This is a genomic window from Amycolatopsis sp. NBC_01286 (genome assembly GCF_035982555.1).
In the GTDB taxonomy this organism is placed as follows: domain Bacteria; phylum Actinomycetota; class Actinomycetes; order Mycobacteriales; family Pseudonocardiaceae; genus Amycolatopsis.
Map to the genome: position 1 here is coordinate 8,298,192 of NZ_CP108428.1, position 110,405 is coordinate 8,408,596.

Here is a 110,405-nt window from a genome sequence, read left to right on the forward strand (position 1 = left end):
GAGGTGGGCGCGCTGCTCGACGCCGGTGCCGTCCACGGCGGCCGGACGGCCCGCGACCACCTGCTGGCCCTCGCGGTCAGCAACGGTCTCCCCCGCCGCCGGGTCGGCGAGGTGCTCGCGCGGACCGGGCTGGAGGACGTCGCCGGCAAGCGGGCCGGCGGGTTCTCCCTCGGCATGCGGCAGCGGCTCGGCATCGCCGCGGCCCTGCTCGGCGACCCGCGGGTGCTGATCTTCGACGAGCCGGTCAACGGCCTCGACCCCGAAGGGATCCGCTGGATCCGGGACTTCATGCGGTCGCTGGCCCGCGACGGCCGGGCGGTGCTGGTGTCCAGCCACCTCATGAGCGAGATGGCGCAGACCGCCGACCACCTGGTCGTCATCGGCCGGGGCCGGCTGATCGCCGACACCGGGGTCGGCGAGCTGATGCGCGCGGGCGGCGCGGGGACCGTGCTCGTCCGCACGCCCGATCCGGGTTTCGCGCACCGGCTCACCGCCGCCGGGGCCACCGTGCGGGACGGGCTCGAGTCCTCGCTCGTCGTCTCCGGCCTGACCAGCGCGGAGATCGGCAAGCTCGCCGCCTACCACGGTGCCGCGCTCAGCGAGCTCACCCCGCAGCGCGCCTCGCTGGAGGACGCCTTCATGGAGCTGACCAAGGACAGCGTCGAGTACCAGGGAGTCACCGCATGAGCGCGCTCGCCACGAAAACGACCTTCGGCCACGCCGTGCACGCCGAATGGGTCAAGCTCCGCAGCCTGCGCTCCACCTGGTTCACGCTGGCGACCCTGTTCGTGGTCGGGCTCGGCATCACCGCCCTCACCGCGAACGCCGCCGGGAAGGAGTACGCGAGCGCGACGCTCGCGGACCAGCAGACCTGGGATCCGGCCGGGCGCAGCCTGATGTCGTACGTCGTCGCCCAGCTGGTCCTCGGGGTGCTCGGCATCCTGATCGTCACCGCGGAGTTCGCGACCGGGCTGATGCAGACGTCGCTCATCGCGACGCCGCGCCGGCACCGGACGCTGGCGGCCAAGGTGGTGGTGGCCGCGGCCGTCGCCGCGGTGGCCGGGCAGGCGCTGATGTTCGCCGCTTTCTTCGTCGGGCAGGCGGTTTTCGCCCTGCAGGACGCGCCGGACGCGAGCCTCGGCGATCCCGGTGTGCTTTCCGCCGTGACGGGCGGCGGCGTCTACCTGACGGCGATCGCGCTGCTCGCGGTCGGTCTCGGCGTGCTCGCGCGGGCCACGGCGGGCGCGTTCGCCACGCTGGTGGGCATCGTCTTCCTGATCCCCGGGATCGCGGGGGCGTTCCCCGGCTGGTTCCAAGGTCTCTTCCGCTTCTGGCCGACGCTGGGCGCGGCCGAGGTCCTCAAGACGGTGCCCGATCCCGGGTTCCCGCACCCGTGGCTGAACCTGGGCGGCCTGTGCCTCGGCGTCGCCGCCGTGCTGGCCGTCGCGTTCGCGGTCTTCCGGCGCCGGGACGTCTGATGCGCGACGTCCGCCGGGGCCTGGGCGCGGCGGCCGCTGCCCTGCTCGTGATGGCCGGTGTCGCGCTGGCCGCGCTGCTGCTGCTCGGCGCCGGCCGCTTCGGCGACCTCACGGCGCTGACCGCGACGGTCGTCGCCCTGGCCGTGGGCGGCTCGGCGGACGTCGTCGCGACCCCGTCCGGCGCGCTGCCGATCGCCGTCCACGGCGCCGTCGACGTCATGCTGCTGGGCGTCTCCCTGGCGGGCGCGGTGGTGCTCGGGGCGCTGGTGCTGCGGCACGGCCGGGACGGGCTGGCCGTCCGCGCCGCGACGGCAGCCGTCGCGGCTGTGGCGGGAGTAACCACGATCTCGTTACTGCCAAGGGGAAATCTGGCGCTGCGACTGCCGGGCGGCTCGGGTGGCGGCTCTGTCTGCGGGCCCGCCACGGGAGCGGTCTCGCGGTTCGGCGGCGCGGTCGACGCCGGGTTCTCCGCGGCCGTCCTGCCGACGCTGGCGGCCGCGGCGGCCTGGGCGCTCGTGGTCGTCGGGGCAGCTGCGCTCGTGGTGCGGTTCCCGGCCGCCGTGCCGGGATTACGCGTCACCGCAACGGTCTTCGGGGTGGTCACCGCCGGCGGCGTGCTCTTCGCGTGGGTGTTCGGCGGTGCGCCGGCGGCCGGTGCCGTGCTGCTCGTCCTGCCGCAGGCGGTGTCCGGCGCGCTGCTGCTCGGGCTCGGCGTGCCGTGGACCCTGACGTCCGACGGCGTGCTTTCCTGCACCCTCAACGGGATCGAGCCTGGTGGCGTGTGGATCTGGGTGCCGGTGGTGGCGCTGGTGACGTGCGCCGTCATCGTCGCCGCGCGGTCCAGCCCCGGGCGCCCGCTGCGCCGCGCCGGGGTGTTCGCCGTGGTGACGGGTGTCGCGCCGGCGGTCGTGACGCTGCTGTCCCGGGTGTCCGTCGACCTCGACGTCACGGCGTTCGGGCTGTCGATCCCGATCCTCGACGCGCGGCTGTCGGCGAATCCCCTGCTCGCCTTGGCGGCCGGCGCGGCGGCGGGGTTCGCGAGTGGCCTGCTCGCCGGCGCGATCTCCGTATCCTCGCGGGCATGGAAGCGATGACGCCCGGGCGGCTGCTGGTGGTCGACGACGAAGCCACCGTCCGCGAGCTGCTCTCCGCCGCGCTGCGGTTCGCCGGCTTCGAGGTGACCTCCGCGGCGACGGCGGGCGAGGCCGTCGCCGCGGCCACCGCGCAGCCCCCGGACCTGGTGCTGCTCGACGTCATGCTGCCGGACATGGACGGCTTCGAGGTCGTCCGGCGATTGCGTGAGCGGCACGCCCCGGTGCCCGTCCTGTTCCTCACCGCGCGCGACCGCCAGGCCGACAAGGTCACCGGCCTGTCGCTCGGCGCCGACGACTACGTGACGAAACCCTTCGACCTGGCGGAGCTGATCGCGCGGATCCGCGCGATCCTCCGCCGGACCACCGGCCAGCAGGCCGGCGTGCTGACCGTGGGCGCCCTCGCCCTCGACGCCGAAGGGCACCAGCTGACGCGCGAGGGGCGGCCCGTGCGCGTCTCCGCCACCGAGTTCCGGCTGCTGCGCTACCTGATGGAGAACGCCGGGCGCGTGGTGTCGAAGGCGCAGATCCTCGACCGGGTGTGGCGCTACGACTTCGGCGGCGACGCCAGCATCGTCGACACCTACATCTCCTACCTGCGACGGAAGGTCGACACCGAGGAGCCCAAGCTGATCCACACCGTGCACGGCGTGGGCTACGTGCTGCGGGAGCCCCGGCGGTGAAGCGGCTTTCGCTGCGGGCCAGGCTGTTGCTGCTCACCGCGGGCCTGCTGCTGGCCGGGCTCGCGCTGATCGGCGCGGTCGTCTCCGACCACGTCGAGCGCTACCAGCTCGACCGCCTCGACGGCCAGCTGCGGTCGCTGACCGAGCTGATCTCCCGGGTGCCGGCCGCCGGGCCGCCCGGGCTGAAGAACACGAGCGCCCGCCCCGAACTCCTCGATCCCGCTCTCGATCTGTTCGGCACGCCGTACCTGGTCTACCTCGACGCCGACGGCTCGGTGGCGGGTGGCCTCCACTCCTCCCGGCTCGACGCCGCCGCGCTGCCCGCCCCCGGTGCGCTGCGCACGATCCCGGCCGACGGGTCCGCGGTGGACCTGCCGGCCGCCGACGGCTCGGGACGCTGGCGCGCCGTCGCCCGGCCGACCGTCGGCTGGGCCGGGACGGTGCTCGCGGCCGCGCCGCGCACCGAGGCCGACGCCACGATCGCCCAGCTGCGGTCGAGCAGCCTGATCGGCGGGGCCGTGCTGCTCGTCCTGCTGACCGCCGTCGGCTGGTTCGCCCTCGGCCGGGGCCTGCGGCCGCTGCGCCGGATCGAGCACACGGCGGCCGCGATCGCCGAGGGCGACCTCACCCGGCGCGTCCCCGTCCTCGCCTCGCCCGGGACGGAGATCGGGCACCTCGCGGCGTCGCTCAACACCATGCTCGGCCAGCTCGAACGGGCCTTCGCCGACCGGTCCGCGTCCGAGGCCCGGATGCGCGACTTCGTCTCGGACGTCAGCCACGAGCTGCGGACGCCGCTGTTCGGCATCAAGGGCTCCACCGAGCTCTACCGGATGGGCGCGCTGCCCGAGCGGGCCGACGTCGACGAGGTGATGCGCCGCATCGACCGCGACGCCACCCGGCTCACCGCCCTCACCGAGGACCTGCTGCTGCTCGCCCAGCTCGACGAGGCACCCGAAAGCCAGCTCGACCGGGCGCCGATGGACCTGCGCACCCTCGCCGGCGACGCCCGGCACGACCTGCGTGCCCTCGACCCGTCCCGGCCGGTCGAGCTCACCGGGCCGGGCGGGGCGGGCTTACCCGGCCCCGCGCCGGTGCACGCCGACGAAGCGCGGCTGCGGCAGGTCGTCACCAACCTCGTGGGCAACGCCGCCGCCCACACCCCGCCGGGCACGCCGGTCCGCATCGGCGTCGGCACGGTCGACGGCCGGGCCGTGCTCGAAGTGGCGGACCGGGGCCCGGGCCTGACCACCACCCAGGCGGGCCGCGTCTTCGACCGCTTCTACCGCGCCGACCGGGCCCGGACCCGCTCGGGCGGCGCCGACGCCGGGCTCGGCCTGGCCATCGCGCGCTCCCTGGCCCGGGCCCACGGCGGCGACGTCGAACTGGAGACCGCACTGGGCGAAGGGGCGTGCTTCCGGCTCACGCTGTCACGGTCCGAGTGACTGCGGCTTCTCCGCGGGCGGCGTGGCCAGGCTTTGGAAGCACGGCCGCAGCAGGTCGACGATCTGCTCGGGTGACGCGTCCGCGAGGTGCGTGAGGCGCAGCAGGTACCGCTCGGCGACCACGCCGTGGACGATCGCGCTGAGCAGGCTCGCGCGCAGGTCGGCGTCCGGCGTCGGGATCGCCTCGGTGAGCTGGTTGAGCTGCGGCTCCCCGGCGGCCCGGTAGCGATCGGCGGCGTCGGCGTTCGTGAGCATCGAGCGCAGGACCGCCAGGGACGCCGTCGGCTCGTCGGTCAGGCGCCGGCCCAGCGACGTGAGCAGCGCTTCGGCCACCTCGTCCGCCGTGCCACCGGGCAGCTCGTCCGCGGGGATCTCGGAAGCGCGGGCGAAGAGCAGGTCCTTGCTGCCGAAGTAGTGCATGACCAGCCCGCCGTCGACCCCGGCGGCCGCCGCGACGGCCCGGATCGTGGTCCGGTCGTAGCCCAGCTCGGCGAAGATCTTGCGGGCCGCGGCGAGGATGCGCTCCTCGCTCTGGCGGCGTTGCTCCGCCCGGGACGGGCGGGCGCTCGGTTCGGTCACGGGTTCATTCTACGGCCGTTGACCCGGCGGGCCACTTCGTTCTACAGTCGTTCAATCAACGAGCGTTCAACGAAATGGAGCAGTCATGACCGCCACCGCACGCGAAGTCGTCGAGCAGGTCCTGCGCGCGGGCCTCGCGATGGACACCGACACCTTCGTCGGCCTGATCGCCCCGGACGGCCGCATCGAATGGCCGTACCACCCGGCCGGCGTCCCCGACCACCTGGAAGGACGCGAACAGATCCGCGAGTTCCTGACCGCCCAGGCCGGCGGCCTCGTCAGGTTCGAGGAGTACCGCAACACGGTGATCCACGAGACCAAGGACCCGGAGGTGGTGATCGTCGAGTACGACGTCCACGGCACCGTCGTCCCGACCGGCGCACCCCTGCACCAGACCATCATCGCGGTGATCCGGGTCCGGGACGGCCTGGTCGTCTCCTACCGCGACTACCTCAACCCGTTGGTGCTGGCCGAAACCCTGGCGAGCGTGGGCGGCGCCTAGGCGGTGTCCTGCGAGTCTGCTCGATGGGCTTCGTGATCCAGGTGGTTCCTGACGGCACGGGCGGGTCACCCTCGTACTGGGCCGTACTCGGGTGATCCCGCCCGTGCCGTCAGGGGCCGCCTGGGCGCGAAGACCGCGAGCTTGACTTGCAGGACACCGCCTAGACTTGGTCCGTGGGCCGGATGACGATTTCGGCCACCGCCCGGCGGCGCGGGCCGGTGACGACGTAGGCGACCGCCTCGGCGATGTCGTCCGCGTGCAGCTGTTCGACGTCGGCGAACCGGGCCGCCATGCCCTCGCGGACGGCCTCCTGCTGGTGGCTCTGCAGCTCGGTCTCCACGAGGCCCGGCTCGACGACGGCGAACCGGACGTTGCGCCGCGAGAACTCCTGCCGCCACGCCTCGGTCGCGGCGGTGACGCCGAACTTGGTCGCGTTGTAGACGGCGGCGTTGGGGATGACGAAACGGCCGGCGATCGAGCTGATGTTGACGACGTCGGCGACCTGCCGCGGGCTGGCGGCGGCGGCGTCGACGAGGTGCGGCAGCGCGGCCTTCGTGACGTACAGCAGGCCGTTGACGTTGATGTCGACCATCCGCTGCCACTCGTCCAGCGGGGCCCGGAGCGAGTCGCCGGTGAGCATCATGCCCGCCGCGTTGACCAGGGTGTCCAGCCGGCCGAGCCGGCCGACGGCGGTGGCGACGATGCGGGTGGCGGCCTCGGCTTCGGTCAGGTCGGCGGCCAGCGCGACGGCCCGGCCGCCCTCCTCGGCGATTTCCTTGGCCAGGACGTCGATCCGGTCCTGCCGGCGCGCGACCAGCACAACGGTGGCGCCCTGGGCCGCGAGCCGGCGGGCGGTGGCCTGACCGATGCCGCTGCTGGCCCCCGTGACCAGGGCGACCGTCGACATCAAGGGGGTGGACATGGCGATGACCTCCGGAGTGGTGCTGAGTGACTGACGTCCACTCTGCGCCTGGCGTTATCCGGGTGCCAGAGTGTGTTTATGGGGGTATCCGCACCGCCTGGCACCCGGCTTCGCGCGGTGGCACAGTGGACCCATGACGACGTCCGTGCCGACCGACGACCAGGTCCGGCGGCAGGAGCTGACGGCCTTCCTGCGCAGCCGGCGGGAACGCCTCTCCCCGGAGCAGGCCGGCCTGCCGCCCACGGGCCGCCGGCGCACCCCGGGGCTGCGCCGCGAGGAGGTCGCGTACCTCGCGGGCATGGGCGTGACCTGGTACACGTGGCTGGAGCAGGGGCGGGACATCACCGTCTCGGACCAGGTGCTGGCCGCGATCGCGACCACGCTGCGGCTCGACCCGTACGAGCGCGTCCACCTCTACGAGCTGGCCGGCCACCCCGCGCCGCCGATGAGCCGCGACGGCAAGGCCATCCCGGACGCCGTGCTGGTGATGGTGCGGCACCTGGAGCCGATCCCGGCCGCCGTGATCAACGCCCGGTTCGACCTGCTCGCCTACAACCACGCGTACGAGCACCTGGTCGGCGGGCTCGACGACGTGCCGTTCGAAGACCGCAACCTGCTGCTGCTCATGTTCACGTCGGCGCGGTGGCGGGCCCGGGTCCTCGACTGGGAGGACGCCGCGACGCGCCTGGCCGGCCGGTTCCGCGCGGGCATGGCGTCGCACGCCGCCGACTCCAGCCGGAAGACCCTGGTGAAACGGCTGCGGCAGGACTCCCCGGACTTCGTGCGCCTGTGGGAGCAGCACGACGTGCGGGCGCCGGAGAACTTCACGAAACGCTACCTGCACCCCGAAGTCGGCCTGCTCACGCTGGACTACACGCAGCTGTGGCTCGGCGAGCGATCGGAGCTCAAGCTCACCACCTACACCCCGGCCGACGACGAGACCTGGGCGAAAGTCCGGCTGCTGCGGGAAAGCGGGTCCTGAGCCCGGCATATCGCCGGCGTATCGATTCCCGCATACGTGCCGGCAACAGCACCGTGCGTTGACTGGCCGCATGACCTACAGCGAACCGGCGCGCACCGCCGGCCGCCGCACCCGGCCGGGGGCGCCGTGGTCGTTCGCCGCTGCGCCGGGCCCCGGGATCACGGTCTACGGGTGCGAGCCCGACGAGGCCGTCCTGTTCCGGGAACTGGCGGCGCGTTTCGGCGTCACCCTGACCGTCACCGAAGACGCCGTCTCCGAAGCCACTGCCGGCCTGGCGTCCGGGAACCGGTGCGTCAGCGTGGGCCACAAGGCGCGGATCACCGACGACACCCTGCTCGCGCTCAGCCGGGCCGGCGTGCGGTACCTCTCCACGAGGAGCATCGGCTGCAACCACCTCGACGGGACCTACGCGGAGAGCGTCGGCATCACCGTCGAGACCGTCTCCTACTCCCCCGACAGCGTCGCCGACTACACGTTGATGCTGATGTTGATGGCGGTGCGGGGCGCCCGATCGACCCTCCGGCGCGCGGACGTCCACGACTACCGGCTGAACGAAACCCGCGGGAAGGAACTGCGCGACCTGACCGTCGGGATCATCGGCACGGGACGCATCGGCGCGGCGGTCATGGCCCGGCTGCGGGGTTTCGGCAGCCGGGTGCTGGCCTACGACACCCGCCGCGAAACGTCGGCCGACTACGTTCCGCTCGACGACTTGGTGCGCCGCAGCGACATCGTCACCCTGCACACGCCGCTCAACGCCGAGACGCACCACCTCCTCGGCCGTGAACGCATCGAGGGGATGAAACGCGGCGCGTACGTCGTCAACACCGGCCGCGGCGCGCTGCTCGACACCGAGGCCCTCGTCGCGGCGCTGGAACGCGGCGGACTGGGCGGTGCCGCATTGGACGTCCTCGAAGGCGAAGACGGGATCTTCTACGAAGACCACCGGGGCAAGCCCGTCGAAAGCGGTGTGCTGACGCGGCTGCGGGACCTGCCGAACGTCGTCATCAGCCCGCACACCGCCTACTACACGGACCACGCCCTGCGCGACACCGTCGAAAACTCCCTGGTCAACTGCCTGAACTTCGCCAGCAGAAAGCAGCACTGGATATGAAGACCGGAATCATCTTCGGGGGCATCTCCGAAGAACACCTCGTCTCCGTCAAGTCCGCGCAGGAGGTCGCGAAGCACCTCGACACCACGAAGTACGAACCGTTCTGGATCGGGATCACGAAGGCCGGCGAGTGGCGGCTCTGTGACGGCCCGAGCGCGGACTGGGAGGACGGCGACTGCCGCCCGGCCGTGCTGTCGCCGGACCGGAGCGTCGGTGGGCTGGTCGTCCTGGAAGACGGCCACCACCGGACGATCGGCCTGGACGTCGTGCTGCCCGTGCTGCACGGGAAGCACGGCGAAGACGGCGCGCTGCAGGGGCTGCTGGAGCTGTCCGGCATCCCGTACGTCGGCTGCGACGTCCCCGGTTCCGCGCTGTGCATGGACAAGTCGCTCGCCTACGTCGTCGCCGGCGCCGCCGGCATCGCGACGCCGGGCTTCCGGATCGTCCCGCCGAACGAGCAGCCCGACCCCGGCCGGCTCACCTATCCCGTCTTCGTGAAGCCGGCCCGGTCGGGGTCGTCCTTCGGCGTCGGCAAGGTGTCCGGCCCGGACGACCTGCCGGCCGCGGTGGAGACCGCGCGGCAGTACGACTCGAAGGTGCTGATCGAGGAGGCTGTTGCCGGCAGCGAGGTCGGCTGCGCGGTCCTGGGGAACGACGGCGAGCTGACCGTCGGCGAGGTGGACCGGATCTCGCTGTCCCACGGGTTCTTCCGCATCCACCAGGAGAGCGCGCCGGAAAGCGGTTCCGAGAACTCGACGATCACCGTGCCCGCCGACATCCCGGCGGAAACGCGCGCACTCGTCCAGGAGACGGCGAAGGCGATCTACCGCGCGCTGGGCTGCAAAGGACTGTCGCGAGTGGACATGTTCCTGACCGGCGACGGAACCGTGGTCCTCAACGAGGTCAACACCCTGCCCGGCCTGACCTCCTACAGCCGGTACCCGAGGATGATGGCGGCCGCCGGGCTGCCGCTCGCCGAGGTGCTCGACCGGGTCGTGTCGCTGGCCCTGACGGGGAAAGACCGATGAACGGTGATTTCGTCTTCGTGGACGAGCACGTGCCCGGGATCCGCTGGGACGCCAAGTACGCCACCTGGGACAACTTCACCGGCAAACCCGTGGACGGCTACCTGGCGAACCGGATCGTCGGCACCACGGCGTTGTGCGCCGCGCTGGAGAACGCGCAGGAGAAGGCCGAGACCGTCGGCTTCGGCCTGCTGCTCTGGGACGGTTACCGCCCGCAACGCGCCGTCGACTGCTTCCGGCGCTGGGCGGCCCAGCCGGAGGACGGCCGGGCGAAAGCACGCCACCACCCCAATATCGGCCGGGCCGAGATGTTCGAAAAGGGTTACGTGGCCGCCAAGTCGGGCCACAGCCGGGGCAGCACCGTCGACCTGACGCTCTACCACCTGGCCACCGGTGAGCTCGCGGCGATGGGCGGCGGTCACGACCTGATGGACGTCCTCTCGCACCACGACGCGCCGGGCGTCGCGCCGGCCGACGCGGCCAACCGCCGTCACCTCCGGTCCCTCATGGAGTCCTGCGGGTTCACCGCGTACGAGTCCGAGTGGTGGCACTACACGCTGAAGGACGAACCTCATCCGGACCGGTACTTTGACTTCCCCATCGTCTAGCCGGGTCGTGGTCGCCGGCGGTCATTCGGCCGGGCACATCGAGCCGATGCTGAACTTCGCCGACGCGCTGCGCCGGCTGGAGCCCGCGGCAGGGATCACCGCCCTGGGCACGGTCCGCGGCCTGGACACCACGCTCATCCCGGCCCGCGGCTACCCGCTCGAGCTCATCCCGCCGGCGCCGCTGCCGCGTGAGCTGAACCGGGACCTGGCGCGGACGCCGGGCCGGCTGCGTGACTCGGTCCGGGCGGCCGGGGCGGTGCTCGACCGCGTGCGGGCCGACGTCGTCGTGGGTTTCGGCGGCTACGTCGCGATGGCGGCCTACCTCGCCGCCCGCCGGCGCGGCCTGCCGATCGTCGTCCACGAGGCCAACGCCCGGCCCGGCGTGGCCAACCGGCTGGCGGCCCGGCTGACGACCCACGTGTTCACCGCCGCGCCGGGCGTCCGGCTGGCCCACGCGACGGCCATCGGGATCCCGCTGCGGCGGGCGATCGCCGGGCTCGACCGGCCCGCGCTGCGCGATGCCGCCCGGCAGCGGTTCGGCCTGCGCCCCGGCAGACCGGTGCTGCTGGTCACCGGCGGTTCGCAGGGCGCCCGCACGCTCAACACCGCGGCGGCCGGCGCGGCCCCGGCGTTGCGCGCGGCCGGCGTCCAGGTCCTGCACATCACCGGGCCGCGTCACGCGGTCGAGGTGCCGGCCGGCGAGCCGCCGTACGTGGTCCTCCCCTACGTCGACGAGATGCGGTACGCCTACGCCGCGGCCGACTTCGTGCTCTGCCGCTCGGGGGCGATGACGTGCGCCGAGCTGGCCGCGGCCGGCCTGCCCGCCGCGTACGTCCCGCTGCCGCTGCGCGGCGGTGAGCAGGGCCTGAACGCCGGGCCGGTCGTCGCGGCCGGCGGGGCGTTGCTCGTCGGCGACGCCGGCCTCCGCTCGGCCTGGATCGAGTCCACCCTGATCCCGGTGCTGACCGATCCCGCGCGGATCGCGGCGATGTCGGCCCGCGCGTCGGCGGCCGGCACCCCCGACGCGGGCGACACCCTGGCCCGGTACGTGCTCACGACGATCGCCGGCTGACGCCGTCATCCACCGGGTGACGCGGCGGGGACCTGCACCGTGACGCGGAGCCCGCCGCCGGGGCGGGCGGTGAGGGTGAGGCTGCCGTCGTGGGCCTGGGTGATGCTCTTGACGATGGCCAGGCCGAGGCCGACGCCGGTGTGCTCGCCGTGGACGCGGGCGGTGCCGCGCTGGAACGGTTCGGCCAGCGTCGAGAGCACCTGCGGGGTGAGCTGCTCGCCGGTGTTCTCGACGGTGAGCACGACGGTTCCGCGGCGGACCCCGGTCGTGACCGACACGGTGCCCCGGTCCGGCACGTTGTGGACGATCGCGTTGTGCACCAGGTTCGTCGTCAGCTGCAGCAGGAGCGCGTGCGAGCCGGTCGTGCGGGCCAGGTCACCGGAAGTCTCGATGGTGACGCCGTGCTTCTCCGCGAGCGGCAGCAGCGTTTCCGCGGCCTCTTCCGCCGCGAGCGACAGGTCGACGTGCTCGCGGCTGAAGGACCGCCGGTTGGCGCGGCTGAGCATGAGCAGCGCTTCGGTGAGGTCGATCGCCCGGGTGTTGACGAAGTGGAGGCGCTCGACGAGCTCACCGGCGTCGCGGTCCGGGTCCTTGCGCGCCACGTCGAGGAGCGTCTGCGTGATCGCCAGCGGGGTGCGCAGCTCGTGGGACGCGTTGGCCGCGAACCGCTGCTGTTCGGCGTCGTGCGCTTCGAGCCGCGCGAGCATGGTGTCGAAGGCGTCGGCGAGCTCGCGGAACTCGTCTTCCCGCCCTTCCAGCTGGACCCGGTGGGACAGCGAGCCGTTCGTGGCCAGGCGGGTGGCGTTGGTGATGCGGGTCAGCGGCGCGAGCATGCTGCCGGCGAGGAGCCAGCCGCCCAGGAGGCCGAAGACCAGCAGGAACAGCAACGCGACGGCGGCCTTCGGCGTGAACGCGGCCAGCAGGTCCGAGCGGTCGGGTACGGCTGTCGAGCCGAGCCGGCCGGGCGGCGCCTCGATCACCTCGGGGACGTACCGCAGCAGGAACACCCACACGACCGCGAGCAGCAGGGCCCCGGCGAGCAGGATGACCCCGGCGTAGCTGAGGGTGAGCTTGACCCGGACGCTCAGCCCCGGCTGCCTAGCCACGGTCCCCTCCCGCGTCGATGCGGTAGCCGACGCCGGCCACGGTGGTGATGATCCAGGGTTCGCCGAGGCGTTTGCGCAGGGCCGAGACGGTGATGCGGACGGCGTTGGTGAAGGGGTCGGCGTTCTCGTCCCACGCCCGTTCCAGCAGGTCTTCGGCGCTGACGACGCCGCCTTCGGCCGCGACGAGCACCTCGAGCACGGCGAACTGCTTCCGGGTGAGCGCGACGTACCGGTCGTCGCGGTAGACCTCGCGGCGGAAGGGGTCCAGCCGCAGGCCCGCGATCTCGCGCACCGGCGGCCGGGCGTGCGCGCGCCGGCGGTCGAGCGCCCGCAGCCGCAGGACGAGCTCGCGCAGGTCGAACGGCTTGGTGAGGTAGTCGTCGGCACCGAGCTCGAACCCGGACGCCTTGTCGTCGATCCGGTCCGCGGCGGTGAGCATGAGGATCGGCATGCCGCTGCCGGAGGCGACGATGCTCTCGGCGACCTCGTCGCCGGAGGGTCCGGGGATGTCGCGGTCGAGGACGGCGATGTCGTAGGAGTTGACACCCAGCAGCTCCAGCGCGGTGTCGCCGTCACCGGCGATGTCGGCGGCGATCGCCTCCAGCCGCAGCCCGTCGCGGATGGCCACAGCCATGTAGGGCTCGTCCTCGACGATCAGCACACGCATGAGCCCGATGCTACGAGCCGGCGCCTATCGCCGGCCTATCGAAAACGCCGTACGGGCCGGCAACACCGAAGTGCCTTGGCTGAAGGCATGTCCACCAGCGAACAAGCCCGGGCGCACGGCGCGATCCCCGCCCCGGCGACGATCTTCGACGACGACGTACCGGCCGTGGCCAACCTGGATCCCGCCCTGCGCGAAGCCCTGCGCCGAGCCGCAGAGGAAGCGGGCATCGACTTCGCCGTCAACGGCGGCTGGCGTTCCCCGGAATACCAGGAACGGCTACGCCGGGAGGCGGTCGCGAAGTACGGCTCGGAGCAGGAAGCCGCCCGCTGGGTAGCAACGCCGTCGACGTCCGCCCATGTCTCGGGAGACGCGGTCGACATCGGCCCCGCGGAAGCCAGGAGGTGGCTGTCCGAGCACGGCGCGGGGTACGGGCTGTGCCAGATCTACCGCAACGAACCCTGGCACTACGAACTACGCCCGGAAGCCATCGAGGAAGGCTGCCCGCCGATGTACCCCGACCCGTCCCACGACCCGCGGATGCGGCGGTGATCAGCACGTGCGCCGTGTCGGTTTTCCAGGGCCTGGTTGCCTCGCCCCCGTCCCCCAGTAGGGTGCTTCGCGGGCACGTTCCGTCATGACGACGGGACCTGGAGTAGGGGGATGGATGTTCGACGCCGTGCTGCGGTCATGACCGCACCACACCACGATCTCCGGTTGATGCAGCAGCAAGCCGCTGAGCTGGACGCGCGGCTCGCGGCCGCCCGGCACACCGCGAGGTCGGCCGAGCAGCCCGTGACCGCGGTCGTCACCGGCCAGGGAAAGCTCGTCGACCTGCGGATCGACGACCGGGCGCTGTACGGCGCACACGCGCAGAAGCTGGGCCTCGCCATCGTCGAGGCCGTCCGAAACGCACGAAACGAGGCACGCACCGCGTCGCTGCCGCAGCTGAACGCGTTGTTCGGCAAGCCATCGGCACCTCCGCCGGCCACCGGGCTCTTGTCGCAGCAGCGACCGGTCGCTCCGGAGCCCGTCCGCCGGCCGGTCGCGCAAGCCCAGACCACGTTGGGCGGGTTCACCAAGCAGGCCACCGCATTGGTGCAGGGCAACACCGACTTCCCGGACATCCCCGAGATGCCCGGGAACTCCGGAATGGACAACGAGAAGCAGTGGCGCATCGACCCGACGGCGGTGCCGGCGTGAAGTGCTTGCCCATGCTCGGCATCGCGATCCTCGCTACCGGTCTGCTCAGTGCGTGCGGGCCGTCAAAGCCGGAACGCCTGCTCTCCCAGCCGCCGGCTCCGGCTCGGACCGGTGCGCCGCTGCCGCTCGCCCAGGTCGAGCGGCCGGTCGACCTGGCGAGGTTCGACTCGGACCCGTGCGCTCTGCTCACCAAGGACCAGGTCGCCGCCGTGGTGGCCGATCCGCCCGATGACGTCCGCGCGAACCGGCAGACCGTCCCACCCGCGTTCGGCTGTTCCTGGACGAACCACGGCGGGGCGCTCATGTCGGCGGCGAAGCCGATCGAGAGCCCCAAGACCCTCGACGAACTGGCGGCCTCGCCCCTGAAGGAGGACGGCAAGCTGGAGCCGTGGACCGAGACGTCCGTCGACGGCCTTCCGGCGGTCGTCTACCACGTGTTCGGGCACTCCGATGAGTGCTCCGTTTCCGTGCAGGCCACCGAAGAGCAGATGCTCACCTTCGACATCCAGGGCAAGGACCTGCCCGGCAGCTACTGGGACAAGGACCGCTGCGGTGGCGTCGCGAAGATGGCCGAACTCGTGATCGGCAACCTCCGGCAAAGCTGACGGGACCGCGACCGGCTTACCCGCGTGACGCCGGAGCGGCCGTGAGGCTGCGGACGGTGTCGGCCACGGTCTCCTCGACCGGGCGGGGCCGCCAGCCCAGCACCGTCCGGGCCTTCGTGGTGCGGATGACAGGGACGCGGCCCAGGCGGGCCGCCGCTTCCCGCATGGCGGGGTCCGTTTCGGCGGCCGCCCGCACCTGCTCGGCGGTCAGCTCCACAGTGGACAGTCCGGGCCCGCCGACCAAACGGGCCAGGTCCAGGAAGCTGATCGACGCGCCCGCCGTGGCGAGGAAGCGCTCACCCGCGGCCTGAGGGTGGGTCATCGCCCGGACGTGCAGGTCGGCGACGTCGCGGACGTCGACGACTCCGAACGACAACGGCGGCACCACCGGCATCACGCCGTCCAGCACCGCCCGCACCAGCCCGACCGACGACGACAGGCGCCCGCCGGAGACCGGGCCGAAGATGCCCGTCGGGTTGATCACGGCCAGTTCCGGGCCGCCCGCCGACCGGACCTGGTCCCAGGCCGCGCGTTCGGCGATGACCTTCGACCGGACGTAGGCGCTGTTCGGATCGGCGGGGTCGGTCCAGTCGGCCTCGGTGTACTCCTCGCGGGGCTCGGCGCTGTAGCCGACCGCGGCGAACGACGACGTCAGCACCACCCGCCGGACGCCGGCCTCCCGGGCGGCGGCGAGGACCCGCACGGCGCCGTCGCGGGCCGGGCGGATCACCTCGTCGTCGTTCTCCGGCGCGCCGGGCGGGAACGGCGACGCCACGTGCAGCACGTAGTCGACGCCGTCGGTCGCCGCCGCCCAGCCGGCGTCGGCACCGAGATCGGCCTGCACCACCTCCAACGCGTGCGTGATCTCGGCCGCGCGGCCGAGATCACGCACGGTCGTGCGGACGCGGTAGCCCTCGGCCAGCAGCCGCGTGATGCTGTGGCCGCCGAGGTGGCCGGTGCCGCCGGTGACCAGCACGAGCGTGTCGGCCGGCCGGATGTCGTCGTTCATTCGGGCGTCCTTCGCAGTGAGGTCAGAAACGTTCGATCAGGCCCACGAGCCGCGGGATCAGGCCCTGCGCCGCGGCGGTGTCGCCCCGGTCGCGGGCGTCCCACAGCCGCGCCTTCAGGCGCAGGTACTCCAGCCGCAGCGTCAGCCGCTCGATCTCGGCTTCCAGCCGATCGGCGTGGTGGTCGAACAGCTCGCGCTGCTCGGCGGCCGCCGCGTCGCCGCGGGCCAGCAGGTCCAGGTACCGCCGCAGGTCCTCGACCCGCAGGCCCGCCGAACGCAGGCAGCCCAGCGAGTCGAGGACGTCCATGGCCGCGGCGTCGTACCGTCGGTGCCCGCTGCTCGGGTCCCGCGGCACCGGGCCGATCAGCCCGATCTGCTCGTAGTAGCGCAGGGTGGGCTCGCTCAGCCCGCTGCGCCGCGACGCCTCCAGGATCGTCAGCCACACCTGTTCACCCGCGACTCGTGCTGCCATGGGACCAGCTTGCAGAACCTCAAGTGCTTGAAGTCAAGCGCGGTTCAGATCTGGTTCTCCCCACCGTCGACGTAGAGGTTGCTGCCGATGACGAAGCTGCTGTCCGCGGAGGCGAGGAACGCCACCGCCGCGGCCGCTTCCTCCGGGCGGCCCATCCGGCCGATCGCGATGTCGCCGCCCAGTTTCGCCTTGAAGTCGTCCGCGTTCTCCGCGCCGACCAGCTCGGTGATCCCGTTGGTGTCGATCGGCCCCGGCGAGACGGCGTTGACGCGGATGCCCCGGCCCACCAGCTCGTGGGCCCAGGTCCGCGCGAACGAGCGGACGGCGGCCTTGGACGCCGCGTACAACCCGAAGGCCGGGGTGCCGTTGTCGGCGGCGGTGGAGGCGTTCAGGATCACCGACGCGCCGTCGTTGAGCAGCGGCAGCGCCTTCTGCACGGTGAGCAGCGTGCCCTTGACGTTGACGTCGAAGATCCGGTCGTACTCCGCCGCGGTGACCTGTTCGAGCGTCGCGAACGCGGCGGTGGCCGCGTTGGCGAACAGCACGTCCAGGCCCTGACCGCGCTCGCGGACCGCGTCGTAGAGCCGGTCCAGGTCGGCCGGCTCGGTGATGTCGCCCGGCACCGCGGTGACGCCCGAGCCGATGACCTCGACGGCCTCGGCCAGCTCGGTCTCGCGCCGGCCGGTGATGAACACGTGCGCTCCTTCGGCGGCCAGCCGCGCGGCCGTGGCCCGGCCGATCCCCCGCGTGCCGCCGCCGGTGACGACCGCCGTCTTGCCTGCCAGCTTGCCCATGTCCGGACCTCCACAGATTTCGGAACCGATCGGTACAGATTTCGACGGTAGCACTTCCGAACCGACCGGTACCGAAGAGGTACGATCGGCACCATGAAGGCACCGATCGGACGACCGCGGGGGTTCGACGCCGACGCGGCCCTCGGGCGGGCCATGGCCGTCTTCTGGGAGCAGGGCTACGAAGGCGCGAGCCTGGCCGACCTGACCGCCGCCATGGGCATCACGAAAACGAGCATGTACGCGGCCTTCGGCAACAAAGAAGACCTGTTCCGCAAGGTCCTCGAACGCTACGAGCAGGGCCCGGCCGCGTACGTGGCCCGCGCGCTGCGGCAGCCGACCGCCCGGGAGGTGGCCACGACGTTCCTGGCCGGCTCGGTCGCCACGAGCACCCACCCCGGCGACCCGGCCGGCTGCCTGAGCGTCCAGGGCTCACTCGCCGCAGGCGAGGCCGGGCGGACGGCCCGCGACCTCCTCACCGCCTGGCGCGACCGGGGCCGCGTGCACCTGCGCGACCGGTTCCGGCGGGCCGTCGACGACGGCGACCTGCCCCCGGACGCCGATCCGGAGCTGCTCGCCCGGTACGTGATGACGGTGGCGAACGGCATCGCCGTCCAGGCCGCGGGCGGCGCCGGCCACGACGAGCTGCAGCAGGTGGCCGACGTCGCCCTGCGCAACTGGCCGCCCGCCTGACCGGCGCCGGTTCCGTCAGCCGGGCTGGAAGAACGCGAGCAGCCGCTCGGCCGCGTCCGGCGACATCAGCAGCTCCTGCATGCCCGCGGACATCCGGGCGGCCGCGCTGGTGCGCTCGTACATCTCGCGTTCGTACTCCCCGATGGCGGCGGGGAAGTCGCCCGGGTGCGCGGCCAGCGCGAGGCCGAGCAAAGCGCCGTCGAGCAGCGCCATGTTCGCGCCCTCCCCCACCGGCGGCATCAGGTGCGCGGCGTCACCGATCAGCGTGACGTCCGGCGTCGACGGCCAGGTCAGGCCGGCCGGGAGCGTGGTGATCGCGCGCGCCACGACCGTGTCGTCGCAGGCCGCGATCAGCGCGGTGATCCGCGGGTCCCAGCCGGCGAGCAGGTCGATCAGCCGCGCCCGGGCGGCGGCCGGGTCGTCGAACGGGATCCCGCAGGTCGCGATCCAGTCCTCGCCGGTGTTGTAGAAGCTGAGGCCGATCCGGACCCGGCCGTCGCCGTTGCGTTGCGCCGCCAGGGAGAGCCCGTCGCCGAACACCCAGTAGTTGCCGCGTCCGACCATCGCCGCGAGGCCGGGGTGCGTGCGGTCGATGTCGGGGATGCCGACCTCGACGATGTTCTGGCCGATGTGCGCCGGGCGGGCGTCGGTCAGCAGCGCGCGGACCCGCGACTGCGCGCCGTCCGCGCCGACCAGCAGGTCGTACGGCGTACTGCGGCCGTCGGTGAAGCGCAGCACGCCGTTGCCGGCGGACTCGAACGCGTGCCCCCAGCGCACCACGCCGTCCGGGAGGGCATCCAGGAACAGGTCGCGCAGGTCGGCGCGGTCGACCTCGGGGCGCAGCAGCGGCGCGTCGTCGGGCGTGTCCTCCTGGAGCAGCAGGGTGCCGTCCGGCTGGAGAAGGCGCATGTCCTGGCCTTCCCCGCGGGCGATCGCGTGGAACCCGTCGATCAGGCCGGCTTCGTGCAGCGCCCGCTGACCGGAGTGGATGTCGAGCATGCCGCCCTGGCCGCGCGCGTCGCGTGACGGCTCGCGTTCGTAGACGACGGCGTCGATGCCGTGCACGTGCAGCACCCGGGCGAGAGCCAGGCCACCAAGACCGGCTCCGACGATGGCGATGATCATCGGGTCCCCCTTCGATACAGTGTATTGACAGATACAGCGTATCTCATCATGCAATGTATCGTCTGCGGCATGTTGGTGTGGGAACGGCCGGAACCGCCGGATCGACCGGTGCTCGCCCCGTTGAGCCGGGAGCGGATCGTGCGCGCGGCGATCGGGCTGGCCGACGCGGACGGCCTGGACGCGGTGTCGCTGCGCAAGGTCGCCGCGAAGCTGGACGTCGGCCCGATGCGGCTGTACGGCTACATCGCGAGCAAGGAGGAGCTGCTCGACCTGATGGTCGACGCCGTCTACGCCGAGATCCGGCCGGCCGGCGACGGCTGGCGGGAGGTGCTCCGGTCGCACGCCGAAGCCGTCCGCCGCGTCGTCCACCAGCACGAGTGGTTCGCCGACCTGCTGGGCGGGCGACCGCAGCTCGGGCCGAACGCACTGGCCAACGGCGAGACGGTGGTGGCCGCGCTCGGCGCCGTCGGCCTGGACGCCGTGATGCCGACGGCCGCCGCGGTCAACGCGTACGTGGCCGGCGCGGTGCGCCGGGAGATCGTCGCCCGGCGGGCCGAGCGGGCCACCGGGATGGACGAGAAGCGCTGGCAGGCCGCGCTCGGGCCGTACCTGGTCCGCACCTTCGCCGACGGCCGGCACCCGGCCCTCGCCACGGTGGTGCGCGACGCCGCCCACCTGGACGCCGACCAGACCTTCCGGATGGGCCTCGACTTCCTGCTCGACGGCATCGAGGCCCGCATCGCGAAGTGACGTGGCCGGTTCACTGCTTCGGGTTACCGGCGCGGGTTCGGGGTGCGGCGCGCCACCGAAATGTCGATCATGAAAGGCGCTCTTCGCGCCGCGCCCGGTGATCGCCCCCGAAAGGACACTCCATGGATCTCGCCGTACCCCACCAGGTTCGCCGCGACCGATCGTCCGCTTTGGACACCGTGCCGGGCGCGCTCGCGGACATCCGGTCCGGGCGGCCGGTGATCGTCGTCGACGACGAGGACCGCGAGAACGAAGGCGACCTCGTCATGGCCGCCGAACACGCCACCGCGCCGGCGCTCGCCTTCTACATGCGCCACACCAGCGGCCTGATCTGCGCGCCGATGGCCCCCGAGCTCACCGAGCGGCTCCTCCTGCCGCCGATGGTGCCGGCCAACGAAGATCCCGCCGAAACGGCGTACACCGTGTCGGTCGACGCCGTCGCCGGCATCGAGTCCGGCATCTCGGCGGCCGACCGCGCCCACACCCTCCGGGTCCTCGCCGATCCCGCGACCACGCCGGGCATGGTGTGCCGGCCGGGTCACGTCTTCCCGCTGCGCGCCCGCCCCGGCGGCCTCACCGAGCGACGCGGCCACACCGAGGCGGCGGTCGAGCTGATGCGCTTGTGCGGCCTCGCGCCGGTCGCCGTGATCAGCGAGGTGTGCAACGACGACGGCAGCGTCGCCCGGCTGCCCCAGCTGCGCGCGCTCGCCGACCGGCAGTGGCTGAAAGTCGTGTCCATCGAACAGATCGCCGCGTTCGTGCCGCAGCCCGCCGCGGCCCGCTGATGCTCGTCGCCACCGTCTTCGACCTCGACGAGACCCTGGCCGACAGCGCCGCGACCTGGCAGCACGTCATCGGCGCCGTCGCCACCCGCCACGGCTACGCGTGGACGCCGGACGACTGGGCGGCGATCCAGGGCACCAGCACCGGCAGCTGGTCCGCCTACCTCGCGCACCGCTGCGTCGGCATCACCTCCGAGGCGGCGGCGACCGCGTGCCTCGACGGCATGGTCGCCGCGCTCGGCGAAGGCCGGTTCGGCCTGCTCCCCGGGGCCGCCGACCTGGTCGCCACGGCGGCCGCGCTGGGCCCGGTCGGCCTGGTGTCGGCCTCACCCGGGCGCTACGTCCGGGCCGCGATCACCGCCTTCGGGCTCGGCCGCCACCTCACCACGACCGTGACCGGCGACGACGTCCGGTGCGGCAAACCCGCGCCGGACCCGTACCTCCTCGCGGCGCACCGCCTCGATGTGCCGCCGCGGCAGTGCGTCGCGGTCGAGGACTCCGGTTCCGGCATCCGCTCGGCCCACGCGGCCGGGCTGACCGTGCTGGCCATCCCCAACGCCACGACCGCGCTCGACCTCGACGTGCTGAAGCTCGCCGCCCACCACGCCACCGACGCGTACATCGCCGCGAAGACGCTGCTCTCGCTGATCGGCGGTCGCCGGCCGGGCTGACCGCGGCGTCACGCCCGTTGCGGGGCGACCGGGCAGACGCCCGCCGCGAGCCACTTCTCCCGCAGGCCGGCCGGGATGGTCAGCGCGGTCGGCTGCCCGTCGGTGAGGGTACGGACGCTGCCGCCGAGCAGCAGGGCGCCCGCCTTGTCGAGCACCGCCGTCGCCGCGCGGCTGCGGTCCTCCGAGCGCTCCAGCAGCCGCATCACCCGGACGCCGGCACCGACCGCGCGGCCCCAGCCGCGCGAGCGGGGTACCTCGAGCCAGTCGGCGACCTCCGGCGTGACGACCCGGCGGACCATCGCCGCGACGACGCCGTCGAACGCCTTGCCGGGCACCATGTTCTCGTACAGGCGCACGAGGTTGCGGGTCAGCTCGACGCCTTCGGCCGACGGCCCGAAGCTCACCTCGACGAGCTCGGCGTTCAGCTCCTGGGCCGCACGCAGGGTTTCGGGCATCGCCTCGGGCGGGATGCCGAGCATCGCGCCCGTCACCCGCCAGACGTAGTAGTAGTCCTCGGCTTCGCGTTCGGTCACGGCGACGCCCATCCGGCGCATCCCGTCGATGACCTGGACCGAGAAGATCAGCAGTGCGCCCAGCATGTCCTGCTGGCACAACGGGACGCCGTCCGCCTCGACGTCCCATTCACCGGACCGGGTGATGAAGTAGCGGACGGCGGCGTGGATCAGCCGGGTCTTCTGGATCGTGGGCACGAAGCTGCCGCCGGAACCGAACGGCGCGGGGCCCATCATGTTCAGCACGAACTGCGACGTCTCCGCCAGGCGGCGGTGCGGCTGGTTCAGCCGGTGGGTCAGCGACAGGACGCGCGACGGCCGGGGCTGGGCGTAGCAGTTGACCATCGCCCCGAACGACAGCACCGACGCGACGTGCACGCCGTCGTCGACGAAGAACTCGTACGCGCCCGCGACCCGCTCGAGGTCCGCCCAGCCCGGCGGGTCGTCGGTGGCGATGAGGTACCGGCGCACCGAGTCCGGCAGATCTTCGGGGATGAGCTGGTCGTTGTCCCGGAACCGCGCCAGCACCTCGTTCACCGCGCCCGTCCGCCCGCCGGCCACCAGGTCGGCGACGACGGCGTCCGCGAGCGGATCCCCTTGGTACTTCAGCGCTTCGAGCGCGGACAACCCTGAACGTTCCGGCATCGGACCAGCTTCATCGCCGGCCGCAATCCGGCGCTAGCGCCGTTCAGGGACGGCCGGAACCCGATCTGACGGCGGCCGCGATCACAGCCGGTGACGGCCGGCTTCCGTGGTGGCTGTGGCAAGATCGGGACCATCGAGACAGCAGGAGAGATCAGCATGCCGAGCCCCGAGATGCAGGCCGTGATCGACGAGCTGCGGCTGCGGAAGCAGGCCCGCGCGGGCCAGGCCCCGCCCACTGTGGACGACCTCCGCGCCGGCTTCGCCCCGGCCGGGCGGCCACCCGAGGCGATCCCGGACGACGTGACCGTCACGGCGGTGGACGCCGGCGGCGTTCCCGCGCACTGGTTGTCGGCACCGGGCGCCGATGCCGGGCGGACCCTGCTCTTCCTCCACGGTGGCGGGTTCTCGCTGGGTTCCCTGCGCAGCCACGGCGAACTCGCCGCGCGGCTCGGCCGGGCCACCGGGATGCGCGTGCTCTTCCCGGAGTACCGGCTGGTGCCGGAGCACCCGTTCCCCGCCGGGGTCGAAGACGTGCGTGCGGTGTGGCACTGGCTGCGCGCGCAGGGCGTGCCGGCCGGTTCGGTGGCGCTCGCCGGCGATTCGGCCGGCGGCGCGCTCGGCCTGACGTTGCTGCTGTCCCTGCGCGACGCCGCCGAGGACCTGCCCGCGGCCGCGGTGGTGCTCTCCCCCGCCATCGACCTGACGACGTCCGGGGCATCGATGGCCGAACGAGCGGACGAAGACCCGATCTTCACGCCGGGGATGATCCGCGGAATCGCCGCGGGCTACCTCGGCGAGGCCGACCCGCGCGCGCCCCAGGCCTCGCCGTTGTTCGGCGACTTCACGGGGTTGCCGCCATTGCTGGTGCAGGCGGGCACGGCGGAGGTGCTGCTGAGCGACTCCGAGCGGCTGGCGGAAACAGCGGCGGCCGCGGGCGTCGACGTCACCCTGACGATCGGCGAGGGACTCCCCCACGTCTACCCGATCATGGCGGGCACCCCCGAGGCGGCCGAGGCCACTCGCGAGATCGCCGCGTTCCTGGGCAAGCACGTGCACTGAGCCACGACCCGGCTCACGTCCGGACGACGTCGACGCCCGCCGGCACCGGCTTCGGGCCGGGCACCACATCAACAAGCAACATGACCACCTCAGCCAACTGAGCCACGACCCAGCTCACGTCCGGACAACATCGGCCCCCGCCGCAACCGACCTCGGGCCGGCCACCTGAACCACCACCGCGCCGGCAAGCAAGATCACCGCCCCGGCCAGCTGGGCCGGGCCGAGTGCCTGGCCCAGCAGCAGCCACGCCAGTGCGGCGGCGACCAGTGGTTCCACCAGGGCCAGCACGCTCGCGACGGCCGAGGGCAGTGCGCGCAGTGACTGCAGGCCGGCCAGGTAGGGCAGCACGGTGCCGACCACGGCCAGCGCCACCAGCGCCAGCCACACCGGCACCCGCAGGCCGCCCAGGTCCGCCGGGGCGGCGAGCAGGCCCGCGGGCAGCGTCCACGGCGGGCTGACCGCCATCACCACGACCGCGCCGATCGCCAGGCCGGCCGCCGTCAGGCCGAACGGGTCGTGCCTGCTCGCGCCGTGTTCGCCGAGCAGGAAGTACCCGGCCGAGCAGATCGCCGCGCCGAGTCCGGCCGCGACGCCCAGCAGGTCCAGCCGGGCGCCCTGCCAGATCTGGGCGACCAGCGCCAGCCCGGCCACGGCCAGCCCGATGCCCAGCCACACCGCCCCGGGCAGCCGGGTGCGCCGCACCACCCGCACCCACAACGCGACCAGCGCGGGCGCCAGGTTGACCAGCACCATCGCCACACCGACCGGAACCCGCGCCACGGCCACGAAGAAGAACAACTGCACCCCGGCGACGCCGAGCACGCCGTACCCGAGCAGCAGCCACAGGTCGCCGCGGCGGAACCGCAGCGCCCGCGGCCGCAGCACGCCGACCACCGGCCCGAGCAGGACCGCGGCCAGCCCGATCCGCACCGCCGTCACCGCGGCCGGCGACCAGCCCGTCGCCATCACGGCCTTGGCGACCGGGCCGGAGCTCGCGAACAGCACCCACGAGGTCAGGCTCAACCCGGTCGCGCGCGCCCGGCTCGGGGCGATCTCGTCCACTGTGGCCACGTTCGCAGTGTGCCTCCGGAACCCGCGCCCGGGACAATGGTTTACGGTCCGCCGCGCGAGGATGACGGGCCTACGTCGGGCAACGTACGGCACGGTTACGCGTCAGCGCGGATGGCAGGACCACCGGACGCCGACAGAGTTGTCCGCATGACTGGACTCGACGTGCTCGGCCGCACCACCGCCGCCCGGATCGCCCTGGCGGGGCTCGGTGTCGGCGTCATCGGCCTGGTGATCCAATGGATCGCCGATCCGGGGAGGTTCCCGGCGTTCCCGCCCGGGATCATCATCATCGCCGTCTTCGGCGCCCTCGTCGTGCTGACCGCGAGGTGGTGGTGGAGCCCGCTGCTGGCCACGCTGATCTCGTTGTGGATCGGCGGCGTCGGCTTCGCACTGGTGCTGCGCAACTTCGGCGTGGGCAACCCCGGTCTCGCGGCCGGCACCGCGGTCATGGCCGTGGGCCTGTGGGGCGCCGCGATCGCCGGGATCATCGCCGCAGTGCAGGGGTTCCGGCGCCGCGAGCTCGCTTCCGTCCCGCCGGTCGTGTCGTGACTGTCCGGACCGCGACCCACCGCACGGCGAACGTCGCCCGGTGGGCCTGCCGGATCCTCGGTGTCCTCTTTGTCGCGACCAGCCCGATCGTGGTCTTCTCGGCGGATACGCCGAGCCGCTGGCACACGCTCCTGCACTTCGTCACCGGCCTGGTCGCCCTCTACGCCGGATTCCGGGGCGGGGCCAAGGTGTTCTGCCTCGTCTTCGGCGGCGGGTACCTGGTGTTCGGCGCGCTCGGTCTCGTGCTCGGCGATCCCGCGGCCGATCGCATGTGGCACGTCGGGCCACTGCACCTGATGACGGGCGACCACCTGTTCCACGTCGTCCTCGGCGCGGTCGTCCTCGCCGCGGGGGTCGTCACGCGGGGCCGCGCGACCGGGTAGCACCGATCACGATCCGGGCCGATTCCCCGAAGTCGCCTCCTCGCCCGAGCGGAGGTGCTTACGATCACCGCGATCGATCAGGGAACGGAAGGTACGGGACTCGTGCGGATTCTCTCGGCGGTGTTCGGGGCGCTGTTGTTCGTGGCCGGGATGGCGTTGCTGGTGACCGGCGCGGTCACCGCGTTGAACCTGGCCGACGACCCCACCTCGGGTTCGTCGGACTGGACCTGCTCGGCGCAGAACAGCGAGCAGCGGTGCGACTACAGCGTCGGGTCGCTGCCGGAGACGCAGGCCGAGATCACCGGCGACCTGGCGCTGACCGTCGCCGGCACCGGGATCGCGATCTGCGGCGCGATCTTCGTCCTGATCGGCAGCCAGCGCGCTCCCCGGCCCGCCGCGCCGGTGCCCGCCTACCCGCCGATGCAGCAGCAGTACCCGCCGCGCTAGCGGGCGGCGACCCACTCGGCGACGGTCGTGACGTCCGCCTGGCCCGGAAACACCTTCTCGGTCAGCACGCGGTGCACTTCGGGGTCGGCGTCGAGGCAGCCGTCGGCCAGCACGGTGAGGCCGAAGTCGAGGTCGGCCGCCTGGCGCAGGGTGGACAGCACGACGCCGCTGGTGGCGATCCCGGTGAGGACCAGGTGGTCGATGCCACCGGCCCGCAGCACGACGTCCAGGTCGCTGCCGGCGAACGCGCTGACCCGGCGCTTGGTGACGACGACGTCGCCGGCTTCGGGGGCGACGTCCGGGTGCACCCGGGTGAGCTTCTCGTCGAACGGCGCCCCGGAACCCGCGAGCGCGCCGAACATCTTGTTGCGGGAGCTGATTTCCGGGAACCCGGGACGGAACCCGACGACGACGTAGATCACGGGCGTGCCGCTCGCCCGGGCGGCCTCGATCGCCTCGCGCAGGCGGGGCAGGTAGGCGGGATCGGGGTACCGGTCCACGACGACCGGCTGGACATCCATGACGAGGAGAGCGTGCTTGGCCACCGTCGGCCCTTTCGTGCGTTAAGTCATCAAGTGATTACTTGAAGTCTAGTGGTGCCGCCGCTCAGCCACCGAACGGGTCTACCCGCACGACCGATGGTTCCCGCTGACCGTCTCACTCAAACCGGAATGCATCGACGTATTTCGAGTAATGCTTGCGCAGTAAAGGTTTTCGGACACGGCGTTGACAGCCGCCCCCGATCGCTGCTTACTATGGTTTCTCGGGGGCAATCGTTTGGGGCTGGTACAGATGCGAGAAATCACGCGTTCCGAAGTGCGGCGGCAGCTCGACGAGGGGTTTCCGCGGCTGCGGCCGCCGCGGTCGGCGGTCGTCGTCGGGGCCGGGCTCGCCGGGCTGGCCGCCGCGCACGAACTGCACCGCGCCGGCTGCGACGTCACGGTGCTGGAGGCGTCCGATCACCCCGGCGGCCGCGCGTTCACGCTGCGGAGCCCGTTCGCCGACGGCTTGCGCGCCGAGGCCGGCGCGATGACGGTGACGCCGCACTGCGACTACGTGACGCACTACCGGAAGCTCCTCGGCGTCGAGCTGGACCGGTCCGACCTGCTGGACCAGGACTTCTCCTACTTCGTCAACGGCGAGTTCGTGCGGGCCGACCCGGATTCGCTGGCCGCGGCGGGGCTTCCGCTCGCCGAGCACGAACGCGGCATGAGCGTCACCGACATGATCGAGCGGTACGTCACCGCGGTGGCCGAGGAGCTCGGCCCCGACCTGGCGGCACCGGACTGGGCGCCGCCGGCGGAGCTGGAGCACCTCGATCGCGCGTCGGTGCAGGAGGTGCTGCGTGGCCGGGGCGCGTCGCAGGCGGCGATCGACCTGATGGAGCCGCTGTTCCTGGAGATGCGTGGCGGTGACCTGCGCTCGGCGTCGGCGTTGTCGTGGCTGCGGCACGAAAGCGGACACCGGTCGCTGCTGGGCGAAGTGGACGGCTGGGGCAAGATCGCGGGCGGCACCGACGTGCTGCCACAGTCCTTTGCGGACGGACTGCGCGAGCGGATCCGTTACCGCAGCCCGGTTGTCCGCCTTGAGCAGGACGACGACGCCGTCACGGTCACCTACCTCGACCACGGCCGCCTCGCCACGGTGACCACCGAGCGGGTCGTCGTCACCGTGCCGTTCAGCGCGATGCGCCACGTCGACGTCAGCCACGCCGGGCTGTCCGAGGCGAAGATCGACGTGATGCGGCGACTGCGGTACGCGTCGATCGTGCGCGTCTACCTGCAGATGCGGCGGCAGTTCTGGGAGGGCCGCAACGTGAGCGTGTCCACCGATCTGCCGGTGCGCTGGGTCCGCGACGCGTCGGCGAGCCAGCCCGGCCCGCGGCGCATCCTGGAGGTCCTCATGACCGGCTGGCGGTCGAAGGCGGTCGCGGCGATGACGGAGGAGGAACGGCTGAACTTCGTGCTGGAGCACGTCGAAACGATGTTCCCCGGCGCGCGGGAGCACTACGAGCTGGGCGTGTCGGTGGCCTGGGACCACCAGCCGTGGATCGAGGGCTCGTACGTGCTGCCCGAACGCGGCCACGGCAAGCTGATGCCCGCGATCCGCGCGCCCGAGGGCCGCATCCACTTCGCCGGCGAGCACACCAGCTACGAGCCCAACGGCGGTTCGATGAGCTACGCCCTCGAATCCGGCGTACGAGCTTTCGTGGAACTCGCGGCGGCTTGAGTCCGGTCAGCCGATGCCGCGCAGGTCCGCGTCCCCGAATCCCGAGTAGACCAGAGCGGTGCGGTGCGGCGGGAAGCCGCAGGCTTCGGCTTCGCCCGTGTAGCGCGCCACCAGGGTGTCCTCGCCGCGCCACCAGGTGTCGGCCAGGCCGGCGACCTCGGGCACCGGCGTGCAGCCGGTCAGATCGAGGTCGTCCAGCGCGTCGCCGGTGAGCCGGGTGATCCGGGCCGCGGACGCCGACGCGTGGTGGGCCAGGGCCAGGGATTCGACCCAGCCTTCGACCGTCTCGTGCAGCGGCGCCCAGTGGTCACCGTCCACCCCGAACTCGCCGGCGGGACCGATCAGGAAGCCGAAGGGCAGTGCCGTTCGCGCCGTGCCGGCGTCGAACGCCCAGCCCGCTTCCGTCGAGTATTCGGGAAGGTCGCCCGAGAAGTACCGCGGACCACCGTCGTAGGCCGGCGCGGGTGGCAGGAGCAGGCCGCCCCAGCGGTCGTGGAAGGCGACGGCCCGGTCGATCTCCGCCGCCGGGATACCCAGCGGGAGCCACTTCTCGCGGTACGGCTCGATCGACGGCAGGGCAAGCCGGATCCCCTGGGCCTGCACGAAGTGCCGTCCCCGGGTGCCGAGGCCGTCGAGCAGGGCGCCGGTCACGGAGAAGTCCACCCCGCGAGCCTACTGGCCGGGCCACCCGGGAGCCGCGCGCTCCCGGGCGGCCCGGGGCTCAGCTCACCTGCAGGTCGATGCAGGCGTAGAACGCGTTCGCCGTGTCCGCGATGTTCCAGACCGCCAGTACCGTCTGGCGTCCTGTGTGGCCACCCAGATCCACCTGGTGCGAAACGGTGGCCGGCGGCTGCTGGTTGTTGCCGGGGACGCTCGCGATCTTCTCGCTGCCGATGTAGTAGTCGTAGCTCGCCGTGCTGTGGCGGGCCGTGAAGGTCCACGTGAACGTCACCGACCGGCCGACCGGGGCGGCGTTCCAGCCCTTGTTGTTGTCGTTGAGCTCGGCGAACTGGGCGTTGCCGCCGTTGCAGGAGGTCAGCCCCTTCGGGCCTTCGACGCTCTGCGGTTCGTACTTGATCTCCCCGCAGGACACGGTGCCCTGGGCGCACTGCGCCTGCCGGCTGGCCGGTGAGTTGACGTAGCCGTGCGCGCTCGCGATGCCGGCCGGGTTGACCAGCACCAGCACCGGCGCCAGCAGCACACCCGCGGCGGCCGCGACCAGTTTCCGGTTCGCTTTCATACCAGCTCCTTCGGGGACGGGCTCGCCTTCCCGCCGCCGGGCACGGCGAAGTCGCGGTCCGGACCCCGCTGGGAGGCCCGCCCGCACCGGGAAGGTGTTCGAGCGAAGGAAATTTGTGGTCTAGACCATACGATGGAAACGGACATAGGTCAACAGGTGGCGACTCTCAAGTCATGTTGGTAAGGCGCCAACCATCCAGGAATGTTCCACTGAACGGGACTCACCCGATCGTGGCGGACCGGACCGGGCGACGGCGCGCGCCGCGCCTGCCACTAGGATTCCGCCCGTGACCACCTACGACGTCGATCCGTTCGAGCACCTGGACTCCACCGCCCTGCCCGAGCGGCAGCAACGGATCCTGGTGGCGATCCGCGACTGCGTGGTCCACCACGGTTACTCGCCGAGCAGCCGGGAGATCGCGGAGATCGTCGGGCTGCGGTCCTCGTCGTCGGTGTCGAAGCACCTGGCGGCCCTGGAGGACAAGGGCTTCCTGAGCCGCGGCGGCTCGGTCGCGCGTCAGCTCGACGTGCGCGCGTTCCTGCGCGACAGCGGCCCCCGCGAGAACGCCGACTCGGTCGCCGTGCCGGTGGTCGGCGACATCGCGGCCGGCGCGCCGATCGCGGCCCAGGAGCACGTCGACGACGTCCTGAACCTCCCCCGCGACCTCACCGGCCGCGGCACCGTCTTCGGCCTGCGCGTGCGCGGCGACTCGATGATCGACGCCGCCATCTGCGACGGCGACATCGTCGTGGTCAAGCAGCAGAGCGAAGCCCACTCGGGCCAGATCGTCGCGGCGATGATCGACGAGGAGGCCACGGTGAAGGTCTTCCGCCAGCGCGACGGCCACGTCTACCTCGAGCCCCGCAACCCGGCCTACGAGGTCATCGACGGCGACCGCGCGGTCATCCTCGGCACGGTCGTCTCGGTGCTGCGCAGCTTCTGACCGCACCCCCGGGCTCGTCCGGCTGCTACCAGGTGACGGGCAGCTCGTAGACGCCGTAGACCGACCCGTCGTGCTTGAACGGGACCTTGCCGACCTCGGTGGCCAGCGCGAGCGTCGGGATCCGGCGGTACAGCGTGCTGTAGACGACCTGCAGCTCCAGCCGGGCCAGCGGCTGGCCGAGGCACTGGTGGACGCCGAAGCCGAACGCGATGTGCCGGTGCGCGTCGCGGCTCAGGTCGAGGCGGTCGCCGTCCGGGAAGACGTCCGGGTCGCGGTTGGCGATGTCGTTCGCCATGATCATGCCCTCACCCGCGCGCACGGTCTCGCCGGCGATCTCGATGTCCTCCAGCGCGAGGCGGCGCCGTCCGTTGTGCGTGATGTTCAGGTAGCGCAACAGTTCTTCGACGGCCGAGGCGACCAGCTTCGGGTCGTCGGCCTCCCGCAGCAGCTTCAGCTGGTCCGGGTGCTCCAGCAGGGCCAGCGTGCCGAGCGCGATCATGTTCGCCGTGGTCTCGTGCCCGGCGATGAGCAGCAGGACGCCCATCTGGGCCGCCTCCACCCGGGTCAGCTCCCCCGCGTTGACGCGGGTGGCGAGCCCGGAGAGCAGGTCGTCGGCCGGTTCGGCCAGCTTCTTGCCCATCAGCTCGTCGAGGTAGCCGATGAGCGCCCGGTGCCCGGCGGCGCGCTCCTCGGGCTTCGCGTCCCGCCGGATGATGACCTTGCTGTTGTCCTGGAAGAAGCCGTGGTCGGCGTAGGGCACACCGAGCAGCTCGCAGATCACCAGTGACGGCACCGGCAGCGCGAACGCCTCGACGAGGTCGACCGGGTTGGGGCCGGCCAGCAGGCTGTCGAGCTGGTCGTCGACGATCCGCTGCACCGCCGGGCGCAGCTTCTCGGTGCGCCGGATGGTGAACGGCGCGGTGACCATCCGCCGCAGCCGGGCGTGCTCGGGGTTGTCCATCAGGATGAAGCTGATGCCGCTGCCGCCGCCCTTCGGCAGCGGTGCGGGGCTCGGGTACCCAGGCCGGGAGATGTCGGCGCTGACCCGCGGGTCGGCCAGCAGCGTGCGCTGCTCGGCGTAGCGGGTCACCAGCCACGGCGTGGAGCCGTCCCACAGCTTCACCCGCTTGAGCGGGGCCTCCTCCTGCAACGCGCGGGCGGCCGGCGGCGGGTCGAACGGGCAGCCCGCGGCGCGGGTCATCGGGAACTCCGGGATCCCGAGCGTGCTGGTCATCCGGTTCCTCCACAGTGGACGCGGGCGCGGGTCTGCTTGGGCGTGTTCCAGCCGAGGACCACCGTGCATCCTCCTCGTGGTGCGCCGTCAGTACGTCAGCAGTCAACCGAAGGCTGCTACGCTAGTCAAGCGGTTGCTTTAAATCGACCCGAACGCCCGATGCGTCCCCGTTGGAGGACCCGCCCGTGTCCAGACCTCCCGCCCCCGCCGGGGAAACCGCGCCGAGGGCGAACCTCGTCGTCGCGGTCCTCGCGTTCGCCGGCATCGTCGTTTCACTGATGCAGACGCTCGTGATCCCCCTGATCCCGGCGCTGCCCGGACTGCTGCACGCGTCCGCCTCCGACGCGACCTGGGCCATCACGGCCACCCTGCTCGCGGGCGCGGTCGCGACGCCGACGGTGGGGCGGCTCGGCGACATGCACGGCAAGCGGCGGATGCTGCTGGTCAGCCTGGGCGCCCTGGTCGCCGGCTCGGCGATCGGCGCGCTGTCCGACACCCTGGTGCCGATGGTCGCCGGGCGGACGCTGCAGGGCCTCGCGGCGGGCGTCATCCCGCTCGGGATCAGCATCATGCGCGACGAGCTCCCGGCGGAACGGCTCGGCTCGGCGACGGCGCTGATGAGCGCGTCCCTCGGCGTCGGCGGCGCGCTGGGCCTGCCCGCGGCCGCGCTGCTGGCCGAGCACGCCGACTGGCACGTGCTGTTCTGGACCTCGGCCGGGCTCGGCCTGGTCGTCACCGGGCTCGTCGTCGCCCTGGTGCCCGAGTCGCCGGTGCGCACCGGCGGCCGGTTCGACGTGCCGGGCGCGGCCGGGCTGTCGATCGCCCTGGTGTGCCTGCTGCTGGCCATCTCCAAGGGCGCCGACTGGGACTGGGGCAGCGCGCCGACGCTCGGCCTGTTCGCCGCCGCCGTCGTCATCCTGCTGCTGTGGGGCCGCTGGGAGCTGCGGACCCGGCAGCCGCTGGTCGACCTGCGCACCACCGCGCGGCGCCAGGTGCTGCTGACCAACCTCGCGTCCGCGGTGTTCGGCTTCGCGATGTTCGCGATGTCGCTGGTCCTGCCCCAGCTGCTGCAGTTGCCGGCGGCCACCGGGTACGGCCTCGGCCGGTCGATGCTGGTGGTGGGCCTGGTGATGGCGCCGTCCGGCCTCGTCATGATGGCGCTCGCGCCGGTGTCCGCGCGGATCTCGCGCACCCGCGGCCCGAAGACGACGCTGATGCTCGGCGCGGTGGTCGTCGCGATCGGGTACGCGATCGGCATCGTGCTGATGAGCGAGGTCTGGCACCTGGTCCTGATCTCGTGCGTCATCGGCGGCGGCATCGGCCTCGCCTACGGCGCGATGCCCGGTCTGGTGATGGCGGCGGTCCCGGTGTCGGAAACGGCCGCGGCGAACAGCTTGAACACGCTGATGCGCTCGATCGGCACGTCGATCTCCAGCGCGACGGCGGGTCTGGTGCTGGCGCAGCTGACCGTCCACTTCGGACCGGCGACGCTGCCCGCGGCGAGCGGTTTCCGCGTGGTGCTGGCCATGGGCTCCGGCGCGGCCCTCATCGCGCTGACGATCGCCGCGTTCCTGCCCAAGCACACGCCGGCCGCGTCAGCGCCCGCGAAGCCGGAACCGGTTGCGGCGGCGCAAGGCTGACGCAGTTGGGTGCCGCCGCCCGAGCCGGCGCGGCGGTACCGGTACCGGCCCCGGTGCGGTGCCGCCACGTCAGTCGGCGCGGTGGTACCGGCCCGGCTCCGCGATGCCGACCGCGTACAGGACCGCGTCTTCCCGCGAGTGGAACCCCGCCTTGGCGAAGAGGTTGTTGATGTGCGTCTTCACCGTGGCTTCCCTCATCACCAACCGCCGGGCGATCTCCTGGTTGCGCAGGCCTTCGCCGATGAGGTCGAGGATCTCGGTCTCGCGACCGGTCATCGTGAACTTCGCTGTGACACGCCAGCCGTTGCTGATGACCGGGGCTTCCTTCAGACTCACAGAGGCGTCATCGGCGCGGGAAGCCCAGTCGTTACACCAGGTTCCGGATGAGCGCAGCGAGGCTGTCGAATCTGTCGAACACCGTCCACATGGGACTGATCGTCACGGGACGAGGATGAGCCGGATGGGGTTGCCCGTCTTGTCCGCGAGCTGCTTCACCGCTCGGTCCGCCTCCGCCAGGGGGATGTGCGCGCTGATCGACCGGGACAGGTCGAGCCGGCCGTGGCGAGCCAGGGAGACCAGTTCGAGCACGTGCTCGCCCGACGAGCCGAAGTGCCCGAGGATCCGCTGACCGCGCACGCTCAGCCCGGCGCTGTCCGGGAGGTGCAGCGGCGCGTTCGTGAGGCCGGCGAGCACCATCGCGCCCTGCGCGCCCAGCACCGCGGCCGCCTGCTCGCGCACCGCCGCGTACCCGGCGAAGTCGAACGCGTAGTCCAGACCGCGCCCGCCCGTCAGCTCGCGGATCCGATCCGCGAAATCCGCGGCCGCGGGGTCGAGGGCGACGTCCGCGCCGAACGACAGGGCCCGCTCCCGGGCCGCCGGCAGCGGGTCGATCGCCACGATCGGGGCCGCGCCCGCGAGCCGCAGCACCTGCAGGCCGTGGACGCCGAGGCCGCCCGCGCCCCACACACCCGCCGAGCGCGCCGGGCGCACCTGCGCGGTCGCGACGACCGCCGCGTACGGCGTCGACACCGCGTCCGGGATGATCGCCGCCTGGTCGAAGGGCAGGTCGTCGGGGATCGGGACGACCGTGTCGGTGCGGGCGAGCGCGTACTCCGCCCAGCCGCCGTCGTAGTGCACGCCCCGCACCCGCGAGCGCAGGCACGGCTGCCGGCGCAGGCAGCGGTCGCAGACCTCGCACGACTGCCCGGCCTGCAGCGTGACGCGCAGGCCGAGGGTGAGGTGGGCCGGCACGTCCGGGCCGAGCGCCTCGACGGTGCCCGAGACCTCGTGGCCGAGGGTGACCGTGCCGGTGCCGGGCAGGGTGCCGTCGATGAGGTGCAGGTCGGACAGGCAGACGCCGGCCGCGGCGACCGCGATCCGCACCTCCCCCGGCCCGGGCGCCGGAATCGGCACCTCTTCGACCCCGAACTCCCGCTTGTCCAGATCGAGCCTGCCCGCCAGCATCGTGTCGCCCATGCCGTCGATCACACCACAAAGCGCGTTCGCGCGCGGGACGCGCCGGTGAAGTACGTTGCGCCGATGGGCATCCCCGACGAGTACCACGAATTCGCCGTCGCCGTCGCCGGTGCGAGCGGCGCGCTGATCGGCCTGCTGTTCGTGGCCGTCTCGGTGTCCCCGGACCGCGTCCGCCGGACGACGACGCACGCCGAGTACCACACGCGCGCGTCCGCCGCGATGCTGTTGTTCACCAACGCGCTGGTGCTGTCGCTGATGATCCTGGTGCCCGGGAGTTCGCCGGGCGGGTGGGCGGTCGCGTCCGGGGTCGGCATCCTGGTGTTCGACGCGGCGGCGATCCGCTCGATCGTCACGGCGGTGCGGCACCGGCTGGGGCACTGGAGCTCGCTGCGCATGGCGTCGGCCCTGCTGATGATCGCGGGCTTCGAGATCTACGCCGGCGTCGAGCTCCTCACCGAACCGGGCAACTGGGACCCGCTGCGCACGCTGTACTACGTGCTGATCGGCGACCTGGCCTTCGGCATCGCGCGCGGCTGGCAGCTGATGGACATGCGCCGGGTCAGCGTGTTCTCGTCCCTGCGCACCCTGGCCCACGGTGACGAAGCCGACGACCCGGAGGAGCCGGACAAGAGCTGAGCGCCGTCAGGTTCAGCTCCTCAGGAGCGTGGGAAAACGTTGCCGTCGAACAACTTCCGTGCCGTGCGGAACACCGTCGAGCGTGCGACTCGCGGTGGCGTCACCGTGGTGTCGAACTCGATCCCGACGCCGAGCGTGCCGCTCGCGTGCTCGATCTCGATCGGTTCGCCGGCGGGCGGGCGGACCAGGAGTTCGTGGCCGACGGCGCCGTCGAGCAGCAGGGCCGTGACGACGCTGACCCCGCCCAGCACGCCGATCGCGGGGTGCGGCCGCACCGGGATGAACGTCCGGGTGGCGATCGCGCCGCCGTCGCGCGGGGCGGCGACGAGCGTGGTCTTGGGGACGGAGCTGCCGCGCACGTCGCCGAGGCCCATCAGCTTGCCCGCCTCGACGCGCAGGGCGTCGATCCGGTCGGCGAGACCGGTCAGTTCCTCGACCGGTTCGTAGCCGGTGATGCCGAAGTCGGTGGCGCGAGCCACGACGACCGGCATCCCGTTGTCCACACAGGACACTTCGAGGCCGCCGACGTTGTCGCGGATCCGGCCGGTGGGCAGGAGACTGCCGCACACCGAGCCTTCGGTCCCGGTGAAGTCCAGTTCCACGGGCGCGGCCGTGCCGGGCACGCCGGAGATCGCGAGTGATCCCGCGTAGCCGACTTCACCGCCGGGCGTGGCGAACGTCGAGACCGCGATGGAGCCGGTGTTGACCAGGAGCACGCGCACCGTCGTGCGTTCACCGCCGGCCGGGACCAGGCCGCGCTCGACGGCGAACTGGCCGACCCCGGCGAGCAGGTTGCCGCAGGTCTGGCGGTCGGAGACGGTGGCGTCGTCGACGCCGAGCTGCAGGAACAGGTAGTCGACGTCGCGATCGGGCCCACCGGGCGGCGCGACGATGGCGACCTTGCTGGTGACGGGCTGCGCGCCGCCGAGGCCGTCGATCTGGCGCGGGTCGGGGCTGCCCATGATCCGCAGCAGCAGGTCGTCGCGCTCGGCCGGGTCGGCGGGCAGGTCCCCGGCGAGGAAGTAGGCGCCCTTCGAGGTGCCCCCGCGCAGGAGCATGCAGCGCACGCCGGTCATCCCTGCTCCTTCTCGTACTCCTCGGCGGTGAGGTAGCGGACGCCCAGCGCCTCGAGCTTCTCACGCAGGCCGTAGCGGTCGAGACCGAGCTGGCCGGCGGCGAACGCCTCGCGCGCGGCGGCTTCCTTCTCCAGCCGGGCCTGGGAAGCCGTCAGGCCCGCTTCGACGTCCTGTCGCCGGACGCGCAGCACGCCGTCGTCGTCGGCCAGGATCGCGTCGCCCGGGTGGACGACCTGGCCGCCGAGCACGACCGGGACGTTGACCGCGCCGGCCGTCGCCTTGACCGTGCCCTGGGCGCTGACCGCGGCCGACCACACCGGGAAGCCCAGCTCGCGCAGTTCGGCGACGTCGCGGACGCCGGCGTTGATGACCAGGCCGCGCACGCCGCGGTGGCGCAGCGCGGTGGCGAAGAGTTCGCCGAAGAGGCCGTCGCGCGACGGCGAAGTCGTGGTGACGACCAGGACGTCACCCTCGCGGCACTGCTCGACGGCCGCGTGGATCATCAGGTTGTCCCCCGGCCAGCACAGCGCCGTGACGGCGGTGCCGCCGATCCGCGCGCCGTCCTGGATCGGCCGCAGGTCCGGGCCGAGCAGGCCGCTGCGGCCGAGCGCTTCGTGGACGGTGGCCACGCCGTACTCGGCCAGCCGGGTCACCTGCCCGGCGTCGGCGCGCGGCGGGTTCGTGACGATCACCGGGTTCATGCCGTCGACGCTAGATAGCGTCGACGAAATTGTCAACAATATTGGCGACTGTTACTCAGTGAAGGTGGGACACCTCGGCGGCGTCGGCCTCACGCAGGGCTTCGATGACGCTCTGGAGGTGGACGCGCGCGGCTTCGGCGGCCTCGACCGGGTGATGCGCGCAGACCGCGTCGATGATCGCGAGGTGCTCGGGCAGCGAGACCTGCGGCCGGCCGGGGCGCATGGCCAGCCGGAACTGGTGGCGGACGCTCTGCCCGCGCAGCCGTTCGAGGACCTGCGCGGCGGTGCGCTGCCCGCCGATCTCGCGGACCCGGCGGTGCAGCCGCTGGTTGAGCCCGGAGTAGCCGACGACGTCACCACCCGACACGGCGGCGCGCATCGCCTCCCCCAGCTCGCGCAGCTCGGCGATCTCGGCGTCGGTGATGCGCTCGGCGGCCTTCGCCGCGCACAGCGACTCGAGCATCATCCGCACCTCGGAGATCTCGACGGCCTCTTCCAGCGAGACCGCGCGCACCCGCGCGCCGCGGTTCTGCACCCGCTCGACCAGGCCTTCGTTGGTGAGTTCGATGAGCGCGGACCGCACGCTGGCGCGGCTGGCCGCGAACTGGGCGGACAGGTCGGCCTCGACCAGCCGCTGGTTGGGGACGAACTCGCCGCGGACGATGGCGTCGCGGACGGCGGCCACCACGGATCGTTCCCCCGGCCCCTGGTCCGCGGCAGTCTCCGGCATACTTCCACCCCTGTTTGTTGACAATTTTGTCGATCAGATCGTCTACTCGATCGTAGGTGTCCGGAGAGGATTGTGCTATGCGCGGAACCATCGCGGTACTGGGGCTGGGCGAAGCGGGCAGCGCGCTGGCCCGCGACCTGGCGGCGGCCGGCGCGGTGGTGAGAGGTTACGACCCGGCCGTCACCGCACCGGACGGGATCGTCACCACCGGCTCCGAGGCAGAGGCAGCGAGGGGCGCGGAGGTGGTACTGAGCGTGAACAGCGCATCAGCCGCCCACGACGCCCTGTCCGCGGGTCTCTCCGGCCTAGGACCGGACACTCTCTGGGCCGACCTGAACACGGCATCCCCCGGAGCGAAGCGCCGCCTGGCTTCGACGGCGGCTTCCCACGGCACGGCGTTCGCGGACATCGCGATCATGGCGCCGGTGCCGGGCCGCGGACTGCGGGTCCCCATGCTCGCAACAGGCCCCGCGGCCGCAGCGGTAGCCGAAACCCTGAACGCGCTGGGCGCGGCGGTGGAGGTCATGCCGGGCGAGGCGGGACTGGCGGCGGAGCGAAAGCTGCTGCGAAGCGTGTTCTTCAAGGGCATGTCCGCGGCGGTGGTGGAGGCCCTGCACGCGGCGCGTGCAGCGGGCTGCGAGGACTGGCTGCGGCAACTGATCACCGACGAGCTGACGGCCGCGAACGAGTCCACAGTGGAGCGCCTGGTCACGGGCTCTCACACCCACGCAGTCCGCCGCACGGCAGAGATGGCGGCAGCCGCCGAGATGCTCACCGAGCTGGGCGTGCCATCGGACATCGCGGGCGCGGCACGAGACCAGCTGGCGCAGTTGGCGAAGGAGCCGGAGTAAGAGGTCGTGAGTGTTTAGGAGGGTTAGAACCCTCCTAAACACTCACGACCCCCGGCACCGGGCGCAAGCGGGGCGCCACTGCCGCACACCCAGAGCCCGGCCGTGAGGTGTCCGGGGCGGCCAACAAGGTGCCCGGAAAGCCAACACACCCACCGCAACGGCAAACACGCCGCCAACCGGGCGTGTTGGCCACTCCGGTCGCCGCACTGGCCGCTCCAGGCGGCGAGTTAATCGCCCCGAGGCAGCGAGTTGGCTGTTCCGGGCACCGAGTTAGGCGCTCCGCGCGCCGCGTTGGCCGCTCCGGGTGGCTAGTCGGGCGGCGTCAACGAAACGCCGCCCGAGGTCACTCTCGGGCGGCGAGACCGTCGAGGTGGACGGCACCGTGGTGCTCGGCGACGAACTCCGGGCCCTTGACGACAAGCCGGGCCGCCGCAGTTGCGTGCCCGTGCCCCAGCCCGTGCTCGGTCTTGAGCCAGGCGACGATCTCCCCCTGCTTGGTCAGCCCCTGACCACCGACCAGCTCCAGAAAGCCCCGCGGGGTGATGCCGGTCTGCTTCTCGGCGTTGTCGAGGTAGGCCTGAAAAGACATGTCCGCTCCCAGAGGTCGAGGTCCCGTTACCCACAACACTCCCACCGACAACTTTTCTTGTCAAGCCCCGACCAGCACAAACCCCAACCACACCAGCCACCAAGATCCACAATGGACAACCACCGGGAAGGCGCACGACTACCCGAAAGGGGGAACAACGAAAGGCGAGCCGCCAGCCCGACGGAACCACACGCGAGGGTCCGGGGGCTTGCCCCCGGCGGGGGCGTGGGGGCTCGGCCCCCACAAGACACAACGAGAAAAGCCCCGGTTTGCGCTTTCCGCAAACAGGGGCTTCCGCGAATTCTCGTGGGCGATACTGGGATCGAACCAGTGACCTCTTCGGTGTGAACGAAGCGCTCTCCCCCTGAGCTAATCGCCCGCGGTACGAACTCCGGCTGTGAGGGTCGGGGAACCCTGGTGCGCGATACTGGGATTGAACCAGTGACCTCTTCCGTGTCAGGGAAGCGCTCTCCCGCTGAGCTAATCGCGCGCTCCGGAAGTCCGTACTCGCAGAAGCATATCGGACGGTGATGCCGGGGTCGCAGGGGGTTCCCCTTGCAACCGGAGTGACCGGGACCACGGCCTAAACCGCCGTGACACCGGGGCCGCGGGCCAGGCAGACTGGACGGGAGACCAGCGCACTTCCCCCGACCGTCGCCGGCGCGGTGACCAGGAGTTCCCACCTCGATGACCGACACCGTGCACACCGCACCCACCGACGACCGGACGGACGCTCCGGCGGGCTCGGGGCTCCTCATCGGGGTTCTCGTGCTGTCGGCGTTCGTGATGATCCTGAACGAGACGATCCTGAGCGTCGCGTTGCGGGACCTGACCGTCGACCTGCACGTGCCGACGACCACCGTGCAGTGGCTGACCAGTGGTTTCCTGCTGACGATGGCCGTGGTGATCCCGGCGACCGGGTTCCTGCTCGAGCGGTTCACGCCGCGGCAGGTGTTCCTCGTGTCGCTGACGGCGTTCAGCCTCGGCACGTTGATCAGCGCGCTCGCGCCCGGGTTCGGGGTGCTGATGGTCGGGCGGGTGGTGCAGGCGTGCGGCACGGCCGTGATGCTGCCGCTGCTGATGACGACCGTGATGCGGCTGGTGCCGCCGCAGCGGCGGGGCGCGACGATGGGCACGATCACGATCGTCATCGCCGTGGCGCCGGCGATCGGGCCGACGATCGGCGGCGCGGTGCTGTCGGGGCTGGGCTGGCGGTGGATGTTCTGGATCGTGCTGCCGCTGTCGCTGGCGGCGCTGGTGATCGGCCTGCTGCGGCTGCGGCTGCACAGCGAGAACCGCCGGGTGCCGCTGGACGTGCCGTCGGTGCTGCTGTCCGCGATCGGCTTCGGCGGCCTGCTGTACGGGCTGTCCTCGACCGGCGAGGCCGCCGGGGTGGAGCCGCCGGTGCCCGCGTGGCTGCCGATCGTCGTCGGGCTCGTCGCGCTCGTGGTGTTCACGTGGCGGCAGGTGCGCCTGCAACGCCGTGACCGCGCACTGCTGGACCTGCGGCCGTTCACCCACCGCCCGTTCGTGGTGGCGCTGGTGCTGACGGCGTTGCTGTTCGTCTGCCTGATCGGCGCGGCCGCGATCCTGCTGCCGCTCTACCTGCAGACGGTGCTGAAGACGACCACGTTCGTCAGCGGGCTGGCGGTACTGCCGGGCGGGCTCGTGCTGGGCTTGCTGGGCCGTCCGGTGGGCGCGTTGTTCGACCGGGTGGGCGCACGCCCGCTGGTCATCCCCGGCGCGGCGGCCATGGCGTTGTCGCTGTGGCTGTTCACGCTGCTGGGGCCGGCGTCGCCGCTCATCGCGGTGATCGGGATCCACGTGCTGCTGATGGCCGGGCTGGGCCTGATGATGACGCCGCTGATGACGGAGTCGCTCGGCGTGCTGCCCGAGCACCTGTACTCCCACGGCAGCGCGATCCTCTCGACGCTGCAGCAGGTGGCGGGCGCGATGGGCACGGCGCTGTTCGTCAGCGTGGCCACGCTCGGCACCGCGGACGCGACGGCGGGCAGCCCGGACGCGTCGGGGCTGCGGATGGCGTTCGTGGTCGCCGGGTGCATCGGCCTGGTGGCCTTCGCGCTCAGCTGGCTGATCCGGCGTTCCAGCGGCACGTCCACCGAGCCGGCAGTGTCCACTTCGGACAACTGAGTCCGCTCGGCGACGGCCGAGCGGCGCGGGTCAAGGGAGCATGCGGCCGAGGAGCGTGCCGAGCCGGGTGCGTTCGGCCGGGGTGAGGTCGCGGGTCAGTGGCGCCAGCAGTCCGGCGATCTCCGCTTCCAGTTTCCGGGCGAGGCGGTGTGCCTCTTCGGTCAGGCCGACGCGCACCGCGCGCCCGTCGTCTTCGCTGGCCTCGCGCCGGACCAGGCCGCGCTTGACGGCCCGGTCGATCAGGCCGGTCACCGACGAGCGGTCCAGGCCGAGGTAGTCCGCCAGCTCCGCCATCTTCGGCGTGCGGTCGCGCAGGATCGCCAGCGCGCGCAGCTGCGTCAGCGACAGGTCGTGCGCGGCCGCCGCGCGGCTGAGCAGCGCCATCACCGTGAAGGACACCTGGACCAGGTGGTCCAGCACCTCGTCGGGCCCGGGTTCGGTCATACCGCCACGCTACCTTGAACTAGTTGGTAATGCCAGCTAATCTACTTGGCACTACCAACTACTTCTCAAGAGGTCACCATGCGCGCAGCGGTCGTCACGTCGTTCGGCACACCGCCGACCTGCCAGGACTTTCCCGTCCCCGCACCCGGAACACCGGACGAGGTGCTCGTCGACGTCGTCGCCGTCGGCCTGCACCCGCGGGTCCGCTCGCAGGCCGACGGTTCGCACTACACCGAGTCCGCGGAGCTGCCGTTCGTGCCGGGCATCGACGGCGTGGGCCGCGCGCCCGACGGCCGCCTGCGCTACTTCGTCCTGCCGGACACGGCGATGGGCGCGCTGGCCGAGCGGACCGTCGTCGACCTGCGCCGCAGCGTCGTGCTGCCCGACGACGTCGACCCCGTGCTCGTGGCCGCGGGCATGAACCCGGCGATGTCGGCGTGGATCGCGCTGCGGCGGCGGATCGAGTTCACGGCCGGACAGGACGTCCTCGTCCTGGGCGCGACCGGCAACGCGGGCCGGCTGGCCGTCCAGGTGGCCCGGCACCTCGGCGCCGGGCGGGTCGTCGCCGCGGGCCGGGACCCCGGCCGCCTCGCGACGCTGCCGGACCTGGGCGCCGACGTCGCGGTCCCCCTCGCCGACGTCGGCACGGCGGGCGCGGACGTCGACGTGGTCCTGGACTACGTCTGGGGCGAGCCGACGGCCGAGGCGATGCGCGAGATCGTCACGCACCGCGGCGACCGGGCCCGCCCGCTGACGTGGATCGAGATCGGCTCGGTCGCGGGCCGGACGGCGTCGCTGCCCTCCGCCGCGCTGCGGGCGGCGCGGCTGCAGCTGGTGGGCAGCGGCCAGGGTTCGGTGCCGACGCGGGACATCGTCGCGGAACTGCCCGCCCTCGCGGCGGAAGTCGGCCGCGGCACCTTCCGGATCGACACGCGCACGGTCCCGCTGGAGGACGTCGAAGCGGCCTGGAAGGACGACGGCGATGACCGCCGCGTGGTGATCGTCCCCTGACCGCTGGCGTAAGCCGTGAATGCCACATCGAGGGACCAAGTGTCCCTCGATGTGGCATTCACGGACTTCAGGCCGGCGAGCCGCTCACCTTCGGGGTGGCTCGGACTCCGCTGTGCAGGTACCGCTCCCCCGTCGGGAGCTGGTAGAACGTCACCGACTGCCACGAGCGCGTGCCCGCGGGGCGCAGGGCGAACTGGGTCGCGCTGATCGGGATCAGGTCGTCCTCCGTCGTCGGTTCCGGGACCAGCTCGGCGAGCGGGCCCGTGACCGTCTGGCGGATGCGCAGGCCCAAGTCTGTGCTGAGGATCTCCGTCCGCACCGACTCCCGCTCGTACGTCCCGAGGAACTCCGAGACGTCGACCGACGGCGGTGTGGCCGCGGGCACCAGCGGTTGCGGCATCGCCACTCCCGCCAGTTCCGCGAAGATCTCGCGGTACAGCTCCTCGTACAGGTCGTGCGTGCCACCGCCGTTGGCGAGCAGCGTGACCGCGAGGCCCTGGTCCGGCAGGATGCGGAGGAACGCCGCCTGGCCGATCGTGTTGCCGTCGTGGCCGTAGACGCGGTGGCCGTCCCAGTCGAAGCGGATCCAGCCCAGGCCCCACGAATCACCGAGCGTGTGCTTGTCCGGCATGTCCGCCTGCCACTCGGTCATCGCCGTGGCGGACGCCGCCGAGAGGACGCGCGCGCCGTCCGGGCCGAGGCCGTCCCGCAGGTGCAGGCGGGCGAACGCCAGGACGTCCGCCGGGGTCGCCGTGATCAGGCCGGCCGGGCCCGCCGAGCGCGGCAGGCCCCAGACCGGCGCCGGCTGCGGCTCCTCGTCGCCCGCCGCGACGTGGCCCATCGCCGCGCCGAACAGCAGCGCCTCCTCGGGCAGGGTGCCCGTGTGCGTCAGGCCGAGCGGGGTGAACAGCCGCTCCCGCAACGCCGCGTCCCAGGTCTTGCCGGTCAGCTTCTCGATGACGCGGCCGGCCAGGATGAAGCCCGAGTTGCAGTAGGACAGCGTCGCGCCGAGCGGGTGGGTCTGCGCGGCCTGGTCCAGCACGGCGACGTACTTCTCCACGCAGTCGTCGCCGCGGCCGGTGTCGGTGAAGACGTCGCCGTCGATGCCGCTGGTGTGGGTCAGCAGGTGCCGCAACGTCACCTGCTTGGTGACGTCCGGGTCGGCCAGCCGCAGCTCCGGCAGCACGTCGGCGATCGGCGCGTCCAGGTCGAGCAGGCCTTCGTCGACCAGCTGCATGGCGACGGTCGCCGTCCACACCTTGGTGATCGAGCCGATCTGGAACACCGACTCGTCGGTGACGGCGACACCGGTCGCCTTGTTGAGCACGCCGGTGTGCGCGAAGGCCTGCTCGTCGCCGTCGAGGCGCAGGATGCCCAGCGTCGCGCCGGGGACGCGGTACTTGCGCGCGAGGGCGGTCAGCCGCCGCTGCCAGTGCGCGCCGTCGAGCGGGACCCGCCCCGGCGAGCCCGCGTGCTGCTCGACCCAGTCGACGACGCGGCGGTTGAAGTCGCTGCGGTGCGAGGGTTTCCCCTCCAGGATGAACAGGTGCGACGCGCCGGGGTAGAGCACCAGCCGGGTCGGCACGCCCTGCTCGCGCAACGCCGTGAACCACTGCTCGGCCTGCCCGACCGGGCAGCGGTCGTCGTCGGCGCCGTGCACCACCAGCGTCGGCGTGCGGACCTGCCCGACCCGCGCCAGCGGCGACGACGCACCGAAGTGCGCTTCGTCCACAGAGGACGCTCCGCCCAGTTCGGCGACGCCGAGGTAGTGCCCGCTGTCGGAGGTGCCGGCCATGCTGACCGCGTCGCTGACGACGCCGCCGGCGACGGCCGCGGCGAACCGGTCGTCGTGGCTGGTCAGGTAGCACGTCATGAAGCCGCCGTAGCTGTAGCCGGAGACGGCGAGCCGCTGCGCGTCGGCGACCCCTTCGGCGACGAGCGCGTCCAGGGGCTCGAGGAAGTCCTTGGCGTCGGCGACACCCCAGGCGCCGACGGCCGCGGTGTAGAACGCTTCGCCGTAGCCGTCGCTGCCGCGCGGGTTGAGCAGCAGCACCGCCCAGCCGCGCGCGGCCAGCTGCTGGTGGTAGGCGTGGACGGCGTCGGCGGTGCCGCTCCACGCGTTGTGCGGGCCGCCGTGGATGTCCAGCAGCAGCGGCCGCGGGCCGGTGCGGGCGGGGTCGCGCACCAGCCAGCCGTGCACGACCGTGCCGTCCGAGACGGTGAACTCGCGCTCCTCGCGGGTGAACAGCTCGACCTCGGCCCCGCTGCCGTGCGTGGTGAGGACTTCGGGCGCTCCCCCGGCGACGGCGACCGTCGCGATCTCGCCGTACGACGTCGGCGTGGCCAGCACGACCGCCGCGGTGTCTCCGGCGACAGACACGTCCGACAGGGTGTTCCCGGTACCCCCGGCGACGAGCCGTGGTTCGCCGCCGTCGACGCCGACCGCGTAGACGTGCGTGTACCCGCGGTCGCGGACGCAGAACACGACCGTGGTGCCGTCTCCGGTCAGCACCGGGACCGCGCCGGGGTAGCCCGGCCCGCCGGGCATCACGTTCCGGTCCAGCGGCGCGGCCAGGTCGACGGTTTCCCCGCCGTCCACGGGAATCCGCAGCAGGCCGAGGTGGCCGGGCGCGGTGTCGCGGCGGCCGGCGACGAGCAGCGCGGTGCCGTCGGCGGTCCAGGTGACCGTGCCGCACATGCCGTCGCCGGAGCCGACCGGGCGCGGCTCGGCGAGGCGGTTGCCGGCTTCGAGGACGTAGGCGCCGGAGCGGAACGTCAGGTCGGCGTCGGCCTCCGGGCCGGCCGGGAAGGCCAGCAGCGCACCGTCCGGCGACCACGCGGGATCGCCCGCGTGCCAGTCCCCCGCCGTCACCTGCCGGACGTCACCCGAGGCGACGTCGAGGACGTGGACGTGCTTGCGCAGGGTCCGCAGCAGCCCGGCGCCGTCGGCCTTGAAGTCGAGCCGGTCGGCGACCACCGGGGCACCCGCGCGGCGGCCGCGGGCGGCGTCGTCGTCACCCTCGTCCGCGGCCAGGTCGACCGGGGCGGAGAAGGCGATCTCGGCGCCGTCCGGCCGCCACACCGGGCTGCCCGCGCCGAGCGGAAGCGTGGTGACCTGCTCGGGTTCGCCGCCGTCGGCGGGCAGCAGCCACAGCTGCGCCGGGCCGTCCGCGGCGCGCAGGAACGCGATCCGCGTGCCGTCGGGCGACCACACCGGGGCGAGGTCGGCGGTCCCGCGGGTCAGCCGGCGCGCCGGGCCGCCGCTCGTGGCGACCAGCCAGAGCGAGCGGGTGTCGCGGTCCGCGTCGCGGTCGGCGGTGCGCACGACGTAGGCGATCCGCGTGCCGTCCGGCGAGAGCGCGGGCTGCTCGGGGAACTCCAGGGCGTACAGGTCGTCGGCGCTCAGGCGGCGGGTCATGCGGATCTCCTCGTGGGATTCGGCGCAGTGTGATTCGGAGCAGTGGAATTCGGTGCGGTCGTGGCGAAGTGGCACGCCGCGACGTGGGGTCGTTCCGCGGCCGCGGCGGCCGGGTCGGCGCTGAGGCAGACGGTGCGGTCGGGGTGCACGAGCGGGCCGATCGGGCACCGCGGGTGGAAGTGGCAGCCGGACGGCGGGTGGTGCGGGTCGGCGGGTTCGGTGTCGGCGAGCGCGTCGACGCCGGGGTCGTCGAGCAGGCCGTGGTGCGCGGACGGCGCGGCGGCCAGCAGTTCCCGCGTGTAGGGGTGCCGCGGATCGGTGAGCACCTGCTCGGCCGGGCCGGCTTCGACGATCCGGCCGAGGTACATCACGGCGACGAAGTCGCTCACGTACCGCACCACGGCGAGGTTGTGGGAGATGAACAGCATCGACAGCGCGAGGCGCCGCTGGACTTCGCGGACCAGGTTGAGCACGGCGCCCTGCACCGAGACGTCGAGCGCGGACGTGATCTCGTCGGCGATCAGCACCTTCGGCTGCCCGGCGAGCGCCCGGGCGAGCGCGACGCGCTGGCGCTGCCCACCCGACAGCTGACCGGGCAACGTCGTGGCGCGGTCCGGGTCCAGGTTGACGAGTTCGAGCAGCCGCGCGACCTCGGCCCGCCGGGCAGCCGCGCCGCGGTGGGCGCCGCGCGGCATCGCCTCGGCGATGGACTCGCCGACGGCCATCCGCGGGTCCAGCGAGGAGTACGGGTCCTGGAAGACCATCTGCAGCGGCTTGCGCCGGGGCAGCCGCCGGACGTCGACGCCGTCGAGCAGCACCCGGCCGCCGCTGACCGGGGCCAGCCCGACCGCGGCCCTGGCCAGCGTCGACTTGCCGGAGCCGGACTCGCCGACCAGGCCGACGACCTGCCCGGACGGAACGGTCAGGTTGACGCCGTTCACCGCCGTCAACCGGCCGTACCGGACGCTCACCGTGTCGAACCGCAGCTCGCTCACGCGGCACCTTCCTTTCGCGACTGTCCGGAAAGGACACTCACGGCGGTCTCGTGCGGGTGCCAGCACGCCACGCCGTGGCCGTCTCCGGCCCGTTCCAGCACGGGATCCTCGGTGAGACAACGCTCGGACGCCAGCGGACACCGGGCCGCGAACGCGCAGCCCACCGGGACCTGGTCCGGCTCCGGTGGCCGGCCGGGGATCACGGCGAGGGGCTCGTCGCGGTCGGTGCCGAGGTCGACCGTCGTGGCCAGCAGCGCCCGGGTGTACGGGTGGCGGGCCGCGCCCGGGAGGTCCGCCGTCGGCAGGTCCTCGACGACGCGGCCGGCGTACATCACCAGCATCCGTTCGCACGTCTGGGAAACCACCGCGATGTCGTGGCTGATCAGCAGGATCGCCGCGCCCTCGGCGTCCCGCGTGCGGGCCAGCAGCCGCAGCACCTGGCGCTGGACCGTGACGTCGAGGGCCGTCGTCGGCTCGTCCGCGACGATCAGCTTCGGCGAGCCCATCAAGCCCATGCCGATCATCGCGCGCTGGCGCATGCCGCCGGAGAACTCGTGCGGGTACTGCCGGGCGCGCCGCCGGGCGGCCGGGACGCGCACCGCGGCGAGCCGGTCCACCGCGCGCTCGAACGCCGCGCGCCGCGACAGGCCGTGGTGCTGCTCGGACACCTCCGCCAGCTGCCCGCCGACGCGCCGCGCCGGGTTGAACGACGTCATCGGGTCCTGGAACACCATGGCCAGCGACGTCCCGAGCAGGCCGCGCAGCTCGCGGTCGGACGCGGTGAGCAGCGACGTGCCGGCGAACTCCAGCCGGTCCGCCGTCACGACTCCGGGCAGCTCGATCAGCCGTGACACGGCCAGCGCCGTCAGGCTCTTGCCGGAGCCGGACTCGCCGACGACGCCGATCGCCTCGCCGGCGCGCACGGTGAAACTGACGCCGCGCACCGGCACCGTCCACCCACCCGCTCGCGGGAACGCCACCTGCAGGTTCTCGACGACGAGCACGGCGTCGTCCGCCGGTGCCTCGACGACCGCGGGCCGCGGCACGGGCACCGGGCCGGACGCGCTCCGGGCGGCGCGGGAGCGGACCCCGACCACGGCGGCGACGGTCTCCCCGACCAGGTTGAACGCCAGCCCGGCGAGCACGACGGCGACGCCGGGCGCGATCGCGGCCACCGGCGTCACGTAGATCCCGTCCAGGCCTTCGCGCAGCAGCCGGCCCCAGTCGTAGTCCGGGGCCTGCACGCCGATGCCGAGGAACGAGAGCCCGGCGAAGGCGAGCAACGACGACCCGGCGCCGATGGTCGCGTTGACGACCAGCGGTTCGCCGATGTTCGGCAGCACGTGCCGGGCCAGCAGCCGGATCCGGCCGACGCCGGACACCCGGGCCGCGGCGACGAAGTCGCGCCCGGCCACCGACGCCGAGAGCGTCTGGACCAGCCGGGCGAACGCCGGCGCCATCGCGAACGCGATCGCCAGCACCGCGCCGTGCGTGCCGACGCCGAAGATCACCGCGAAGAACAGCGCCAGCAGCAGCCCGGGGAACGCGACGGCGATGTTGATCGCCGCGGTGAGCAGCCGGCCGGCCCACCGGGGCAGCACCGCCGGCAACGACCCGAGGAGCACTCCGGCGCCGACGCCGATCACGGTCGCGAGCACCGCGAGGCCGACCGAGAGCCGGGTCGCGACGAGCGTGCGCAGGAAGATGTCGCGGCCGAGGGAGTCGGTGCCGAACGGGTGCGCCGCGGACGCGCCCTGGCCGATCGCGTCGGTGTCGACCACCGCGGCGCCGTCGCCCCAGAACAGCGGCGCCAGCACGGACAGCGCGATCACCAGCACCAGCAGCACCGCCGAGCACGCGCCCACCGGCGTGCGCACGGCCGTCGTCCACACCGAGCCGCGCTTCTTCACTGAACCACGCCGTGCGCGCATCGCCGTCACCTCAGCTCTCCCGGATCGTCGAACGCGGGTCGAGCAGCCCGAGCACGACGTCGACCAGCAGGTTCACCAGCAGCACGCCGATGCCGTAGACGAGCACGATCCCCTGCACCAGCGGGTAGTCCTTCTGCAGGATCGACTGCACGATCGTCGAGCCGAGCCCCGGCCAGGCGAACACGTTCTCCACCAGCACCGTGCCCGCGACCAGGCCGGTCAGCATCAGCCCGCCCAGGGTCAGCGTCGCGGTCAGCGCGTTCGGCAGCGCGTGCCGGACGTACACCAGCCGCGCGGGCAGCCGTTTCGCCCGCGCGGTGCGGACGAAGTCGGCGCCCAGCACCGAAAGCAGCTCCACCCGGACGATCCGGGCGAGCACCGCGGCCGGCCCGATCGTGAGGGCCGCCACCGGCAGCACGTACGCGCCCGGGCCGTCCCCGCCCGCGACCGGGAACCAGCCGAAACCGACCGCGAACACCGCCACCAGCCCGACCGCCAGCAGGAAGTCCGGGATGGCGGCGAGCAGCACGCTCCCCGACGTGAACGCCAGCTCACCACCCCGGCGACGGCCGCCGCGCGTCAGCACCGCGAAGCACACCCCGACCGGCACCGCGACCACGACGACCACCACGAACGCGAGCACGGCCAGCTGCAACGTCGCCGGCAGCCGGTCGCCGATCACCTGCGTCACCGGCTGCCCGCTCGCCATCGACGTCCCGAAGTCGCCGGTGACCAGCCCGCGCAGGTAGTGCCCGTACTGTGTCCACAGTGGATCGTCCAGGCCGAGCTCGGCGCGGCGCGCCCGCACCAGGGCGGCGGGCGCGGTCATCCCGAGCGCGGCCCGCACCGGGTCGCCGGGGACCAGGTGGATCATCAGGAACGCCGCGGTCACCAGCGCCCACAGCGACACGGCGAACCGGGCCAGCCGGCGCCCGGCGAACGCCGGCCACGGGCTGCCCCGCAGGCCGGCGGGCGCCGTCGCCGTGGTCATTTCGCGTACATCCGGATCGAGGACGGCAGCACGGCGCCCTGGCTGAGCGTGAACTTCGTGCCGCTGCCGTAGATCGGGACGACGGAGTCGACGTAGGGCACCACGTCCACCCGCTTGATCAGCGCCGTCTCCGCGGCGATCCAGGTCGGGCAGCTGGCGTCGCCGCTCGTCGCGGCGGCCTGCTTCACACCCTGGTCGTAGGTGGGGTTGGCGATGTGCGCGAAGTTCGTCCCGTCCGGCGCGGCCGGGCCGGACACGAACGGCACCAGCTGGCTGGGCAGCGCGAGCCCGAGCGGGCCGAGCGAGACCTCCCACTCGCCGGTGCCGAACAGCACCTGGGACAGGCCCGGGCTGTCGACGCCCTTGAGCGTGACCTCGGCGCCGAGCGCCTTCCAGGTCTGCTGGAACAGTTCCGCCGTCGGCGCCATCGTCGGGCCGAGCTGGGTGCCGTAGATGACGTTCAGCGTCAGGCGCTTGCCGTTCTTCACCCGGACGCCGTCCCCGCCGGCCTGCCAGCCCGCGGCGTCCAGCGCGGACGCGGCCGCGGCGGCGTCGTGGGCAGGCAGGTTGCCGGTGATGGTGTCGCCCGCGCACGCCTTGGGGTCGGCCGTGACCATGCCCTGCGACGGCTTGCCCGTGCCGCTGGTGAGCACCTTGCCCAGCTGCGCCAGGTCGAGCGACTGCGTCAGCGCGCGCCGCACGGCTTCGTCCTCGCCGGGCCGGCCCGCGGCCTGGTTGTAGTAGATCTCGCCGAGCGGCGCGTTGTAGTCGGCGTGGAACAGCTTGCGCGCGTCGAGGCGCTGGCGGTCCGGGCCGGTGATCGCCGCGGCGTTGAGCTCGCCCGAGAGCAGCAGGTTCGCCGCCGTCGAGGTGTTGGAGATGACCCGCAGGACGAGCTTGTCGGGCAGCCCCGGCTCGGCCTTCCAGTCCCCCGGGCCCCAGGCGTAGTCCTTGCGGCGGGTGAACGTGTAGTGGTCGTTCGGCACAGCCTCGGAGACGGCGAACAGGCCGGTACCGCTCTCGCCCTTCGCCAGCAGCTTGCGGTCGGCCAGGCCCTTGCCGCAGACGATCGGCAGCGCACCGATGTTGCGGAGCAGGAACGCGTCCGGCGCGCCGGAGGTGACGGTGATCGTGCGGGTGGCCTCGTCGGCGGTGGCCTTCGTGCCGGGCGCGATCGTCAGGCCGGCGAAGGGCGACTTGTTCACCGGGTCGCCGACGAACACGATGTTCGCCGCGACGTCGGCGGCGGTCAGCGGAGCGCCGTCCGCGCAGGTGAGCCCTTGGCGCAGAGTGAAGGTCGCGGCGGTCGTCGAGGTGGCGGCCCACTTCTCGGCCAGCTCCGGCAGGGGCTTGCCGTCCGCGCTGAGCTCGAGCAGGGAGTCGTAGAGGAACTTGTCGACCTGGCCGGTCACCGACAGCACCGACATGTGCGGGTCGAGGTTGCCCGGGTCGGAGCCGATGGCGAAGGTGAACGTCCCGCCGTCGACGGGGGTCTGGCCCGAGCCGGTGTCTCCCGGTCCCGCGCAGGCGGTCGCCACGAGGGCGAGCCCGCCGAGCAGGACCACCGCGGTCCGTGTGGGGGTCATGGGGTTTCCTTCCGCAGGTGGTCCACGGCGAGGCGGGCGGCCGCGCCGATCGCGGCGTCGACGGCGGGCTGCCGTTCGTCGAGCGAGTCCGCGCGGGTGAAGACCGCGACGGCGAACCGGCGTCCGTCCGGAAAGGACAGCACACCGGCTTCGTTGCGGACGGCCGGCAGGGTGCCGGTCTTGGCCGCGATCGTGACGTCCGAACCGAAGCCGGAGGAGATCCGGTGCGGCCAGATCTGACGCGCCATCATCGAGCGGACGCGCTCGCAGGCCGCGGGTTCGGCGGCGCGATCGGTCCAGACAGCGTCGAGCAGGGTGGTGACCTCCCGGGGCGTCGACGACGTCGTGCGCTCCGGGTCGAGCACCGAGAGCTTCCACGTCTGCTCCGGGGTGGCCCCGGCGAACGCGGCGTCGAGGTCACCGTCGGCACCCAGGTCGGCCATGACCGACGCGAACAGGTCCTCGCAGCAGCCGATCAACCGCGTCCGCTTCAGGTCCAGGTCGGTGAGCACGCGGTCGACGGCGTCCTGGCCGATCCGGTGGTAGATCACATCGGTGGCGGCGTTGTCGCTCATGGTCAGCATGAACAGCGCGAGGTCGCGCCAGCTCATTTCGACGTCGTCTTCGCAGCCGGCGGTGCCGATCCCGCCGATGCGGTAGCGCTTCCCGACGCGGGTACGCTCGGTCTCGTCGAGGCGGCCCGCCACGACCTCCCGGGCGTAGGCGACGGCGACCGGGATCTTGAACACCGACGCCAGCACCACCGGGTCGTCCGCGCCGAGCGCCACCTCGCCCGGGCCGCCGCCGATCTCCCGCGCGTGGACGAAGCCCCGCGCGCCCGCCGCGGTGAACACCGCGGTGATCTCGTCCTCGACACCGGTCATGCGCGCACCCGGCGGTCGGCGCGGCCGGTGTGCAGGTACAGCGCGTGGCCCGTTCCGTCGTCGCCGACGAAGGCGTGCGGGATGTACATGCCCTGCATCGGCTCGGCGAGGATCAGCGTGTCGCCGTTCATCGCGACCAGCTCGCTCTTCACCGGGCCGCTCAGCTCGGCGAAGATCCCCTTCGGGACGCGCTCCACCCAGACGCGGCCGCTGTCGTCCTGGCTGACCACGATGTCCGCGACCGTCGAGGAGTACTCGCCGACGTACCGGGAGGCGTCGACGCGCGGCGCGGCGGGGTCCGGCACCGGCGGCGGGGTCAGCTCGATGCCGGTCAGCTCCCGCAGGACGTGGCCGATGATCTCGGTGTAGAGCGGGATCGGGTCGCCGCCGTTGGTCAGCAGCGCGACGGCGACGCCGTGCTCCGGGGCGACCCGCAGGAACGACGCCTGGCCGATCGTGTTGCCGTCGTGCCCGACCAGGGCGCCGCCGGGTGAGTCGAACAGCGACCAGCCGAGGCCCCACGCGTCGCCCATCAGGCCGAGGTCGGGCAGCTCCACCAGGCGTTCCCGCATCGCGCGGGCGCTCGCCGCGCTCAGCACGCGGGTGCCGTCCGGCGCCTCGCCGTCACGTAGGTGCATGCCGGCGAACGTCGCGAGGTCCCGCGCCCGCATCGCGAGCATCGAGCCGGCCGGCGCGTTCGACGGCGCCAGCGCCCAGATCCCGGCGGGTTCCGGCTCGGCGCCCGGCTCCGGTGACAGGTGGCCGAGCGCGGCGCGGAACCGGATCGCCTCGTACGGGCTCTGCGCCGCGTGCGTCAGGCCCAGCGGGACGAACAGGTGGTCAGCCAGGCTCTGGTTGTAGTCCTTGTCCCGCAGCACTTCCACGACGCGGCCGAGCACGCAGAGCGCGGCGTTGTTGTAGGAGAACATCTCGCCGGGCGGGAAGAGCTGGGGCACGTCGTGGAGGGTGGCGACGTACTTCTCGACGCAGTCCTCGCCGCGGCCGGTGTCGGTGAAGATGTCGCCTTCGAAGCCGGAGGTGTGACACATCAGCTGCCGGACGGTGATCCGCGCGGCCGCGTCGTCGTCGGCGAGCGCGAACCCGGGCAGGTACCGGCGGACGGGCTCGTCGAGGTCCAGCTTCCCCTCGTCGACGAGCTGCATCGCCAGCGTCACCGTCCAGACCTTGGTGACGGAGCCGATCTGGAACACCGAGTCGGCGTCCGCCTCGACGCCGGTGCCCTTGTTGAGCACCCCGGCCGCGCGGTCGAGGATCTCGCCGCCGGCGTACACGGCGACCGACGCGGCCGGCACGTGGTTTTCGGCCAGCAGAGCGGGAAGCCGGCTTTCGAGCCAGGCCCCGAGGTCGGTGAGTTTCGCCATGATTGCCTCTCGTCCGATGGTGAACCGGCGTTGCCGGGGATGCTATGACCTGCGCTTACCCCGCCGGTTCGTCGAATCCGACGAGACCGGGGGAAACTTTCATCGCGGCGGACGAACCGGTCAGGCCAGCCAGCTCTTCGCCGTGGTCACCTCGGCGAGCCGGCCCGCGATCGGCGTGACGCCGAGGCCGGGGCCGGACGGCACCGGCAGGTGCCCGTCCGCCAGCACGAACGGCTCGGTGATGTCGTTCGTGTAAAACCGGTCCGACGCCGACGTGTCGCCCGGGAGCGTGAAGCCGGGCAGCGACGCGAGGGCGACGTTGGCCGCCCGGCCCAGCCCGGTCTCGATCATCCCGCCGCACCAGACCGGGATCCCGTGCGCGGCGCAGACGTCGTGCACCCGCCGCGCCTCCAGGTAACCGCCGACCCGGCTGGGCTTGATGTTGACGATCCGGCACGCGCCCAGCGTGATCGCGTCGGCGGCCGAACGCGCGGAGACGATGGACTCGTCCAGGCAGATCGGCGTCCGGATGTGCTTGGCCAGCTCCGCGTGCCCGAGCACGTCCTCCTCTTCGAGGGGCTGCTCGATCAGCAGCAGCTCGAACGGGTCGAGCCGGGCGAGCTGCGGGATGTCCGACAGCGTGTACGCGGTGTTGGCGTCGACCTGGAGCAGGACGTCGTCGCCGAAGCGTTCCCGGACCGCGCGCACCGGTTCGACGTCCCAGCCGGGCTCGATCTTGAGCTTGATCCGGACGTACCCGTCGTCGAGGTAACCGCCGACGACGTCGAGCAGGTGCGGGATGGTCTCCATGATCCCGACGGAGACCCCGCACGGCACCGAGTCCTTTGTGGACCCCAGTGCGGCCGCGAACGACACGCCGTGCGCCCGCAGCTCGGCGTCGAGCACGGCCATCTCCAGCGCCGCCTTGGCCATCCGGTGGCCCTTGAACTTCGCCAGCAGCGGCGCGACCTTGTTGGCCGTCAGGTCGCCGGCCGCGGTGAGCGCCGGGACGAGGAAGGTCCGCAGCACGTGCTCGACGCCGTCGACGTACTCCGAGGAGTAGAGCGGGTCGACCATCGCGCCGCACTCGCCCCAGCCCTCGCCGTCGGAGGTGACCGCGCGCAGGAGCAGCAGTTCGCGCTCGGCCTGCGTGCCGAACGACGTCCGGAACGGCGCCACCAGGGGCATCCGGACGCGCAGGAGCTCCACACCACTGAGTTTCACGGCTTCTCCTTGGCCAGAACGTAAAAACCGGCACGATCGAACCCGACGACCTCGGCGCCGCCGGCCATCAGGCCGCCCAGCACCTCCCGCAGCGCCACCCGCCACGACCGGCCCCGGCCGGGGTCGGTGCGGCGCAGCGCCTCGATGTCCGGCGGCACGGCGACGAGCACCAGCGGCCCGTCCGCGGGCCCGCTCACCGGCCCGCCGTCCGGGCCGACCGCCAGCGCGGTCGACGCGCCCCGCGCCCGCAGCGCCACCGCGTCGAAGCGGGCCGGCTCACCGAGCGCGGCGGCGCGCACCGGCGGGCTCGCCAGCTCCCAGGCGACCATGATCCGGTCGGTGTCGCCCGAGCCGTTGATGCCGTCGTGCATCGGGCCGTAGAAGTCGGGCAGGTACTGCGCCGGGCGGGCGCCGAGCTTGGTCACGTTGAAGTGGGCGTTGCGCCGCACGAGCGGGTCGAACGTCCAGGAGATCACCGGGACGTCCTGGTGCAGCGCCCACGCGCGCTGGTGCAGCTTGAGCGCGAAACCGAGCCCGCGGCCGAGCCCGGCCGGGAGGACCCCGGCGATGTGGCTGTGCAGGCCGCCTTTCGCGGGCCGGCCGAAGAACCCGAAGCAGGCGCCGAGCAGCCGGGGGCCGTCGAAGGCGCCGGCGACGTAGTTGCCCGCCGCGACCATCGCCTTGAGCAGCTCGGCGTTCACCGGCTGGCTGCCCGGTTCGGGCTGCCAGATCGTCTCGAAGAGCAGGGCCACCGCGTTCAGATCGGGGATCTCGGCGAGCTCACGGACCTCGGCCCCCGAAGCCGCGGCGGCGGCGGTGGCCGTGAGGGCCGCCTCGTCCCGCACGGACGGGACCGTGTTCGTCACAACGTCAGTCACGGGACCATCCTTTCCGGACACGGCCGGCGCGTCACCGTTGTCCCGCACCGGATTCGCCCCCGGTGTTGGTCGTGGCGGACGAAGTCCCGTTCGCCAGCACGGTTTTGGTCAGCGAGACGAGCAGCGCAGTGCGCGGGAGCAGCTGGTCGACGACGACGTGTTCGTCGTCCGCGTGCGCGCCGCCGCCCACCGCGCCGAGGCCGTCGAGGGTGGGAATGCCCAGCCCGGCCGTGAAGTTGCCGTCGGACGCGCCGCCGACCGACGCGGACGTGAGCGTGCCACCGGCGAGGGAGTTCGCCAGGGCGAACAGATCCGCCGACGCGACGGCGTCGAGCGGCGCGCGGTTGATGCCGCCCGCGATCCGGAGCTTGGAACCGGGCAGCACCGGTGCCAAGCTCCGGACGGCCTGGTCGACGCGGTCCTGCTCGGCGGTGTCCCACACGCGGGCGTCGACCGCGACGCTGGCCGCGGCGGGCACGGTGTTGGTCGTCGTCCCGGCGGACAGCGCGGTCGGGACGACGGTGGTGCCCCGCTCGGCGTCGGCGAGCGCGGCCACCGCGAGGATCTGGTGGGCGAGCTCGATCCCGGCGTTGACGCCCTTCTCCGGTTCGAGCCCGGCGTGCGCGGCGCGGCCCTCGACCTCGAGCCAGTACCGGGAAACGCCCTTGCGGCGGGTCTTCAGCGCGCCGCCGTCGGCGGAGGCTTCGAGGACGAACACCGCGTCACAGCCGCGAGCTTCCTCTTCGATCAGCGAGCGGGACAGCGGTGAGCCGATCTCTTCGTCGCCGGTGACGAGGATCGCCAGGCCGGTGCGGTCGGCCAGCGCCGCGGCGGCGTGCAGGGCCATCACCACGCCGGCCTTCATGTCGAAGCAGCCGGGGCCGCGCAGCACGCCGTCCTCGATCGAAAACGGGTGCGTGCGCAGGGAACCCAGCGGCCACACGGTGTCGTGGTGCCCGAGCAGCAGGACGCGGGGCGGTCCGTCGCCGAACCGCCAGCGCAGGTGCGTGCAGCCGTCGGTGACGATCCGTTCCGGCTCGGCGCCCAGCAGGCGCCGGCCGATCTTCGCGACGGCTTCGGCGCTGCGCGCGACGGCGTCGTGGTCTTCGGACGGCGACTCGCACCGAACGAGCGTCTCGATGTCGGCGAGGAGGTCGTTCACCGCGGCTCACCCCGCAACGGCTTCCCCGGGAACGCGCCGGTGCGCAGTTCGCCGTCGCCGACCACCGGGACGCCGCCGACGAACAGGTGCCGGACGCCGTGTGACGGCCGGGTGGGATCGGCGTACGTGGCGGCGTCGGTGATCGTCGCCGGGTCGAGGACGACCACGTCGGCGTCGGCGCCCACCCCGAGGTGGCCCTTGCCGCGGGCCGCCGGGGCGACGTCGTCGAGCAGCCGCGACGGCAGGTAGGCGCAGCGGCGGAACGCTTCGAGCCACGTCCAGGCCCCGGTCTCGCGCACCATCAGGCGCAGGGTCTTGGCGAAGGTGCCCGCGGTCCGCGGGTGCGTCGTGCCGCCCGGCGGGAGCGGCCACTCGGTGCTCTCGGTGCGGCCGTCCGTCCAGTACACCGGCATCGCGTCGCTCGCGACGATCGAGTCGGGGAACGCGAGCGCCTGGCGCAGTGTCGCCTGGTCGCGGGGGTTGTCCTCGTCGAGGAACTCCAGCAGGCACGGCGCGCCGGGGTCGGCTTCGCGCAGCTGACGCAGGCGGGCCTCGTCCGCGACGCGCTCGCCGGTCTCGAGGATCACCACGCTCGACGGCGAAAGTCCCTTGAGCCGCAGGCGGTCCGGCTCGATGAACGCGGCGCCGACGGCGGTGCTGCCGGCGCCGTACGGGTAGGCCTCGACGGTGACGCGGGAGCCCGCGCGACGCGACTTCTCCAGGGTGGCCAGGACGCGGTCGAGGTGGTGCCCGGAGGTGCTGTTGACGTGGCAGTGGTGCATCGCGGCGCCGGTCTCGGCCGCGGCGATGACGATCTCCTCGGAGCCGTCGACCGGGATCGCCGGGTCGACCTCGACCAGCTCGCGGACGTGCGTGTAGGTCGGCACGCCGGCCTTCGCGGCGAGGTGCGCGACGGCCAGGAACTCGCCGGGCTCGGTCGCGGGCGCGTACCCCATCAGGACGCCGATGCCGAGCGCGCCGGCGGCCAGCTCACCCTCCACAAGGGACAGCCAGGCCGCGAGTTCGTCCGGCGACGACGACCGTTGCCACGCCGGGTTGCCCAGCACGGCGAGACCGCTGTCGATCTGCGCGTCCGGCTCGATCCCGGCCAGCACCTGCGCCCGCGCGGCGGCCCAGCAGGCGGAGAAGCCGTAGTTCAGCGGCCGCCCGGCCGCGGCGGCCTCGGCGTAGGCCCGTTCGAGGGGCATCAGGCCGGCTTCGAGGTCGAGCGCGGTGGTCACGCCGTCCAGCGCCTGCAGCCGCTGCCCGGCGACGGAGTGCACGTGGCTGTGCAGGTCGACGAACCCGGGCCCGACGACGAGCCCGCTGACGTCCACCACGGCGGGCGCGTCGAGCCCGCTCCCGACGGCGGCGACCTTGCCGTCGTCCAGGAGCACGTCGGCGACGCCGTCGAACCCGGTCCCGGGGTCGACGACCCGTCCGCCCCGCAAGAGTGTCCGCACCGCTGCGCCTCCTCGTCGTCACGTACTCGGGTCGTGGCGACGATAGGAGGGATTCCGGCGGAGCCGTTGGTGCGCGACGACGAACCGGGACGGTCCGGTCTATCCGCGCGGACGAACCGCAGCTTCCGGTCGTGAGTGTTCAGGGCGGTTAGAACCGCCCTGAACACTCACGACCGGGTCAGGTGGCGGTGGTCACCGGGGCCAGGAGCAGGCCGGTCACCGCGTCGATCAGGCCGGTGCCGGCGTCGTACCAGGTCGCGCGCGGGGTCGCGGTGTCCTCGGCCAGGGCGCGCTCGCGCTCGGCCGTCATGTGGATCATCAGCTGACGCGCCATGTCGCCGCGCTCGGCCCGGACGTCCGGCGGCAGGACCGACAGGGTCCGGTTGAGCCCCGCGACCACCTTCGCGAGGACCGGGGAGGTCAGCGACTCCTCGGCGATGATCGCGCGCAGGGCCGGGTCGGTCAGCACCTGGGCGGTGAAGCGCGCGAACCACGTCGGGGAGCCCAGCTCCTGCAGGTACGTCGTGGTCGGGCGGATCAGGCAGGCCACCCAGTCGCGCAGCTCGCCCGGGCCGTCGATGGCCCCGGCGAGCTCGGCGCGCAGCTTCTCGACGCGCTCGGAGTGCTTGCGCACGATCGCGCGGACGAGGTCGGTCTTGGTGCCGAAGTGGTAGTTGACGGCGGCGTTGTTGCCCTGGCCCGCGGCCTCGCTGATGTGCCGGTTGGACACCACCTGCACCCCGTGCTCGGCGAACAGCCGCTCCGCCGTGACGAGGATGGACTCCCGCGTGGCGCTCGCGCGCTCCGCCCGGACGGCCTTCACGTTCATCGGTGCCACCTCGTCTCCCCCGTGCTCGGCTGCCTTCACCTTACGGAGCCCCGGCCCGCCGGACGTGTCCGGTCGAGCACCTCGACGATCAGGCGAACCCGCCCAGCCACGCCCGCGCGGTGGCGAGGTAGCCCCGGACGATGCCGGTGTCCGGGGCCCAGGACTCGAACCCGTGCGGCGCGCCCGGTTCGACGTGCACGGTCGTGCCGACGCCCGCCGCGCGCAGCCGGCGGGCGTACTCGACGTCTTCGTCGTGGAACAGATCGATGTCGCCGACGCCGATCCAGGCCGGCGGCAGGCCGGTCAGGTTCTCGCGGCGGGCGGGCGCGGCGTAGTGCGGGAGGACCGCCGCCCCGGGGTCTTGGCCGAGGTAAGCGCGCCAGCCGAGGCGGTTGAGGCGGTTGTCCCAGCCGCGGAGACGCCGCGCGTCGAGGTCGCGGCGGGCGGCGGTGCGGTCGTCGAGCATCGGGCAGAACAGCCACTGCGCGAGCGGCCGCTCCCCTTCGTCGCACAGGCGCTGGACCAGCGCGGCCGCGAGCCCGCCGCCGGCGCTCTGCCCGCCGACGACCACCCGGGCCGGGTCGGCGGCCTGGTCCCGCGCCGACTCCCAGGCGGCGTGGCAGTCGTCGAGCGCCGCCGGGTACGGGTGCTCCGGGGCGAGGCGGTACCCGGCCGACACGACGGTGATCCCGAGCTCCCGCGCCGTCTCCCCGCAGAACGCGTCGCCCTGCACGGTGTTGCCGATGACCAGGCCGCCGCCGTGGATCCACAGGAGCGTCAGGTCGGACCGCGGCTCGCGCGGCCGGTAGATCCGCAGCCCCGCGGTGACCTCGATGTCGACGTCCGGGACCGCGACGGGCCGCATCCGGGCCATGGTCCGGCGCACCAGCCACAGCCCGAAGGGCCGGTCCAGCGGCAGCCGGGGCAGCCGCCGCGCCGGGCCGCGCAGCTCGGGTGCGATTTCGGCGAGCTTCACTGGGCCGCCCACCCGCCGTCCGACGGCAGCACGGCGCCGTTGACGTTCGCGCCGTCGTCGCTGAGCAGGAACGTGATCGACGCGGCCAGCTGCTCGGCCGTGGCGATCGGCGGCATCAGGCCGAAGAACGCGCCGAGCCGCTCCTGCCCGAACGCCGACGGCGTGCCGCTCTGTGCGATGCCGGTCGCCACCCCGCCGGGCGCGACCGCGTTGACGCGGATGCCGTGCGGCCCGTACATCACCGCGCAGTTGCGGGTGATCCCGACGACCGCGTGTTTCGAAGCGGTGTAAGCGATCCCGGCCGCCGAGCCGCGCAACGCGGCTTCGGAGGCGATGTTCACGATGGAGCCGGAGCCGGCCGCCAGCATCGCCGGGACGACCGCGCGGATGAGCCGGAACGTGCCGTCGACGTTGACCGCGAAGACGCGCCGCCACAGTTCGTCGCTCACCTCGTGGGCCGGCGAGAAGTCGTCGGCGATCCCGGCGACGTTGGCCAGGCCGTCGATCCGCGTCCCGGCGGCGGCCAGGATCCGCTCGACCCCGGCGGCGTCGGTGATGTCCGCGGCCACCGGGACCAGCTCGGGCGTCTCGGCGGCGAACTCGTCGAGCCGCTCGGCCGAGACGTCGACCGCGACCACCCGGCCGCCCTCGCGGGCGATGCGGGACGCCGTCGCGCGGCCGATGCCGGACGCGGCACCGGTGACGACGACCGTGCGGCCGTCGAACCGGCCGGGGACGGTCCGCTCCCGTGATCCGGTGGCGGCCGGGACGACGCCGTCGTTGACGCGCGCCACCAGGTCGTCGACGACGTCCTGGCCGAGTTTCCCTTGGCTGAGCGCGACGAGCTGACCCAGCGGCACCTGGCTGATCGGCGCGAGCACGCTCTCGTCGAAACCCGCGCCGGCGAGCAGGGCCCGGATGAGCGGGCCGCCTTCGGGGTGGGCCACCCACTCGCCGATCGGCGTGTCCGCGGTGATCATGGCGACAGCGTACCGCAGGTTTAAATCACTTGCTTGACCAAAGTTCCCGAACTGGGTTTGCTGGAGGTGAGCCGATCACCGAACCCGGAAGGGCACCCATGTCCCCCACCTCGCCCCTGCCCGCCGACCTGGGTTTCGACCCGGACGCCCTGCGCGCGAAGTACCGCGCCGAGCGCGACCGGCGCCTGCGGCCGGACGGCAGCGCGCAGTACCAGCGGCCCACCGGCCGGTTCGGGTACTACGCCGAAGACCCGTACGTCGAGGGCGACCTCGTGCGCGAGCCGCTGCGCGACCGCGTCGAGGCCGTGGTGGTCGGCGGCGGGTTCGGCGGGCTGCTCGCCGCCGCGCGGCTGCGCCAGGCCGGCGTCGGGACCATCCGCGTGATCGAGAAGGGCGGCGACTTCGGCGGCACGTGGTACTGGAACCGCTACCCCGGCATCCACTGCGACATCGAGTCCTACGTGTACCTCCCGCTGCTGGAGGAGGTCGGCCACGTCCCCGGCTGGAAGTACTCGCCGGGCGCGGAGATCCTGGAGCACGCCCGCGCGATCGGCCGGACGTTCGACCTCTACGACGACGCCTGCTTCCGCACCGCGGTCAGCGAACTGCGCTGGGACGACGGCGAGTGGCTCGTCCGCACCGACCGCGACGACGAGATCCGCGCGCGCTACGTCGTCGTCTCGAACGGAACGCTCGACCACCCGAAGCTGCCCGGCATCCCGGGCATCGAGACGTTCGCCGGGCACACGTTCCACACCAGCCGGTGGGACTACGGCTACACCGGCGGCACCGCCGACGGCGGCCTGACCGGGCTGGCCGACAAGCGCGTCGCGCTGATCGGCACCGGCGCGACCGCCGTCCAGGTCGTCCCGCACCTCGGGCGCGACGCGCGGGAGCTGGTCGTCTTCCAGCGGACACCGTCCACTGTGGACGTCCGCGGGAACGGGCCCACCGACCCGGCGTGGGCCGGTTCCCTGACCCCGGGCTGGCAGCGGCGGCGCCGGGACAACTTCCTCACCGTCGTCACGGGCGGTCGCGCCGAGGAGGACCTGGTGGGCGACGGCTGGACCGGCAGCGCCCGCCTGCTGAAGGACCTGGTCGCGACCGACGCCTACACGGACGTCCCGGCCGAGGCGCACGAGCTCGCCGACTTCCGGAAGATGAACGAGCTGCGCGACCGGGTCGACGCGCTCGTCGACGACCCGGCCACGGCCGCGGCGCTCAAGCCTTGGTACCGCTACATGTGCAAGCGCCCGACGTTCAGCGACCACTACCTGCAGACGTTCAACCGGCCGAACGTCACCCTGGTGGACACGGCCGACAGCGGCGGCGTGGAAGCCGTCACCGAACGGGCCGTCGTCGCCGGCGGCCGGGAGTACGAGGCCGACTGCATCATCTTCGCGACCGGGTTCTCCGTCGGCGCCTCGGACGTCATGGCCGGACGTCTGCCGATCGTCGGCCGCGACGGCGTCTCGCTGCTGGAACGCTGGCGGAGCGGCCCCCGGACGCTGCACGGCGTCGCGAGCCACGGGTTCCCGAACCTGTTCCAGCTCGGCTCGCTGCAGAACGCCCCCTCGGTGAACTTCGTGCACGTGCTGGACGAGCAGGCGAGCCACATCGGCGCGGTCGTCGCCGAAGCCCGCAAGCGCGGAGCGTCCCTTGTGGAGCCCACGGCGGCGGCCGAGCAGGCGTGGGTCGAGACGATCCGCCGGAAGGCGCCGGACCGCTACCGGTTCCAGCTGGAATGCACCCCGGGCTACTACAACAACGAAGGCAAGCCACGAGAACACAGCCAGTCGTTCGGCGACGGGCCGGTCGCCTTCCACGCGCTGCTCGCCGCCTGGCGGGAGAACGGCGGAATGGACGAAGTCATGTGAATGGTCCGGCCGGACCGGGAGCACCTCGAAGCCTGACTGGCGAGAATCCGGCGGAGGATGGCAGAACAGCCACTGGCCGGTGCGGCCGCGGGTTCCTAGCGTGGTCCACCATGATCGCGGTACTGGCGCCGATCCTGGTCGGCCTCGTCTACGTCCTGCTCAACTCGCTGATCCGCGAGCCGCACCGGCAGCGCTTCAACGCGCTGATGGTCGCCGGTGCCGGGGCGGCCTACCTCTCCGGCGGTGCGCTCGGGCCGTGGGAGCTGGTGTTCTGCGCGGTGCTGACCTACGTCGCGTTCCGCGGGCTCGACTCGTGGACGTTCATCGGGATCGGCTGGCTCCTGCACACCGGCTGGGACGTCGTCCACCACCTGAAGGGCCAGCCGATCCTCCCGTTCGCCCACGACTCGTCGTTCGGCTGCGCGTTCTGCGACCCGGTGATCGCGATCTGGTGCTTCACGGGTGGCCGGTCCGTCGTGGCGTCGCTGCGCACCGCTCGCGCGTAGGCTGAAGGTCATGTCCGATTCCCTCGACGTGCTCATCGAGCAGCTGGGCGAGCAAGGCGACCTCGCCGGCCGCCGCCGCATCGCCGACACCGGCGACCCGACGGCGCTCGACGTGCTCATCGAGGTGGCCACCGAGCAGGAGAACCTCGCCGAGCTGCGGCGTCTCGCCGACGGCGGCAGCACGACGGCCGCGGAAGTGCTCGCCGAGCTCACCACCGACTGACGCGGTTGCCGCACCGGCCGGCCGGGTATCCCGGGTCCATGAGCGCCAGCCAAGACAGCACCGCCGTCGAACGCGCGGCGCACGCCTACTGCCCCCGCTGCAACCCGGACCCCCAGCCGGGTGACCGGGTCACCGCGTTGTGCGGGGCCACCCACCCCTACTGGGGACGTCGCGAGCGCCCGATGACGCGGTGCCCGGCTTGCGAAGCGCTGGCCGGTGCCGCGGTCCTGCACTGCGGCCACTCCGGCTGAGACGCACCCCGCGTCACGGCGTGCGCCGAACGCGCCGCGCACGTCCGCGGACACCCCGTGACCAGGCACCTCGCACTGAAGCGTCCGGCCACGCGCAGTGAGATCCGGGCCACCGGAATCGGGTGTTCCGGAACCACCCGGCGAACCGACCACCTAGGCTGACCGGTGTGAAGAGGGTGGGGATGGCCGTCGCGGCCGGGTTCGTCGCTGCGCTGGGGCTGATCATCAGCCTCGGTCTGCTCGGCACCCCGAACGGCGCCGGCGACAACGGTGACGGTTACCGGCTGTTCTGCACCGCCGGGCTCAGCCCGGCCACCCCCGACCACAAAGCGAGCTGGCTCGGCGGCGTCGTGCTGGACTTCGGCCGCGGCACGCCGTGCCCCGACCCGCAGCCCTCGAGCGCCGCGGTGCTGTTCAAGGCGGTCGCGGACGGCGACGGGCCGTTCAGCCTCACCTCGCTCGGCTGGCTGTACACGCTGCTGGTCTTCCTGGTCACCGCGCTCGCGGCCTGGGCGCTGCTCGCCCGGGGCTGGCGCCGTCTCACGCTGCTGCTCCCGCCCGTCCTGCCGCTGCTCAACCCCGACTTCGCGCGGCTGTTCCTCTCGACGTTCGGCGAGCCCGCCGGCCTGTTCGGCGCGTACACGCTGCTCTGCGGGCTCGCGGTGATCGCCGGCACCAAGGTCGAGGACGGCTTCGAGCGGTTGTCCGCGCTGCTGCTGGTCGCGGCCGGCGGCGTCGTCGCGGGGCTGGCGAAGATCGGGTTCCTGCCGCTGTTCGTGCTGGCGGTGCTCGTCTGCGCGGTGACCGGCGCCCGGGCGGGAGCCGGTCGCTGGTGGTCGGGCCGGCTCGTCGGGCCGCTGATCGCCGTCCTGCTCGTGCTGGAGATCATCGCGCCGATCCGGGCGAACCTCGCCTGGCAGGAACGCAACTACGCCGACGTCAACGCGGTGAACGTCGTCTACACCCTGGGCCTGGTCGAGCTGCCGGGATCGGCGGCCGAGCTGGGCCTGCCCGAAGCCGCGAGCCAGAGCGCGGGCAAGGCGTACTACCCCGACGGGCCGGAGCAGCTGGCCGGCGCGGACGTGCTGCTGGAGGAGCCCAGCGCGGTCAAGGGCAAGGTCTGGAGCCTGCTGCTGGCCCACCCGGCGGCGCTGGCCCGCGCGATCGGCATCGGCCTGCAGGCCACGCACGGCCGCGACCTGCCGTACCTCCCGAACCGCCCCTGGGGCGCGGCGACCAAGGCCCCGGACAACTCGGCTCCGGTCAGCGGCGACATGGGCGGCAACCCGCAGACGTTCCGCGAGTGGCTCGACAACATGAGCCTGCCGTGGTGGCCGTCCCTGCTGGTGCTGCTCGGCCTGGCCGGCGCCGTGATCGCCCTGCTGCGCCGCCGGGCGTGGACCAACCGCGCCGGCCTGCAGGCCGGCGTCTCGGTGACGGCGGCCCTGGGCATCGCGGTGATGGCCGTGGTCGGGGACGGCTACTTCGAGATCGCGAAGCACGTCTGGCTGGCGGCGTACCTGCTGGACGTGGCGGCCCTGTCGTTGTGCGTCATGGCGGCCCCGGTGGTCTACCGGTTCGTCCGGGACCAGCTGAACCGACGTCGACGCCCAGCGGCTCCGGTGGTCGAGCCCGAGGCGACCGCTCAGGTCGGCTGAGACCGCACCAGCGCCGGCAGCGCCACCACCAGCGCGATCCCCCGCACCACGGCCGCGACCAGGTAGGGCGTGCGCAGCCCGAACCCGTGGGCCACCAGGCCGCCGGCCAGGGCGCCGAACGGGATCAGGCCCCAGCCGAGCAGCCGGTAGACACTCGTGACCCGCCCCAGCAGCGCCGACGGCACGAGGTGCTGGCCCGATCCAGGCCATGACGCGTACGTTGACCAGACCACCGAGCACGCTCCCCGCCGCCGCTCCGGCGAGCAGCACCCCGTAGCCGCGCGCGCCGACGTGAAACATCTGGGTGGCAAGCAGGACCAGCGTGACGTTGGCGAGCTGCCCGCAGAAGGTGTTGACGCCGAGCAGGACGGCGAGCGTCCGCAACAACCGGTGGCCGCAGAGCCACCGCACGCCCTCTGCGATCGCCGCGCTCGGCTCGCCGTACGCGCTGATCAAGGGGCACACCTCGACCCAGACCACCGTGCGCTACCCGGCCCGCGGCCGCGGCGCGATCTGGACGGCGGGGACGCGGCCCCCGCCCGGCAGCACGGTCCGGCTGCTCGGCCGGGCGCGGGCCGGGCTCCTCGAGGCGCTGCGCTCCCCCGCGACGACCACCGACCTCGCGCGAGCCCTCGGCGTCACACCCAGCGCCGTCTCCCAGCACCTCGGTGTGCTGCGCGACAGCGGTTTGGTCGAGCGGGAACGTTCCGGGCGCCAGGTCCTGTACCTGGTCACGGCGCTCGGAACGGCCCTGCTCGACCGCTGACTCAGGCCGCCAGCGACGACAGCGGGACCGCGAACACCGACCGCCCGCACGTCTGGCCCTGCGCGGTGCAGTCCGCCGTGGACCACTCCGACTGGGACCAGACCAGGCCCGTCGACCAGTCGTACGTCAGCGCCTCCGGGTGGACCGCCCAGCAAGCAGCGGTGGAGCCACACATGACCGACGTGCTCTGCGTCGTCGTCTGGGTCCAGAGCTGGCCGTTGATCGTGGCCGAGCTGTGGGCGACGTACCACTTGCCGCCGTGGGACAGGACGCCCTGCATGTTGCCCACCGAGCTGCGGAACGCCTCCGTCGCGGTCCCGGTCAGCAGGTAGTCCGTGCCCATCGGGAAGCGGTAGAGCCGGCCGTGCAGGCTCTGATCGGAGAAGTACTCGGTCGTCACGACCGTGGCCGGGCTGGTGCTGCGGTCCAGGGAGATCGACGAGAAGCAGGGCACCCCGGTGTCGGCGGCCATGCTGCAGGTGCCGCCCGCGTAGGTGTAGTAGCCGACCTGCATCATCGCGTACTTGTACGTGTACGCCGCATATCCGCCCGACGTCTTGCCGATCGCGTTCGACGTCGTGTCGGTCAGCTGCAGGATGTGCTTCGTGCTGAACACCCGGATCGCGGTCGAGGTGTTCCCGACGGCGGTGACGTAGATCTTGTCGCCGTACCAGGCCATCCCGCCCATGTGGGCCTTCGCCGCCGAGAAGGTGCTGCCGGTGCTGTTCGGCACGGCCAGATACACCATCCGATGGGCGGCGGCGGCCGGGGCGTCGTAGTTGACGGCCTGGATCCGCGCGTCGTCGTAGCGGCCGAGCGCGTCGGTGCTGTGCCAGCCGGACAGGATGATCTTGTCGGCACCCCACAGGCCGTCGTCGTCGGCGTCGCCGGACGTCGTGATGCCCTGCGGCACCCAGGTCGTGCTGCCCGCGCGGTCGGCGTCCCAGCACAACGACTTCGTGGCGGCCGGCGCCTTGGGCAGCGCGGCCCTCTCCGCGCCGGTGCAGCCGGTCATCGCGTAGCTGGGGTCGTTGACGACGGTGTTGAGGCTGACGTTCGGCAGCGCGTTGTCCAGCGCGGTCAACGCGGCGGCCGGGGTCGCGTGCCAGACCAGGTTCTGCTTGGTCGTGGTCGTCAGCGGGTCGCTGTAGGCGGCACCGGCCGTACCTGGCAGCGCCAACGCACCGGCCACCACGGCCAGCACGAGAAGGAGCACTCGGGGAATTCGCATGGCGTCATTGCCGCACGCGCCGGTCAAAGTTTCGTACAACGGCTTTTGTACTGAGCCGCTGTACTACTCCGCGAGCGAAAGCACCGTCCGCGCCTGTTCGACCATGGCGACGTCGAGGAAGGTGCCGTCGGCGAGGGCGATCGCGCCGACTCCGGCAGCCGTCGCACCCGTGACGCGCTCGACGACCTCCCGCGCCCGCGCGATCTCCTGGGGTGTCGGCAGGAACGCGGCGCGGATCGTGGCCAGCTGCACCGGGTGGATCGCCGTCCGGCCACGGAAGCCGAGGGCCCGCCCGGCCCGGCAGGACTCGGCCAGGCCGTCGAGGTCCCGGACGTTGGCGTAGGCCGACATCGCCGGCGGCGCCAGCCGGGCCGCGCGGGCCGCGACGATCACGCGGCTGCGGGCCCACGTCAGCCCGGCGTCGTCGGCGACGCCGAGGTCCGAGCGCAGGTCGGCTTCGCCGAGGCCGAGCGACGCGATCCGCGGCGACGCCGTCGCGATGTCGAGGGCCCGTTCGACGCCCAGCGCGGACTCGATGAGCGGGTGCAGCGCGCGGTCCGGCAGAGCGGCCGCGACGGCCCGGATCTCCTCGGGTGACTCGACTTTCGGCAGCCGTACGCCCACTTCCAGCGGCAACGTGGCGACCGCCGCGAGGTCAGCCGCGTGCCACGGTGTGCTCGGGTGGTTGACGCGCACCTGCACCGGACGCGCGACGGAAGCCAGCAGCCGCAAGACGTTCGCCCGCGCCGCGTCCTTGTGCGCGGGCGCGACGGCGTCCTCCAGGTCGACGAGCACCACGTCGGCCGCGGAGCCGAGGGCCTTCGCCACCCGGTCCGGCCGGTCGGCGGGGGCGTAGAGGAACGTCAGCGGCGGGCTCACACCGCACCCCGTTCGCGCAGCTCGGCGACGCGCTCCGGGGAGAACCCCAGCTCGCCGAGCACCGCGTCGGTGTCGGCGCCGTGCGGCCGGCCGGTGAAGCCGATGACGCCGTCGTGGCCCGAAAGCCGGAACAGCGGGCCCTGCATCAGCATCGGCCCGAGGTCGGGGTCCTCGATCTCGTGGATCGTGCCGAGCGCCCGGAACTGCGGGTCTTCGACGATGTCGGCGGCGTCGTAAATCGGCGCCACGGCGGCCTGCGCCTGCTCGAACGCGGCGACGACGTCGTCGCGCGTGCGCTGTCCGATCCACGCGCCGACGGCTTCGTCGAGTTCGTCGGCGTGCTGCGCGCGTTCGGCGCCGGTCGCGAACCACGGCTCGTCGGCCAGATCGGGCCGCCCGACGAGCCGGACGACGCGCTCCGCGATCGACTGGGCCGACGTCGACACCGCGACCCACTGGCCGTCGGCGGTGCGGTAGGTGTTGCGCGGCGCGTTGTTCGTGGACCGGTTCCCGGTGCGCGGCTGGACGGTGCGCAGCTGGTCCCAGCGGGTGATCTGCGGCCCGAGCATGGCCAGCATCGGCTCGATGATGGCGGTGTCGACGACCTGCCCGCGACCGCTCTGCCCGCGCGAGGCGAGCGCGACCATGATCGCGTACGCCGTGGCCAGCGACGCGACGCCGTCGGCGAGCCCGAACGGCGGGAGCGTCGGCGGGCCGTCGGGCTCCCCCGTCGTCGCCGCGAAACCGCTCATCGCCTCGGCGAGCGTGCCGAAGCCCGGCCGCGAGCGGTACGGCCCCAGCTGGCCGAAGCCGGTGACGCGGGCGAGCACGAGCCGCGGGTTCCAGTCGGAGAGGACGTCGTAGCCGAGGCCCCAGCGCTCGAGGGTGCCCGGGCGGAAGTTCTCGATCACGACGTCCGCGCTGGTCACGAGGGCGAGGAAGACCTCCCGGCCACCTTCGCTGCCGAGGTCGGCGGTGATGGTGCGCTTGTTGCGGCCCAGGGTCTTCCACCACAGGTTGACGCCGTCCTTGGCGGCGCCGTGGCTGCGCGACGGGTCGGGTTTGCGCGGGTGCTCGACCTTGATCACCTCGGCGCCCATGTCGCCCAGGTGCATCGCGGCCATCGGGCCGGCGAACAACGTCGAGGCGTCGACGACGCGCAGCCCGGCGAGGGCGCCGCCGGCGGGGTCACGGGTGACGCTCATGCCGGCACGTCCCAGGCGCACCGGAAGCCGACCGTCGCCGCGCGGGCGAGGCCGAGTCCGGGCAGGAGGAGCTTGACGCTGTACGCCGGTTCCCGGCGTCCGCCCTCGACGTACCACTCGGAGCCGTCGGCCCGGTAGTCGCTGCCGCCCTTGAGCATCACGAAGCGCGTCCGTCCGTCCGAGTGTTCGCTTTCGGTCCAGTTCCACACGGCCGGGGTGCCGCGGCGCAGGCCGCCGACCTCCCCCGCGAGCTGCCATTCGTCCTCGGTGGGCAGCCGCCCGCCACGCCAGGCGCAGTACGCGCGGGCGTCGTCGAGGTCGACGTAGGTCACCGGCTCGTCGTTCCCGCCGCGGTGCTCCAGGAACCGGTGCGGGTACTCCGGCCGGTAACCGGTGGCCGCGACGAACTCGGCGAACTGGGCGTTCGTCACCTCGGTGGCCGCGACGGCGACCGGCGTGGCCAGCTCGCCGTCGCGTTGCAGCGTCCGGGCGTCGTGCAGGCGCGGCGGGAGCGGCTTCCATTCGTCCACGTAGGGCGCGCCCTGGTACATCCCGGTTTCGCGGGCGCGGTACCGGACGGTCAGCACGTACGGTCCGTTGGGGACGATCACGGCGTCCGGCTCGGGTTCACCGGTAGTCCTTTGTGGACTGATGCGCGTCGCCAGGCGGTGCGGGAAGCGAGCGTCGGGGTCGTGCGGGGTGGTCTCCAGGTCGTGCAGCCAGGCGGGTTCGGTGGCGCCGTCGGCGACCTCCAGTGCCGCGCCGATCCCCCGGGCCGGCACCCCACCCAGGAGGTCGATGCCCGGCAGCGCACCCTCGTAGTCGGTGTCGCCGCGGTTGACGATCGTCCACAGGGTCACGCCGTCCCGTTCCCAGCTCGACGCGTGGAGCCCGGGGGCCAGGTCGGCCAGCGGCGTCCAGTCGCCGTCGAGGAGCAGGTCGCTCGCCGCGCGCTGGACGGTCACCATCCGCCGCACGGTCGCGGCGTCCCGGCGGGACCAGCCGACCCACACGCCGAAGACGACTTCCCAGACCATCACGCCGACGCCGTTGAGCCACGCCGACTGCAGTTCTTCGGTGTGGTCGCGGTGCCAGCGGCGGACGTGGTGCTGCATGTGCCGGCGCTCGTACCAGTGGGCGCGCAGGACGCCGGGCACGGGCGAGTCGGCGAAGAACTGGGCCCACGACGCGGCGTGGTCCTCGATCCGCTCGACCGCGAGCTTCGACTCGCCTTCCAGGACGAGCCCGGGCTTGGCCGCTTCGAGCCGCTCGACGAACTCCGGCTCGGCCTTCTTGAGGGTGTCGAGGAACACGCCGTCGGCGTCGAGGTCGGCGACGAGCGCGGCCAGCTCGGTGAGGTCGTCGACGCCGCGGCGGGTGCCGACGTCCCAGGGGTTGTAGTCGACGAAGACCCGCAACCCGGCTCGATGCAGGTCCTCGACGAGGGCGTCGAGGCCGGGAACGTCGCGGTAGAAGTCCCACTGGTTGCGGTCGTCGAGGCCGATCACCGGGTAGGCGTGCCACAGGACGACGGCGTCGAGGCCGCCGAAGCGGGCGCGGGCGTCGTCGAGGAAGCGCTCGGGGGTGAAGCGGTGGTCGTCGAACGAGTAGAGCAGCTCGTCCCACAACCACACCTGGGCGACGCTGTAGCAGGTCTGCGCCCAGGCCGCGCCGGGCCGCGCGTAGGCGTCGCCGGTGTAGCCGTGACGGGCTCGCGCGTCTTCGCGCCAGGCGTGCAGCTTCTCGCGCCATGCGGGAACGTCCGCGGGGTCGTCGGGCGCGGCGAAGATCTTGGCTTCGTCCAATTCGGACAGCGGGCCACGCACCGGCGTCGGCCGGTCGATCGGCCGCGGGACGAGCGGGTCGGTCATGACACCCTTCCTCCGAGCAACGCGACCTCATCGGCGGACGGAACGGCGGTCTGCGCCCCGGGCCGCGTCACGGCGAGGGCGCCGGCCGCGCCGGCCAGCCGAGTGGCGGCCTCGACGTCAAGCCCGCGGGCGAGCGACGCTGCGAGGACACCGCAGAAAGCGTCGCCGGCGCCGGTCGTGTCGATGACCTGCACCGGGATACCGCTGATGTGCACGGGTTCCCGCTCACGGCGAAGGATCACGCAGCCCTCACCGCCCAGTGTCATCACGGCCACCGGCACGCGGTCCAGCAGCGCTTCGGGAGTGCCCGCGAGATCGGCGGCTTCGTGCTCGTTGACAACGAGGATGTCGACCGCGGCCCACAGCTCGGGCGGCAACTCACGCGACGGCGCGGCGTTGAGCACGAAGAGAGCCCCGGCCTTGCGGGCCGCGGCGGCTTCGGTCACGACGTCGAGGGGAATCTCCAGCTGGGCCAGCACGACTTCGGCGTCGGCGATCCGCTCGGCCTGGTTGTCATTGAGCTGCAGGAGGTCGTTGGCCCCGGGGGCGACGACGATGGCGTTCTCCCCGCCCGGATCGACGGTCACGAAGGCGGTCCCGGTGGGCGCATCCACGCGCGCGACGAGATCGGTGCGGACACCGGCGCCGCCGAGCGAGACGAGCAGCAGATCAGCGGCCTCGTCATCCCCAAGCGCCCCGACGAAGGAGGTATCGGCCCCGCCTGCCCACGCGGCGGCAACGGCCTGGTTGGCCCCCTTACCCCCAGGACTGCGACGCAGCCGATCCCCGAGGACGGTCTCACCACCACGAGGATGCCGGGGCACGTCAACAACGAGGTCAACATTCGCCGACCCGACGACAACCACCCGCCCGCTCACCCCGCACCGCCCACGAACGCCGTGCCGATCTGCGCCGCCCGCGAGGGTCGTGAGTGGTAATGAGGGTTAGAACCCTCATTACCACTCACGACCGGTACCACCCGCTCAGTCATGACTGCTCCACCAGCGCCGCCGTGCGGGCCGCCAGGTCTGCGATCTGCCGTTCCCCGCCCGGCAGGGACGTCGCGATGCGGCCGTCCAGGGGCTTTGTCCAGTACTCGCCGATGCCGTCTACTCCGCGCAACGCGCCCACCACTCCCCCGACCGTCGCCGCGGCCGAATCCGTGTCCCAGCCCGCCGTCACCGCGATCGAGACGCTCGGGCCGAACTCGCCGCCGCCCTTGGCCAAGGCGAAAGCGATCACCGCGGCGTTGTTGAGCACGTGCACCCAGTGCAGGTCACCGTACGCGGCGTGCAGCTGGTCGAGGCCCGCGCGGACATCGCCCGACCGCGCCGCCGAACGACCCAGCGCGACCGCGGACGCCAGCGAACTCCCCGCGGGGATCACGGCGTCGGCCGCGTCGAGGACCTCGTCCGGCGTCGCGCACACCATCGCCGCCGACGCCAGGGCCGCGGCCCACATCGCGCCGTAGACGCCGTTGCGGGTGTGGCTCAGCCGCGCGTCCGTCCGCGCCAGCCGGGCCGCCGCCACGACGTCACCCGGCGAGACCCAGCCGAAGACGTCCGCGCGGATCAGCGCGCCGATCCACTCGCGGAACGGGTTGCGGTACGTCGCCGGCGACGGGCGCGCGTCGAGGATGTTGCGGTACGCCGCCCGCTCGGCCGTGAACACCCGGCCCGCGGGCAGGTTGTCCAACCACAGCTGGGCGACGTCGTCCGTGCCGAAGTCCCGACCGTGCGTCTCCAGCAGGGTGAGCGCGAGGATCGGGTAGTTGAGGTCGTCGTCCTCGGGCATCCCGTCGATGTTCTCCTCGAGCGACGTCGGGACCGAGCGCCGGTTCCACGGCCATCGCGCGGCCACCTCGTCGGGCAGGCCCACCGCGGTGAACCAGCCGGACAGTGGCCAGCGGCCGGTCGCGCGCAGGATCTCCTCGATGCCCTCGCGCGGGATCTTCTCCACCGGCTTGCCCAGCAGGCACCCGGCGGCCCGGCCGGTCCACGCGCCGAGCAGCCGGTCCGTGCCGCCGCGCGGCAGCTCGGGCGAGGCCGGGAAGTCCCACGACGGCTCCGGAGCAGACGGCAGCGCGTCCAGCTCGTCCAGCAGTTCCCGTGCCAGCGCCCGCAGCTCCGCTGCCCCGGGGCCCGCGCCGCTCACGACCGGGACGGGGTCGCCGCCCGCCGCGACCCAGCGGGCCCGCACGGCCGAGACGTCCCGGCCCTCCGCGGCGGACTGCACCAGCTCGTGGGCCAGGAGGTCCTCCGGTTGTGCCCAAGTCAGCCTCACGCCGCGCCCCCGAGGACGTCGAGGGCCGCGACCCGGGCGAGCGCGCGTTCGCGGTCGGCGCGCAGGATGTCGGCGGCCGCCGAGGCCAGCAGGTGCCCGGTCTCGCGCAGGTCCATCCGGCTGGCGTCGCCGATCGTGTCGACCCACTCCTTCGGCACGACGGCCGTGCCGCCGAGGCCCGCGCAGAGCGCCGCGGCCATCACGGCGATCGAGTCGGCGTCGCGGCCGTAGTTCACCGAGGCGAGCACCGCGCCGCGGAAGTCGCCGCGGTGCGCGAGGACGAACGCCAGCGCGGCCGGCAGCTCCTCGATCGCCTTGGTCCGCGACGGGCGGCGCGCGTCCATCGACATCTGCCGGTAGTGCGGCCCGACCGAGTCGAACGGCGCCACCGTCTCCCGAACCCGCGCGGCGAGCGCCCGCTCTTCGTCGTCAGTGGCCGGGGCGGTGGTCCAGCTGCCGAACTCGTCGACGACGGCCCGCAGCGCCGCCGCCGTCCCGTCGTGGGCGACATCCAACCCGGCCGCGACGACGGCGTCGAGCGACGCGCCCGGCGCGACCGCGGCGGCGACCATCGCGGCCAGCACGCCCGCCGCCTCCCGGCCGTAGCTCGACTGGTGCGCGGCGGTCAGGTCGATCGCCTCGGCGTACGCGGCCCGCGGGTCACCCGCGTTGACGACGCCGACCGGCGCGACGTACATCGCCGCACCGCAGTTGACGACGTTGCCCACACCGGCTTCCCGCGGGTCGACGTGTCCATAGTGGAGTCTCGCGACGATCCACTTCTCGGCGAGGAACACCCGCTGCAGCAGCAACGCCGTCGACTCCAGCTCCGGCACCCAGCGCGGCTCGCCGATCATCAGCGGCACCAGGTCCTCGGCCATCGCGTACGCGTCGAGGTGCTCGCGGCGCTTCGCGTACACCTCGACGAGCGCCCGCGTCATGAGGGTGTCGTCGGTGACGTGCCCGTCGCCCTTGTGGTACGGCGCGATCGGGCGGGCGGCCCGCCAGTCCGGGTACCACGGGCCGACGACGCCGGTCACCCGGCCGCCGTGCCGCTCTTCGATCTGCTCGGGGGTCCACCCTTCGGTGGCGCCGCCGAGCGCGTCCCCGACGGCCGCGCCGGTGATCACCGCGACGGCCCGGTCTTCCAGCCAGGTCAAGAATCCGCTCCTGTCACTTGCTGACGCTCTTCCAGCCGTCTTCCAGCTGCTTGGCCAAGCCGGCCGCGTCGATCTTCTGCCCGAGGAACTGCTGGTACGCCGGGGTCGCGACGGTGTCCTTCCACTGCGCGTACTTGCCGGCGAACAGATAAGGCGCCGAGGTCAGGTACTGGCCGGACGCGAGGATCGGGCCCCAGCCGTTCTTCGTGCCGAGCTTCGTGGTCAGCGCCTGCCGCGCGGACGTCGTCGGCGGGATCAGGGCGTCGGCCTCGTTCATCGCGGCGAGGTTGTCCGTGCTGGTGAAGAAGTCGACGAACTCTGCGGCTTCCTTGACGTGGCCCGAGTCCTTGTTCACCGACAGCGTCTGCGGGTTGGCGGCCTGCGCGGGCCCGGCCGAGCCGGCCAGCGGCGGCAGCACGACCCAGTCGAAGCCCTTCGGCGCGTCCTTCGCGATGTTGGCCGCCTGGTAGGAACCCTGCACGGTCATGGCGATCTGGCCGGCGTAGAACGGCGCGAGGGCCTTCGTCCCGGACTGCGTCAGCGTGACCGGCATGATCGAGTGGTCCTGGTGCGCCATCACGTCGACGAGCTGCGGCAGCGCCTGCTCCCCCGGGCCGACGGCCAGCTTCGCGTCGTTGCCGGCGCCCTCGAAGTACTTCCCGCCGAAGCCCGGGGCCAGCGCGACGAACGCCGCCGTCGGGCTGGACAGGCCCCAGCCGAGGCCGAACTTGCCGTCCTTGGTCGTCGCCTTCGCGATGTCGCGCAGCTGGTCCCAGGTCATCGTGGCGCCGGTCGGGATGGTGACGCCGGCCTGCTGCAGCTGGGTCTTGTTCGCGAAGACCACGTAGGACTGCAGCTCGGTCGGGAAGGCGACCACCTTGCCGTCGACCGTCACCGAGTCGAGGACGCCCTTCGGGATGTCCGCCTTCTTCTCCGCCGGCAGGTACTGCGTCAGGTCCGCGAGGTAGCCGTCGGTGGCGAACGGCGCGATGCTCGCCGCCTCGTAGTGCACGATGTCCGGCGCGGTGCCCGCGTTGAACTGGGTGATCAGCTTGTCGTAGACGCCGTCCCAGCCCGCCTGGACGATCTTGACCTGGACGTCCGGGTGCGCCTTGTTCCAGTCGCCGACGATCTTCTGCGTCTGGGCGATCGCGGCCGGCTGGTCCGAAAGGGACTGGAAGGTGAGGGTGACCGGCCCGTCGCCGCTGTCACCGCTGCCGCTGCCGCACGCGGCGAGCAGCAGGCTGGTGACCATCAGGCAGGCGGCGACCACCGCGCGTCGTGTCTTCATCGACCGACCTTTCGAGGATTTCGTTGAGGGGTGGGTCATCCCTTCACCGCCCCGGCCATCAAGCCGCTGGTCAGCTTGCGGCGCAGGATGCTGAAGAAGACGATGCTGGGGATGGCGGCGAGCACGGCGCCCGCCGCGAGCGGGCCGAGGGCGACCTTGCCCTCGCCGCCGACGAACATGTTGAGCGTGATGGGCAGTGTGTAGTTCTCCGGCGACTGCAGGAGAACCAGGGCGAAGAAGAACTCGTTCCACGACGAGACGAAGCTGAACATCGCGGTCGCGACGACGCCAGGGGCGAGCAGTGGGAACACGATGGTGCGCAGCACGGTCAGCCGGCTCGCGCCGTCCATCGCCCCGGCTTCCTCGAGCTCCACCGGGATCGCGGCGACGTACCCCTGCAGCATCCACAGCGCGAACGGCAGCATGTACGTCGTGTGCACCAGCGTCAGGCCGGCGAGGTTGTCGGCCAGCCCGAGCGTCCGCAGGATCAGGAACAGCGGCAGGATGATCAGCACGACCGGGAACACCTGGCTGACCAGGATCCAGCCGACGCCGGCGACCCGCAGCTTGCCCCGCAGCCGGGCCAGCACGTAGGCCGCGGGCACGGCGATGAGCACGGCCAGCGCGGTCGACGCGAGCGCGACGAACAGGCTGTTGCCCGCCGAGCGGATGAGGCCCTGCTTGTCGAGGGCCTCGGTGTAGTTCTCCCAGTGCCACTCGCTCGGCAGCAGGCTCACCGTCAGCGAGTTCAGCTCACCGGACGACTTCACCGACGCGGACATCAGCCACAGCAACGGGAACCCGAGGAACAGGATGTAGAGCGCGAGGGCCGCGTACTGGGCCGGGCGCACGAGTCCGCGCATGGCTCAGCGCCCCTTTCCGGCACGGTCGTCGCGGAACTGCGACCGCAGGTAGACGGCGAGGATCAGCACGACCACGAGGACGAGCACGAGGCCCATCGCCGCCGCGTAACCGATCTCGCGGTTCTTGAAGGCCTCCAGGTAGACGAACAGCACCGGGACCATGGTCTTGCCGCCCGGACCGCCCGCGGTGAGGACGTAGACCAGCGAGAACGAGTTGAAGTTCCAGATGAAGTTGAGTGACGTGATCGACGTGACGATCGGGCGCAGGCTCGGCCACGTCACCGCGGTGAAGCGCCGCCACGCGCCGGCGCCGTCCATCGCCGCGGCTTCGTGCAGCTCGGCCGGGATCTGCTGCAGGCCGGCCAGGAGCGTCACGGTCGTCTGCGGCATGCCGACCCACACGCCGACGACGATCACGGCGGGCAGCGCGAACGAGAAGTCGCCGAGCCAGTTGATGTCGTCGGGCAGGCCGACGCTGCCGAGGACGGCGTTGAGCGGGCCGCCGTTTGCCGAGTAGATCATCTGCCACATGATCGCCACGACGACCGGCGGCATCGCCCACGGCACGAGCGCGAGCACCCGCGTCAGCCCCTGCAGCCGCAGGCCCGAGTTGAGCAACAGCGCCAGGCCGATCGCGGCGGCGAGCTGCAGCACGGTGACGCCGACCGTCCAGATCATGCCGATCCGCAGCGAGTCCCAGAACAGGTTGTTCTCCGCCAGGCGCCCGAAGTTGTCGAAACCGGCGAAGGCGTAGTCCGGGTGGCGCACCAGGCGCGCGTCGGTGAAGGCCAGGAAGATCCCGACGACGATCGGCGCGACGCTGAGCACGAGGATCGGGATCAGCGACGGCAGCACGAGCCCGATCGCCTCGCGCCGCCGGGTGCGCTGCTGCGTCGGCTTCCGCTTGGTCTGCACCGGACGCTCTTTCAGGGCCGGGGCCGTCATCACGCACCTCCCGGGTTCGAGGACTCGCGCACCACGAGTTCGGGGCCGACGGCGATCTGCTGCACCGCGCGGTCCGGGTCGTCGGCGAGCTGGAGCATGATCTCGGCGGCCGCGCGGCCACGTTCGGTCGAGCCGAGGGAGACGCTGGTCAGGCTCGGCTGGAAGACGCGGCCAATCTCGGTGTCGTCCATCCCGGTGACCGCGACGTCCTCCGGCACCGACAGGCCCAGCTCGCGCACGGCCCGGATCGCGCCGATGGCCAGCAGGTCGTTGGCCGCCACGAGCGCGTCGACCCGGCCGCGGGCGAAGAGCCGGCGGGCCGCGTCGAGCCCGGCGGTGACGGTGAAGTCGGCGGCGATCTCCTGGTCCTCCCGGTCGAAAGAGATCTCCTGGGTGACGGCGTCGAACCCCCGCTGGCGCGCGGCGCCGGGCGTGGTGTCGAGCGGGCCGTTGAGGAAGCCGAGGCGACGGCGGCCGAGGGCGTGCAGGTGGCGGACGGCGTCGCCGATCCCGCCCGCGGAGTCCGTGGAGACCGAGCTGATGCCGCGGTCGTCGAGGGCCCGCCCGATCACCACGACCGGCACCGGGGCCTGCTGGATCTCGGCGATCAGCCGGTCGTCGGTGCGCAGCGGGCTGACGATCATGCCGTCGACGAAGCCGCTGTTCAGGCTGCGGACCAGCTCGGTGGTCGACGTCGCGGTGTCGCCGGTGCTCATCACGACGACGCGGTAACCGTGCGGTTCGAGGACCGCGTGGATGGCCCGCATCATCTCGACGTAGACGGGGTTGCCGATGTCCGCGACCGCGAACGCGACCTGGAAGGTCTTCTTCATCCGCAGCGAGCGCCCGATGGCATCGGCGCTGTACCCGAGCGCGGCGGCCGCGGCCCGCACGCGCTCGACCATCGCCGGGCTCGCCCCGGTGCCGTGCAGGGCACGGGAGGTCGAGGCCAGGGAAACCCCGGCGCGCTCGGCCACCTGGATCAGCGTGGCACGTGGTGACGTCATCGTCGCTTCTACCCTCGGATAAGGCTTCTGGAAACGTTTCCAACCTGCGGAAGCCGGGTTTGGAAACGTTTCCAACTGGAGTTGACGCCGATCCTGACACCCGGTCGGCGGTTGTGTCAACCACCGGGACAGGCCGGGTAGAGCGCCGCGGGCGCGGACCGCTCCGGACAACTCGCCGACCGGGGTGGTCGACCCGACCAATACGGCGACGGCGGCGCCCGCGATCTCTGTTGGTCGTTGCAGGCACCGTGTCGGCCGGTCGGTGCGGCCGGAGGTGACCCTGCGCCCGGCCCGAAACCGGCCTCACCGCGCCCGGGGGCAACTCCGGCGAAACGCGGCATTCCTCCCGCATCGTGGTACTGCTGGCCGCGCGCCCGGCTGGGTCCCGATAGTGGTCCCGTGCTCACGCCCCGTGCTCCCCTGGCCGCGTTCGCCCTGCCCCGAGCCGAGCGTGCCGGGGCCCGGGTGGTCTACCGCGATGCGCTCGTGGCGCCGCTGCCCGGCTACCGGCCGTTGCTGCTGGACCTCGTCGTGCCGGCCGGCGCCCCGCCCGCGGTGGTGGTGTTCCTGGACGGCGGCGCGCTCGCGGCCGGCTCGCACAAGCACGGGCGGATCGGCGACCACGTCACCGAAACGTTGGTGGACAACGGTTTCGCCGTCGCGCGGGCGCAGTACCGGCTGGGCCGGGAGGCCGCCTTCCCCGCTCAGCTCCACGACGTGAAGGCCGCCGTCCGGTGGATCCGCCGGCACGGTACCGAACTGGGCGTCGACGTCGGCCGGGTCGCGGCCTGGGGCCACTCGGCAGGTGGGTACCTCGCCGCGATGCTCGCCGTCACGGCCGACCACCCGAGCCTGGACGGCGACCTCGGCGTCACCGGCGAGCCGAGCGGGCTCGCCGCGGCCGTCGCCTGGAGCCCGCCGACGGACTTCACCCGCATCCCGCCCCCGCCCGCGGGAACGTCGTTGCACCGCACCGGCCACGACCCGCACGACTGGCTGCCGGACGCGACGGCGAGCCCGCTGCTGCACGTCTCGGCCGCCGCCGCCCCGCTCCAGCTGGTGCACGGCACCGACGACTCCGGCATCCCGATCGCCCACAGCGAAGCGCTCGTCGCGGCGTACTGGCGCGCCGGGGCCGACGCCGACCTCATCCGGCTGGACGGCGCCGGCCACTTCTACAGCCGGCAGAAACTGCAGCAGGCCACCGAATCCGGCCTCACGTTCCTGCGCGAGCGCCTCGGCTGAGCGCCGGCCGACACACCGCCCAGTGCGTCAGTCCTTCGTCGTCACGCCTAGACCGCGGCGCAGAGCCGCCACCTCGTCCGCCAGCATGCGGCGTGACACTGCCGCGTCCTGGATGATCGCCGAGCCGTGGAACGTGCCCGGGTAGTGGTGCAGCTCCGTCGTTACTCCGGCCTGCAGGAGGCGTTGCGCGTACTGGATTCCCTCGTCGCGCAGCGGGTCGAACTGGCACGTCGTCACGAACGCCGGTGGCAGCCCCGTCAGGTCCGTGGCGCGGGCCGGCGCGGCGTACGGAGAGACGTCACCCGGTTCGGGGCCCAGGTAGCTCGCCCAGCTGTAGACGGCGTTCGGGCGGTTCCACATCGGAGTGTCGACGTACGCCTGCATCGACGGCGTTTCCAGGCGGTCGTCCAGCTCCGGGATGCCGAGGTACTGGAAGCGCAGCGCCGGGCCGCCGCGGTCGCGGGCCAGCAGGGCCGTCGCGGCGGCGAGCCCGCCGCCCGCGCTCTCGCCGCCGACGCCGATGCGGTCCGGGTCGATGCCCAGCTCGGCCGCCTTCGCCGCCGTCCAGGTCAGCGCCGCGTAGCAGTCCTCGACCGGCGCGGGGAACGGGTGCTCGGGCGCGAGCCGGTAGTCCACCGACACGATCACGATGCCCAGCTCGTCGACCAGGTGCAGCAGCGAGGCGTGGAACATGTCCAGGTCGCCGAGGATGAACCCGCCGCCGTGGATGTAGACCAGCCCGGGCACGGTGCCCTCGCGGTCCGCCGGGCTGTACACGCGGACCGGGACGTCGGGGGCGCCGGACGGGCCCGGCACCGTCGTGTCGCGGACGTCGACCGGGTGCACCGGCTCGTAGGCCGGCATGACCTCCTGCAGCTGCGCCATCGAAGCGCGCGCGGCCAGGAGGGCGTCGTAGTCGGGCAGGGTCACCGCGGGGAGCATGTCCAGCCAGGGCAGCAGCTCGGGATCGATCGCGTAGGTCATGCTCCGATCTTCGGCTCGCGCCGCCGCCGTCGCCACCGCCACGCGGCGGGGGTTGGCGGCCCGGGCCTCGCCATCCGGCGGCGGACGCGCCTATCGTGGCCTCATGAAGGGCCTGCTGCTGAGGCTGTCCGGACTCGACGCCGACGCCGAGAACGCGGTGCGGGTGATCGGGTTCTTCGACCGCCTGATCACCGATCGGGCGAGTCTCGACGTCCTCGTGCGCAGCACGGCCCGGCTGGCCGACTGCCCGGCCGGGGTGCACGCCCCCGCCCAGGGCCTGGCGCTGCGGGCGGAGCCGGACGCCGACGCCGCGGCTGCGGGCGGGGTGCCGGCCGGGGCCGCCGTGCGCCGGCTCGAGGGCGGCGTCGTGGTCTGGGTGGCCCGCGTGGGCGCGCCCACCCCGCTCGACGACATCCTGCTGGAGCGCTTCGCGATCGCCACCGCCGTCCTGCTGGAGCACACCAGCGTGCCACTGCCCGCGCTCGGCGATCCCGCGCTGGTCGAGCTGGTGCTGTCCGAGGGGATCGGGACGGCCGAGCGGTCGCGGGCGCTGCACCTGCTCGGCCTCGGCACGACGGCCCGGCTGCGGGTGCTGGCGGCCACCGGCGCCGACCTCGACGGCCGCGCCGCCACGTTCGGCGACGTACGCGCCGTGCTCACCGCCGACGGACCCGAAACGGCGCCGCCGGACGCCCGGATCGGCGTCGGGCCCGTGGTGCCCGTGCTCGACCTGGCCCGGTCCTGGCAGGCCGCGCGCACGGCGCTGCGGTTCACGGCCGGGGCCGAGCCCGTGGTGTGGTGGGACCGCCTCGGCAGCCTCGCCGCGCTGGCCGGGGTGCTCGGCCCCGCGGATCTCGCCGCGCTCCCGGACGTCCAGGCCCTCGACCGCATCGCCGGCGAACCCCACGGCGACGACCTCCTCGCGGCGTTGACGGCGCTCTGCGCGACCGGCTCGGCCCGCAAGGCGGCGGCCGTCCTGCACCGCCACCACAGCACGATGCCCGCACGCCTCGCCCGCGCCGGAGCCGTGCTCGGCTTCGACGTCGACTCCCCCGCGGGCCGCTTCCGGCTGCACCTGGCCCTGATGCTGCGGCGGTTGCGCGACGCCGGACCGTCCGAAGTGGACGCTGCGCCGAACGGGTGACGTCGGGTCCCGGCCTCAACCGGGCCGGGGTCTCCGGAGTGGACGGCACGCACATCCGGGATCCCCAGGAGGACAACGTGCCGAAACTACCCACCCTCGCCGCGGCGACCCTGCTGGCCGCCGTCGGAACCATCGCCATCGCGCCCGCCGCCTCGGCTCACGACGCACTCGCGCAGGTCGTCGACTGCAGCTACCAGGGCGCGATCCGCTGCGGTTACGGCGGAATCACCAACAGCCACACGCGGGTGTACTCCTGCGACACCTTCGGTGACGGCTACGGCTTCCGCACGGAGTGGCGCACCCGGAGCGGCGGCGGAGGCGGCATCGACGACGCCAACGGCAGCAGTTCCGGCTGCAGCTCGAAGACCCCGGGCACCGCGGCGAACCCGATCACCATCTTCCGCGCCTGCCAGAAGACACCCAACTGGGAGTGCACGAACTGGATGAACGCCTGACTCACGACTCCAGCAGCGCCACCGGGACGTCGGCGGGCCGGCTTCGCAGGTACTCGCCCAGTCCCTTCGCCTGCGGGTCCGGCCGCGTAGCCGACGCCACACCGTCGCCCAGCAACCCCACCACCACGAAGTTCAGCGCCCGCAGGTTCGGCAGCTCGAACCGGCGGACCTCCAGTTCGGCCGCCTCCGGCAGCAGCTCCCGGAAGCGCGAGACGTCGAGATAACCGCGCAACCACAAGAACTCGTCGTCGGTACGCGTCCAGAACCCGACGTTCGCGTTGCCGCCCTTGTCCCCCGACCGCGCACCCGCGATCGTGCCGAGCGACACCCGTCGTGTCGGCCCGAAGTCCCGCGTCTCAAGCGAAACAGCGGGCATAGACACCGAGGGCCCGGTCGGCGGATGCGGGATCACGAGCCGCGAACCGTCGGGCAGCGTCACCCGGTGCTCCACCGAGGACGCGGGCACCAAAGCCGGCCAGTAGACGCCGAAAGCGCTCTCCGCAGTCGGTGGCGTTGTCGTGTGGAAGCCCGGGTAACCCCCGAGCGCGAGTTCCATCGTCGTGTTGGCGAAGCGGCGGCCGACCTTGCGGGCGTCCGGGTCCTTCACCGTGATCCGCAGGTGCGCGGTCGCCTCGGCGTTGACCGGCGAGCCCGGGTGGTCGAACCGCAGCAGCGTGACGTCGACCTCGGCGAACTGCTCCCGGCCGCCCAGCAGGTCGAACAGCTGCTGCTCGGCCCACGCGGCCTTCTCCTCGATGCGGTCGCCGGTCAGCACCAGCGTCATCGTGTTGCGGTAGCCGCCGTCGTGGTTCAGCGCGACCTTGAGCTGCTCGCCCGGCGGGCTGCCGCGGGTCCCGCTGATCCGGACGCGGTCCGGCGCCTCCTCGACAAGCCGCAGGCTGTCGAAGTGCGCGACGGCGTCCGGCCCGGCGTACGCGGGTTCGGCGATCTCGTACAGCAGCTGCGCGGTGACCGTGCCGGCCGAGACCAGTCCCCCGGTGTCGGCGTGCTTCGTGATGACGCTCGATCCGTCGGCCGCGACCTCGGCGATCGGGAAGCCCGGGTAGCGCCGGTCGGTGACCTCGTCGAAGAAGGCGTAGTTGCCGCCGGTCGCCTGCGGGCCGCACTCGATCACGTGCCCCGCGGCCATCGCCCCGGCGATCGCGTCGACATCCCCCGGCGTCCAGCCGTGCCACCACGCGGCCGGGCCGGTGACCAGCGACGCGTCGGTGACCCGCCCGGTGACGACGACGTCCGCGCCGGCGTCGAGGGCCGCGGCGATGCCCCAGCCGCCGAGGTAGGCGTTGGCCGTCAACGGTTCCACCCCGGCTTCGGAGAGCTTGCGGCCGGTGTCGAGGTGCACCAGGTCCGGCAGGCGATCGACGATGTCGTCACCGTCCACGTACGCGATCTTCGGCTGCAAGCCCAGCAAAGCGATCTGTTCCGCCAGCCCGGCCGGGTTCAGGCCACCGGCGTTCGAGACGATCCGGATCCCCCGGTCCAGGCAGGTGCCGAGCACGTGTTCGAGCTGGGTGAGGAACGTCTTGGCGTAGCCGGCGGCGGGATCCTTCCGGCGCGCCTTCCAGAGGATCAGCATGGTCAGCTCGGCGAGGTAGTCGCCGGTGAGGACGTCGATCGGGCCGCCCTCGACCATCTCCCGCGCCGCCTCCAAGCGGTCGCCGTAGAAGCCGGAGCAGTTCGCGATCCGGACCGGGCGCTTCACGCGCGTCCCCGGCCGGGCGCGCCGGCGAAGGCCTGGGCGATGCCGATCCACTCCCGCGCAACGGGTCCGCGCACCACCAGGTCGGTGTCCGAAGCGTCACGGCGTTGGGTGACGGCCAGGCAGAAGTCCAGCGCCGAACCTTCGACGCGGTCGGCGGCGGCCCCGTCACCCCACGTCCACCTGTCCCCCGACGGCGCGTGCAGGACGACCCGGATCGGGACGACCGGCGCCGGGCGATCGTGGAGCCCGAAGCTGAACGCCGTCGTCGAGACGCCGAGGTGCGCGATGTGCCGGAGCCGGTCGGTCGGCACGCGCGTCACGCCGAGCGTGTCGGCGATGTCCTGCCCGTGCGCCCAGGTCTCCATGATCCGCGCGGTCACCGACGACGCGACGCTCATGTCCGGCCCGTACCACGGCAGCCGGGCGCGCGGGTCGCGGCCGCGGAACGCCGTGACGAACGCCGTCCGCGCGCGCCGGAACCACTCGCGGACCTCCGCCGCGCCCAGCCCCCGGTGCTGAGCGGCGACGCGGTCGGGGAAGTCCATGCCGTCGGCCAGCAACGCGGCCGCCGCGAGCCGGAAGCCCTCGGGGTCGACGGCGGCCCGCGTCGCGGTTTCGTCGAAGAATGCCAGGTGCGTGACCTGGTCGCGGATGTCCCAGCCCACGGCGGGCGTCGGCCGCGTGATGGCGTCGTCGTCGAGCGGGGCGAGCATGGCCTCGACGTCGGTGGTCTCGGCGAGCAGGTCGTCGAGGAGAACGTCCAGGGAAACGGGCATGTCAGCGTCCTTCCCACACGGGCGTGCGCTTCTCGCGGAACGCCGCGGGGCCTTCCTGCGCGTCCCGCGAGCGGTAGACCGGCGCCCAGATCTCCTCGGCGCGGTCGTAGACGTCGTGACGTTGCAGGTACGCCGTCTGCTTCGCCGCCCGCACGGACAACGGTGCGTTGGCCGCGATCCGCTCCGCCAAGGCCTGCGTCCGGGACCGCAGCTCGTCCAGCGGTACGACGTCGTTCACCAGCCCGACCTCCCGGGCGCGTTGTGCGGTCAGGGGGTCGCCGGTCAGCAGGATCTCCATCGCGATCCGCGGCGGCACCAGCCACGACAGCGGCGCGGCCCACGGCGAGCCGCGGCCCACCTTCACCTCGGTCACGGCGAACCGGGCGTGCGCGGCGGCCACGACGAGATCGCACTGCTGGGCCAGCAGGAACCCGCCCGCGTAGGCGACGCCGTTGACGGCCGCGATCGTCGGTTTCGGGACGTCGATGTTGCGGCCGAACTGCGGCAGGAAGTCCGGCGGCGGGATCTCCAGAGCCGTCTCGGCCATCTCCTTGAGATCGCCGCCCGCGCAGAACGCCTTGTCACCCGCGCCGGTCAGGACGAGCACCGCGGCCGAGTCGTCGGCGACGAACCGCCGGGTGCCGGCCCAGAGCCCGTCGCGGACCTGTTTCGACAGGGCGTTGCGGGCTTCGGGCCGGTCGATCGTCAGCCAGGCGACGCCGTTGTCGACCTCGTAGGAGACGCTCACGACACGACCGCCAGCACCTGGCCGGTGTCGACCTGGTCGCCTTGACCCACCCGCAGGTCGGACAGGACGCCGTCGGCCGGGGCGGCGACCGTGTGCTCCATCTTCATCGCCTCCAGGACGACCAGCGGCTGCCCGGCCGTCACGGCGTCGCCCTCGCCCGCCAGCACGCGCACCACCGCACCGGGCATGGTGGCGAGCAACGACCCCGCGGCCGTGGCGGCGTCCGGGTCGGCGAAACGCGGCACCTCGGCCAGCGCGGCCGACCCGTCCGGGCTGTCCACATAGGACACACCCGCCCGAGGGTGCACGGCGTAGGCGCGGTGGACGCCGTCGATCTCCAGCTCCACCAGCGAAGGCGACGCGGACAGCAGCCGCACGGAACCACCGAGCGGCTCGCCGTTCACCGTGACGCGCAAGCCGGACCGGCCCAGCGAGTACACGACCTCCAGGGTCTCCCCGTCCAGGGTGTAGGCGACGCGCTGTGGGGCGCGGCCGACGTTGCGCCACCCGGACGGCATCTCGGGCACCACCCGCGCGTCACGCCGGTTGCGCGCCTGGGCCGCCAGGGCCGCGGCCACCGCCTGCCGGGCCCCGCCCGGGGACGCGCCGAGCGTGGCCGGGTCGTGCCGGGTCAGGTAGCCGGTGTCGGTGCGCCCGGCCAGGAACTCCGGCTCGGCCAGGATGCCGGCCAGGAGGTTCCGGTTGGTCGTGACGCCGTGCAGTTCGGCCTGCCGCAACGCCCGCGCGAGGGTCCGCGCGGCCTCACGGCGGGTCCGGCCGTGGGCGATCACCTTGGCGAGCATCGGGTCGTAGTGCGGGCCGACGACGGAGCCGTCCTGGACACCGGAGTCGACGCGGACACCCTTCAGCGGCGGGACGCGGAAGCGGTGCAGGGTGCCGGTGGCGGGCAGGAACCCGGCCGGGACGTCCTCGGCGTAGAGCCGGACCTCGATGGCGTGCCCGTCGATCCGGGCGCCGGTCGCCTCGGGCGGCAGCGGTTCGCCCTCGGCCACGCGCAGCTGCAGCTCGACGAGGTCCAGGCCGGTGACCAGCTCGGTGACCGGGTGCTCGACCTGCAGCCGCGTGTTGACCTCCAGGAAGAAGAACTTGCCGTCTTGGTCCAGCACGAACTCGACCGTGCCCGCGCCGGTGTAGCCGATGGCCTTCCCGGCGGCGACGGCCGCGGCGCCGAGTTCGGCGCGCAAGGCGTCGTCGACCGCCGGCGAGGGGCACTCCTCGACGATCTTCTGGTAGCGCCGCTGGATCGAGCACTCGCGCTCGAAGAGGTGCACCACCTCGCCGTGGGTGTCGCCGAGGATCTGGACCTCGACGTGGCGCGGGTCGACGACGAACCGCTCCAGGAACACCGAGCCGTCGCCGAACGCCGACGCGGCTTCCCGCCGGGCGCCCGCCACTGCGTCGGCCAGCCCGGCGGCGTCGTGCACCACGCGCATGCCCCGGCCGCCACCGCCGAACGCGGCCTTGACCAGCACCGGAAACCCGATCGAAGCGGCCACCGCGGCGAGGTCGGTCTCGTCCGTGACGGTCGCCCCCGGCAGCACCGGCACCCCGGCCGCGTCCATCAGGGCCTTGGCCTCGATCTTCGAGCCCATCGACGCGATGGCCTCGGGCGACGGCCCGACGAACGTCAGCCCGGCTTCGCCGCAGGCGCGGGCGAAAGCGGCGTTCTCCGACAGGAACCCGTACCCCGGGTGGACGGCGTCGGCCCCGGTCGCGCGCGCGGCGGCGATCACCAGGTCAGCACGCAGGTAGGTGTCACCAGGTGCGGACCCGGGCAGCCGGACGGCCTCGTCGGCGAGCCGGACGAAGGGCGCGCCCGCGTCCGGGTCGGAGTAGACCGCGACGGTGGAGATGCCGAGGTCGTGCGCGGTGCGCATGACCCGGGCGGCGATCTCCCCGCGGTTGGCGACGAGCAGTTTCGCGATCATCGGCTCACATCCGGAAGACGCCGAAGCCGCGACGGCCCTCGACGCGGTTGGAGTGGACGGCGGACAGCGACATCCCCAGGACGTCCCGGGTGTCGCGCGGGTCGACGATGCCGTCGTCGTACAGCCGGGCGGTGACGGCGAAGGCGTGCGACTCGGTCTCGATCTGCGCCTCGATGGCGGCGGTCCGCGCGCGGTCGGCGTCGTCGTCGAACGGCTTTCCCTGCGACGCGGCGGAGTTGCGGCCGACGATCGACATCACGCCGGCCAGCTGGGCCGCGCCCATCACCGCGAGTTTCGCGCCGGGCCAGGCGAACATCAGCCGCGGGTCGTACGCGCGCCCGGACATGCCGTAGTTGCCGGCGCCGAACGACGACGCCATGTTGACGGTCAGGTGCGGCACCGTGCTGTTGGTGACGGCGTTGATCATCTTGGCGCCGTCCTTGATGATGCCGCCCTGCTCGTAGCGGGTGCCGACCATGTAGCCGGTCGTGTTCTGCAGGAACACCAGCGGGACGTCGGTCTGGTTGGCGAGCAGGATGAACTCGCTGGCCTTCTTGGCCTCCTCGCTGAACAGCACGCCGCGGTGGTTGGCGAGCACGCCGACGGGATACCCGTGGATGCTCGCCCAGCCCGTGACCAGCGAGGTGCCGTAGAGCGGTTTGTACTCGTCGAAGTCCGAGCCGTCGACCGTCCGGGCGAGGATCTCGCGCGGGTCGAACGGCACCTTCGGGTCCGGCGGCACGATCCCCAGGATCTCCTCGGGGTCGAACTTCGGCGGCTCCGGCGTCCGGCTGGGCGCGGGGCCGAGCTTGCGCCAGTTGATCCGGCTGATCACGCGACGGCCGAGGCGGATCGCGTCCCGCTCGTCGACGGCGAAGTAGTCGGATAGGCCGGAGACGCGGGAGTGCATGTCGGCGCCGCCGAGCGACTCGTCGTCGGCCTCCTCGCCGGTGGCCATCTTGACCAGCGGCGGCCCGCCGAGGAACACCTTGGCCTGGTGGTCGACGAGCACCGCGTAGTCGCACATGCCGGGGACGTACGCGCCGCCGGCGGTCGAGTTGCCGAACACGATCGCCAGGGTCGGGATGCCCAGCGACGACAGCTCGGTCAGCTCGTGGAAGATCCGCCCGGCGGGCACGAACAGGTCGGCCTGCGTCGGCAGGTCGGCCCCGCCGGACTCGACGAGGTTGATCACCGGCAGCCGGTTGACGCGGGCGATCTCCAAGGCCCGCAACGTCTTGCGCAGCGAGTACGGGTTCATCGCGCCGCCGCGCACGGTCGGGTCGTGCCCGATGACCACACACTCCACATCGGACACCACGCCGATGCCGGTCAGCACCGACGCGCCCACGGTGAAGTCGGTGCCCCACGCGGCGAGCGCGGCCAGTTCCAGGAACGGGCTGTCCGGGTCGAGCAGCAGCTCCAGGCGTTCGCGGACCGGGAGCTTGCCGCGGTCGCGGTGGCGCTGGACGTACCGCTCGCCGCCGCCGGCGATGGCCAGCTCCAGCTGCTCTTCGAGCTTCGCCAGGGCGTCGAGCTGGGCCTTCCGGTTGGTCGCGTAGCTCTCGGCGGAGACGTCGAGCAGGGACTTGAGGACGGTCATTCCGCTCCCCCGTAGTGCCCGGAGTGCTTGTCCCGGACCACGTTCTTCTGGATCTTCCCGGTGGACGTGCGCGGCAGCTCGTCGGTGACGATCACGGCCTTCGGGACCTTGTAACCATCGAGGCGGTCCTTCAGCCGCAACCGCAGGTCGTCGGCGTCGATCGACGCGCCCGGCTTCGGCACGACGACCGCCGTGATGGCCTCGGTCCACCGCTCGTGCGGCAGCCCGACGACCACCACCTCGGCGACGTTCGGCTCGGTGTCGTAGACGGCCCGCTCGACCTCGATCGAGGCGACGTTCTCGCCGCCGGTCTTGATGACGTCCTTGGAGCGGTCGGCGAACCACAGCACGCCGTCCGGCCCGAACCGGCCGACGTCACCGGAGTGGAACCAGCCGTACCGGAACGCCTCCTCGGTCGCCTCGGGGTTGTGCAGGTACTCCTGCATGGTCGAGGGCGCCCGGTAGACGATCTCGCCCTGCTCGCCGCGCGGCAGCAGCTTCCCGTCGGAGTCCATGATCCCGACCTGGACGCCGGTGAGCGGCGTGCCGACGGCGCCGACGTGCGAGAGCTGGTGCTCGGGCCGGAACAACGTCGTGATCGGGCTCATCTCGGTCTGCCCGAACAGCAGCGCGAAGTCGCAGCGGAAGCCGTCGAGGCACGCCTTGATCTGCGCCTCCGGCATCGGTGCCATCGCGTAGACGGCGCGGCGCAGCGACGACAGGTCGTGCCCGGCGAACGACGGGTGCTCCAGCGCGGCGCGGAACATCATCGGCAGGCCGAAGACCTGGGTGATCCGCTCGCGTTCGATCGTGTCGAGGAACCGGGCCGGGTCGAAGCCGCGGTGCACGAAGATCGTGGCGCCGAGGAGGATCGCGGGTGTGCAGAAGGCGTTCAGCTGCGCGGTGTGGAACATCGGCATCATCGCGACGAACCGGTCGTCGGGGCGCCAGCCGGAGTCCAGCGCGGCCGACATCGACTCCAGGTGGATCGCCAGGTGCGTCCCGACGACGCCTTTCGGTGAAGCCGTGGTCCCGGAAGTGTACAAATAGGACAGTGGCGCGCGGTCCTCGATGACGAACTCGGGTGAGGTCGTATCGTCCGAGAGCACGTCGTCGAGGGTCAGGCCGGTGGCGTCGCCGCCGGTGCCGGGCGCGAGGATCACGTCGGCAACCCCGGGCGTCTGCGCGACGGCGGGCGCGATCACCCCGGCCAGCTGGCTCTCCACGACGATGCCGCGAGCCTGCGAATGCCCGAGTACGTAAGCGACTTCGTCACTCCGCCAGCCGAGGTTGATCGGCACGCAGACGAGGCCGAGCTTCGCGCAGGCGTAGTAGACGACGAGGAACTCGGCGCTGTTGGCCGACGCCAGCGCGAGGACGTCGCCGGTCGTGTAGCCGCGCGCCTCCAGGCCGTGGGCGAGCCGGTTGACCCACGTGTCGAACTCGCCGTAGGTCCAGCGGCGGTCGCCGTCGACCACGGCGAGGGCCTCCGGGCGGGCGAACGCGACGCGGGTCAGGGCGTCACCGACGTTGACCCGCTGGGCGAGGGTGCGATCCGTCATCAGTCCTCCTAAACCAGTCCTCCTAGTAGGACCGGGGCAGCCCGAGGCTGTGCTGGGCGACGAAGTTGAGGATCATTTCGCGGTTCACCGGGGCGATCCGCAGCAATCGGGCGAGCCCCCAGTACGGCAGCAGCCCGAAGTCCGCCGAGACACCGTTGCCGCCGTGGGTCTGGATGGCGGCGTCGACGGCGGCCAGCGCGGCCTCCGCGGCGGCGTACTTGGCCATGTTCGACGCCTCGCCCGCCGGCTGCCCCGCGTCGTGCAGCGCGGCAGCCCGGTGCGTCATCAGGGCGGCCAGCTCGGTTTCGATCTTGGCCTTGGCCAGCGGGTGCGAAACGCCCTGGTGGACGCCGATCGGCCGGTCCCACACGGTCCGCTCGCGGGCGTAGCGGGCGGCGACGTCGAGGGCGTAGCGCGCGATGCCGACGCAGAGGGCGGCGCCGGTGATGCGTTCCGGGTTGAGGCCGTGGAAGACCTGCCGGAAGCCCGCGCCCTCGTCACCGACGAGCGCCGACGCGGGCAGGCGGACGCCGTCGAAGTGCAGCGTGAACTGTTTCTCCGGGAGCATGACGTCGACCGGCAGCGGTGTCACCGTGAGGCCGGGGGCGGCCACCGGGACCAGGAACAGCGACAGCTGGGCCGTGCCGTCGGGGTCGCGGCCGGTGCGGGCGACGAGCAGCAGCGCGTCGGCGGTGTCGACGCCGGAGATGTAGTACTTCTCGCCGTCGACGATCCAGTCGTCGCCGTCGCGGCGGGCGGTGGTGGCCAGCTTGTGGGTGTTGGAGCCGGCGTCGGGCTCGGTGATGGCGAAGACGACCTTCGTCCGACCGCTCGCGATGCCGGGCAGCCACTCCTTGCGCTGCTCCGGCGTGCCGAACTCGGTGAGCACCTCGGCGGAGATGGCTTCGGTGACGAGCAGCAGCAGGATCGGCGCGCCCTTCGCGGCGCTCTCCTCGATGACGATGGTCAGCTCGGCCAGGCCACGGCCGCCCCCGCCGTACTCCTCGGGGATGTTGACACCGATGAACCCCGCGTCGCCGAGCGCGTGCCACAGCTCGGTGCACTCACGGCCCTCGCGCGCGTGGTCGACGTAGTACTTCCCCCCGAACGGGGCCGCGATGGCGCCGACCGCGGCCCGCAGGTCACGGGCCTCGTCGCTCTCGAACACGTCCACGCCGACGCTCCTTAGTGATTCTTCATTCACTTATAGCGCACCGTAGCGCTCGTCTGCGAGGATGACAAGATGACGGCAGTCCCCTCGGCTTCCCCGGCCACCCGAAGACGGCGCGACCCCGAGCGACGCGAGCGGATCCTCACCGCCGCCGCCGAGCTCACCGCGCGGCGCGGGTTCCACGCGATCGGCATGGCCGACATCGGCGCGGAGGCGGGCATCGTCGGATCCGGCGTCTACCGGCACTTCGAGAACAAGGACGCCATCCTGGTCGCGCTGCTCGACCGCGTGATGACCCGGCTGCAGGACGGCGCCGCCGCGATCCTCGCCGGCGCCCCCGCCGACCACACCGTGCTTTCCGGCCTGATCAGGGATCACATCCGGGTCGCCATCGAGGATCGCACCGTGCTGGCGGTCTACCACCGCGAAATCCACAACCTGCCCGAGGAGGACCGGCGGCGGCTGCGCCGGCTGCAGCGGCACTACCTCGAGGACTGGGTCCACGTGCTGGCCCCGCTGCGCCCCGACCTCGCCGACGGCGAGCTGCGCCTGGCCGTGCACGCGGCGATCGGCGCCGTGCAGTCCACGCTGTTCTTCCGCAGCGGGCTCGCCCCGGAGCGGCTCGCCGCCCTGCTCGGCGAAATGGCGCACGCCTGCCTCGGCGTCCCGGCACCACCATCCCCGTGAGTGAATGGCGAATAACTTTCTCTTGATTTGGTGACCTGGCTCACGGCATGCTGATCGACGTCGGCGACGGCGAAGGAGCCCGGGATGACCACGACCAGTGCCCTGCCCCACCACCCGCACGGCGCCGCCCTGCCGGACCCGGCCGCCATCGACGTCGAAACCCTGCGTGGACGCCGCGCGGTGAACCGCTGGGAACGGACGTCGGTCGGCGACATCTTCGAGCGGCTCACCTGGAGCCGGCCCGATCAGGTCGCGATCAGCGCGGCCGAGGGCGCGTACGGCGAGGAGCAGTTCGCCTCCGTGACCTACCGCGAAGCCGACCGGATCGCGAACCGGCTCGCCCACGCGCTCGCCGCCGCCGGTCTCGTGCCCGGCGACCGCGTACTGCTGTTCTGCGAGAACACCGTCGAGGCGTTCCTGGCCAAGATCGGCATCGCCAAGGCGGGCATGGTCGTCGTACCGCTGAACCCCGGCCTCGCCCCGGACGTCGTCGAGCACCTCGTGCGGCAGACCGAACCGCGGCTGGCGATCGTCGACGCCGAGCTGTGGCCACGCCTCGAAGGCGTCGCGGGCGTGCAGGTCGGCGCCACCATCACGGTCGGCGGCGGCCCGGTCGCGGGCACGCCGTCGTTCGGCGCGTTCCTGGCCGGGCAGCCGGACACCGAACCCGACGTCGAGATCCACGGCGACGACATCTTCCAGCTGCTGTTCACCTCCGGCACCACCGCGATGCCGAAGGGCGTGATGCTCTCGCACAGCTACGCGCACCTGGCCGGGCTGAACTTCGCGCTGTCGCTCACGCGCGGCCTGCGCCACGAGACCGACCTGCGGGTCTGCACGTTCCTGCCGATGCTCTACCACGTCGGTGACGCGCTGTTCACCTACTCGACGTTCCTCGCCGGTGGCACGCTCGTCCTCGGCCGCCGCCCGGTCCCCGGACCGGTCGCGGTGTCGCTGGCGCAGTCACGAGCCACCGCCGTCTGGGCCGGTTCACCGCAGTTCGTCGCCGCGCTGGCCGACGCGATCGACGCCGACGCGTCGCTGGACCTGACGTCGCTGACCACGCTCGTCTACGGCTGGGGCGCGCTCGCACCCGATCTGCTGCGGCGCCTCGAAGCCCGGACCGCGCCCGGGTTCGTCACGGTCGGGATCTTCGGGCAGACGGAAGCCATCGCGTGCCACCGGTTCTGGCCGTCGGCGTGGCCGGAGGTGCACGCGCGCACAGCGCCGGCGATGAACTACGTCGGCGTGCCGAGCGGGCTGCTCGCCTCCGACGTCGTCGACGAGCTGGGCGAACCGGTCCGCGGCGTCCCGGGCGAGGCGGTCTACCGGTCGCCGGTGATGACGGCGGGCTACTACCGCGACGCGGAGGCGACCCGCGAGGCGTTCCGCGGCGGCTGGTTCCACTCCGGCGACTCGGCCGTGGTGGACGAAGACGGCCTGCGCGTGATGGTGGACCGCTACAAGGACATCGTGAAGACGGGCGGCGAGAACGTCTCGAGCATGCGCGTCGAGGCGGTGCTGGGCCAGCACCCGGCGGTCCTGCGGGCCGCGGTGATCGGCCTGCCGCACGAGCACTGGGGCGAAGCGGTGACGGCGGTGGTCGTCCTCCGCGCTCCCGCTACCGAAGCCGAGCTGATCGGCTTCTGCCGCGAACGCCTGGCCGGCTACGAAAGCCCCAAGCGCGTGGTGTTCGCCGAGACCCTGCCGGACACGGTGGGCGGCAAAATCCTCAAGTACAAGCTCCGCGCCCAGCACGCGGATTTGTACGGCTAGGGTTGTCGTGAGTGTTTAGGGCGGTTAGAACCGCCCTAAACACTCACGACAACTTGCACCGAGCGTCAGCCGAGCGCCCAGCGCTGCAGGGCCGTCCCCGTGTCGGCCTGCTGGGTCACCGCCGCGCCGTCCACTGTGGACGCCGTCGTCAAGACCAGGCCACTGTGCTGGGCCTTCAGGGTCGAGCCCGCGACCAGCCAGCGCTGGTTGGCGCCGCCCGTGCACGTCCACTGGATGACCTTCGCGCCCGCCGACGTCGAGCCGTCGGCGACGTCCAGGCACAGCCCCGATTCCGCGTTCGCGATGCGGTAGCTGCCGTCGGCCTGGTGGGTGAAGACCCACTTCTGGTTGCTGCCGCCGTTCGGCGTCCACGTCACCAGCGCCGTGCCCGCGGTCGTCGAGTGGGCCGGGACGTCGAGGGCCTTGCCGGACGCGGTCAGCGTGTGCGTCCCGTCCACAGTGGACGAGGCGGTGAACGTCAGCGTCTGCTCGGCTGCGGTACGACCCCCGCCCGACCAGGCACGGAACGGCGTCGTGTCGGCTGCACCGGAGAGACTGAGCGACAGCCCGCTGTAGCGGTTGACCAGCCGGAACCCGCCGCTCTGGGCCGGGACGGCGAACCACTGCTGCCCGACCGACGACCCCGTCGTCACGACCGGTTTCGTGCCCCAGGCGCGGTTCGCGGGTGACGTCGGCACGCCGAGCGCCTGCCCGGTGGCCGCGTTGGTGATCCGGTAGGCGCCGTCGCCGGTCGCCGTGAACGTCCACGCGGCCAGGTCCGAAGTGCCGGTCGTCGACGTCGTCGCGGAGCTGCCCGAAACCTGGGCCAGGACGCGGCCGGCGCCGCTGCCGATGCGGTAGGTCTTCGCCGGGTCGACCGGCGGCGCGGCGGGCGTGCCGGTGACCGTGATGTTCGCGTACTCGCCGTCCGACGACGCGCAGGCGATCGAGCAGTACGACCGGAACGACTTGCCGACGATCGTGGCGCTGGTCTTGTTCGCGTCGTCGGCGAACCAGCGGTACCAGGAGCCGGACTTGTACGCGCCGGAGTCGCCGATCAGCCGCCACTTCTGCGTGGCCAGGTCGTCGGTGACGTAGAACTTCTGCGGCGCGGTGCCGGTGACCACCTCGGGCTCGCCGATGTAGACGCCGAGGTGCGCGTCGTAGGCGATGTTCATCACGAACAGGTCGGACTTCGGCGGCAGCTGCCCGGCCGCGACCTGCTGGTCGACGTTGCCGGTGTTCGCGGGGTCGTAGTCGTCGGACGGCGGGGTGTAGCCGGTGGCGGTGGTGCCGGTCGGCACCATGTTGCTCTCCTTGCCGCCGACGCCGGGCTGCGTCCACTTGCCGTCGTACCACTTCTGCCACGAGCCGGTCGCCATCTTGGCCGACATCGGCGAGCGAGCGACGTGCGCGAGCCCGACCATGCCGCCGCCCGCGCCGGCCTTCGGCACGATCCGCGAGCCGTAGTAGACGTAGAAGTAGCCCGAGACCGGGTCGGCGAACAGGCGCGGGTCGCCGTCGCCGTAGTCGAAGGTCTGGTTCGGGAACGCCGCCGTGTCGCCGCGCTTCGTGCTGTACGGCGAGGTGATGGCGTGGCCCTTGATGCTCCAGGTGTGGCCCTGGTCGGTCGAGACGGCCCAGTCGATCGCGTCGTAGTGCGAGAAGGAGTACGCGCCGAACGGCTCGGGGGTGAACTCGTTATGCACCAGGCCGTACCAAGCACCGGTGTCCGGGTCGACCCAGGTGCCGACCAGGTCGCAGAAGTTCTTCTCCACGTAGCTCGACCCGGCCGGCGGATCGGTCGCTTCCTTCCCGGTCGGGCTCATGTTGCAGCGCCAGGTGGTGTCGTTGTTCTTGTCGCGGGACTCGGCCGGGTTCACGGCGTTGCTGAGCGCGCTCGACTTCGTCGCCGAGTCGAAGTCGGCGCCGGTGTAGAACTCCCACTCGCGCGGGCCGTCCGCGCCGTAGAGGGCGGCCGACTGCTGGAAGTAGAACGTGCCGTCCTTGTCGATGAACGCGCCGGCCGGGGTGTCGGTCGGATGGGCGTAGGTGCCGGTGGACCCGACGGTGACGGTGTAGGCGGCGGCCGCGTCGGCCGGAGAGGCGGCGACGAGGCCCGCGGCAAGAGCCGCGGCGGCGAGCGAAGCGCTGAGCGATGACATGACCACGGTCGTCTCCTCGGGGACCTGAGCGAGCGATCGAACAATATCGAACAGCTTCTGTGTCGTTTTCTGATCTGTCAAGGGCCGTTATGAGCATGTTTGCTCATTCGGCCGTGATCTACGATCGGAGTCGTGACGAACGACGTGGCCCCCGGCCTGCCCGACCTGTCCGGCACGGTCACCTGCGTCACCGGCGCGTCCGGCACGATCGGCCGCGGGATCGCCCGGCGGTTCGCCGAGGCGGGCGGCGCCGTGGCCGTGCACCACCGGCGTCCCGGCGCGGCCGACGACCTCGTGGCCACGCTCGGCGACCGGGCCCGCGCGTTCACCGCCGACCTGACCGACGACGACGCCTGCCACGCGATGCTGGCCGCCGTCGCGAACTGGGGCGGCCGGCTCGACGCGCTCGTCAACAACGCCGGCGTCCAACCCGTGGAAGACCTCGACGGGCTGCCGGTCGAGCGGTGGCGGGCGATGCTGGACGCGAACCTGACGAGCGCGTTCTCCTGCACCCAGGCCGCGGTCCGGCTGATGGGCGACGGCGGGAGCGTCACGCACATCGCGTCGATCGAGGCGAAGCAGCCCGCGCCCGGGCACGTCCACTACAGCGCGGCCAAGGCGGCGCTGGTGATGCACGCGCGCGGCGCGGCGCTGGAGTACGGGCCGCGCGGGATCCGCGTCAACACGGTGTCGCCCGGGCTGATCGACCGCCCGGGCATGGACTGGCCCGAAGGCGTCGAGCGCTGGCGGCGCGCCGCACCCCTGGGGCGGCTGGGCACGCCCGAAGACGTCGCGAACGCGTGCGTCTTCCTGGCTTCACCACTGGCTTCCTGGGTCACCGGCCACGACCTCGTCGTCGACGGCGGCGTCTCGGCCCGGCCCACCTGGTGACGCCCGGCCCCGTCGAAGCCCAGTTCCGGGCGGCGGTCACGCGGTTCGCCGGGCCGGCGCGAGCGGTGGCGACCGGGCTCGTCGGCACGTTCGGCGTCCTCGCCACCCCGACCGGCGCGCTACCCCTGGCGTTCGGCCTGCTCGCGCTCACCCTGGTCGCGGGCGCGGCGGACGTCTTCGCGGGCCGCGGAACGGCGTTCGTCCTGTCGGTGCTGCGCGCGGGCGCGGTGTGCACGTGCCAGCCGTGGACGACGACCTTGTGGGCGGTCAACGTCCTGACGATCACGGCGATCACGTGGCAGTGGGAATACCGGCCGCGCTTGACCGGGCCGGTGGTGGCGGGGCTGCTGGTGCTAGCCGCGTTCACCGGCTTGGACGACTGGCTCCCGGTGGCGCTGCGGGTGGTCGTGGAGACCGTCCTGGCGCGCTTGGCGTTCGTCCTCTTGGTCCGCTCGACGGCCCGGACGGACACACTGCGCGCCGACCGGGCCGCACTCGAGCGAACGGAAACCCTGGCCCGCGACCGCCGCCGCCGCGAGCGCGAGTACTTGGCGCTGCTACACGACACGGCATCGGCGACCTTCCTCACGGTGGCCGCGGGAGCCACAGCCGACCCGGCGGCGGTGGCGGGCTACGCCGCACGGGACCTGGCTATCCTCACCGGCCAGGACGACGCACCGGCCGAACTGGAAGCGGGCCTGCGGGCGGTGGTCGCGAACCGCGAGTTCCGTGTGGAGGCGGTCTGGACACAGGTCCCGTTGATCCCGGCCGCGGCGGCCCTGGCCCTGGTCCGCGCAACGGACGAGGCGCTACGCAACGCCGAACGCCACTCCGGCGCGGCGTGCGCGACCCTGCACCTGGCACCAACGCGGGACGGCGTGGTGGTGACGATCTCCGACACCGGCGCGGGCTTCGACCCATCGGGGATTCCGGTGTCCCGCCGGGGAGTCCGGGCCTCGGTGGTCGAGCGCATGCGCACCGCGGGCGGAACGGCGGAGGTCCGCTCACAACCGGGCGAGGGCACGACGGTGACGCTGAGGTGGCCCGATGCCTGACCACGAGCTGGCGGACCCCGGCGAACAAGCCCCGAACCACACCGGCCACGCAACCGAACTGCCACCCCGTCACGGCATCTCCACCACGGCGGCCACACACCCGACCAACCCCACAGCCGAACCACCACACCACACCCCCGCCGAAGCGGCCGGACACCCCACCGGACCGCCGATCTCAACCGACACCGCGGCCCACACCGCCGCCACGGCAAAGCGCTCGGCCGGTGCCGGGCCGCTTGCTCTCGCCGATCCCGCCGTCCGGCTTGCGACAGCGGTCCGGATCGTGGTGCTCGGCGTTGCCGCCATCGTCCAAATCGGACTTTGCCTCGCTCCCCTGCTCCGCCATCCCTCCCTCGCCGCCGTTGTCGCCTACGTGGCCTTCGCCGTCGTCACCTCGGCCTCCGCCTTCTGGCTGCTCCGGAGGCGACCTCTCCCCGGCGTCGTCGCCGCCATCGGGACCGTCCTTGTGCTCGCCGCGTCCAGCGTCGCCACCGCTGTCGTGCCCGCCGATGATTTCTTCCGGGACCGGCACTGGTCGTTCGGGCTCGTCGGGTGGCTGCTGCTCGTCCTGCTGTCCGATCGGCCGGCGCTCCTGGGTGGCGCGCTCGGCCTGCACGCCGCCGTCAGCGTCGCGCAGTTCCTGCTCGCCGGGACGCCCGCGCGGACCGAAGTCGGTGACGCCGCGATCGTGTTGTTCGCCGTCACCGCGTTCCAGCTCGCCATCGGCGGGTTGATCCGGCTGGTCGACCGGCGCACCGGCGAAGCCACCGCCGTCGCCGCCGAGCGGGAGCGTCTCGAGACCCGCGCCGCCCTTGCGCGGCAGGCCGGGCGGGACCTGCGGGCCGGGTTCGCCGAACAGCTCGGTGCGACCCTGCCGCTGCTGGCCGGGCTCGCCGACGGCACCGTCGACCCGCGAAGCGACGTCGCCCGCACCCGGTGCGCGCTCGCGGCCGCGCAGCTGCGGCGGCTGTTCGCGGAGAACGACGACGTGCCCGATCCGCTCGTCCACGAGGTCACCGCCTGCCTCGACGTCGCCGAGCGGCGCGGGGTCGCCGTGACGCTCGCGGTCAGCGGCGATCCCGTCGACGTCCCGCCCGCGCTGCGCCGCCACCTGACCGGCCCGGTCCTCACCGCATTGACCAGCGCCCGCACGCGGGCCCGGGTGAGCGTGCTGCGCACCCCCGGCCTGGTGCGGGTCGCCGTTGTGGCGGACACCACGGGCGGCGGCCACGAATTCCCGGGAGCGACCGGCGTCGTCGTCACGTCCCACACCCAGGACGGGCAGACCTGGATGGAGGCGCGATGGCAACCCGCGTGACGGCCGTCGTCGTCGACGACCACCCGGCGGTGCGCGCCGGCGTGGCGTACTGGCTGGCCGGCGGCGACCCGCCGATCGACGTCGTGGCCGACGGCGAGGACGTCAAGGTCGCGTGGCTCGGCGACGGCGCGACGGCCGACGTCGTGATCCTCGACCTGCACCTCGGCGGGCCCGGGCCCGCGTTCGGCGACCTGCGGCGGCTCGCCGAGGCCGGGCGCCGTGTGGTCGTCTACTCGATGCGCGCCGACGACGACGTCGCGTTGCGGTGCCTCGAACTCGGCGCGCTCTGCTACCTCACCAAGGCCGAGGGGGCCGGGCACCTCGTGGAGGCGACGCGGGCCGCCGCGCTGGACCGGCCCTACACGCCGCCGTCGCTGGCCGGCGCGCTCGCCGGCGACCGCTCCGAGACGCGGCCCGCGCTCTCGGCGCGGGAGGCCGAGGTGCTCGTCGAGTGGTTCCAGTCGGAGTCGAAGGAGTTCGTCGCCCACCGGCTGGGGATCTCGGCGAGCACCGTGAACTCCCACCTCGAACGCATCCGCGTCAAGTACGCGCGCATCGGCCGCGAAGCGCCGACGAAGGCCGCGCTCGTCGCGCGCGCCATCCAGGACGGCCTGATCGGCGTCGACGACCTCTGACGCCCGCGTGTGGTGCGAACGGCCCACACCGGACACCGCCGAAAGGGGCTACGTTCCCGGCGACGGAGCCGCGCGGGTGCCCCGTACGGGCCGCCGCGACCGCCCTGGGGGCGTGATCGCGGCGTTCGCCCGGCTCCTCGCCCGCGCCGGAAACCCGTCCGGCGGGCCGCACGAGGAGATCCATGAAGCACGTCCGCACCACCCTGCTCGCCGCCGCCGGATCCGCCGCCGCCCTCCTGCTTTCCGCCTGTGGCGGGGAATCCGGAACGGCCGCGCCCGCGGTACCGGCCGCCCCGTCTTCAGCGGCACCGGCCGAGACGAGCGCGGCGGAGTCGTCGGCCGCCTCCCCCGCGGGCGACGCCACGAAGCCGGGCACCGAGCTGAAGGTCGGCGACCGCGCGGTCGTCCCGTTCAAGTACGGCACGACCAAGTCCGGCACCATCGCGATCACCGTGACGGCCATCGACAAGGGCGCGAACGCCGATCTGGCCAAGTACGGCGACAAAGCGAAGGGCATCACGCCGTACTACCTGCGCGCGTCGATCGAGAACGTCGACGGGGCCGACCTTTCCTACGCCTCGGTGAGTTTGCGCGCCCTCGGCACCGATGGACGGTCCACAGGCGTGATCATCACGGGCAGCACGGACCAGTGCAAGTCGGGCACCGCCCCCAAAGAGTTCGCCGCGCCGGGCGCGAAGTTCGAAACCTGCACGCTGCAAGGTGCGCGAGAGGGCTCCGAAGTGGCCGCGGCGACCTTCGACAAGGGAGACGGCTACGACAAGTCGCCGATCGTCTGGAAAAACTGACACCGATCACACTCGGTGACAACCACGCGAAAGAACCTCATGATCCACTGAGTGGGAAATCGAGCTATATTCAGAAAAACGCATGGTTGAGCTTCCTTATCAGCCGCGCTGATCACTGTCTGTATCCGGGGGTGCTCCGGCGGCCGTGATCATCGCGGTACGTTTCGCGGCGTTCCTCGCGAGCCCCGACGACGCGGCCCGCGCCACTCCTCAAGCGGCCCGCGTCTCCGGCGCGCGCCGCTTCGCCGTGCCGAAAGGAAGTTCCTTGACCGCCACGACGTTGACGCAGGTGCTTCGTGACACCCGCCCGACCACCGGGACCACCCGGCTGATCGTGCGCTGGGACCGCGAAACGGGCTGGGCGCACCTGGCCATCGCCGTTCCGGGCACCGAGCAGGCCCGCTTCGCCGGGTTCCACCGGTTCACCGGCGGTACCACCGACGCCGTCGCCGCCGAGCTGGCGGCCGCCGGGTGCGTTTCCGCTCCCCCACTGCACATCGACGACACGCTGTCCGAGATCGAAGCCGTGCTCGCCCACCGGGAGGTGAGCACCGATGCGGCTCGATGACCTGTACCTCAACGGGATCGGCTGCGACGTCGGTGCGCTGATCCCGGTCTCGGCGCCGATCGCGGCCGGGGAGTTCACCCACGACGACGCCGCCCGCACCGGGCAGCTGTCCACCGCCGTCGCCGAACGCCCCGGCCCGGAACTGGCCGTCCGGGCCGGGCGGCAGGCGCTGGCGCAGGCCCGCGCCACGACCGGCGAGCCGGTCTGGCCGAGCCTGTGCCTGCACGCCGGGATCTACCACTCCGGCATCGACTTCTGGCACGCCGCGTCGTACGTGCGCGACCAGCTGGGGGTCGGCGCCGGGCCGGGGCTGACGCTGGAGCTCGGCGCGATGAGCAACAGCCTCGTCGCCGGGATCGACGTCGCGGCCAGCGTGCTGCGCGGCCGCCCGGACCACGAAGCCGCCCTCATCACGGCCGGCGACCGGTTCGGCGCGCCCGGGTTCCCGCACTGGAGCACGGACATCGGCATCGTCTACGGCGACGCGGGCAGCGCCGTGGTGCTGACCCGGCGGCCGGGCCTGGCCCGGATCCGGGCGATCGCGTCGTACACCGACCCGTCGCTGGAAGGCCTGCAGCGCGGGGACGAGCCGTTCCGCGCGGCGAGCGTCGCCGCCCACCGGGGCATCGACATCCGCCGCCGCAAGCGCCAGTGGCTCAGCCGCCAGGGCGGGCCGGCGCACGTCGCGACCCGCAACGGCGACGCCGTCACGACGGTCGTGAAGACAGCGCTTTCCGACGCCGGGGTCGACCTGCCGGACATCGCGAAGATCTGCGCGCCGCACTACGGCAGGCGGCTGGTGGAGACGCAGATTCTCCGTCCACTCGGGATCACCGAGGACCGCACGATGACGGAGTTCGGGCTGCGGGTGGGCCACCTGGGCGCGAGCGATCAGGTCGTGGCGCTCGAGCACCTGCTGGCCGGCGGTGACGCGGGTCCGGGTGACACGGTGCTGCTGCTGGGCATCGGCGTGGGCATGACGTGGACCGCGGTGGTCCTGGAACTCTGCTGAATCCCGCCGAACCCGGATGGGGGTGGCCGAAACCACCCCCATCCGGGGCGGGACCGGCACCGAATCCCGGGAAACCGCTCTCCGAAGGGACGTGCCCGTGCCGCGTCGGACGTGGTCGAGCCGCTTGCTCGACGTCTCGGCCAAGGTGGTGCCCGGCATCGGCCGGGTCCGCGCGCAGAAGGAACCGTTCGCTCTCGCCTGGGCGGCGGCCAACCGCGTCGCGCTCGAGTCCGGCCGGCCGCTGTGGGTGGCGCTGGGCGACTCGATGACCCAGGGCATCGGCGCCCACGACGTCGACGGCGGCTGGGTCCCGCGCCTCAACGCCCGCCTCGGCGAGCCGTTCGCCGTGGTCAATCTGTCGGCGTCCGGCGCGCGGGTCCAGGACGTGCTCGACGACCAGCTCCCGCGCCTCCCGGCCACCCCGGCGCTGGTCACCGTGCTGGTGGGCGCGAACGACATGCTCACCCGGGGCCGCCGCCGCGACGTCCCGGCCCGGTTCGAGGCGTTGCTGGACCGGCTCCCGCCGGGGCGCTCGGTCGTCGCCACGCTGCCGCAGGGCAATACGCAGGCCTTGGCGGTCAACGCCTTGCTGGACCGAGCGGGTGCGGCCGGCCGCATCGACGTCGCCGACCTGCGCGGCCCGGCGCTGGGCCCGCTGCGCGGCAGCCTGGCCGACGACTGGTTCCACCCGAACGACGTCGGCTACGAGCGGATGGCGGGGCTCTTCGAAGGCCCGGTCCGCGCCTGCCTGGCCCGCTACCCCGGCTCCCGGTCGTGAGTGGTTAGGGCGGTTCTAACCGCCCTAACCACTCACGACAAGCCGCGGCAGACCCGGAAGCCCCAGCCCGCGGTCGGCGCGCGTTATGCGACCGCGCGGGCGATTTCCGCGGCCACCAGGGCCATCGTGGTGCGGGCGCGGTCCGGGTCCTCGGTCAGGAAGTAGTGGTCCACCCCCGGCGTCCGGTCGTGCAGCACCTCGACGCCCGCCGCGCGCAGCCGGGAGACGTAGTTCTCGCCGTCGGCGCGCAGGGCGTCGCGCTCGGCGGTCAGCACCACCGCCCGCGGCAGCCCGGCGAGGTCGTCGGCCAGCAGCGGGGACGCGTACGGGTGCCGCCGCGTCGCCGGGTCCGGGAAGTACACCCGGCGGACGAGGTCGCGCAGGCCCGGCGAGATCATCCCGCCGGCGGCCGGGTCCGGGTCGGTGGCGAGGTCCAGCGCGGGCACGCCCAGCACCTGCAGGCGCGGCCGCCACCCGCCGGCGTCACGCGCCTGCAGGCAGACCGCCGCCGCGAGACCGCCGCCGGAGGAGAACCCGCCGACGGCGACCCGGTCCGCCGCGGCCCACGAAGCGACGTCGAAGCACTGGTGCTGCGCCACCGGGAACGCGACGTAGGGACCGCAGCGGTAATCGACGTTATACACCGTGACTCCGGCCGTGGCCGCGACGTACCGGCACCACCAGTCGTCCATCGCCGGGTAGCGCATCAGCCAGGCCCCGCCGTGGAAGTGCACGTACGCGCCGCCGGAATCGCCGGCGGGACGGTAGACGTGCACGCGGACCGGTCCGTGCCGGGTCGGGGCCCGGACCACCGAGGGCGCCGGGAGGTCGGTCCCGGCGAAGCGCAGGTTGTCGCCGTAACGCACGGTCCACCGCGCGGTGCCGTGCATGACCATCGCCGCGAGCCGGTCCCGGAGCCTCATACCCGGGGGTTCGGAGCCGGCCCGACCGGCGATGGGTGGCTCAGCCCAGCCCGGCGTCGTGGACGAGGATCGCCACCTGGGTCCGGTTGGCCGCCTCGAGCTTCGCCATGATGTGTCCGATGTGGACCTTCACGGTGGACTCGCTGACCACCAGGGCCTTGGCGATGTCGCCGTTGCTCAGGCCGCGGCCGATCTGCACGGCGACGTCGTGCTCGCGCGGGGTCAGCGCGGCCAGCCGGTCACGGGCCTGCTCACCCGCGCCGCCCGTCGCGAAGTCCATCAGCAGCCGCTTGGTGATCTTCGGCGACAGCATCGCCTCGCCGCGGGCCACCACCCGCACCGCCGTGACCAGCTCGCGGGGCGGGGTGTCCTTGAGCAGGAACCCGGCCGCGCCGTGGCGCAACGCGGCGTAGACGTACTCGTCGACGTCGAACGTCGTCAGCACGACCACCGCAGGCTCCGCCGGGTGCCCGGCCAGCCGGCGGACCACCTCGATGCCGTCGACCTTCGGCATCTGGACGTCGGTGAGCACGACGTCGGGGCGGTACCGGTCGGTCAGCTCGACCGCCCGCGCGCCGTTGGTGTCCTCCGCGACGACCTCGACGTCCCCCGCCGACTCCAGGATCATCCGGATGCCGCTGCGGACCAGCTCCTCGTCCTCCAGCAGCACGACCTTGATCGTCACTCCGCCTCCTGCACGGGGAATCCGGCCAGCACGCGGAAGCGGCCGTCACCGGTCTTCCCGGTCTTCAGCTCGCCACCGGCCAGTTCGACGCGTTCGCGCATGCCCACCAGGCCGTAACCCGATCCCGGGACGCCCGTGTGGTGCGGGGTGAGCCGGTTGGTCACCTCGACCGCGAGCCGGTCGCCCTCGGTGGCGAGCCGGACGTCGACGGCGGCGTGCGGGGCGTGTTTCCCCGCGTTGGTCAGGGATTCCTGCACGACGCGGTAGACGGCGCGGCCGACCTGGTCCGGCACCGCGGGCAGCGGGTCCGGCAGCTTCAGCTCCACCCGGGCACCGGTCGCGGCGACCTCCTCGACCAGGTCCTCCAGTGACGCGAGCAGGCCGGCTCCCGGGCTCGCGGCCTCCGGGACGTCGTCGCGCAGCACCTGCAGGATGCCCCGCAGCTCCTCGAGCGCGGTGGCGCTGACGGCGCGGATCGTCTCGGCGGTCCGCTCGGTGGCTTCGTCCGGGGCGCGCAGGGAAAGCGCGCCCGCCTGCAGCGCGACGGCCGTCACGCGGTGGGCGACGACGTCGTGCATCTCACGCGCGATCCGCCGTCGTTCGGCGAAGACGGCCTGGTCGGCGCGCAGGGTCCGGGTGCGCTCGGCCTCGTCGGCCCGCTCCCGCAGCACGGCCAGCAGCCTGGCGCGCTGGTGCATCCAGAGCCCGGCGAGCACCGGGCCGACGGAGAACATGCCCAGCACGACCACGAGGGTCAGCAGGTCGGCCGGCTCCGCCACCACCCGCAGGACGCGCCCGCCGAGCACGGTGACGACCATCGCGACCCCGGTCAGGACGCTGACGCCGTGCCGGGCCGCGACGGAGTAGAGGGCGATGGTCATCGGCAGCAGCGTCACACCGGCGAAGAGGCAGCCCACCGCAACGAGCAGCACCAGGAACGGCCACCGGCGGCGGGCGAGCAGCGCCAGCGCGGAGACGATCACGGCCGGCACGTAGAGCGCCGGGTGCGGGTCCCGCGGGTCGCCGCCGGCCAGGGTGACGACGATCACGGCCGCCGCCACCGCGACGTCGAGGGCGAGCAGCGCGACCCGGCCGTCCCACCACTTGAGCCATCGCATCGGGACCAGGTTAGGGCGCGCCCGCTCACCCGGCACGACGTGCCAGGGTGAAACCCGTCGCGACCAGGGCGACGGCGGTCAGCGCGGCGAACACGGCCGGCCCCGGCATGCGCAGCAGGGCGGTGCCGCTGAACGGCAGCGCCGTCACCGGCACCTTGACGAGCGCGGCCAGCGCGGTCTCCGCGACGAGCGTCCAGACGGCGAACACGCCGATGGCGGCCGCGGTGTGCCGCAGCAGCCCGCCGAGCGCGACGCCGGCGAGTCCGGAAAGGACGGTCAGCAGCAGCACCGCCGCGATGGCCCGGCCCGCCGCCCCCGCGTCGGCGGGCCGGGCCCCGCCGCCGGCCAGCACCCCGGCCGCGGCGAGCACCACCATGAGCACCCCGCCGAGCAGCCCGAGCCCGCCGGTGACCAGCGCCCTGGCGGCCACGATCCGCGCGGGCGAGCGCAGCACGAGCCGGGTGGTGGCGAGCGTCCCGTGCTGGAAGTCGAGCCCGAACGCGGCGACGCCGACGGCCGCGACGAGCAGCGCCCCGAGCCGCGCGACCAGGCCGAACGACGAGGTGAAGGCGTCGAGGTCGCCGAGGTCGCGCTTGAGGCCCCAGTAGAGGCCGGACGCGAACTGCAGGACCCCGGCGGCGAGCAGGAGCAGCCAGGTCGAGCGCAGCGAGCGGGCGCGGATCCATTCGTAGGCCACGGCGTTCTTCACGACAGCTCCCTCCGCTGTGGCTTGGCGGCACTTTCACGTGAAAGTGCCGCTTCGCCGCGTCTCACGTCGACTCCCCTCGGTGCCGGACCGCGGCGGCCGTCGCGGCGAGGAAGGCGTCCTCCAGGCCGCTGCGGCGCACGAACAGCTCCCGCACCCCGATGCCTGCCCGCGCGGCCACCGCGGCCACCCGCTCGGTGTCGGCCGTGTCGACGGCCAGCTCCCCCGCGGCCTCCTGCCGCACCCGCAGGCCGTCGCGGGTCAGGGCGACCATCAACGCCGTCGCGCCGCCCGTGCGCACCACGACGTCCGCACGGGCGTGCCGCGCGACGAACTCCGGCAGCGGCCCGGCCGAGACCAGCCGGCCGTCGCCGATCACGATCAGGTCCTCGGCCAGCAAGGACATCTCGGCCAGCAGGTGCGACGACGCGAAGACCGTCCGGCCCTCCCCGGCCAAGCGGCGCAGCAGGTCGCGGATCCAGCGCACACCCTCGGGGTCGAGGCCGTTGGCCGGCTCGTCGAGGATCAGATATTCGGGGTCGCCGAGCAACGCCGTCGCCAGGCCCAGCCGCTGCTTCATGCCGAGGCTGAAGCGCCCGGCGGGCTGGCTCGCGACAGACTCCAGTCCGACCGCGGCCAGCACCTCGCGGACGCGCCGGGCCGGGAGACCGCCGCCCGCGGCGACCATCCGCAGGTGCGCCGAAGCAGTCCGGGCCGGGTGGACCGCGCCCGCGTCGGTGAGCACGCCCACCGCGCGCAGCGGGTCCGCGACCTGCGCGTACGTGCGGCCACCGAACGTCGTGCGGCCCGCGCCGCGCTCCAGGCCGAGCATGAGCCGGATGGTCGTCGACTTCCCGGCGCCGTTCGGGCCCAGGAAGCCGGTGACGACGCCCGGGCGCACGGTGAACGACAGGTCTTCGACGCCGGCGCCGCCGCGGTAGCGCCGTGTCAGGCCCTCCGCGACGATCATCGCCGCACCGGCTCACCAGCGGCGGCTAGCGGGCTCATCGGGTTCTCCTCACGGGATCGTGGCTGATGACTCCACGATCGCCGTCCGGGCGCCCTCGCACATCGGAGATTCGGCTCTGCCGCGATAAGCGGAAAGTACTAGACGCGCGCCGGGGCGAACCGCAGGCCGCAGACCGTTTCCGGGACGTCGTCGAGCAGCTCGGCCAGCGCCGATCCCACCCGATCGGGGGCGCCCGAGCTGCGTCGGAGCAGGTCCGCCGTCCGGTCGGCGACCGTCTCCGCCACGAACCGGTACACCTCGTCGGCCGGGCCGGTCCGGAACCGCTCGGGCTGGTGGTGCTCGATCGAGTCGCCGATGACCGCGCCCGCGTTGGCGACGACGTCCGGGACGCCCAGGATGCCGCGCCGCGCGAGGATCCGCGCGACCTCGCGGCTCGTGTACGGGCAGTTCGCGCCGCTGACGATCACCCGGCACCGCAGCCGCTGCGCGATCCGCTCGTCCACCACGCCCGACGCCGAGCACAGCACCAGCAGCTCTTCGGGCCGGGCCCACTACGCCGACAGCGGGTGCAGCGCGGTGCAGCCGGGCAGCAGCGGCGCGGCCGGGTCGTGGTCGTAGGTGGTGACGCGGGCGCCGCCGGCCGCCAGCAGCGCGGCCACCGCGGCCCCGGTCTTCCCGACGCCGTGCACCAGCACGCCCCGGTCCGCGACGGCCCCGCCCGCGGCCTGGCGCACGGCCGCGACGATGCCGTGCGCGGTGGCGAGGCTCGCGTCGACCGCACTGTCCACGGCCGCGAGCACGTACGGCGACAGGCCGCTGAGGACCCGCATGTCCGCGGCCGTGGTGTTCATGTCGCAGCCGGTGTAGAGCCGCCCGGCGTGCCGGTCGAGCACGTCGCCGACCGCCCGCAGCAGCGCGAACCGGTCCACTGTGGACGGATCGGCGACGGCGGTGAGCTTCGCCCCGGAGAACCCCGTGCGGTACAGGGCGTGCTTGAGCGTCATGCGGCGGGCGAGCCGCAGGCCGTCCGCCAGCGCCCGGCGTTCGCTGTCGTAGGGCAGCAGCCGCAGGCCGCCGTTGGCCGGCCCGGCGCCCGGATCGCCGTCGCGCACCACGAACACCGGCACGCCCTCGGCCGTGCGGACGCGCTCGACCACCGGTCTCATCGCAACGCCCCCGCGCGCCACAGGTCCGGGTGCAGCGCGCCCGGGGTGATGTCGTGCGCGGTCCGGCCGTCGAGCGCGAGGTCGG

At 72.8% G+C, this 110,405-nt stretch carries 112 protein-coding genes and 2 tRNA genes (2 of these 114 cut by a window edge); 48 read left to right on the plus strand and 66 right to left on the minus strand.

Annotated features, from left to right (window positions below; genetic code table 11):
* The 5 genes in view from OG570_RS37785 to OG570_RS37805 are tightly spaced (each overlapping or abutting the next) and all read left to right on the plus strand, a layout consistent with a single transcriptional unit that may run on beyond the window.
* Nucleotides 1–687: the 3' portion of an ABC transporter ATP-binding protein gene (locus OG570_RS37785; RefSeq protein WP_326949231.1), read on the plus strand. The gene continues 225 nt to the left of window position 1, outside the view; the window shows 687 of its 912 coding nt (coding positions 226–912); its start codon lies off the left edge, out of view; the stop codon is at nt 685–687.
* Nucleotides 684–1,478: an ABC transporter permease gene (locus tag OG570_RS37790; protein ID WP_326953622.1), complete on the plus strand. Its 795-nt coding sequence runs from the start codon at nt 684–686 to the stop codon at nt 1,476–1,478. Before OG570_RS37785 ends, OG570_RS37790 begins: the two co-directional genes overlap by 4 nt.
* Complete coding sequence (locus OG570_RS37795) at nt 1,478–2,572, plus strand: streptophobe family protein (protein WP_326953623.1); 1,095 nt, start codon at nt 1,478–1,480, stop codon at nt 2,570–2,572. Before OG570_RS37790 ends, OG570_RS37795 begins: the two co-directional genes overlap by 1 nt.
* Nucleotides 2,569–3,252 carry a response regulator transcription factor gene (locus OG570_RS37800; RefSeq protein WP_326960276.1) on the plus strand — a complete coding sequence of 228 codons (684 nt, stop codon included), beginning with the start codon at nt 2,569–2,571 and terminating at the stop codon, nt 3,250–3,252. Before OG570_RS37795 ends, OG570_RS37800 begins: the two co-directional genes overlap by 4 nt.
* The gene (locus OG570_RS37805; protein WP_326953624.1) at nt 3,249–4,694 is read left to right on the plus strand and encodes a sensor histidine kinase; all 1,446 of its coding nucleotides are present in this window, start codon (nt 3,249–3,251) and stop codon (nt 4,692–4,694) included. The genes OG570_RS37800 and OG570_RS37805 overlap by 4 nt, the downstream gene beginning before the upstream one ends.
* On the opposite strand, the gene OG570_RS37810 is transcribed toward OG570_RS37805, so the two are convergent.
* A complete protein-coding gene (locus tag OG570_RS37810; RefSeq protein ID WP_326949227.1) occupies nt 4,680–5,273 on the minus strand; it encodes a TetR/AcrR family transcriptional regulator in 594 nt (197 codons plus the stop codon). The genes OG570_RS37805 and OG570_RS37810 overlap by 15 nt on opposite strands.
* 85 nt (nt 5,274–5,358) lie before the next feature.
* Here OG570_RS37810 and OG570_RS37815 point away from each other — a divergent pair, with 85 nt between their 5' ends.
* Entirely contained in the window at nt 5,359–5,775 is a 417-nt protein-coding gene (locus tag OG570_RS37815; protein WP_326953625.1) for a nuclear transport factor 2 family protein, read from the plus strand.
* 160 nt (nt 5,776–5,935) lie between these two features.
* Here the strand turns inward: OG570_RS37815 and OG570_RS37820 are convergent, their stop codons facing one another.
* Nucleotides 5,936–6,697, minus strand: coding sequence for an SDR family NAD(P)-dependent oxidoreductase (locus OG570_RS37820; RefSeq protein ID WP_326953627.1), 762 nt, complete (start codon nt 6,695–6,697; stop codon nt 5,936–5,938).
* Between the two features lie 133 nt (nt 6,698–6,830).
* Between OG570_RS37820 and OG570_RS37825 the strand changes: the two genes are divergently transcribed.
* From OG570_RS37825 to OG570_RS37845, 5 genes are all read left to right on the plus strand, one after another.
* Complete coding sequence (locus tag OG570_RS37825) at nt 6,831–7,679, plus strand: helix-turn-helix transcriptional regulator (protein ID WP_326953628.1); 849 nt, start codon at nt 6,831–6,833, stop codon at nt 7,677–7,679.
* Between the two features lie 70 nt (nt 7,680–7,749).
* Entirely contained in the window at nt 7,750–8,793 is a 1,044-nt protein-coding gene (locus tag OG570_RS37830) for a D-isomer specific 2-hydroxyacid dehydrogenase family protein (protein ID WP_326953629.1), read from the plus strand.
* Entirely contained in the window at nt 8,790–9,821 is a 1,032-nt protein-coding gene (gene vanA / locus OG570_RS37835; RefSeq protein ID WP_326953630.1) for a D-alanine--(R)-lactate ligase, read from the plus strand. Before OG570_RS37830 ends, vanA begins: the two co-directional genes overlap by 4 nt.
* The gene (gene vanX / locus OG570_RS37840; protein ID WP_326953631.1) at nt 9,818–10,426 is read left to right on the plus strand and encodes a D-Ala-D-Ala dipeptidase VanX; all 609 of its coding nucleotides are present in this window, start codon (nt 9,818–9,820) and stop codon (nt 10,424–10,426) included. The genes vanA and vanX overlap by 4 nt, the downstream gene beginning before the upstream one ends.
* Nucleotides 10,407–11,498 carry a UDP-N-acetylglucosamine--N-acetylmuramyl-(pentapeptide) pyrophosphoryl-undecaprenol N-acetylglucosamine transferase gene (locus OG570_RS37845; protein ID WP_326953632.1) on the plus strand — a complete coding sequence of 364 codons (1,092 nt, stop codon included), beginning with the start codon at nt 10,407–10,409 and terminating at the stop codon, nt 11,496–11,498. The genes vanX and OG570_RS37845 overlap by 20 nt, the downstream gene beginning before the upstream one ends.
* A gap of 5 nt (nt 11,499–11,503) precedes the next feature.
* Here OG570_RS37845 and OG570_RS37850 read toward each other — a convergent pair whose 3' ends face one another.
* Entirely contained in the window at nt 11,504–12,604 is a 1,101-nt protein-coding gene (locus tag OG570_RS37850) for a sensor histidine kinase (protein WP_326953633.1), read from the minus strand.
* Nucleotides 12,597–13,271, minus strand: a complete 675-nt coding sequence (locus tag OG570_RS37855; RefSeq protein ID WP_326953634.1) for a response regulator transcription factor — start codon at nt 13,269–13,271, stop codon at nt 12,597–12,599. The genes OG570_RS37850 and OG570_RS37855 overlap by 8 nt, the downstream gene beginning before the upstream one ends.
* Nucleotides 13,272–13,358: 87 nt before the next feature.
* Between OG570_RS37855 and OG570_RS37860 the strand changes: the two genes are divergently transcribed.
* The 3 genes from OG570_RS37860 (at nt 13,359) to OG570_RS37870 (ending at nt 15,076) form a co-directional block, all read left to right on the plus strand.
* A complete protein-coding gene (locus OG570_RS37860) occupies nt 13,359–13,820 on the plus strand; it encodes a M15 family metallopeptidase (RefSeq protein WP_326953635.1) in 462 nt (153 codons plus the stop codon).
* A 138-nt stretch (nt 13,821–13,958) separates the two neighbouring features.
* On the plus strand, nt 13,959–14,471 hold the full coding sequence (locus OG570_RS37865; protein ID WP_326953636.1) for a YbaB/EbfC family nucleoid-associated protein: 513 nt from the start codon (nt 13,959–13,961) through the stop codon (nt 14,469–14,471).
* A complete protein-coding gene (locus tag OG570_RS37870; RefSeq protein ID WP_326953637.1) occupies nt 14,468–15,076 on the plus strand; it encodes a DUF3558 domain-containing protein in 609 nt (202 codons plus the stop codon). The genes OG570_RS37865 and OG570_RS37870 overlap by 4 nt, the downstream gene beginning before the upstream one ends.
* Nucleotides 15,077–15,092: 16 nt before the next feature.
* Here the strand turns inward: OG570_RS37870 and OG570_RS37875 are convergent, their stop codons facing one another.
* Genes OG570_RS37875 through OG570_RS37885 form a run of 3 tightly spaced genes read right to left on the minus strand, consistent with a single transcriptional unit; the run spans nt 15,093 to nt 17,351 of the window.
* Nucleotides 15,093–16,085 carry an NAD-dependent epimerase/dehydratase family protein gene (locus tag OG570_RS37875; RefSeq protein ID WP_326953638.1) on the minus strand — a complete coding sequence of 331 codons (993 nt, stop codon included), beginning with the start codon at nt 16,083–16,085 and terminating at the stop codon, nt 15,093–15,095.
* A 22-nt stretch (nt 16,086–16,107) separates the two neighbouring features.
* The gene (locus tag OG570_RS37880; protein WP_326953639.1) at nt 16,108–16,557 is read right to left on the minus strand and encodes a MerR family transcriptional regulator; all 450 of its coding nucleotides are present in this window, start codon (nt 16,555–16,557) and stop codon (nt 16,108–16,110) included.
* Between the two features lie 44 nt (nt 16,558–16,601).
* The gene (locus OG570_RS37885; protein WP_326953640.1) at nt 16,602–17,351 is read right to left on the minus strand and encodes an SDR family NAD(P)-dependent oxidoreductase; all 750 of its coding nucleotides are present in this window, start codon (nt 17,349–17,351) and stop codon (nt 16,602–16,604) included.
* 93 nt (nt 17,352–17,444) lie between these two features.
* Between OG570_RS37885 and OG570_RS37890 the strand changes: the two genes are divergently transcribed.
* Complete coding sequence (locus OG570_RS37890) at nt 17,445–18,041, plus strand: TetR/AcrR family transcriptional regulator (RefSeq protein ID WP_326953641.1); 597 nt, start codon at nt 17,445–17,447, stop codon at nt 18,039–18,041.
* Nucleotides 18,042–18,056: 15 nt separating this feature from the next.
* Here OG570_RS37890 and OG570_RS37895 read toward each other — a convergent pair whose 3' ends face one another.
* A complete protein-coding gene (locus OG570_RS37895; RefSeq protein WP_326953642.1) occupies nt 18,057–19,166 on the minus strand; it encodes an FAD-dependent oxidoreductase in 1,110 nt (369 codons plus the stop codon).
* Between the two features lie 69 nt (nt 19,167–19,235).
* Here OG570_RS37895 and OG570_RS37900 point away from each other — a divergent pair, with 69 nt between their 5' ends.
* From OG570_RS37900 to OG570_RS37910, 3 genes are all read left to right on the plus strand, one after another.
* Nucleotides 19,236–19,916: a TetR/AcrR family transcriptional regulator gene (locus OG570_RS37900; protein WP_326953643.1), complete on the plus strand. Its 681-nt coding sequence runs from the start codon at nt 19,236–19,238 to the stop codon at nt 19,914–19,916.
* A 122-nt stretch (nt 19,917–20,038) separates the two neighbouring features.
* Nucleotides 20,039–20,701, plus strand: coding sequence for a 3,4-dihydroxy-2-butanone-4-phosphate synthase (gene ribB / locus OG570_RS37905; RefSeq protein WP_326953644.1), 663 nt, complete (start codon nt 20,039–20,041; stop codon nt 20,699–20,701).
* Nucleotides 20,701–21,369 carry an HAD family hydrolase gene (locus tag OG570_RS37910; RefSeq protein WP_326953645.1) on the plus strand — a complete coding sequence of 223 codons (669 nt, stop codon included), beginning with the start codon at nt 20,701–20,703 and terminating at the stop codon, nt 21,367–21,369. Before ribB ends, OG570_RS37910 begins: the two co-directional genes overlap by 1 nt.
* Nucleotides 21,370–21,377: 8 nt before the next feature.
* On the opposite strand, the gene OG570_RS37915 is transcribed toward OG570_RS37910, so the two are convergent.
* Complete coding sequence (locus tag OG570_RS37915; RefSeq protein WP_326953646.1) at nt 21,378–22,526, minus strand: oxygenase MpaB family protein; 1,149 nt, start codon at nt 22,524–22,526, stop codon at nt 21,378–21,380.
* A 156-nt stretch (nt 22,527–22,682) separates the two neighbouring features.
* On the opposite strand from OG570_RS37915, the gene OG570_RS37920 reads away from it, so the two are divergent.
* Nucleotides 22,683–23,585, plus strand: coding sequence for an alpha/beta hydrolase (locus OG570_RS37920; RefSeq protein WP_326953647.1), 903 nt, complete (start codon nt 22,683–22,685; stop codon nt 23,583–23,585).
* A 114-nt stretch (nt 23,586–23,699) separates the two neighbouring features.
* On the opposite strand, the gene OG570_RS37925 is transcribed toward OG570_RS37920, so the two are convergent.
* A complete protein-coding gene (locus OG570_RS37925) occupies nt 23,700–24,656 on the minus strand; it encodes an EamA family transporter (protein WP_326953648.1) in 957 nt (318 codons plus the stop codon).
* A gap of 147 nt (nt 24,657–24,803) precedes the next feature.
* Here OG570_RS37925 and OG570_RS37930 point away from each other — a divergent pair, with 147 nt between their 5' ends.
* The 3 genes from OG570_RS37930 to OG570_RS37940 all read left to right on the plus strand — a co-directional run bounded on the left by OG570_RS37930 (nt 24,804) and on the right by OG570_RS37940 (nt 26,035).
* Nucleotides 24,804–25,205 (plus strand): hypothetical protein, encoded by a 402-nt coding sequence (locus tag OG570_RS37930; RefSeq protein ID WP_326953649.1) that lies wholly within the window; start codon nt 24,804–24,806, stop codon nt 25,203–25,205.
* Nucleotides 25,202–25,588, plus strand: a complete 387-nt coding sequence (locus OG570_RS37935) for a DUF4383 domain-containing protein (RefSeq protein ID WP_326953650.1) — start codon at nt 25,202–25,204, stop codon at nt 25,586–25,588. Before OG570_RS37930 ends, OG570_RS37935 begins: the two co-directional genes overlap by 4 nt.
* 102 nt (nt 25,589–25,690) lie before the next feature.
* Entirely contained in the window at nt 25,691–26,035 is a 345-nt protein-coding gene (locus tag OG570_RS37940) for a hypothetical protein (RefSeq protein WP_326949197.1), read from the plus strand.
* Here the strand turns inward: OG570_RS37940 and OG570_RS37945 are convergent.
* Entirely contained in the window at nt 26,032–26,580 is a 549-nt protein-coding gene (locus OG570_RS37945; RefSeq protein WP_326953651.1) for a cysteine hydrolase family protein, read from the minus strand. The genes OG570_RS37940 and OG570_RS37945 overlap by 4 nt on opposite strands.
* A gap of 247 nt (nt 26,581–26,827) precedes the next feature.
* On the opposite strand from OG570_RS37945, the gene OG570_RS37950 reads away from it, so the two are divergent.
* A complete protein-coding gene (locus tag OG570_RS37950; protein ID WP_326953652.1) occupies nt 26,828–28,264 on the plus strand; it encodes a flavin monoamine oxidase family protein in 1,437 nt (478 codons plus the stop codon).
* 6 nt (nt 28,265–28,270) lie between these two features.
* Here OG570_RS37950 and OG570_RS37955 read toward each other — a convergent pair whose 3' ends face one another.
* Nucleotides 28,271–28,927, minus strand: a complete 657-nt coding sequence (locus OG570_RS37955; RefSeq protein ID WP_326953653.1) for a hypothetical protein — start codon at nt 28,925–28,927, stop codon at nt 28,271–28,273.
* Nucleotides 28,928–28,985: 58 nt separating this feature from the next.
* Complete coding sequence (locus tag OG570_RS37960; protein ID WP_326953654.1) at nt 28,986–29,504, minus strand: lytic polysaccharide monooxygenase auxiliary activity family 9 protein; 519 nt, start codon at nt 29,502–29,504, stop codon at nt 28,986–28,988.
* A gap of 286 nt (nt 29,505–29,790) precedes the next feature.
* On the opposite strand from OG570_RS37960, the gene lexA reads away from it, so the two are divergent.
* Nucleotides 29,791–30,447, plus strand: a complete 657-nt coding sequence (gene lexA, locus OG570_RS37965) for a transcriptional repressor LexA (RefSeq protein WP_326953655.1) — start codon at nt 29,791–29,793, stop codon at nt 30,445–30,447.
* Between the two features lie 25 nt (nt 30,448–30,472).
* Here the strand turns inward: lexA and OG570_RS37970 are convergent, their stop codons facing one another.
* Entirely contained in the window at nt 30,473–31,681 is a 1,209-nt protein-coding gene (locus OG570_RS37970; RefSeq protein WP_326953656.1) for a cytochrome P450, read from the minus strand.
* Nucleotides 31,682–31,866: 185 nt separating this feature from the next.
* On the opposite strand from OG570_RS37970, the gene OG570_RS37975 reads away from it, so the two are divergent.
* Nucleotides 31,867–33,321, plus strand: coding sequence for an MFS transporter (locus OG570_RS37975; protein ID WP_326953657.1), 1,455 nt, complete (start codon nt 31,867–31,869; stop codon nt 33,319–33,321).
* A gap of 69 nt (nt 33,322–33,390) precedes the next feature.
* On the opposite strand, the gene OG570_RS37980 is transcribed toward OG570_RS37975, so the two are convergent.
* Nucleotides 33,391–33,597 carry a response regulator transcription factor gene (locus tag OG570_RS37980; RefSeq protein ID WP_442788218.1) on the minus strand — a complete coding sequence of 69 codons (207 nt, stop codon included), beginning with the start codon at nt 33,595–33,597 and terminating at the stop codon, nt 33,391–33,393.
* 162 nt (nt 33,598–33,759) lie between these two features.
* Nucleotides 33,760–34,797, minus strand: coding sequence for a zinc-binding dehydrogenase (locus tag OG570_RS37985; RefSeq protein WP_326953658.1), 1,038 nt, complete (start codon nt 34,795–34,797; stop codon nt 33,760–33,762).
* Between the two features lie 63 nt (nt 34,798–34,860).
* On the opposite strand from OG570_RS37985, the gene OG570_RS37990 reads away from it, so the two are divergent.
* Nucleotides 34,861–35,433 carry a hypothetical protein gene (locus OG570_RS37990; RefSeq protein WP_326953659.1) on the plus strand — a complete coding sequence of 191 codons (573 nt, stop codon included), beginning with the start codon at nt 34,861–34,863 and terminating at the stop codon, nt 35,431–35,433.
* Nucleotides 35,434–35,453: 20 nt separating this feature from the next.
* On the opposite strand, the gene OG570_RS37995 is transcribed toward OG570_RS37990, so the two are convergent.
* From OG570_RS37995 to OG570_RS38005, 3 genes are read right to left on the minus strand one after another with little or no spacing between them, the layout of a single operon-like run.
* Nucleotides 35,454–36,509 (minus strand): 4-oxalomesaconate tautomerase, encoded by a 1,056-nt coding sequence (locus OG570_RS37995; RefSeq protein ID WP_326953660.1) that lies wholly within the window; start codon nt 36,507–36,509, stop codon nt 35,454–35,456.
* The gene (locus OG570_RS38000; protein ID WP_326953661.1) at nt 36,506–37,210 is read right to left on the minus strand and encodes a 4-carboxy-4-hydroxy-2-oxoadipate aldolase/oxaloacetate decarboxylase; all 705 of its coding nucleotides are present in this window, start codon (nt 37,208–37,210) and stop codon (nt 36,506–36,508) included. Before OG570_RS38000 ends, OG570_RS37995 begins: the two co-directional genes overlap by 4 nt.
* Nucleotides 37,211–37,265: 55 nt before the next feature.
* Nucleotides 37,266–37,940, minus strand: coding sequence for a GntR family transcriptional regulator (locus OG570_RS38005; RefSeq protein WP_247051369.1), 675 nt, complete (start codon nt 37,938–37,940; stop codon nt 37,266–37,268).
* Nucleotides 37,941–38,017: 77 nt separating this feature from the next.
* Between OG570_RS38005 and OG570_RS38010 the strand changes: the two genes are divergently transcribed.
* Nucleotides 38,018–38,791: an NAD(P)-dependent oxidoreductase gene (locus OG570_RS38010; protein ID WP_326953662.1), complete on the plus strand. Its 774-nt coding sequence runs from the start codon at nt 38,018–38,020 to the stop codon at nt 38,789–38,791.
* 343 nt (nt 38,792–39,134) lie between these two features.
* Here OG570_RS38010 and OG570_RS38015 read toward each other — a convergent pair whose 3' ends face one another.
* The 3 genes from OG570_RS38015 to OG570_RS38025 all read right to left on the minus strand — a co-directional run bounded on the left by OG570_RS38015 (nt 39,135) and on the right by OG570_RS38025 (nt 39,870).
* Nucleotides 39,135–39,380: a DUF4287 domain-containing protein gene (locus OG570_RS38015; RefSeq protein WP_326953663.1), complete on the minus strand. Its 246-nt coding sequence runs from the start codon at nt 39,378–39,380 to the stop codon at nt 39,135–39,137.
* A 307-nt stretch (nt 39,381–39,687) separates the two neighbouring features.
* Nucleotides 39,688–39,759, minus strand: a tRNA-Val gene (locus tag OG570_RS38020).
* 36 nt (nt 39,760–39,795) lie between these two features.
* Nucleotides 39,796–39,870: transfer RNA gene (locus OG570_RS38025), tRNA-Val, on the minus strand.
* Nucleotides 39,871–40,067: 197 nt separating this feature from the next.
* On the opposite strand from OG570_RS38025, the gene OG570_RS38030 reads away from it, so the two are divergent.
* Entirely contained in the window at nt 40,068–41,531 is a 1,464-nt protein-coding gene (locus tag OG570_RS38030; RefSeq protein WP_326953664.1) for a DHA2 family efflux MFS transporter permease subunit, read from the plus strand.
* Between the two features lie 30 nt (nt 41,532–41,561).
* Here OG570_RS38030 and OG570_RS38035 read toward each other — a convergent pair whose 3' ends face one another.
* Complete coding sequence (locus tag OG570_RS38035; RefSeq protein WP_326949181.1) at nt 41,562–41,975, minus strand: MarR family winged helix-turn-helix transcriptional regulator; 414 nt, start codon at nt 41,973–41,975, stop codon at nt 41,562–41,564.
* Nucleotides 41,976–42,053: 78 nt separating this feature from the next.
* On the opposite strand from OG570_RS38035, the gene OG570_RS38040 reads away from it, so the two are divergent.
* Nucleotides 42,054–42,986 carry a quinone oxidoreductase family protein gene (locus OG570_RS38040; protein ID WP_326953665.1) on the plus strand — a complete coding sequence of 311 codons (933 nt, stop codon included), beginning with the start codon at nt 42,054–42,056 and terminating at the stop codon, nt 42,984–42,986.
* A gap of 67 nt (nt 42,987–43,053) precedes the next feature.
* Here the strand turns inward: OG570_RS38040 and OG570_RS38045 are convergent, their stop codons facing one another.
* The 14 genes from OG570_RS38045 to OG570_RS38110 form a co-directional block, all read right to left on the minus strand.
* The gene (locus OG570_RS38045; protein WP_326953666.1) at nt 43,054–46,404 is read right to left on the minus strand and encodes a serine hydrolase; all 3,351 of its coding nucleotides are present in this window, start codon (nt 46,402–46,404) and stop codon (nt 43,054–43,056) included.
* Nucleotides 46,401–47,399 carry an ABC transporter ATP-binding protein gene (locus OG570_RS38050; RefSeq protein ID WP_326953667.1) on the minus strand — a complete coding sequence of 333 codons (999 nt, stop codon included), beginning with the start codon at nt 47,397–47,399 and terminating at the stop codon, nt 46,401–46,403. The genes OG570_RS38045 and OG570_RS38050 overlap by 4 nt, the downstream gene beginning before the upstream one ends.
* The gene (locus OG570_RS38055; RefSeq protein WP_326953668.1) at nt 47,396–49,330 is read right to left on the minus strand and encodes a dipeptide/oligopeptide/nickel ABC transporter permease/ATP-binding protein; all 1,935 of its coding nucleotides are present in this window, start codon (nt 49,328–49,330) and stop codon (nt 47,396–47,398) included. Before OG570_RS38055 ends, OG570_RS38050 begins: the two co-directional genes overlap by 4 nt.
* A 10-nt stretch (nt 49,331–49,340) precedes the next feature.
* Nucleotides 49,341–50,321, minus strand: coding sequence for an ABC transporter permease (locus OG570_RS38060; protein WP_326949175.1), 981 nt, complete (start codon nt 50,319–50,321; stop codon nt 49,341–49,343).
* Nucleotides 50,318–51,907, minus strand: coding sequence for an ABC transporter substrate-binding protein (locus OG570_RS38065; protein WP_326953669.1), 1,590 nt, complete (start codon nt 51,905–51,907; stop codon nt 50,318–50,320). The genes OG570_RS38060 and OG570_RS38065 overlap by 4 nt, the downstream gene beginning before the upstream one ends.
* Nucleotides 51,904–52,791: a serine hydrolase gene (locus OG570_RS38070; protein WP_326953670.1), complete on the minus strand. Its 888-nt coding sequence runs from the start codon at nt 52,789–52,791 to the stop codon at nt 51,904–51,906. The genes OG570_RS38065 and OG570_RS38070 overlap by 4 nt, the downstream gene beginning before the upstream one ends.
* Nucleotides 52,788–54,173, minus strand: coding sequence for a serine hydrolase domain-containing protein (locus OG570_RS38075; protein ID WP_326953671.1), 1,386 nt, complete (start codon nt 54,171–54,173; stop codon nt 52,788–52,790). Before OG570_RS38075 ends, OG570_RS38070 begins: the two co-directional genes overlap by 4 nt.
* Nucleotides 54,174–54,293: 120 nt before the next feature.
* A complete protein-coding gene (menC, locus tag OG570_RS38080; RefSeq protein WP_326953672.1) occupies nt 54,294–55,397 on the minus strand; it encodes an o-succinylbenzoate synthase in 1,104 nt (367 codons plus the stop codon).
* Complete coding sequence (locus OG570_RS38085) at nt 55,394–56,275, minus strand: GNAT family N-acetyltransferase (protein ID WP_326953673.1); 882 nt, start codon at nt 56,273–56,275, stop codon at nt 55,394–55,396. Before OG570_RS38085 ends, menC begins: the two co-directional genes overlap by 4 nt.
* Before the next feature lie 31 nt (nt 56,276–56,306).
* Nucleotides 56,307–57,437, minus strand: a complete 1,131-nt coding sequence (locus tag OG570_RS38090; RefSeq protein ID WP_326953675.1) for a M20 family metallopeptidase — start codon at nt 57,435–57,437, stop codon at nt 56,307–56,309.
* The gene (locus tag OG570_RS38095) at nt 57,434–58,900 is read right to left on the minus strand and encodes an amidohydrolase family protein (protein ID WP_326953676.1); all 1,467 of its coding nucleotides are present in this window, start codon (nt 58,898–58,900) and stop codon (nt 57,434–57,436) included. Before OG570_RS38095 ends, OG570_RS38090 begins: the two co-directional genes overlap by 4 nt.
* Nucleotides 58,901–59,078: 178 nt before the next feature.
* The gene (locus OG570_RS38100; RefSeq protein WP_326953677.1) at nt 59,079–59,729 is read right to left on the minus strand and encodes a TetR/AcrR family transcriptional regulator; all 651 of its coding nucleotides are present in this window, start codon (nt 59,727–59,729) and stop codon (nt 59,079–59,081) included.
* 88 nt (nt 59,730–59,817) lie between these two features.
* Entirely contained in the window at nt 59,818–60,705 is an 888-nt protein-coding gene (locus tag OG570_RS38105; protein WP_326953678.1) for an alpha/beta hydrolase, read from the minus strand.
* Nucleotides 60,702–61,685 (minus strand): SDR family NAD(P)-dependent oxidoreductase, encoded by a 984-nt coding sequence (locus OG570_RS38110; RefSeq protein ID WP_326953679.1) that lies wholly within the window; start codon nt 61,683–61,685, stop codon nt 60,702–60,704. The genes OG570_RS38105 and OG570_RS38110 overlap by 4 nt, the downstream gene beginning before the upstream one ends.
* Nucleotides 61,686–61,783: 98 nt before the next feature.
* Between OG570_RS38110 and OG570_RS38115 the strand changes: the two genes are divergently transcribed.
* The 5 genes from OG570_RS38115 to wsfD all read left to right on the plus strand — a co-directional run bounded on the left by OG570_RS38115 (nt 61,784) and on the right by wsfD (nt 66,200).
* The gene (locus OG570_RS38115) at nt 61,784–63,562 is read left to right on the plus strand and encodes a flavin-containing monooxygenase (RefSeq protein WP_326953680.1); all 1,779 of its coding nucleotides are present in this window, start codon (nt 61,784–61,786) and stop codon (nt 63,560–63,562) included.
* 110 nt (nt 63,563–63,672) lie between these two features.
* Entirely contained in the window at nt 63,673–64,068 is a 396-nt protein-coding gene (locus OG570_RS38120; protein ID WP_326949163.1) for a DUF6010 family protein, read from the plus strand.
* Between the two features lie 10 nt (nt 64,069–64,078).
* Nucleotides 64,079–64,291 carry a hypothetical protein gene (locus OG570_RS38125; protein ID WP_326953681.1) on the plus strand — a complete coding sequence of 71 codons (213 nt, stop codon included), beginning with the start codon at nt 64,079–64,081 and terminating at the stop codon, nt 64,289–64,291.
* A 38-nt stretch (nt 64,292–64,329) separates the two neighbouring features.
* Entirely contained in the window at nt 64,330–64,542 is a 213-nt protein-coding gene (locus tag OG570_RS38130; protein ID WP_247051344.1) for a hypothetical protein, read from the plus strand.
* A 167-nt stretch (nt 64,543–64,709) separates the two neighbouring features.
* The gene (gene wsfD / locus OG570_RS38135; RefSeq protein ID WP_326953682.1) at nt 64,710–66,200 is read left to right on the plus strand and encodes a glycan biosynthesis hexose transferase WsfD; all 1,491 of its coding nucleotides are present in this window, start codon (nt 64,710–64,712) and stop codon (nt 66,198–66,200) included.
* Here the strand turns inward: wsfD and OG570_RS38140 are convergent.
* Entirely contained in the window at nt 66,188–66,433 is a 246-nt protein-coding gene (locus OG570_RS38140; RefSeq protein WP_326953683.1) for a hypothetical protein, read from the minus strand. The two genes, wsfD and OG570_RS38140, sit on opposite strands and share 13 nt — an antisense overlap.
* A gap of 89 nt (nt 66,434–66,522) precedes the next feature.
* On the opposite strand from OG570_RS38140, the gene OG570_RS38145 reads away from it, so the two are divergent.
* On the plus strand, nt 66,523–66,966 hold the full coding sequence (locus OG570_RS38145; protein WP_326953684.1) for an ArsR/SmtB family transcription factor: 444 nt from the start codon (nt 66,523–66,525) through the stop codon (nt 66,964–66,966).
* A gap of 1 nt (nt 66,967) precedes the next feature.
* Here OG570_RS38145 and OG570_RS38150 read toward each other — a convergent pair whose 3' ends face one another.
* The 11 genes from OG570_RS38150 to OG570_RS38200 form a co-directional block, all read right to left on the minus strand.
* On the minus strand, nt 66,968–68,197 hold the full coding sequence (locus OG570_RS38150) for a hypothetical protein (RefSeq protein ID WP_326953685.1): 1,230 nt from the start codon (nt 68,195–68,197) through the stop codon (nt 66,968–66,970).
* Between the two features lie 63 nt (nt 68,198–68,260).
* Nucleotides 68,261–69,076, minus strand: a complete 816-nt coding sequence (locus tag OG570_RS38155) for an HpcH/HpaI aldolase/citrate lyase family protein (protein WP_326953686.1) — start codon at nt 69,074–69,076, stop codon at nt 68,261–68,263.
* The gene (locus OG570_RS38160; protein ID WP_326953687.1) at nt 69,073–70,281 is read right to left on the minus strand and encodes a CaiB/BaiF CoA transferase family protein; all 1,209 of its coding nucleotides are present in this window, start codon (nt 70,279–70,281) and stop codon (nt 69,073–69,075) included. Before OG570_RS38160 ends, OG570_RS38155 begins: the two co-directional genes overlap by 4 nt.
* Nucleotides 70,278–72,152, minus strand: coding sequence for an SUMF1/EgtB/PvdO family nonheme iron enzyme (locus OG570_RS38165; RefSeq protein WP_326953688.1), 1,875 nt, complete (start codon nt 72,150–72,152; stop codon nt 70,278–70,280). Before OG570_RS38165 ends, OG570_RS38160 begins: the two co-directional genes overlap by 4 nt.
* Nucleotides 72,149–73,030, minus strand: a complete 882-nt coding sequence (locus tag OG570_RS38170; protein WP_442788219.1) for a ribokinase — start codon at nt 73,028–73,030, stop codon at nt 72,149–72,151. The genes OG570_RS38165 and OG570_RS38170 overlap by 4 nt, the downstream gene beginning before the upstream one ends.
* A gap of 109 nt (nt 73,031–73,139) precedes the next feature.
* Nucleotides 73,140–74,435 (minus strand): ADP-ribosylglycohydrolase family protein, encoded by a 1,296-nt coding sequence (locus OG570_RS38175; protein ID WP_326953690.1) that lies wholly within the window; start codon nt 74,433–74,435, stop codon nt 73,140–73,142.
* On the minus strand, nt 74,432–75,595 hold the full coding sequence (locus tag OG570_RS38180; protein WP_326953691.1) for an ADP-ribosylglycohydrolase family protein: 1,164 nt from the start codon (nt 75,593–75,595) through the stop codon (nt 74,432–74,434). The genes OG570_RS38175 and OG570_RS38180 overlap by 4 nt, the downstream gene beginning before the upstream one ends.
* A 13-nt stretch (nt 75,596–75,608) precedes the next feature.
* Nucleotides 75,609–76,886 (minus strand): ABC transporter substrate-binding protein, encoded by a 1,278-nt coding sequence (locus OG570_RS38185; RefSeq protein WP_326953692.1) that lies wholly within the window; start codon nt 76,884–76,886, stop codon nt 75,609–75,611.
* A gap of 35 nt (nt 76,887–76,921) precedes the next feature.
* Nucleotides 76,922–77,749 carry a carbohydrate ABC transporter permease gene (locus OG570_RS38190; protein ID WP_326953693.1) on the minus strand — a complete coding sequence of 276 codons (828 nt, stop codon included), beginning with the start codon at nt 77,747–77,749 and terminating at the stop codon, nt 76,922–76,924.
* A 3-nt stretch (nt 77,750–77,752) separates the two neighbouring features.
* Entirely contained in the window at nt 77,753–78,694 is a 942-nt protein-coding gene (locus OG570_RS38195; protein ID WP_326953695.1) for a carbohydrate ABC transporter permease, read from the minus strand.
* Nucleotides 78,694–79,701 (minus strand): LacI family DNA-binding transcriptional regulator, encoded by a 1,008-nt coding sequence (locus OG570_RS38200; protein WP_326953697.1) that lies wholly within the window; start codon nt 79,699–79,701, stop codon nt 78,694–78,696. The genes OG570_RS38195 and OG570_RS38200 overlap by 1 nt, the downstream gene beginning before the upstream one ends.
* A 399-nt stretch (nt 79,702–80,100) precedes the next feature.
* On the opposite strand from OG570_RS38200, the gene OG570_RS38205 reads away from it, so the two are divergent.
* Nucleotides 80,101–80,946 carry an alpha/beta hydrolase gene (locus OG570_RS38205; RefSeq protein WP_326953698.1) on the plus strand — a complete coding sequence of 282 codons (846 nt, stop codon included), beginning with the start codon at nt 80,101–80,103 and terminating at the stop codon, nt 80,944–80,946.
* A gap of 27 nt (nt 80,947–80,973) precedes the next feature.
* On the opposite strand, the gene OG570_RS38210 is transcribed toward OG570_RS38205, so the two are convergent.
* On the minus strand, nt 80,974–81,930 hold the full coding sequence (locus OG570_RS38210; RefSeq protein ID WP_326953699.1) for an alpha/beta hydrolase: 957 nt from the start codon (nt 81,928–81,930) through the stop codon (nt 80,974–80,976).
* 103 nt (nt 81,931–82,033) lie between these two features.
* On the opposite strand from OG570_RS38210, the gene OG570_RS38215 reads away from it, so the two are divergent.
* A complete protein-coding gene (locus OG570_RS38215; protein ID WP_326953701.1) occupies nt 82,034–83,074 on the plus strand; it encodes a helix-turn-helix domain-containing protein in 1,041 nt (346 codons plus the stop codon).
* Complete coding sequence (locus OG570_RS38220; protein ID WP_326953702.1) at nt 83,071–83,529, plus strand: hypothetical protein; 459 nt, start codon at nt 83,071–83,073, stop codon at nt 83,527–83,529. The genes OG570_RS38215 and OG570_RS38220 overlap by 4 nt, the downstream gene beginning before the upstream one ends.
* Before the next feature lies 1 nt (nt 83,530).
* On the opposite strand, the gene OG570_RS38225 is transcribed toward OG570_RS38220, so the two are convergent.
* Genes OG570_RS38225 through OG570_RS38255 form a run of 7 tightly spaced genes read right to left on the minus strand, consistent with a single transcriptional unit; the run spans nt 83,531 to nt 93,064 of the window.
* The gene (locus tag OG570_RS38225) at nt 83,531–85,252 is read right to left on the minus strand and encodes an acyclic terpene utilization AtuA family protein (protein ID WP_326953703.1); all 1,722 of its coding nucleotides are present in this window, start codon (nt 85,250–85,252) and stop codon (nt 83,531–83,533) included.
* A complete protein-coding gene (locus OG570_RS38230; RefSeq protein WP_326953704.1) occupies nt 85,249–86,028 on the minus strand; it encodes a TIGR03084 family metal-binding protein in 780 nt (259 codons plus the stop codon). Before OG570_RS38230 ends, OG570_RS38225 begins: the two co-directional genes overlap by 4 nt.
* 1 nt (nt 86,029) lies before the next feature.
* Nucleotides 86,030–86,776, minus strand: a complete 747-nt coding sequence (locus tag OG570_RS38235) for an enoyl-CoA hydratase/isomerase family protein (RefSeq protein ID WP_326953705.1) — start codon at nt 86,774–86,776, stop codon at nt 86,030–86,032.
* Complete coding sequence (locus OG570_RS38240) at nt 86,773–88,725, minus strand: ATP-binding protein (RefSeq protein WP_326953706.1); 1,953 nt, start codon at nt 88,723–88,725, stop codon at nt 86,773–86,775. Before OG570_RS38240 ends, OG570_RS38235 begins: the two co-directional genes overlap by 4 nt.
* A 4-nt stretch (nt 88,726–88,729) precedes the next feature.
* The gene (locus tag OG570_RS38245) at nt 88,730–90,328 is read right to left on the minus strand and encodes an acyl-CoA carboxylase subunit beta (RefSeq protein ID WP_326953707.1); all 1,599 of its coding nucleotides are present in this window, start codon (nt 90,326–90,328) and stop codon (nt 88,730–88,732) included.
* Nucleotides 90,325–91,890 (minus strand): AMP-binding protein, encoded by a 1,566-nt coding sequence (locus OG570_RS38250; protein WP_326953708.1) that lies wholly within the window; start codon nt 91,888–91,890, stop codon nt 90,325–90,327. The genes OG570_RS38245 and OG570_RS38250 overlap by 4 nt, the downstream gene beginning before the upstream one ends.
* A 22-nt stretch (nt 91,891–91,912) precedes the next feature.
* A complete protein-coding gene (locus OG570_RS38255) occupies nt 91,913–93,064 on the minus strand; it encodes an acyl-CoA dehydrogenase family protein (RefSeq protein ID WP_326953709.1) in 1,152 nt (383 codons plus the stop codon).
* A 69-nt stretch (nt 93,065–93,133) separates the two neighbouring features.
* Between OG570_RS38255 and OG570_RS38260 the strand changes: the two genes are divergently transcribed.
* Both OG570_RS38260 and OG570_RS38265 read left to right on the plus strand, forming a co-directional pair.
* Complete coding sequence (locus OG570_RS38260; protein ID WP_326949136.1) at nt 93,134–93,748, plus strand: TetR/AcrR family transcriptional regulator; 615 nt, start codon at nt 93,134–93,136, stop codon at nt 93,746–93,748.
* A gap of 84 nt (nt 93,749–93,832) precedes the next feature.
* Nucleotides 93,833–95,524, plus strand: coding sequence for an AMP-binding protein (locus OG570_RS38265; protein ID WP_326953710.1), 1,692 nt, complete (start codon nt 93,833–93,835; stop codon nt 95,522–95,524).
* A 65-nt stretch (nt 95,525–95,589) separates the two neighbouring features.
* Here OG570_RS38265 and OG570_RS38270 read toward each other — a convergent pair whose 3' ends face one another.
* Nucleotides 95,590–97,689, minus strand: coding sequence for an RICIN domain-containing protein (locus tag OG570_RS38270; RefSeq protein ID WP_326960278.1), 2,100 nt, complete (start codon nt 97,687–97,689; stop codon nt 95,590–95,592).
* A 156-nt stretch (nt 97,690–97,845) separates the two neighbouring features.
* On the opposite strand from OG570_RS38270, the gene OG570_RS38275 reads away from it, so the two are divergent.
* From OG570_RS38275 to OG570_RS38310, 8 genes are all read left to right on the plus strand, one after another.
* Nucleotides 97,846–98,580 (plus strand): SDR family NAD(P)-dependent oxidoreductase, encoded by a 735-nt coding sequence (locus tag OG570_RS38275; RefSeq protein WP_326960280.1) that lies wholly within the window; start codon nt 97,846–97,848, stop codon nt 98,578–98,580.
* Nucleotides 98,577–99,635, plus strand: a complete 1,059-nt coding sequence (locus OG570_RS38280) for a sensor histidine kinase (RefSeq protein WP_326953711.1) — start codon at nt 98,577–98,579, stop codon at nt 99,633–99,635. Before OG570_RS38275 ends, OG570_RS38280 begins: the two co-directional genes overlap by 4 nt.
* A 373-nt stretch (nt 99,636–100,008) precedes the next feature.
* A complete protein-coding gene (locus OG570_RS38285; RefSeq protein WP_326953712.1) occupies nt 100,009–100,953 on the plus strand; it encodes a hypothetical protein in 945 nt (314 codons plus the stop codon).
* Entirely contained in the window at nt 100,938–101,588 is a 651-nt protein-coding gene (locus OG570_RS38290) for a response regulator transcription factor (RefSeq protein ID WP_326953713.1), read from the plus strand. The genes OG570_RS38285 and OG570_RS38290 overlap by 16 nt, the downstream gene beginning before the upstream one ends.
* 182 nt (nt 101,589–101,770) lie before the next feature.
* Nucleotides 101,771–102,394, plus strand: coding sequence for a hypothetical protein (locus OG570_RS38295; RefSeq protein ID WP_326949131.1), 624 nt, complete (start codon nt 101,771–101,773; stop codon nt 102,392–102,394).
* Nucleotides 102,395–102,539: 145 nt separating this feature from the next.
* Nucleotides 102,540–102,962: a hypothetical protein gene (locus OG570_RS38300; protein WP_326953714.1), complete on the plus strand. Its 423-nt coding sequence runs from the start codon at nt 102,540–102,542 to the stop codon at nt 102,960–102,962.
* Nucleotides 102,949–103,974 carry a 3-oxoacyl-[acyl-carrier-protein] synthase III C-terminal domain-containing protein gene (locus tag OG570_RS38305; protein WP_247051314.1) on the plus strand — a complete coding sequence of 342 codons (1,026 nt, stop codon included), beginning with the start codon at nt 102,949–102,951 and terminating at the stop codon, nt 103,972–103,974. Before OG570_RS38300 ends, OG570_RS38305 begins: the two co-directional genes overlap by 14 nt.
* A 97-nt stretch (nt 103,975–104,071) precedes the next feature.
* Entirely contained in the window at nt 104,072–104,752 is a 681-nt protein-coding gene (locus OG570_RS38310) for an SGNH/GDSL hydrolase family protein (RefSeq protein ID WP_326953715.1), read from the plus strand.
* An 83-nt stretch (nt 104,753–104,835) separates the two neighbouring features.
* Here OG570_RS38310 and OG570_RS38315 read toward each other — a convergent pair whose 3' ends face one another.
* The 8 genes from OG570_RS38315 to OG570_RS38350 form a co-directional block, all read right to left on the minus strand.
* A complete protein-coding gene (locus OG570_RS38315) occupies nt 104,836–105,675 on the minus strand; it encodes an alpha/beta hydrolase (RefSeq protein ID WP_326953717.1) in 840 nt (279 codons plus the stop codon).
* 40 nt (nt 105,676–105,715) lie between these two features.
* On the minus strand, nt 105,716–106,360 hold the full coding sequence (locus OG570_RS38320) for a response regulator transcription factor (RefSeq protein WP_326953719.1): 645 nt from the start codon (nt 106,358–106,360) through the stop codon (nt 105,716–105,718).
* Nucleotides 106,357–107,478 carry a sensor histidine kinase gene (locus OG570_RS38325; protein WP_326953720.1) on the minus strand — a complete coding sequence of 374 codons (1,122 nt, stop codon included), beginning with the start codon at nt 107,476–107,478 and terminating at the stop codon, nt 106,357–106,359. The genes OG570_RS38320 and OG570_RS38325 overlap by 4 nt, the downstream gene beginning before the upstream one ends.
* A gap of 25 nt (nt 107,479–107,503) precedes the next feature.
* The gene (locus tag OG570_RS38330; protein ID WP_326953721.1) at nt 107,504–108,187 is read right to left on the minus strand and encodes a hypothetical protein; all 684 of its coding nucleotides are present in this window, start codon (nt 108,185–108,187) and stop codon (nt 107,504–107,506) included.
* Between the two features lie 61 nt (nt 108,188–108,248).
* The gene (locus OG570_RS38335) at nt 108,249–109,154 is read right to left on the minus strand and encodes an ATP-binding cassette domain-containing protein (protein WP_326953723.1); all 906 of its coding nucleotides are present in this window, start codon (nt 109,152–109,154) and stop codon (nt 108,249–108,251) included.
* A 137-nt stretch (nt 109,155–109,291) separates the two neighbouring features.
* Nucleotides 109,292–109,687 (minus strand): hypothetical protein, encoded by a 396-nt coding sequence (locus tag OG570_RS38340; RefSeq protein ID WP_326960282.1) that lies wholly within the window; start codon nt 109,685–109,687, stop codon nt 109,292–109,294.
* Between the two features lie 18 nt (nt 109,688–109,705).
* Complete coding sequence (locus OG570_RS38345) at nt 109,706–110,320, minus strand: Glu/Leu/Phe/Val dehydrogenase dimerization domain-containing protein (protein WP_326953724.1); 615 nt, start codon at nt 110,318–110,320, stop codon at nt 109,706–109,708.
* Nucleotides 110,317–110,405: the end of an FAD-dependent oxidoreductase gene (locus OG570_RS38350; RefSeq protein WP_326953725.1), read on the minus strand. The gene runs 1,111 nt beyond the window's last position; the window shows 89 of its 1,200 coding nt (coding positions 1,112–1,200); its start codon lies beyond the right edge, outside the window — the gene reads right to left on this strand; its stop codon occupies nt 110,317–110,319. The genes OG570_RS38345 and OG570_RS38350 overlap by 4 nt, the downstream gene beginning before the upstream one ends.

What these genes read in the sequence shown, in the direction of transcription:
- OG570_RS37790 (WP_326953622.1), top strand. Translation starts at nt 684, where the DNA reads ATGAGCGCGCTCGCCACGAAAACGACCTTCGGCCACGCCGTGCACGCC.
- OG570_RS37795 (WP_326953623.1), top strand. Translation starts at nt 1,478, where the DNA reads ATGCGCGACGTCCGCCGGGGCCTGGGCGCGGCGGCCGCTGCCCTGCTC.
- OG570_RS37800 (WP_326960276.1), top strand. Translation starts at nt 2,569, where the DNA reads ATGACGCCCGGGCGGCTGCTGGTGGTCGACGACGAAGCCACCGTCCGC.
- OG570_RS37815 (WP_326953625.1), top strand. Translation starts at nt 5,359, where the DNA reads ATGACCGCCACCGCACGCGAAGTCGTCGAGCAGGTCCTGCGCGCGGGC.
- OG570_RS37820 (WP_326953627.1), bottom strand. Translation starts at nt 6,697, where the DNA reads ATGTCCACCCCCTTGATGTCGACGGTCGCCCTGGTCACGGGGGCCAGC.
- OG570_RS37825 (WP_326953628.1), top strand. Translation starts at nt 6,831, where the DNA reads ATGACGACGTCCGTGCCGACCGACGACCAGGTCCGGCGGCAGGAGCTG.
- OG570_RS37830 (WP_326953629.1), top strand. Translation starts at nt 7,750, where the DNA reads ATGACCTACAGCGAACCGGCGCGCACCGCCGGCCGCCGCACCCGGCCG.
- vanA (WP_326953630.1), top strand. Translation starts at nt 8,790, where the DNA reads ATGAAGACCGGAATCATCTTCGGGGGCATCTCCGAAGAACACCTCGTC.
- vanX (WP_326953631.1), top strand. Translation starts at nt 9,818, where the DNA reads ATGAACGGTGATTTCGTCTTCGTGGACGAGCACGTGCCCGGGATCCGC.
- OG570_RS37855 (WP_326953634.1), bottom strand. Translation starts at nt 13,271, where the DNA reads ATGCGTGTGCTGATCGTCGAGGACGAGCCCTACATGGCTGTGGCCATC.
- OG570_RS37860 (WP_326953635.1), top strand. Translation starts at nt 13,359, where the DNA reads ATGTCCACCAGCGAACAAGCCCGGGCGCACGGCGCGATCCCCGCCCCG.
- OG570_RS37865 (WP_326953636.1), top strand. Translation starts at nt 13,959, where the DNA reads ATGACCGCACCACACCACGATCTCCGGTTGATGCAGCAGCAAGCCGCT.
- OG570_RS37875 (WP_326953638.1), bottom strand. Translation starts at nt 16,085, where the DNA reads ATGAACGACGACATCCGGCCGGCCGACACGCTCGTGCTGGTCACCGGC.
- OG570_RS37880 (WP_326953639.1), bottom strand. Translation starts at nt 16,557, where the DNA reads ATGGCAGCACGAGTCGCGGGTGAACAGGTGTGGCTGACGATCCTGGAG.
- OG570_RS37885 (WP_326953640.1), bottom strand. Translation starts at nt 17,351, where the DNA reads ATGGGCAAGCTGGCAGGCAAGACGGCGGTCGTCACCGGCGGCGGCACG.
- OG570_RS37890 (WP_326953641.1), top strand. Translation starts at nt 17,445, where the DNA reads ATGAAGGCACCGATCGGACGACCGCGGGGGTTCGACGCCGACGCGGCC.
- OG570_RS37895 (WP_326953642.1), bottom strand. Translation starts at nt 19,166, where the DNA reads ATGATCATCGCCATCGTCGGAGCCGGTCTTGGTGGCCTGGCTCTCGCC.
- OG570_RS37900 (WP_326953643.1), top strand. Translation starts at nt 19,236, where the DNA reads ATGTTGGTGTGGGAACGGCCGGAACCGCCGGATCGACCGGTGCTCGCC.
- ribB (WP_326953644.1), top strand. Translation starts at nt 20,039, where the DNA reads ATGGATCTCGCCGTACCCCACCAGGTTCGCCGCGACCGATCGTCCGCT.
- OG570_RS37910 (WP_326953645.1), top strand. Translation starts at nt 20,701, where the DNA reads ATGCTCGTCGCCACCGTCTTCGACCTCGACGAGACCCTGGCCGACAGC.
- OG570_RS37915 (WP_326953646.1), bottom strand. Translation starts at nt 22,526, where the DNA reads ATGCCGGAACGTTCAGGGTTGTCCGCGCTCGAAGCGCTGAAGTACCAA.
- OG570_RS37920 (WP_326953647.1), top strand. Translation starts at nt 22,683, where the DNA reads ATGCCGAGCCCCGAGATGCAGGCCGTGATCGACGAGCTGCGGCTGCGG.
- OG570_RS37930 (WP_326953649.1), top strand. Translation starts at nt 24,804, where the DNA reads ATGACTGGACTCGACGTGCTCGGCCGCACCACCGCCGCCCGGATCGCC.
- OG570_RS37950 (WP_326953652.1), top strand. Translation starts at nt 26,828, where the DNA reads ATGCGAGAAATCACGCGTTCCGAAGTGCGGCGGCAGCTCGACGAGGGG.
- OG570_RS37960 (WP_326953654.1), bottom strand. Translation starts at nt 29,504, where the DNA reads ATGAAAGCGAACCGGAAACTGGTCGCGGCCGCCGCGGGTGTGCTGCTG.
- OG570_RS37970 (WP_326953656.1), bottom strand. Translation starts at nt 31,681, where the DNA reads ATGACCAGCACGCTCGGGATCCCGGAGTTCCCGATGACCCGCGCCGCG.
- OG570_RS37980 (WP_442788218.1), bottom strand. Translation starts at nt 33,597, where the DNA reads ATGACCGGTCGCGAGACCGAGATCCTCGACCTCATCGGCGAAGGCCTG.
- OG570_RS37985 (WP_326953658.1), bottom strand. Translation starts at nt 34,797, where the DNA reads ATGGGCGACACGATGCTGGCGGGCAGGCTCGATCTGGACAAGCGGGAG.
- OG570_RS37990 (WP_326953659.1), top strand. Translation starts at nt 34,861, where the DNA reads ATGGGCATCCCCGACGAGTACCACGAATTCGCCGTCGCCGTCGCCGGT.
- OG570_RS37995 (WP_326953660.1), bottom strand. Translation starts at nt 36,509, where the DNA reads ATGACCGGCGTGCGCTGCATGCTCCTGCGCGGGGGCACCTCGAAGGGC.
- OG570_RS38000 (WP_326953661.1), bottom strand. Translation starts at nt 37,210, where the DNA reads ATGAACCCGGTGATCGTCACGAACCCGCCGCGCGCCGACGCCGGGCAG.
- OG570_RS38005 (WP_247051369.1), bottom strand. Translation starts at nt 37,940, where the DNA reads ATGCCGGAGACTGCCGCGGACCAGGGGCCGGGGGAACGATCCGTGGTG.
- OG570_RS38010 (WP_326953662.1), top strand. Translation starts at nt 38,018, where the DNA reads ATGCGCGGAACCATCGCGGTACTGGGGCTGGGCGAAGCGGGCAGCGCG.
- OG570_RS38015 (WP_326953663.1), bottom strand. Translation starts at nt 39,380, where the DNA reads ATGTCTTTTCAGGCCTACCTCGACAACGCCGAGAAGCAGACCGGCATC.
- OG570_RS38030 (WP_326953664.1), top strand. Translation starts at nt 40,068, where the DNA reads ATGACCGACACCGTGCACACCGCACCCACCGACGACCGGACGGACGCT.
- OG570_RS38035 (WP_326949181.1), bottom strand. Translation starts at nt 41,975, where the DNA reads ATGACCGAACCCGGGCCCGACGAGGTGCTGGACCACCTGGTCCAGGTG.
- OG570_RS38040 (WP_326953665.1), top strand. Translation starts at nt 42,054, where the DNA reads ATGCGCGCAGCGGTCGTCACGTCGTTCGGCACACCGCCGACCTGCCAG.
- OG570_RS38045 (WP_326953666.1), bottom strand. Translation starts at nt 46,404, where the DNA reads ATGACCCGCCGCCTGAGCGCCGACGACCTGTACGCCCTGGAGTTCCCC.
- OG570_RS38055 (WP_326953668.1), bottom strand. Translation starts at nt 49,330, where the DNA reads ATGCGCGCACGGCGTGGTTCAGTGAAGAAGCGCGGCTCGGTGTGGACG.
- OG570_RS38060 (WP_326949175.1), bottom strand. Translation starts at nt 50,321, where the DNA reads ATGACCACGGCGACGGCGCCCGCCGGCCTGCGGGGCAGCCCGTGGCCG.
- OG570_RS38065 (WP_326953669.1), bottom strand. Translation starts at nt 51,907, where the DNA reads ATGACCCCCACACGGACCGCGGTGGTCCTGCTCGGCGGGCTCGCCCTC.
- OG570_RS38070 (WP_326953670.1), bottom strand. Translation starts at nt 52,791, where the DNA reads ATGACCGGTGTCGAGGACGAGATCACCGCGGTGTTCACCGCGGCGGGC.
- OG570_RS38075 (WP_326953671.1), bottom strand. Translation starts at nt 54,173, where the DNA reads ATGGCGAAACTCACCGACCTCGGGGCCTGGCTCGAAAGCCGGCTTCCC.
- OG570_RS38100 (WP_326953677.1), bottom strand. Translation starts at nt 59,729, where the DNA reads ATGAACGTGAAGGCCGTCCGGGCGGAGCGCGCGAGCGCCACGCGGGAG.
- OG570_RS38110 (WP_326953679.1), bottom strand. Translation starts at nt 61,685, where the DNA reads ATGATCACCGCGGACACGCCGATCGGCGAGTGGGTGGCCCACCCCGAA.
- OG570_RS38115 (WP_326953680.1), top strand. Translation starts at nt 61,784, where the DNA reads ATGTCCCCCACCTCGCCCCTGCCCGCCGACCTGGGTTTCGACCCGGAC.
- OG570_RS38120 (WP_326949163.1), top strand. Translation starts at nt 63,673, where the DNA reads ATGATCGCGGTACTGGCGCCGATCCTGGTCGGCCTCGTCTACGTCCTG.
- OG570_RS38125 (WP_326953681.1), top strand. Translation starts at nt 64,079, where the DNA reads ATGTCCGATTCCCTCGACGTGCTCATCGAGCAGCTGGGCGAGCAAGGC.
- OG570_RS38130 (WP_247051344.1), top strand. Translation starts at nt 64,330, where the DNA reads ATGAGCGCCAGCCAAGACAGCACCGCCGTCGAACGCGCGGCGCACGCC.
- OG570_RS38150 (WP_326953685.1), bottom strand. Translation starts at nt 68,197, where the DNA reads ATGCGAATTCCCCGAGTGCTCCTTCTCGTGCTGGCCGTGGTGGCCGGT.
- OG570_RS38160 (WP_326953687.1), bottom strand. Translation starts at nt 70,281, where the DNA reads ATGAGCGTCACCCGTGACCCCGCCGGCGGCGCCCTCGCCGGGCTGCGC.
- OG570_RS38165 (WP_326953688.1), bottom strand. Translation starts at nt 72,152, where the DNA reads ATGACCGACCCGCTCGTCCCGCGGCCGATCGACCGGCCGACGCCGGTG.
- OG570_RS38185 (WP_326953692.1), bottom strand. Translation starts at nt 76,886, where the DNA reads ATGAAGACACGACGCGCGGTGGTCGCCGCCTGCCTGATGGTCACCAGC.
- OG570_RS38190 (WP_326953693.1), bottom strand. Translation starts at nt 77,749, where the DNA reads ATGCGCGGACTCGTGCGCCCGGCCCAGTACGCGGCCCTCGCGCTCTAC.
- OG570_RS38195 (WP_326953695.1), bottom strand. Translation starts at nt 78,694, where the DNA reads ATGACGGCCCCGGCCCTGAAAGAGCGTCCGGTGCAGACCAAGCGGAAG.
- OG570_RS38200 (WP_326953697.1), bottom strand. Translation starts at nt 79,701, where the DNA reads ATGACGTCACCACGTGCCACGCTGATCCAGGTGGCCGAGCGCGCCGGG.
- OG570_RS38210 (WP_326953699.1), bottom strand. Translation starts at nt 81,930, where the DNA reads ATGACCTACGCGATCGATCCCGAGCTGCTGCCCTGGCTGGACATGCTC.
- OG570_RS38215 (WP_326953701.1), top strand. Translation starts at nt 82,034, where the DNA reads ATGAAGGGCCTGCTGCTGAGGCTGTCCGGACTCGACGCCGACGCCGAG.
- OG570_RS38230 (WP_326953704.1), bottom strand. Translation starts at nt 86,028, where the DNA reads ATGCCCGTTTCCCTGGACGTTCTCCTCGACGACCTGCTCGCCGAGACC.
- OG570_RS38240 (WP_326953706.1), bottom strand. Translation starts at nt 88,725, where the DNA reads ATGATCGCGAAACTGCTCGTCGCCAACCGCGGGGAGATCGCCGCCCGG.
- OG570_RS38245 (WP_326953707.1), bottom strand. Translation starts at nt 90,328, where the DNA reads ATGACCGTCCTCAAGTCCCTGCTCGACGTCTCCGCCGAGAGCTACGCG.
- OG570_RS38250 (WP_326953708.1), bottom strand. Translation starts at nt 91,890, where the DNA reads ATGACGGATCGCACCCTCGCCCAGCGGGTCAACGTCGGTGACGCCCTG.
- OG570_RS38260 (WP_326949136.1), top strand. Translation starts at nt 93,134, where the DNA reads ATGACGGCAGTCCCCTCGGCTTCCCCGGCCACCCGAAGACGGCGCGAC.
- OG570_RS38265 (WP_326953710.1), top strand. Translation starts at nt 93,833, where the DNA reads ATGACCACGACCAGTGCCCTGCCCCACCACCCGCACGGCGCCGCCCTG.
- OG570_RS38270 (WP_326960278.1), bottom strand. Translation starts at nt 97,689, where the DNA reads ATGTCATCGCTCAGCGCTTCGCTCGCCGCCGCGGCTCTTGCCGCGGGC.
- OG570_RS38290 (WP_326953713.1), top strand. Translation starts at nt 100,938, where the DNA reads ATGGCAACCCGCGTGACGGCCGTCGTCGTCGACGACCACCCGGCGGTG.
- OG570_RS38295 (WP_326949131.1), top strand. Translation starts at nt 101,771, where the DNA reads ATGAAGCACGTCCGCACCACCCTGCTCGCCGCCGCCGGATCCGCCGCC.
- OG570_RS38305 (WP_247051314.1), top strand. Translation starts at nt 102,949, where the DNA reads ATGCGGCTCGATGACCTGTACCTCAACGGGATCGGCTGCGACGTCGGT.
- OG570_RS38315 (WP_326953717.1), bottom strand. Translation starts at nt 105,675, where the DNA reads ATGAGGCTCCGGGACCGGCTCGCGGCGATGGTCATGCACGGCACCGCG.
- OG570_RS38325 (WP_326953720.1), bottom strand. Translation starts at nt 107,478, where the DNA reads ATGCGATGGCTCAAGTGGTGGGACGGCCGGGTCGCGCTGCTCGCCCTC.
- OG570_RS38335 (WP_326953723.1), bottom strand. Translation starts at nt 109,154, where the DNA reads ATGATCGTCGCGGAGGGCCTGACACGGCGCTACCGCGGCGGCGCCGGC.
- OG570_RS38345 (WP_326953724.1), bottom strand. Translation starts at nt 110,320, where the DNA reads ATGAGACCGGTGGTCGAGCGCGTCCGCACGGCCGAGGGCGTGCCGGTG.